This window comes from Flectobacillus longus (assembly GCF_030056705.1).
Classification (GTDB): Bacteria; Bacteroidota; Bacteroidia; order Cytophagales; family Spirosomataceae; genus Flectobacillus; species Flectobacillus longus.
In genome coordinates this window covers 57,672-163,106 of record NZ_JASHIC010000019.1, presented here as the reverse complement: position 1 = coordinate 163,106, position 105,435 = coordinate 57,672, and the positions used below count along the sequence as shown (strand labels likewise).

At 37.6% G+C, this 105,435-nt stretch carries 100 protein-coding genes and 1 other RNA gene (1 of these 101 cut by a window edge); 69 read left to right on the top strand and 32 right to left on the bottom strand.

Translation table 11 applies throughout. The annotated features are described in order from the left end of the window. Positions 1-121 precede the first annotated feature (121 nt). The 3 genes from QM491_RS15175 to QM491_RS15165 all read left to right on the top strand — a co-directional run bounded on the left by QM491_RS15175 (position 122) and on the right by QM491_RS15165 (position 869). The gene (locus QM491_RS15175) at positions 122-250 is read left to right on the top strand and encodes a hypothetical protein (protein WP_283328331.1); all 129 of its coding nucleotides are present in this window, start codon (positions 122-124) and stop codon (positions 248-250) included. Further along, on the top strand, positions 240-563 hold the full coding sequence (locus QM491_RS15170; protein WP_283328330.1) for a hypothetical protein: 324 nt from the start codon (positions 240-242) through the stop codon (positions 561-563). Before QM491_RS15175 ends, QM491_RS15170 begins: the two co-directional genes overlap by 11 nt. Positions 564-626: 63 nt before the next feature. Next, positions 627-869, top strand: a complete 243-nt coding sequence (locus QM491_RS15165) for a hypothetical protein (protein ID WP_283328329.1) — start codon at positions 627-629, stop codon at positions 867-869. A 19-nt stretch (positions 870-888) separates the two neighbouring features. Here QM491_RS15165 and QM491_RS15160 read toward each other — a convergent pair whose 3' ends face one another. Both QM491_RS15160 and QM491_RS15155 read right to left on the bottom strand, forming a co-directional pair. Continuing rightward, on the bottom strand, positions 889-1,482 hold the full coding sequence (locus QM491_RS15160) for a hypothetical protein (RefSeq protein ID WP_283328328.1): 594 nt from the start codon (positions 1,480-1,482) through the stop codon (positions 889-891). Next, a complete protein-coding gene (locus QM491_RS15155; protein WP_283328327.1) occupies positions 1,475-1,933 on the bottom strand; it encodes a Panacea domain-containing protein in 459 nt (152 codons plus the stop codon). Before QM491_RS15155 ends, QM491_RS15160 begins: the two co-directional genes overlap by 8 nt. Positions 1,934-2,493: 560 nt before the next feature. Here QM491_RS15155 and QM491_RS15150 point away from each other — a divergent pair. The 40 genes from QM491_RS15150 (at position 2,494) to QM491_RS14955 (ending at position 30,634) form a co-directional block, all read left to right on the top strand. Beyond that, entirely contained in the window at positions 2,494-2,958 is a 465-nt protein-coding gene (locus QM491_RS15150) for a hypothetical protein (protein ID WP_283328326.1), read from the top strand. A 170-nt stretch (positions 2,959-3,128) separates the two neighbouring features. Next, on the top strand, positions 3,129-3,638 hold the full coding sequence (locus tag QM491_RS15145; RefSeq protein WP_283328325.1) for a hypothetical protein: 510 nt from the start codon (positions 3,129-3,131) through the stop codon (positions 3,636-3,638). Positions 3,639-3,652: 14 nt separating this feature from the next. Next, positions 3,653-5,521 carry a phage head spike fiber domain-containing protein gene (locus tag QM491_RS15140; protein WP_283328324.1) on the top strand — a complete coding sequence of 623 codons (1,869 nt, stop codon included), beginning with the start codon at positions 3,653-3,655 and terminating at the stop codon, positions 5,519-5,521. Positions 5,522-5,574: 53 nt separating this feature from the next. Continuing rightward, positions 5,575-5,994 carry a hypothetical protein gene (locus QM491_RS15135; RefSeq protein WP_283328323.1) on the top strand — a complete coding sequence of 140 codons (420 nt, stop codon included), beginning with the start codon at positions 5,575-5,577 and terminating at the stop codon, positions 5,992-5,994. Beyond that, positions 5,984-6,382, top strand: coding sequence for a DUF1353 domain-containing protein (locus tag QM491_RS15130; RefSeq protein ID WP_283328322.1), 399 nt, complete (start codon positions 5,984-5,986; stop codon positions 6,380-6,382). Before QM491_RS15135 ends, QM491_RS15130 begins: the two co-directional genes overlap by 11 nt. 70 nt (positions 6,383-6,452) lie before the next feature. Beyond that, complete coding sequence (locus tag QM491_RS15125; protein ID WP_283328321.1) at positions 6,453-7,322, top strand: S49 family peptidase; 870 nt, start codon at positions 6,453-6,455, stop codon at positions 7,320-7,322. 109 nt (positions 7,323-7,431) lie between these two features. Then, positions 7,432-7,980 (top strand): hypothetical protein, encoded by a 549-nt coding sequence (locus QM491_RS15120; protein ID WP_283328320.1) that lies wholly within the window; start codon positions 7,432-7,434, stop codon positions 7,978-7,980. Positions 7,981-8,048: 68 nt separating this feature from the next. Continuing rightward, positions 8,049-9,059, top strand: a complete 1,011-nt coding sequence (locus QM491_RS15115) for a hypothetical protein (RefSeq protein ID WP_283328319.1) — start codon at positions 8,049-8,051, stop codon at positions 9,057-9,059. Positions 9,060-9,148: 89 nt separating this feature from the next. Further along, positions 9,149-9,844, top strand: a complete 696-nt coding sequence (locus QM491_RS15110) for a hypothetical protein (RefSeq protein WP_166549095.1) — start codon at positions 9,149-9,151, stop codon at positions 9,842-9,844. A gap of 26 nt (positions 9,845-9,870) precedes the next feature. Beyond that, positions 9,871-10,041 (top strand): hypothetical protein, encoded by a 171-nt coding sequence (locus tag QM491_RS15105; RefSeq protein WP_283328318.1) that lies wholly within the window; start codon positions 9,871-9,873, stop codon positions 10,039-10,041. Between the two features lie 49 nt (positions 10,042-10,090). Beyond that, entirely contained in the window at positions 10,091-10,486 is a 396-nt protein-coding gene (locus QM491_RS15100; protein WP_283328317.1) for a hypothetical protein, read from the top strand. A 200-nt stretch (positions 10,487-10,686) separates the two neighbouring features. Beyond that, a complete protein-coding gene (locus QM491_RS15095; protein ID WP_283328316.1) occupies positions 10,687-10,908 on the top strand; it encodes a hypothetical protein in 222 nt (73 codons plus the stop codon). Positions 10,909-10,928: 20 nt separating this feature from the next. Continuing rightward, on the top strand, positions 10,929-11,582 hold the full coding sequence (locus QM491_RS15090; protein WP_283328315.1) for a hypothetical protein: 654 nt from the start codon (positions 10,929-10,931) through the stop codon (positions 11,580-11,582). Between the two features lie 22 nt (positions 11,583-11,604). After that, positions 11,605-12,111: a hypothetical protein gene (locus QM491_RS15085; RefSeq protein WP_283328314.1), complete on the top strand. Its 507-nt coding sequence runs from the start codon at positions 11,605-11,607 to the stop codon at positions 12,109-12,111. Between the two features lie 14 nt (positions 12,112-12,125). After that, positions 12,126-12,746 carry a ParB N-terminal domain-containing protein gene (locus tag QM491_RS15080; RefSeq protein ID WP_283328313.1) on the top strand — a complete coding sequence of 207 codons (621 nt, stop codon included), beginning with the start codon at positions 12,126-12,128 and terminating at the stop codon, positions 12,744-12,746. Then, entirely contained in the window at positions 12,737-13,468 is a 732-nt protein-coding gene (locus tag QM491_RS15075; RefSeq protein ID WP_283328312.1) for a GREB1-related protein, read from the top strand. The genes QM491_RS15080 and QM491_RS15075 overlap by 10 nt, the downstream gene beginning before the upstream one ends. Positions 13,469-13,495: 27 nt before the next feature. Then, on the top strand, positions 13,496-14,278 hold the full coding sequence (locus QM491_RS15070; protein WP_283328311.1) for a S1 family peptidase: 783 nt from the start codon (positions 13,496-13,498) through the stop codon (positions 14,276-14,278). Between the two features lie 125 nt (positions 14,279-14,403). Further along, entirely contained in the window at positions 14,404-15,099 is a 696-nt protein-coding gene (locus QM491_RS15065) for a hypothetical protein (protein ID WP_283328310.1), read from the top strand. A 38-nt stretch (positions 15,100-15,137) separates the two neighbouring features. Continuing rightward, the gene (locus tag QM491_RS15060) at positions 15,138-15,914 is read left to right on the top strand and encodes an N-6 DNA methylase (protein ID WP_283328309.1); all 777 of its coding nucleotides are present in this window, start codon (positions 15,138-15,140) and stop codon (positions 15,912-15,914) included. 119 nt (positions 15,915-16,033) lie between these two features. Beyond that, complete coding sequence (locus QM491_RS15055; RefSeq protein WP_283328308.1) at positions 16,034-16,210, top strand: hypothetical protein; 177 nt, start codon at positions 16,034-16,036, stop codon at positions 16,208-16,210. After that, entirely contained in the window at positions 16,207-16,371 is a 165-nt protein-coding gene (locus tag QM491_RS15050; RefSeq protein ID WP_283328307.1) for a hypothetical protein, read from the top strand. Before QM491_RS15055 ends, QM491_RS15050 begins: the two co-directional genes overlap by 4 nt. A gap of 60 nt (positions 16,372-16,431) precedes the next feature. Continuing rightward, a complete protein-coding gene (locus QM491_RS15045) occupies positions 16,432-16,641 on the top strand; it encodes a SymE family type I addiction module toxin (protein ID WP_283328306.1) in 210 nt (69 codons plus the stop codon). Further along, positions 16,638-17,213, top strand: coding sequence for an AAA family ATPase (locus QM491_RS15040; protein ID WP_283328305.1), 576 nt, complete (start codon positions 16,638-16,640; stop codon positions 17,211-17,213). Before QM491_RS15045 ends, QM491_RS15040 begins: the two co-directional genes overlap by 4 nt. 113 nt (positions 17,214-17,326) lie before the next feature. After that, positions 17,327-17,674 carry a hypothetical protein gene (locus QM491_RS15035; RefSeq protein ID WP_283328304.1) on the top strand — a complete coding sequence of 116 codons (348 nt, stop codon included), beginning with the start codon at positions 17,327-17,329 and terminating at the stop codon, positions 17,672-17,674. Further along, positions 17,671-18,222, top strand: coding sequence for a tetratricopeptide repeat protein (locus QM491_RS15030; protein ID WP_283328303.1), 552 nt, complete (start codon positions 17,671-17,673; stop codon positions 18,220-18,222). Before QM491_RS15035 ends, QM491_RS15030 begins: the two co-directional genes overlap by 4 nt. 72 nt (positions 18,223-18,294) lie before the next feature. Next, a complete protein-coding gene (locus tag QM491_RS15025; protein WP_283328302.1) occupies positions 18,295-18,822 on the top strand; it encodes a hypothetical protein in 528 nt (175 codons plus the stop codon). Continuing rightward, positions 18,797-20,344: a hypothetical protein gene (locus QM491_RS15020; RefSeq protein ID WP_283328301.1), complete on the top strand. Its 1,548-nt coding sequence runs from the start codon at positions 18,797-18,799 to the stop codon at positions 20,342-20,344. Before QM491_RS15025 ends, QM491_RS15020 begins: the two co-directional genes overlap by 26 nt. A gap of 215 nt (positions 20,345-20,559) precedes the next feature. After that, positions 20,560-20,904 carry a hypothetical protein gene (locus QM491_RS15015; protein ID WP_283328300.1) on the top strand — a complete coding sequence of 115 codons (345 nt, stop codon included), beginning with the start codon at positions 20,560-20,562 and terminating at the stop codon, positions 20,902-20,904. A gap of 10 nt (positions 20,905-20,914) precedes the next feature. Next, complete coding sequence (locus QM491_RS15010) at positions 20,915-22,210, top strand: hypothetical protein (RefSeq protein WP_283328299.1); 1,296 nt, start codon at positions 20,915-20,917, stop codon at positions 22,208-22,210. Between the two features lie 222 nt (positions 22,211-22,432). Beyond that, a complete protein-coding gene (locus tag QM491_RS15005; protein WP_283328298.1) occupies positions 22,433-23,383 on the top strand; it encodes a DUF6712 family protein in 951 nt (316 codons plus the stop codon). A gap of 16 nt (positions 23,384-23,399) precedes the next feature. Beyond that, positions 23,400-24,041: a glycoside hydrolase family 108 protein gene (locus tag QM491_RS15000; protein ID WP_166549115.1), complete on the top strand. Its 642-nt coding sequence runs from the start codon at positions 23,400-23,402 to the stop codon at positions 24,039-24,041. Then, positions 24,019-24,339, top strand: coding sequence for a hypothetical protein (locus QM491_RS14995; RefSeq protein ID WP_283328297.1), 321 nt, complete (start codon positions 24,019-24,021; stop codon positions 24,337-24,339). The genes QM491_RS15000 and QM491_RS14995 overlap by 23 nt, the downstream gene beginning before the upstream one ends. Before the next feature lie 37 nt (positions 24,340-24,376). Then, entirely contained in the window at positions 24,377-24,661 is a 285-nt protein-coding gene (locus QM491_RS14990) for a hypothetical protein (RefSeq protein ID WP_283328296.1), read from the top strand. After that, a complete protein-coding gene (locus tag QM491_RS14985; RefSeq protein ID WP_283328295.1) occupies positions 24,658-25,032 on the top strand; it encodes a hypothetical protein in 375 nt (124 codons plus the stop codon). Before QM491_RS14990 ends, QM491_RS14985 begins: the two co-directional genes overlap by 4 nt. Then, the gene (locus QM491_RS14980) at positions 24,938-25,330 is read left to right on the top strand and encodes a hypothetical protein (RefSeq protein WP_283328294.1); all 393 of its coding nucleotides are present in this window, start codon (positions 24,938-24,940) and stop codon (positions 25,328-25,330) included. The genes QM491_RS14985 and QM491_RS14980 overlap by 95 nt, the downstream gene beginning before the upstream one ends. Next, positions 25,324-26,154, top strand: a complete 831-nt coding sequence (locus QM491_RS14975; protein WP_283328293.1) for a hypothetical protein — start codon at positions 25,324-25,326, stop codon at positions 26,152-26,154. The genes QM491_RS14980 and QM491_RS14975 overlap by 7 nt, the downstream gene beginning before the upstream one ends. Before the next feature lie 17 nt (positions 26,155-26,171). Further along, positions 26,172-26,648, top strand: a complete 477-nt coding sequence (locus QM491_RS14970; protein ID WP_283328292.1) for a hypothetical protein — start codon at positions 26,172-26,174, stop codon at positions 26,646-26,648. Position 26,649: 1 nt separating this feature from the next. Continuing rightward, on the top strand, positions 26,650-28,725 hold the full coding sequence (locus tag QM491_RS14965; RefSeq protein ID WP_283328291.1) for a DUF5977 domain-containing protein: 2,076 nt from the start codon (positions 26,650-26,652) through the stop codon (positions 28,723-28,725). Beyond that, positions 28,722-30,095 (top strand): hypothetical protein, encoded by a 1,374-nt coding sequence (locus QM491_RS14960; RefSeq protein ID WP_283328290.1) that lies wholly within the window; start codon positions 28,722-28,724, stop codon positions 30,093-30,095. The genes QM491_RS14965 and QM491_RS14960 overlap by 4 nt, the downstream gene beginning before the upstream one ends. Then, positions 30,095-30,634, top strand: a complete 540-nt coding sequence (locus QM491_RS14955) for a hypothetical protein (protein WP_283328289.1) — start codon at positions 30,095-30,097, stop codon at positions 30,632-30,634. Before QM491_RS14960 ends, QM491_RS14955 begins: the two co-directional genes overlap by 1 nt. Before the next feature lie 99 nt (positions 30,635-30,733). Here QM491_RS14955 and QM491_RS14950 read toward each other — a convergent pair whose 3' ends face one another. Then, positions 30,734-32,005 carry a hypothetical protein gene (locus QM491_RS14950; protein WP_283328288.1) on the bottom strand — a complete coding sequence of 424 codons (1,272 nt, stop codon included), beginning with the start codon at positions 32,003-32,005 and terminating at the stop codon, positions 30,734-30,736. Positions 32,006-32,142: 137 nt separating this feature from the next. On the opposite strand from QM491_RS14950, the gene QM491_RS14945 reads away from it, so the two are divergent. Beyond that, on the top strand, positions 32,143-36,225 hold the full coding sequence (locus QM491_RS14945) for a phage tail tape measure protein (RefSeq protein WP_283328287.1): 4,083 nt from the start codon (positions 32,143-32,145) through the stop codon (positions 36,223-36,225). Between the two features lie 2 nt (positions 36,226-36,227). On the opposite strand, the gene QM491_RS14940 is transcribed toward QM491_RS14945, so the two are convergent. From QM491_RS14940 to QM491_RS14920, 5 genes are all read right to left on the bottom strand, one after another. Continuing rightward, positions 36,228-37,430, bottom strand: coding sequence for a tyrosine-type recombinase/integrase (locus tag QM491_RS14940; protein ID WP_283328286.1), 1,203 nt, complete (start codon positions 37,428-37,430; stop codon positions 36,228-36,230). 88 nt (positions 37,431-37,518) lie between these two features. Continuing rightward, positions 37,519-37,917: a transfer-messenger RNA gene (gene ssrA / locus QM491_RS14935) on the bottom strand. Positions 37,918-38,091: 174 nt separating this feature from the next. Then, positions 38,092-40,134 carry a TonB-dependent receptor family protein gene (locus QM491_RS14930; protein ID WP_283328285.1) on the bottom strand — a complete coding sequence of 681 codons (2,043 nt, stop codon included), beginning with the start codon at positions 40,132-40,134 and terminating at the stop codon, positions 38,092-38,094. Between the two features lie 908 nt (positions 40,135-41,042). Next, on the bottom strand, positions 41,043-41,417 hold the full coding sequence (locus QM491_RS14925; protein WP_283328284.1) for a co-chaperone GroES: 375 nt from the start codon (positions 41,415-41,417) through the stop codon (positions 41,043-41,045). 356 nt (positions 41,418-41,773) lie between these two features. Continuing rightward, the gene (locus QM491_RS14920; protein WP_283328283.1) at positions 41,774-42,286 is read right to left on the bottom strand and encodes a metallophosphoesterase family protein; all 513 of its coding nucleotides are present in this window, start codon (positions 42,284-42,286) and stop codon (positions 41,774-41,776) included. Between the two features lie 512 nt (positions 42,287-42,798). Between QM491_RS14920 and QM491_RS14915 the strand changes: the two genes are divergently transcribed. Then, positions 42,799-43,440, top strand: coding sequence for a hypothetical protein (locus QM491_RS14915; RefSeq protein WP_283328282.1), 642 nt, complete (start codon positions 42,799-42,801; stop codon positions 43,438-43,440). A gap of 171 nt (positions 43,441-43,611) precedes the next feature. On the opposite strand, the gene QM491_RS14910 is transcribed toward QM491_RS14915, so the two are convergent. Next, positions 43,612-44,223, bottom strand: a complete 612-nt coding sequence (locus QM491_RS14910; RefSeq protein WP_283328281.1) for a hypothetical protein — start codon at positions 44,221-44,223, stop codon at positions 43,612-43,614. Positions 44,224-44,293: 70 nt separating this feature from the next. Here QM491_RS14910 and QM491_RS14905 point away from each other — a divergent pair, with 70 nt between their 5' ends. Continuing rightward, a complete protein-coding gene (locus QM491_RS14905; protein ID WP_283328280.1) occupies positions 44,294-44,794 on the top strand; it encodes a GNAT family N-acetyltransferase in 501 nt (166 codons plus the stop codon). Between the two features lie 119 nt (positions 44,795-44,913). After that, positions 44,914-45,906, top strand: a complete 993-nt coding sequence (locus tag QM491_RS14900; RefSeq protein ID WP_283328279.1) for a zinc dependent phospholipase C family protein — start codon at positions 44,914-44,916, stop codon at positions 45,904-45,906. Between the two features lie 191 nt (positions 45,907-46,097). Here the strand turns inward: QM491_RS14900 and QM491_RS14895 are convergent, their stop codons facing one another. From QM491_RS14895 to QM491_RS14885, 3 genes are all read right to left on the bottom strand, one after another. After that, positions 46,098-47,102, bottom strand: coding sequence for a phospholipase D-like domain-containing protein (locus QM491_RS14895; protein WP_283328278.1), 1,005 nt, complete (start codon positions 47,100-47,102; stop codon positions 46,098-46,100). Positions 47,103-47,241: 139 nt separating this feature from the next. Next, complete coding sequence (locus tag QM491_RS14890) at positions 47,242-51,318, bottom strand: hybrid sensor histidine kinase/response regulator transcription factor (RefSeq protein WP_283328277.1); 4,077 nt, start codon at positions 51,316-51,318, stop codon at positions 47,242-47,244. Positions 51,319-51,435: 117 nt separating this feature from the next. Further along, positions 51,436-52,251 (bottom strand): substrate-binding domain-containing protein, encoded by an 816-nt coding sequence (locus QM491_RS14885; protein ID WP_283328276.1) that lies wholly within the window; start codon positions 52,249-52,251, stop codon positions 51,436-51,438. 711 nt (positions 52,252-52,962) lie between these two features. Here QM491_RS14885 and QM491_RS14880 point away from each other — a divergent pair. Beyond that, positions 52,963-53,988, top strand: coding sequence for a GntR family transcriptional regulator (locus QM491_RS14880; RefSeq protein WP_283328275.1), 1,026 nt, complete (start codon positions 52,963-52,965; stop codon positions 53,986-53,988). A gap of 60 nt (positions 53,989-54,048) precedes the next feature. Here the strand turns inward: QM491_RS14880 and queG are convergent, their stop codons facing one another. After that, positions 54,049-54,993: a tRNA epoxyqueuosine(34) reductase QueG gene (gene queG, locus QM491_RS14875; RefSeq protein WP_283328274.1), complete on the bottom strand. Its 945-nt coding sequence runs from the start codon at positions 54,991-54,993 to the stop codon at positions 54,049-54,051. Between the two features lie 546 nt (positions 54,994-55,539). Between queG and QM491_RS14870 the strand changes: the two genes are divergently transcribed. From QM491_RS14870 to dnaJ, 3 genes are all read left to right on the top strand, one after another. After that, positions 55,540-59,508, top strand: a complete 3,969-nt coding sequence (locus QM491_RS14870) for a sialate O-acetylesterase (RefSeq protein WP_283328273.1) — start codon at positions 55,540-55,542, stop codon at positions 59,506-59,508. Between the two features lie 145 nt (positions 59,509-59,653). Further along, positions 59,654-60,202, top strand: a complete 549-nt coding sequence (locus tag QM491_RS14865) for a nucleotide exchange factor GrpE (protein WP_283328272.1) — start codon at positions 59,654-59,656, stop codon at positions 60,200-60,202. A gap of 45 nt (positions 60,203-60,247) precedes the next feature. After that, the gene (gene dnaJ, locus QM491_RS14860) at positions 60,248-61,408 is read left to right on the top strand and encodes a molecular chaperone DnaJ (protein WP_283328333.1); all 1,161 of its coding nucleotides are present in this window, start codon (positions 60,248-60,250) and stop codon (positions 61,406-61,408) included. A 260-nt stretch (positions 61,409-61,668) separates the two neighbouring features. On the opposite strand, the gene QM491_RS14855 is transcribed toward dnaJ, so the two are convergent. The 4 genes from QM491_RS14855 to dnaA form a co-directional block, all read right to left on the bottom strand. Next, on the bottom strand, positions 61,669-64,638 hold the full coding sequence (locus QM491_RS14855; RefSeq protein WP_283328271.1) for a glycosyltransferase family 117 protein: 2,970 nt from the start codon (positions 64,636-64,638) through the stop codon (positions 61,669-61,671). Positions 64,639-64,906: 268 nt separating this feature from the next. Beyond that, positions 64,907-65,944 (bottom strand): phenylalanine--tRNA ligase subunit alpha, encoded by a 1,038-nt coding sequence (gene pheS, locus QM491_RS14850; RefSeq protein WP_283328270.1) that lies wholly within the window; start codon positions 65,942-65,944, stop codon positions 64,907-64,909. 214 nt (positions 65,945-66,158) lie between these two features. Continuing rightward, entirely contained in the window at positions 66,159-66,482 is a 324-nt protein-coding gene (locus QM491_RS14845) for a hypothetical protein (RefSeq protein WP_283328269.1), read from the bottom strand. 167 nt (positions 66,483-66,649) lie between these two features. Continuing rightward, positions 66,650-68,080, bottom strand: a complete 1,431-nt coding sequence (gene dnaA / locus QM491_RS14840; RefSeq protein ID WP_283328268.1) for a chromosomal replication initiator protein DnaA — start codon at positions 68,078-68,080, stop codon at positions 66,650-66,652. 548 nt (positions 68,081-68,628) lie between these two features. Between dnaA and QM491_RS14835 the strand changes: the two genes are divergently transcribed. After that, entirely contained in the window at positions 68,629-70,017 is a 1,389-nt protein-coding gene (locus QM491_RS14835; RefSeq protein ID WP_283328267.1) for a methylmalonyl-CoA mutase family protein, read from the top strand. Between the two features lie 63 nt (positions 70,018-70,080). Next, positions 70,081-72,204: a methylmalonyl-CoA mutase gene (gene scpA, locus QM491_RS14830; RefSeq protein WP_283328266.1), complete on the top strand. Its 2,124-nt coding sequence runs from the start codon at positions 70,081-70,083 to the stop codon at positions 72,202-72,204. A gap of 106 nt (positions 72,205-72,310) precedes the next feature. On the opposite strand, the gene QM491_RS14825 is transcribed toward scpA, so the two are convergent. The 3 genes from QM491_RS14825 to QM491_RS14815 are packed head-to-tail and all read right to left on the bottom strand — an operon-like array spanning position 72,311 to position 74,717. Further along, on the bottom strand, positions 72,311-72,649 hold the full coding sequence (locus tag QM491_RS14825; protein ID WP_283328265.1) for a translation initiation factor: 339 nt from the start codon (positions 72,647-72,649) through the stop codon (positions 72,311-72,313). Between the two features lie 20 nt (positions 72,650-72,669). Next, positions 72,670-73,812, bottom strand: a complete 1,143-nt coding sequence (locus tag QM491_RS14820; protein ID WP_283328264.1) for a PDDEXK nuclease domain-containing protein — start codon at positions 73,810-73,812, stop codon at positions 72,670-72,672. Positions 73,813-73,844: 32 nt separating this feature from the next. Then, a complete protein-coding gene (locus QM491_RS14815) occupies positions 73,845-74,717 on the bottom strand; it encodes a diacylglycerol/lipid kinase family protein (protein WP_283328263.1) in 873 nt (290 codons plus the stop codon). 348 nt (positions 74,718-75,065) lie between these two features. On the opposite strand from QM491_RS14815, the gene QM491_RS14810 reads away from it, so the two are divergent. Then, positions 75,066-75,500, top strand: coding sequence for a YybH family protein (locus QM491_RS14810; RefSeq protein ID WP_283328262.1), 435 nt, complete (start codon positions 75,066-75,068; stop codon positions 75,498-75,500). A gap of 151 nt (positions 75,501-75,651) precedes the next feature. Beyond that, a complete protein-coding gene (locus QM491_RS14805) occupies positions 75,652-76,056 on the top strand; it encodes a MaoC family dehydratase (protein ID WP_283328261.1) in 405 nt (134 codons plus the stop codon). A 97-nt stretch (positions 76,057-76,153) separates the two neighbouring features. On the opposite strand, the gene QM491_RS14800 is transcribed toward QM491_RS14805, so the two are convergent. Further along, the gene (locus QM491_RS14800) at positions 76,154-76,333 is read right to left on the bottom strand and encodes a BF3379 family histone-like protein (protein ID WP_095162445.1); all 180 of its coding nucleotides are present in this window, start codon (positions 76,331-76,333) and stop codon (positions 76,154-76,156) included. Between the two features lie 152 nt (positions 76,334-76,485). Next, positions 76,486-77,754, bottom strand: coding sequence for an aminotransferase class I/II-fold pyridoxal phosphate-dependent enzyme (locus QM491_RS14795; protein ID WP_283328260.1), 1,269 nt, complete (start codon positions 77,752-77,754; stop codon positions 76,486-76,488). A 327-nt stretch (positions 77,755-78,081) separates the two neighbouring features. Between QM491_RS14795 and QM491_RS14790 the strand changes: the two genes are divergently transcribed. Beyond that, positions 78,082-78,444 (top strand): hypothetical protein, encoded by a 363-nt coding sequence (locus tag QM491_RS14790; protein ID WP_283328259.1) that lies wholly within the window; start codon positions 78,082-78,084, stop codon positions 78,442-78,444. A gap of 176 nt (positions 78,445-78,620) precedes the next feature. Continuing rightward, a complete protein-coding gene (gene accC / locus QM491_RS14785; protein WP_283328258.1) occupies positions 78,621-80,126 on the top strand; it encodes an acetyl-CoA carboxylase biotin carboxylase subunit in 1,506 nt (501 codons plus the stop codon). Between the two features lie 222 nt (positions 80,127-80,348). Here the strand turns inward: accC and QM491_RS14780 are convergent, their stop codons facing one another. Further along, positions 80,349-81,728 (bottom strand): DUF937 domain-containing protein, encoded by a 1,380-nt coding sequence (locus QM491_RS14780; protein WP_283328257.1) that lies wholly within the window; start codon positions 81,726-81,728, stop codon positions 80,349-80,351. Between the two features lie 322 nt (positions 81,729-82,050). On the opposite strand from QM491_RS14780, the gene hisB reads away from it, so the two are divergent. The 6 genes from hisB to QM491_RS14750 all read left to right on the top strand — a co-directional run bounded on the left by hisB (position 82,051) and on the right by QM491_RS14750 (position 89,322). After that, positions 82,051-83,172 (top strand): bifunctional histidinol-phosphatase/imidazoleglycerol-phosphate dehydratase HisB, encoded by a 1,122-nt coding sequence (hisB, locus tag QM491_RS14775; protein ID WP_283328256.1) that lies wholly within the window; start codon positions 82,051-82,053, stop codon positions 83,170-83,172. A gap of 795 nt (positions 83,173-83,967) precedes the next feature. Next, positions 83,968-84,525, top strand: a complete 558-nt coding sequence (locus QM491_RS14770; RefSeq protein WP_283328255.1) for a hypothetical protein — start codon at positions 83,968-83,970, stop codon at positions 84,523-84,525. A 119-nt stretch (positions 84,526-84,644) separates the two neighbouring features. Further along, positions 84,645-85,442, top strand: coding sequence for a hypothetical protein (locus QM491_RS14765; RefSeq protein WP_283328254.1), 798 nt, complete (start codon positions 84,645-84,647; stop codon positions 85,440-85,442). Between the two features lie 115 nt (positions 85,443-85,557). After that, positions 85,558-88,212, top strand: coding sequence for an MSCRAMM family protein (locus QM491_RS14760; RefSeq protein ID WP_283328253.1), 2,655 nt, complete (start codon positions 85,558-85,560; stop codon positions 88,210-88,212). A 63-nt stretch (positions 88,213-88,275) separates the two neighbouring features. Beyond that, on the top strand, positions 88,276-88,809 hold the full coding sequence (locus QM491_RS14755; protein WP_283328252.1) for a hypothetical protein: 534 nt from the start codon (positions 88,276-88,278) through the stop codon (positions 88,807-88,809). Positions 88,810-88,827: 18 nt separating this feature from the next. Beyond that, entirely contained in the window at positions 88,828-89,322 is a 495-nt protein-coding gene (locus QM491_RS14750) for a hypothetical protein (protein WP_283328251.1), read from the top strand. On the opposite strand, the gene radC is transcribed toward QM491_RS14750, so the two are convergent. After that, positions 89,317-90,018: a RadC family protein gene (gene radC, locus QM491_RS14745; protein ID WP_283328250.1), complete on the bottom strand. Its 702-nt coding sequence runs from the start codon at positions 90,016-90,018 to the stop codon at positions 89,317-89,319. The genes QM491_RS14750 and radC overlap by 6 nt on opposite strands. Before the next feature lie 367 nt (positions 90,019-90,385). Beyond that, positions 90,386-90,643, bottom strand: coding sequence for a 30S ribosomal protein S20 (rpsT, locus tag QM491_RS14740; RefSeq protein ID WP_095162422.1), 258 nt, complete (start codon positions 90,641-90,643; stop codon positions 90,386-90,388). Positions 90,644-90,873: 230 nt separating this feature from the next. Here rpsT and QM491_RS14735 point away from each other — a divergent pair, with 230 nt between their 5' ends. Both QM491_RS14735 and QM491_RS14730 read left to right on the top strand, forming a co-directional pair. Next, positions 90,874-91,869: a zinc dependent phospholipase C family protein gene (locus tag QM491_RS14735; RefSeq protein ID WP_283328249.1), complete on the top strand. Its 996-nt coding sequence runs from the start codon at positions 90,874-90,876 to the stop codon at positions 91,867-91,869. A 212-nt stretch (positions 91,870-92,081) separates the two neighbouring features. Continuing rightward, positions 92,082-93,266, top strand: a complete 1,185-nt coding sequence (locus tag QM491_RS14730) for a class I SAM-dependent rRNA methyltransferase (RefSeq protein WP_374761262.1) — start codon at positions 92,082-92,084, stop codon at positions 93,264-93,266. Between the two features lie 93 nt (positions 93,267-93,359). On the opposite strand, the gene lepB is transcribed toward QM491_RS14730, so the two are convergent. The 5 genes from lepB to QM491_RS14705 form a co-directional block, all read right to left on the bottom strand. Next, positions 93,360-94,532, bottom strand: coding sequence for a signal peptidase I (lepB, locus tag QM491_RS14725; RefSeq protein ID WP_283328247.1), 1,173 nt, complete (start codon positions 94,530-94,532; stop codon positions 93,360-93,362). Positions 94,533-94,699: 167 nt separating this feature from the next. Further along, complete coding sequence (dapB, locus tag QM491_RS14720) at positions 94,700-95,416, bottom strand: 4-hydroxy-tetrahydrodipicolinate reductase (protein ID WP_283328246.1); 717 nt, start codon at positions 95,414-95,416, stop codon at positions 94,700-94,702. A gap of 40 nt (positions 95,417-95,456) precedes the next feature. Then, positions 95,457-96,077 carry a DUF5683 domain-containing protein gene (locus QM491_RS14715; protein WP_283328245.1) on the bottom strand — a complete coding sequence of 207 codons (621 nt, stop codon included), beginning with the start codon at positions 96,075-96,077 and terminating at the stop codon, positions 95,457-95,459. Positions 96,078-96,179: 102 nt separating this feature from the next. Next, positions 96,180-97,121 carry a ParB/RepB/Spo0J family partition protein gene (locus tag QM491_RS14710; RefSeq protein WP_283328244.1) on the bottom strand — a complete coding sequence of 314 codons (942 nt, stop codon included), beginning with the start codon at positions 97,119-97,121 and terminating at the stop codon, positions 96,180-96,182. Positions 97,122-97,261: 140 nt separating this feature from the next. Then, positions 97,262-98,041 (bottom strand): ParA family protein, encoded by a 780-nt coding sequence (locus QM491_RS14705; protein WP_095162408.1) that lies wholly within the window; start codon positions 98,039-98,041, stop codon positions 97,262-97,264. Between the two features lie 709 nt (positions 98,042-98,750). Between QM491_RS14705 and QM491_RS14700 the strand changes: the two genes are divergently transcribed. Continuing rightward, a complete protein-coding gene (locus tag QM491_RS14700) occupies positions 98,751-100,190 on the top strand; it encodes a POT family MFS transporter (RefSeq protein WP_283328243.1) in 1,440 nt (479 codons plus the stop codon). A 290-nt stretch (positions 100,191-100,480) separates the two neighbouring features. Here the strand turns inward: QM491_RS14700 and QM491_RS14695 are convergent, their stop codons facing one another. Next, a complete protein-coding gene (locus QM491_RS14695; protein ID WP_166549169.1) occupies positions 100,481-102,247 on the bottom strand; it encodes an ABC transporter ATP-binding protein in 1,767 nt (588 codons plus the stop codon). 277 nt (positions 102,248-102,524) lie between these two features. Here QM491_RS14695 and QM491_RS14690 point away from each other — a divergent pair, with 277 nt between their 5' ends. The 3 genes from QM491_RS14690 to QM491_RS14680 all read left to right on the top strand — a co-directional run bounded on the left by QM491_RS14690 (position 102,525) and on the right by QM491_RS14680 (position 104,309). Beyond that, entirely contained in the window at positions 102,525-103,316 is a 792-nt protein-coding gene (locus QM491_RS14690) for an inositol monophosphatase family protein (protein ID WP_283328242.1), read from the top strand. Positions 103,317-103,429: 113 nt separating this feature from the next. Further along, complete coding sequence (locus tag QM491_RS14685; protein WP_283328241.1) at positions 103,430-103,606, top strand: FeoB-associated Cys-rich membrane protein; 177 nt, start codon at positions 103,430-103,432, stop codon at positions 103,604-103,606. A gap of 271 nt (positions 103,607-103,877) precedes the next feature. Then, positions 103,878-104,309: an FKBP-type peptidyl-prolyl cis-trans isomerase gene (locus QM491_RS14680; protein ID WP_283328240.1), complete on the top strand. Its 432-nt coding sequence runs from the start codon at positions 103,878-103,880 to the stop codon at positions 104,307-104,309. Between the two features lie 352 nt (positions 104,310-104,661). Here the strand turns inward: QM491_RS14680 and QM491_RS14675 are convergent, their stop codons facing one another. Further along, positions 104,662-105,435: the 3' portion of an aminotransferase class V-fold PLP-dependent enzyme gene (locus QM491_RS14675; protein ID WP_283328239.1), read on the bottom strand. It continues 498 nt past the right edge of the window; only the last 774 of its 1,272 coding nucleotides appear in the window; its start codon lies off the right edge, out of view; it ends in the stop codon at positions 104,662-104,664.

Below are 105,435 nucleotides of genomic sequence, written 5' to 3'. Positions count from 1 at the left end.
AACACCCTTCTTGGGCTTCGTTCCGCTACGCTACACTCAGCCCAAGAAGGGTCTAAAACATAATCAAAGTAGACAGATTATGTATATTTTTAAACTGTACTAAAAATGGGAAGCCGACAATATGGCAGACGTACTGATGGAGAACTTCGAAGAAATAGAAGAAGTAAGCCAGAAAAAGGTACAAAAGGTATTGGCTGAATTATGGGAACGTGGATATCAACTTTGTCCGATACTAGCCAATGACGAATAACCTGCCTGCAAGAGTCAAGTTTCTTCAGAAGTATCTTGACGAGCTTCAGACCACGTCTTACCGAAAGTCTGTATTGTTGTTGATGCTAACTCAGGCTGAGGGTATTGTCAGAGAAATAAAGCAGGATTTGGGGCATATACCACCAGAGCCGATCTATGAGCCAAAAACTCCAGAACACTTGGAGAAGTACACCTTTAAAGCCAAAACCTGCTGTGGCAAAACTTTTCATACACCACAAAGCTGGGCGGGGCATTTGAACTCATCAAAACACCGTAAAAAAGATGAAGACAAAAAGAGACCTAACCGTAAGTAAATGGTGCTGGAGACTGATTATACTATTATCCATTCTGATTTGGGGTACAATCATTTACTACTTATGGATATAACAGCAGCAGAATTTAGACGTGGTACTTGGTGGAGAGACCAAAAAGGCCACCGAATGTTTTTGCTGATAGGGATAGACTTCCTTGAGAGCGCCCAGGGGTTTTATGTAGACCTCTGGGAGTACGGCAAAGACCAGAGCAAATACATAGCCTTTGAGGTATTCAAAGCTCAAGTTGATGAAGAAGCTTTGATACACGTCAGTAAAGAAACCATCTATAAATCGTATTTAAAGTAATAAATGAGGGGGAAGAAATTTATTCTTCCCCCTCATTATTTGATTTCTGTTGTGGATCTTCGGATTTGATACTTGACTTCTTTTTGGTTTTTTCATTTTCAAATAAATTTTTAAAGTGCCCTCTTAATACAATATAGGTTAGCCCTAAAATATTGACTGTAGTAGTGCTAATAAGTGTCATTAATACATTATCACTTATACGAATAATAATAGATTTCGGAAAATAATGCTTATCTAGGTTTATGGTGTTGTTGTTTAATGCTAATAACAAAGCGACTATCAATAGCCACACTGAAACAATTGCTACTGTCCAAACAACAAGCAGTATTCTGACCTTCGAGTTAGAATAATACCGTTCAATTTTATACTTTAATTTTTTAAGAGTTAACTTTAATTCCTCAGCTTCCTTTAACTTTTTTTGAACAGATAGATTTTCGTTATCTATATCGATTGTCGGATCTGATGTAACTCCATTATCTTCGATTTCAGATCCTATAGAGTTCAGAATACTGTCACTGTCTAGATTACTAGCTTCAGAAGGTATAGTCCCTAATCTGCCTATTTGACTATTTGCTCTTTTTTGTTTCTTTTTGTTTTTCTTAGGATTAGCCATTTACCTGATTAGTTTTTTTTCCTTGAAAATATAGCTTGATAGCATTATTATCAATCTGGTCACTCCACTTAAAATTAACTCTCTTTGTAGTCTGATACCAGGGACTTCCCTCTTTGTGTGACCAATCAGATAGTGCTTTTGCAGAGATTCCGCCAAACCTATTAAGAACATTTTCAAAAATTCGTTGAAAATTTCTTAGGTCTTTGTACCTCTCTGAGTCAGGATCATAGTCTGCATCTCTATTTACTTTCTGAACTTTAGGGAAGACGGGACCATAAGGCCAAGCCTGTGGGGTTTCGTCAAATATAGGGGTGTCTCCTCCAACCTCATTGGCTAGGCAAACCCCATAGATTATAAATAATAATTTATGAAGTTGTGTGGCACTCAAATAGATTTTTCTACTTTTTGCAAGTGCCAGTAAATATTCCGCTGCGATTCTACTATCAATCATATTTTTATGCCGTTAAAGTCTAGGGTAACCATTAATTTAACGATTTACAAATATATAACGTAAATCTACATCTAATTAATTTCTTATTAGATAAATTATATATATACTAAACAAAACACTATGTTAAGATATTTGAAAATTGAATTGAGTTCTTCTCTCTCTGACTCTCTTAGGGTTGATTCATAAAAATTGAGTATCCTTGTAACTTTGTAACTGTTTAACTTTTCAAACTTGTAACCATCTGACTATCATTTACTTATATCAATATATTCTAATTATTTTTTATTCTAAAGTTTGTAGAAAAGTTACAAATAGTTTGTAACCAAATAAGAAAGAAAAAGGCTGGTTACAACAAGTTACAAACTGGTTACAAATTTGGAAAAGTGGTTACAGCTATATAAATTGTGATAAAATCCTGATAATCAGTAGAGTTACACATAGTTACAAAAACACAGCGATTTTGCATTGAAACTCAACTCTACCCTTGGGATTCAAAACACCCGAAATGCCAATCGCACCCTCCGAATTTATTAGAAAAGTACAAAATCACAATTAATCAGATGCTCAAAACCAAAATAAGTATCAAGGAACCTCATGTAAGAAAGTTTGTGATAAGCCGCTATGGTGACGATACGTCTGTAATTGACCTGACTCGTAGAAGTTTCTTAGGAAAACTCACCGAATTGGGTTGTCAGAAGATTGGTTATGTTCATAGCTTGCCCAGAACCGAACACGACGAAAGTACATTGGTAACACTACTACTACCCGACTCGCTCAAGAATCACTTTCTACACCCTGCCAAAGTATTATTATTTGTACAAGCTTTGGAATTCCATTTCAGAGAGATATTTTTGGCGCACTGTGAAGTTTTTGTGGAGCTTGGCGTAAGTGACTACAACGCTGTCGAAAACTTTATGGATAAGTATGCTATCGAGGACGACGGCAAAATTGCCGAACGTTTACGCCAAATGTGGCGCAATCACCAATCCTACCAGCGAAGAAAATTGGAAAAAAAGTTGGGGTAGTTTTCATTAGGTTTCAGACCTATTCAATGAATTAGGCATATTGTCATCTATAATCCACTAGATTAACTTACCAAAAAGCCCTCGTACATCGTGTATGGGGGCTTTTTGGTGTTGGTAGATCCTCTATTTCTATCCTAACATTTTCGATTTTTTGAACATAGATTTGAGCCATGAATGCACTTATTGGCACCAAGTCTATCAATGGCAAAAGTAATGCGTCTGGGCTCCGACAGCTCAGGCTTATTCTTGTTGATAGTGTTCATGGAATCAAGGTAAATAAAGGCTTATGGAGTATTCCCTTGGGAGGAATTGAAGTCACCAGTGCAAGCGATGTGGTTAGCATTCCTTTTGTGAATGGGATGTACTCCGAACCCTCAGAGACCACCGAACATGGGGAGGCTTTTAGAGGAACGATTGATATTGAAGTACCTCGTGATTCAACAGAACAGACTATAGCCATCAACTCCTACAGAGGCAAAAAGCTCATAGCACTGATAAAAGACAAAAACGGCACGTGTAAAGTTATTGGTACGCTCAAACAGCCTTTAAAATTGGTAGGTATCAACAAAGAATCTACCAACACCTGGCAAGTGCAGTTTTCTACACTCACTCCAGCTCCATCCTATTATACGGATGGGATTTCTCTTTTTACTGTCAATTCTCAGTTTGTCACCTTATAAATTTTTATACTCCTATGGCAATGGTAGTACGGGTAAAACCCGAATATAACGGCAAAATCGCTGTACAATCTAGCAACTCCTACAATGGGATTATCTTGAGTAATAATCTTTCTCAAGAAACCCTTGTCCAAATCTACAATACCGAAGACGAGCTTCGGGACTTCTTGTACACTACGTACACAACCGTTGGCGACTCCTATGCTCCTAGTCAAATCGATCCTTCCTTGATTCATGCCTATGCCTCAGAGGAAATCACTCATAATCCAGTAAAAACGGACTATCCTGCTAATACGGTGGGGAAACACTTGAATGAGACTAGGGGGAAAATTGATGGCTTCGATAGTTCCTTTATTCGTGCTACAACACGACCAAGCGTACTTTTTGATTTTGCCAATGCTAGATTTATGGACCCTAGAATCCAATCCTCTCGGACTACGATTGGTACTTATGTCGACCGCAATGGCATCATTCGAGTTGCTCAAGCCCGAAAATTAAGATACACCTATCATCCAGTAACTAAAGAAAGTCTGGGAGTAATTCAAGAGACTCGAAAAACCAATTTGGCTACCTATTCTAATACCTTCACCCATGCGTCGTGGACAAAGACCAGAGGTTCAATTATGACCTCGGCGGAGCTTGCTCCTGATGCTACTTTTGCTACGAAGGTAATTGAAGATACCACTGCCAACAGTTCGCATCAAATAGGAAAAGGCGATGTGCCTGTAAGTGCCAATGTGAAATATACAGCAAGTATTTTTGTGAAGGCTGCTGAGCGTTCTTTTGTAATGATTCAGATGTCGAACACTGCTATATATGGTGGGAGTAACCCTAGTGCCTTGGTCGATTTGGGGACAGGAAGTATTGTTTCATTTAGCAACTGTTCAAAGAACCCAACAATTGAAGCCTACAATAATGGTTGGTATAGAGTTGCACTTACTCAAGTAGCATCTGTTTCGGGCTCAAGTGGTTTGAATGTACAACTGAGTCAAAATAATACGCCAAGTTATACAGGGGATGGCGTATCTGGAGCATTAGTTTTTGGATTTCAGTTTGAAGAGGGAAATTTTGCTTCAACTTATATTCCTACTAATGATGTCGCTGTATTGAGAGAAACCGATTTAGTCATCATTGAAGGGGCTCTTTTTGCTGAATATTTCCCAAATGTAACTGAAGGCACATTGTTATGTTCAGCATATAAGGGCTTTACCAATGGAGCCTATCCTAGTTATTGGACTTTTATTGGTCCCAACACGACTGGTCAAAATTCTATACGATTGACCAACTTGTTAGCAGATACCGATATGACTAATGCCATTTATGTTGATGGAGTTTCACAAAGCCCTGCTGGTTTTTCTGTGCCAGCTGGTAACTTCTTTACTAATATTATGACTTGGAAAGCTGGCGATGCGAAAATTTTCAATAACTCAAATGCGAGCTTTGACATTACACCTTCAATTCCTAAAAATATTAATGCTTTTAGAATTGAGGATGTCAATGGAATCATTCGTCAAATTGCTTTTTGGCCAAAAAGATTAGATAATTCTGTTATTCAGTTAATGGCTAAAAATAGTACACTTGTAGGGAGAAATCCTACACAGATGCCAACCAATGGAGACTTGGGAGGTTGCGCTTTTTTGAGACCTGAAACGCTTTTACGTGCCAAATCCCGTCAAGAATTCAGCGTAGACGGCACAGGTGCATCAGTAACCAGAAACATTCGCCGAGACTATGATTTTACTTTTGAAATTGTTGATAGCTCAGGCGTGACTATCACGGCTCAACCTGCCTCAAGCTGTACCGCTGGAACGGATAACGCTTTGACCTTTACGGCGCCATTGGGTAAGACGCTCACCTACGCCATTACTCCAGTCTACGAAAACTAATCTTTGAGCTGGCTCATTAGGCCAGCTCTATACCTTTTAATTCAACACTTATTATGAAACGTGCCACCATCAACATTGCGGTACCTTACAAAGTATCGGTAATTCCGACCTCCATGCGCTACTCGCTCAAACGTGATATGTTTGAGCTTGAGGGCGAAAAGTTTTGCGAAATCCAATTCGAAATCCTTTGCGAAAAGTACATCAAGATGGTTCCGAAACTTGACTCTGAAACGGGTGCTCCAGTCTTGAAATCGGGTAAACCTGTATTGGAGGAATCCATTGCGAATTTTACTACTCCAGTAAATTTCGATAACGGCTCTAAGGTGATTCCGTTTGCGCTGTATCTGCTTATCGAACAATACAGAGCTACCAAACAAGCCGAATTGTTAGTGGCTATCAATGAAGCCCTTCAAGGATTTGGCTTTGAAGGAAGTTTGGCAGATTTCAGACTTTCGGTTACTGATGTCGAATAGTCCATTGATTGTCAAGTATCGTGAAGCTCCCACCGACAAAGCGGATTGGTGGGAGCTTTATGAACCACTGGAGGAACACTTGAGCGATGGTACCAAACTCATTATCAATGCGGGTTATGTAACCGACTTTGCTAGTGTACCCAGATGTTTGTGGTCAGCTTTTCCGCCCATCGGCAAATACAACCGAGCGGCTGTGGTGCATGATTTTTTGTATGACCTTCAGTACCGACAAAAGGAAATAGGCGAAAAAGCGGCTCGAAAGTTTGCGGACGAACAGTTCCTATTTTTGGCTAATCGGGTAGACCCCAAAAACGCTTTGCGCCATTATATCATGTATTTGATGGTACGGTGGTTTGGTCGAAAGGCTTGGAGAGCACCTAAATTCTAACCTTTTGACTTAAGATTATTTGGCACAATTTCGCCCTGAAGAAAACTTAAAAGTACTACGTTTTACACCTATGTTACATTTAATCGGACAACCCCTAGCAATAGACACGTTTACTTATCTCCAATTTTTGCAATCTCACAAGGCTGGGCAGGTAACCGAAACTCGTCAGATCACCAAAGAGCCTGTCAAGATGTTTGCATCTGCTCAAATCAATAATTATACCCAACGAGAACTCGGATGGCTTGGCATACAGACTGCCGAGGGCAAAGATGGACTTGTCGCCATGATTACCATTAGAGGCGCTACACAGCGCTATTCGGATTGGTATCAGGATGGTACGGAGTGGGTGGCCCAACAGATAGATATCTGTAATGGTAATCCCTTGGTCAACTCTATGCTCTTGCGAATAGACAGTCCCGGTGGTGCCGTGAATGGTGCGCAAGGTTTGGCAGCAACCATCCGCACATCGCCCAAACCAATCCTTGGATGGGGTTCGAATATGGCAGCATCTGCGGCGTTTTGGTATTTGTCGCAATGTAAAGAATGCTATATCGAAAATGAGTTTACAGCCGTGGGCAGCATCGGTATTATGTCTATTTATCGTGATGTATCAGAGGCCAACGAAAAGGCTGGAGAGAAATACGCGATTATTCGTAGTAAAGGTGCTGAAGATAAAAACCCTCTGAGCGGACTTGAGCCATTTGGTGGTGAAATGCAACAAAAGGCACTTCAACAAGAACAGCAATTGGTGGATAACGCTCGTAAGGTATTTTTAGGGGAAGTTCAAGCCAAACGTACAGGCCTAACCGAAGACCCAGGAGGTGGTATTTTCTACGGAAAAGAAGCTGTTAAAATGGGCTTCGTGGACGGGATTCTGCCATTTATGGATGCCCTTAAACGTGCCGATGTATTGGGTATTCAGTACAAGCGTGGTGCATAGAACAATGGTGAGTTGTGAATTGTGAATTGTGAATCTTCAAAGGTTTATTCTATGATTTACAAGCTAATTTCTATTTCAGGATATTTTCATTTTTAACTATTTTATACCTATGGATTTTCAATTCAAAAAACTTCGTGAGGCTATGGGCAAATTAGTAGGTAACCCAAACCTACATGAAAGCATGGCCAAGGATATCGAAAGTGCAATGACGGCTGACGAACAGACCGTTAAATCAATGTTGGAGGCCAACGGCTCTCAAGGAAATGCTCAAGCATCTGCCACTACCGTAGAAGCTCACACAGGCAACGCCCCTCAAGGAACAGCTCCAACAACTCAAACGGTGGCGCCAGAAGCTCAAGCTTCAGCAAAACCAACCGAGCAAATGAGTTTGGAAACAATAGCACAGCAATTGGCAGCACTACAAACTGAGGTAAAGAGCTTGAAAACAGAAAACCAAACTTTGAAAGCCGATAACAAAGAGCTGACGGAGTTTAGAACTGCTCAGAGTCCTCGTAATGTAGCCATCCAAACTGAAAACACTGGTGTACCTCCTACCAATCAAAGAGTAAGCCGTACAGCAGAAAAGGATGCGGCTCGTGTAGCCGAAATCAATCGTTTGTCAGAGGCGTATCCTGAGCTAATGTCAGATATGGTCTGACATTAGTGGTATTCTGACAAGCAAGCCTTTTCAAAATAGTTTTTCACCTTTTATTCTTTATAAGCTTTATGGCTTCTTCATTTAAAATCAGTGATTTGCACGTTGAACTTCAACGCAATATCAAAGACTACACTACCATTTTCGGGCTTAAAATGTCTAATGGTTTCGACGAAAAACGTAATGGAGACTTTACGGTTATCCCGACCAAAGACAAAGTACCATTGGTGCGTGACACTGTTTCGCCAATCTTACAACCTGGGCGTACAGGATCTACCAATTTTACCAATGATGTTGTTTCGTTAAGCAGCCGTATTGGTGAAATCAAACCGTTTAAAGCCGATTTGAAATTGGACGAATTAACCTTGTATGCTTGGTCAAAATCGTATTTGGCAAACAAAAAACCAACCGATCCAACGGATATCTACTCTTTTGAGGCAATGAACTACTACATGGGTAGAATCTATGCTCGTTCGGGTGCCGATATGACCAATGCCTTATACAAAGGTGTGTACAACGCGGCTGGTGGCGTTGGTGGCGTAAACTTGTTCGATGGTTTAGGCTTTAAAGTTACCAAGGGTGTATTGACGGTAGGTAACGGCGGTATTGGCGATATTCCTGTAAGCAATATGGTAACGGCAGCGGCTACTATTACTCAAGCAAATATCTTGTCCGAAATCCAAAAGATTGTGGATGCCATTGTAGGTTCTGAGGTACTTCAGGAGTATGTGGAAGAGAATGCGACGTATTATATGCCATTCAAGCACTTTGCGATGATGGTCAATGCTGTTTCGGCATTGCCAATTACGGCAGGTAACCAAGTAGTATTTAAGGATGGTAACAATTGGAAATTGGTATTATTGCCAAACACTACTATCAAATATCGTCCGATGTTCAATGGTACCGACAAGCACCTTTGGACTCCTTCAGGTAACTTGTTTTATTTGGCTCCTGAAGGTGCGCCCGAAGACGTGGCATCGATGGAAGTCGAAAAGGCAGACCGTGCCATCAAGATTTTCTTGGACGGCGAAGGCGGTGTGGACTATGCCGATGGTCGTCTGATTGTGATGAACTCCAAATAGTAAGAGGCTGTAGGACGAAAAGCACCTCTTGTACAACGATTTTCTACACTGGGCTACCGAATGAGTAGCCCACAAATTCAATCCATACAATGAAACAAAAGCTTTTAATTTTTGCATTTAGTGTCATGGCTCTTGCCCTTGGCTTTGACTTTATGAGTACCGCTAATCCTATCGAGGGTCTTTTGGCGGTTGGGGCTGTTACCTCGGCTATGGCTCAAGCGAGTCCCGTAGGGCTGTCTCCCTCTTGGCTTTTTTGTCTTTCGCTTACCACAGTCAAGCGTTCTCCGTGTAACAAGACCAATCCCGGTGGAAACAAAAAATGGTTGGCAGCTAGTTGCGAAGACTTTACCCGTGCATGGCCAGAAGAATCCGACGTGGATGCCAATGGGTATTTAACCGGAACGATTCCCCTCAAGCCAGGAAAGGCTTTTGCAGAAATAGAGTTTACGGCAAACACTGCCAAAGCGGACTACGCTAAGGAAGGTGACGAGGGACACCAATCTTATAAACACATGGCCGAAAGTAAGGTTTCGGGCTATGCCTCAGATCAATGGTTGGCTTTGCGTAAATACCTAAATATGCGTTTTGTATTGATTGCCAAACATGGCGATAACCAAATGGTCGTTTATGCGCACTCTGAAGATGGTTTTTCGATGAAAGAAACCCATACTACTGGGCTAAAAGGTAGCGACAAGCGTGAATTTACCCTCAAGATGGAAGTTGATGGCTTGAACCTTGCTCCTCCGATTTTGGGGCCAACTGTCAACGTACCTGTATTGGTATAGGTGTTTAACCTTTTAGCATTTTTAAAATGGCTCTAAAAAAATATAAACTTGTCAACTTGCCCGAAAAGGGCAAGCTCAAGTTTGAAAGCAGTATCGGAACTATTGTTCTGGACCCTGAAGAAATGACCGACGAAGATGCTGAGCGTCTTATCAAGACCAAGGATGAAAACATCCTTCAGTACATTAAGGAAGCTTAGTAAATCGTTGTCTATTTGGGGTACCCCACCCTATTAACACTTTATCAAAATGAATATCAAGGAAATTGAAAAGGCGGTGGCAGATGTGTCCAAAGCCCAAAAAAGCTTGGAGAGTGTCTATGGAAAAGAGTTTGCGGTATCGTTGTTGGCATTGGCTCAGAACCAATTAAAGCAAACCAAACTGTATCTAGAATCGACCAAAGTATATGAAGGCATGAGCGATGAGGAAATCGAATCGCAAAAAGCTGAAGAGAAAAGGCTAGAACAAGAACAGCTTCAGGAAGAAATGAAGCAGCGTTTGGAAGCGATGAGACCAACTACTGTTCAAGAAGAGGTACCAGCACAGGACGAGACTCCACCAGCACCAGAAGCTACAGCTCCTGAAGGCGACTCACCAACAGGTGAAAACCAAACACCTCCTGAAGCTCCAGCTACTCAAGCATAAAATCAAAACCTAATAGGCTATACGCTTGTTAGGTTTTTTTGTTTGCGAAAACCAGAAACCTTGTATATTTGCAGTGCTAACATTATTTACATTTTCGAAATATCTCCAATCGGCAAGGTCTTGCCGATTGGCTTGCCGTTGTAAGTACGGTGATGGAGGTATTTCGGTACTAATGTTAGCAGAGACCAATCGGCTTTTTTATGATACCTGCTCCAGAACATTTTGATAGTTTAAAAGACCACCTAGAAAATAGTGGCGTTTCGGTATCTACTCTCCAAGAAGCCCTTATTTCCTATCTAGCCAAAAACAACTACGTTGTATCTGAGCATTTCCTAATAGACCCCACTACCGACCATCAAGCTGTATATTATCGCCAAGTCATAACCGAATTTTTAGAGGCTATCGGTGGTTTATCTGAGTAGGAACTTTATCTTTCTATACTATGAATCTTGACACCGAAATCTTGCAGGCCGAATTGGCACTGAATCTCAAAAAAACTTTATTCAAGGCAAACCGCTGTACTCAGTCCGAAATAGACCAGGCTACGGACCATCTCAATACTTTGAGATTGGCAAAGCAAGGATATCCACCTGAACAGACTGCCCAAAACCCAATTACTCAAGCTCCCAAGCGAGCAGCTTTGGAGGTGCTTCCGTTGGTGGGTACGTCTTATCAGGAAACTCAAGCAGCTTTGACCAAACAAGCTAAGCAGCTTAGTGACGAACAGGCTATTGCCAGTAACCAACTGGTGGCAGCCTACCAACAGGATTCAAAGCAAAATGTGTACGGCTTAATGCAAAATGCCTTGACATTGCGCAGACAAGTAGAGGATGTATGGGACAAAAAGAAATTCTTGGAGCGAAATGGGTATTTACCTCAAGAGCCTCAAGCACCTGTTCAAAGCAGCTCGGAGCACCTTGAGCGCTTTGAACTCCAACAAAAGCGTAAACAAATCAGAGACCAAATCCTTAAACTAGAAAAAAAGATAGCCGACCCCACCAAGCACGTGCGCTTTCATAAAGTAGAGCAAAAAATGATAGAGTGGCAAAAGCAGCTTTTGATTTATAGGGAGGAGTTGGATAAAATATGTACTTAAATTATTTAAACCCTAAGATATAATGATACAATTAGGCGATTATGTTATTTATATTCATTCACTAAAGGGATTTCAACTAGTTAGATTAGTTGAAATATTTGAAAATAGACAATTTATAACAATCGAACTACTAGATGGTAGTGGTCATCTGAGCGTTTCTGGTTCTTCTGTCAGACCTCTATATATCCATAACTATAATCGAGATAACATATTAAAAATGTTTGGCTTTTCTCGGATAGAAAACAAAGGGAGGTATAAGTATTCTTTAGGTAATTTAATTATCTCAAGTTGTACGATTGTGTGTGAAGAAACCTCAGAGCTTATTTTCACAAGTCTTTGTGTTACAGATTTCTCTGAAATTCAAATCGACATTAGACGTTACATCAAAGATAACAAAGTTGATATGAGTAGGTTCTATCAGGATTATCAACCTATTCAAACAATTAATGACTTAATTAACGTGGTTATTGAGTATAACTTCAATTTAGATTTTGAACGAATCTTAATTGACAATATAAATTTATTCTAATTCATTATAATCAAATGTCTACACCAACAAAACTAGAATGGCACGTAGAGCGTATCGCTTGGAGTGATATGATTCCTTACGAGCATAATCCTCGTAAGATGTCCGTAAAGACCAAACAGAAGCTTCGTGAAAGCTATGAAAAGTTTGGCGATGTCGAAATTCCTGTACTGGATTTCGATAATATGATTATTGCTGGTCACCAGCGTCACTCGGTAAAGATAGCCACTGGCTTCGGCGACGAGCTAGCCGATGTTCGTAAACCAAACCGTAAGCTCACGGAACAGGAGTATAAGGAATATAACATTATTTCGAATGCTCTTAAAGGTGATTTTGTGGGCGAAATGCTAGCAGAACATTTTGCTGAGGTAGTGGAGCTTGAGGACTACGGTATCCAACTCGATGCCATCGCTAAAATTCACGAAAAAGAGGCAACTGTTGATACTAAACCCGAACTTCCTATCGTACAGAAAATGTCAGAAAAGTACACCGCTTTTGTGATTGTCTGTACCAACGAAATCGATGAAAACTTTTTGGCGGAACGTTTCGGCATCGATAGGATGCAATGCTATAAAAGCTCAAACGTAGGGGTAAGTCATGTGTTGGACGCTAAAAAAGTGATTGAGCTATGGAAGTAAAAGTGGTTATCCCCTCCCACAAACGCTGGGAACGTGTATTGACTCACAAGGCTGTAGCCAATACGATTTTATGCGTAGAAGCATCTCAAAAAGAGCTCTATCAAGAACACCACCCCAACACCGAAATAGTTACCCATCCTGATTCGGTAAAGGGTCTGGCACTCAAACGAGACTGGATTATCAAACACTTTGGCAGCGTCTTTATGCTCGATGATGATATAAAGGCCATGCGTAGAGTGTACAGTGAAAAGGGTGAGAAAACCAATGTAGAACCTGAAACGGCCTATGAAATTATCCAAACAACTGCCCAAGCTTGTCGAGAAGCTGGGTTTTATTTGTTTGGGTTTTCCAACGCTCCAAGCCCTATCGCTTTTGACCCGTTTAATCCAATTCAGCTCAAAGGCTATTTTACAGGTTGTGCACATGGCGTGTTAAGTGGCTCAAAACTTTGGTACAATCCTGATATCATCTGTAACGAAGATTATTGGATCTCCTGTCTCAATGCTTACTACCACCGTGGGGCATATAAGGACAACCGTTTTTATTTTGCCCAGCAGGATACCTTTGTCAATAGAGGTGGTTTGGCAGAATTCAGGAACATCGATGCCGAAAAAAAGGATTTCGAGTACTTACAAAGGGTTTTTGGAAAAGAAATAGTTACTTTAAGAAAAAGTCCTGGTAAAGGACATGAATATCAAAAGAGTTTGAAATTACCGTTTTAATCTTTAAAATTCAATTCTTTAATAATTATGGATCTACAATTCAAATGGAAAATATCGTATCAATCTATATGTCGAATAGCCCATTATAAGGACGGTACGCTCATTGGAACAGGTACAGGTTTTAAGCTCAAAGAACACTTAGTTACAAATAACCATGTTTATTTTCCTTTGAACTCTGATAGAATAGAGGTCTCTTTTGTTAAAGCAGATTCTCATTCTAAAGATAACGTTCATTCATTTAGTAAGCATGAGTGGGAATCAATGTTAATTGGTGGCTCTCCTGAAAATTTATGGGATTATGCTATCTTAAATTTAGAAGGAACACCTTTTTGTAATATACCAGGCTTAGCAATAGCTCCAACTAATCAAGCAGTTAAAATTGGTAGTAGTATATATTTTTTAGGTTACCCTTTAATGCAAGAAAACCTAACTATTCATACTGGTTATATTTCTTCCAGTTATATAAAAAACTCTGTTGAGTATATTCAACTCGACGCTTCAGTGAATTCAGGAAATTCTGGAGGTCCATTGATAGATTTTGATACTGATACTGTTGTTGGAATTATAACTCGTAAAAACACAGGTTTATCAGGGCAGTTCAGAACGCTGAAACAAAATTTACTCCAAAATATTTCTGACCTTGGCAAATCGAATATGTCGGGTGGTGTGTATATAAATGGGATAGACCCGATAAATGCCTTTAAAGTAATCCAGTCTCAAATCGACCTTCTATCCAGCGAGGTTGAAAGATCATCAAATGTTGGTATTGGATATGCTTTTTCTAAAAAAGAGTTACAGAACTTTATTTAGTTTTCCTTGCCAAAATAACTGCCTCAGCCTGCCATATTAGCAGGCTTTTTTTTTCTGTTATCCGTTCTGTCGGGAGATTTTTACAGTACAATAAATCAAACAATTAACTGTAAAATCACACAATAATGAACTCTCAGACGACGGAAATCAAAGACAAATCAAAGGTTCAAACTAACCTTGAGCGCTACATCCAAAACACGGGAAAAACCGAAGCGGAATACAAAGCCTGGGCCACACAGGTAGGACGCAAAATGCACATCAATACCCTCGATAAATTGATTTGCGCTACCATGAACATCTACTCTGTTTCGCACCTCTCCTACCTTACTACCGAAATCAGTGATTTAATGTCACAAGAACAATTAGCGGATTATTTGTTCGAACATTCTCAAAACCCTCTTGAAATTGCCCAGCTCTGGCAATCTGCCAAAACTGAGGAAAATGCTTGGCTCGATAAAAACAGCGTTATCAACGAGCATTTAAAACCATTCCCTAAAACTGATTTCGAACGTTGGGGCGATAAGAATTGGTTAGCCGATGTATCAAAGTCATGGTTCAATAAAGAAGGTTTAAACCTCGATGTTCAAATCCAAGAAATGAACCATCTGTACGAGCTTGAAATTACCATAGATGATGTAATCGAGTTTGTCAGAACCTATCGTCGTAATACCTACAGCTCACCAGCGGCACAGAAAGTTAGAGCCCTAGAAAATCGTTTTAAAGAACTCACATCCTTTGCGCTTAAAGACTACTACGCAGAGCACCTGATTAAAGCCAACACTTTTACACAAACCATCCAAACCGAAGACGTACCATTCTAAGACCAAAGCCCCTCGACCGAGGGGCTTTTTTATTGACCATGAGCCTCATTCAAGACGTTCCTAAAGAACTCAAGGAGTTTGCGGAAATACTCGACAAAATTGCCTACCGTCACAGTAGCTACAACGAAGTTTTTAGTGATTTTTTAGATTTTACCATAGCGTGTTTTCTCACCACTGGCGACAAAGAATTGGCCAACCGCCTACAAAAGAAATACGGTGCAGAATATAAACTATTCAAAGAGCTACTTCAAGCCTATATGTCCTGCCAATATGGTTGTATTCATTCTGATACCGACTGGTACGATACTCTGGGCATTATTTATGAAACCATAGCAAGCCGATGGAAGTCCTCAGCGATGGGACAATTCTTTACACCTCCCTCCATCGTGGATTTAATGGTGATGTTCGAACAAACACATTCCAAAGGGCAAGGGAAAAAAGTACTGGATCCATGTTGTGGCTCAGGGAGGATGTTGGTTGCCTCACACGCTAAAGCTCCAGGGAATTTTCAATTCGGTGCAGACATCGACCCGATTTGTACTAAAATGTCGGCAATCAATATGCTAGTACATGGCTGTGTGGGTGAAGTTTCGTGTATGGATTCTATTGCCTACGAATGGCGCTTTGGCTACAAAATCAATACCTACCTCAACAGCATAGGGCATCCAACCTTGATAAAAATTGAAAAATTCGAGGATAGTTACTTTTATGTAAAACCGACTAAAGCCCAAACCAAGGCAGCACCTAGAGGCGAATTTGTACCAGCGAAAACTGAAGCGAAGGTTTTGAACAACGGGCAAATGAGCCTTTTCTAAGTACCTGAAAATCAGTGTTTTATTTTAAAAATAAATAGGAAAACGCTTTTTAAATCCGTTCTGTCGGGAGAAATTTACATCAGTTAAAACAATATAATTAACTGATAATCAATACAATAATGAACAAAAAAGACAGTAAAACGTACGACTTCCAGAAGCTAATGAAGCGAGCTTGGAAACTATTTAGAGATGGGCTAATCAGCTTTTCGCTATCCTTAAAAGTAAGTTGGCAAATCGCCAAAAATCTACTTACCGAATCTCAAGTTTACAAATCGATGAAAGGAGGTAGAAAATGATGAAGCGCAGAGATTTCGAAAAAATGTCACCAGCAGAGCAAAAGTTATTCCTGGAGCTTGTGGGTAATTATCAAGTTAAAGTAACCAAGCGCAAATCAGAGCAGAAACGTACCAGCGATTTGCCACTTTTTAAAAAGGACGAACAAACAACACTATTCTAAAAATCAAAAAGCCCAAGGGACGAGCTTGGGCTTTTAATTACTGTAAAATACATTACAATAATGAACAGCTCAAATTTAAACCAAAAAGCCAGAAATATCAAAATTTCTAGGCGATATGTACGAAGCCGTTGGAAAGAAACTAGAGTGCCCAAGATTGTCATATCGGGCGAATATCTCAGAGAAGCAGGCTTCAAAATCGGCGAAATAGTCAACATTTCATTTGAAAAATTAGAGGGTGGTCATGCCCTAATCAAGATTGCAACAGTATGAGTCAACATAAAATAACAACCAAGAAAGGCTATGAGGGCAGTGAAGTAATATCTGCCCTCCAAAAATGTATCAGAAGAGGCTTGGAACGTGAAGCACTGTTCTGGGCAGTGGAGCTGTACGATAGCGGTTACGGCGAATGGTGCTTTAAGCGTCTCAGGATAATGTCAAGCGAAGATATAGGGCTGGCGGAACCTCATATTTCATCCGAGATTTGGGCTTTATACGAAATGTATCGCGAACAAGCCAAAAAGAAAGACGATAAGAACGAGCCACAAAGGTTATTTCTAACCCATGCAGTAATCAAGCTCTGTCGAGCCAAAAAGAGTAGATTGATAGATTGGGCATTGATTTGGGCGTGGCTCACACATCCCTTCAGAAGAATCCAAGTCCCAGACGTCGCCCTGGACAAACACACCGAACGAGGCAGAAGATTAGGGCGAGGCTTCGGTCACTTCTTCGAAGAAGGAACCCAACTAGAACCACACGAACCCCAGCTAAGCGAAGAGGCCTATCGAGACTTAGCTAAGGATGCCATTGAGAGTAAAGATGGTGGGTTAAGGTTGTTTGAGTAGGATGTTGTTATACGGTATCAGTTAGATTGATACCGTATAATAAAATTCAAACTAATCTAGAGCTATCTAGTTTCAAAAGGTATTATTTTAGGTAATATTAATTGAACTAAATTATGGATTTATATACAACAGCTTTTTCAAATATTATAACTATTCTCATCCTAAAAATGACTTGTATAATACTGGGATACAAAGTAGTCAAGTTAGGATATAACCTTATGATTGAAGGGGTAAAAGGAAATTTTAATTTTACCGCTGAATACAAAGGTGTTAAAGCCGGGCTACTGAGTGCATCGCCTGGATTATTGTTTTTAACTTTAGGAATTGGGTTAATGATTTTCTCAATCTATGTAGATAAAGGCACAAAAACTGTTGATAAATCAAAACAAGAGTTTATTGACTCAGTTAAAGTAAAACATCATAAAATCAAGATTGACAACCCCAAAGACTCATTACCATGAAAAACCTACTATTAATTTTTGTATCATTCATATTTATCGCTCCAGATGACTTTAAAACATTATTTAATAAAGGTATGAGTGAATTAGATAATGGACATGAAAAAGAGGCTCTAACATATTTTCTTCAATCTCATAAACTGAATAAAAACCCTAAAACAAGCTATTATATAGCCGTTTGTTTTTTTAATCTAGATAGTTTAGATCATGCTGCAAAATATGCTATAGAAGCAAAAAATAACATCAATAAACTACCTGAAAAACCATATCAGGCTAATATTAAATTTATTTTGAATTATAAAAAGTTAACGAGTAACACTGTTACAAGAACCTCTTACAGTAGAGAATTTCAAGGTACTACAAAAAGTTTGGATAATCTTATAATTAAAACCCAGAATACCAATAAAGCATCCAAAAAAAATCCGAAAATACCTATTAAAGATTTACCAAATAATAATTATGATTTCAATAAAATCTTAGAAGATAAAGGCAAGGACTCGCCTTTTTTAAATAACCCAGTCAAAATAAAAATTACTAAAGACTCAATTTAGAAAAACTAATATTTATCCTACTTCAGTAGAAAAGTCCGTCATACATTTATGGCGGACTTTTTTATTACACCTATGGAAGAACTTCAGAAAAAAGAACAGAGTCTGGCTAAAACTCAAGATAAGCTAGACAAGTACAAAGATTACCTACTAGGTAGAGGGAAGCTGTCTCCGTCAGAGCAAACCATGCTCGAAAAATACCGTAAAGCTTTTAGTTGGCGTTGTAAAGGGTTTTCACCTCAGCACGTAAAACAAATGCTCATGCAAGATGAGGGTACTCAGTATGCCCAAGCCGCTAGAATACTTCAAGAAGCTACAGAGCTTTATGGACGTGTTGAGGAAATAGACAAAGAAGGTACCAAGCGTATTTTAGTCGAAAACCTCTATATCGCCATGAGTCTGGCCATCAAAGAACGTGACGCCCATGCGGTAATTGCTTCGGTAAAAGAAATTGGTAAACTATCCAATGTTTATTCCGACCAACCACAGCTCAACCCAGCCGATTTGATGCCAAAACGCCAAATTGTCTTCAATCGGGTAACGGTAAACAACAACTATCAATCTACACCAGAAGAAAATGCAGACACAATCGAACTTGAGTAATACGTCCGAAATCCTGCTAAATAACAAACAAGCGGACTTTCTGGAAGCCTTTCTCAACAACCTAGCAGATACACCCGACCCCAAAGACCCACGAGGTTGGGGTTTCACTGGTGGCTGGCGTGCCACAGCTCAATGCGGTCGTGGGTTTGGGAAAAGCCATCTACTCTGTCATATTATTGCTTTATCCGCAAGTGAGCTGCCAGGCGCACGTGCAGGATTGGTAGGTTTAACCTTGCGCCAAGTTTCTGATATCATCCTGAGTCAATCAGCCGAAGTATTCAAAGCATGGGGATATGAGGAATATAATTCAAAGACAGGTACTGGTTGCTACACGGTCAATCAACGTCCACCAGAGCATTGGCAAAAAGCCAAATATCCTCTTCGAAAATATGATAACTGTATTTGTTTCGCCAATGGATATACCGTCGATTTTTTATCTGTAGGGCAAATTCAAGCCAAACGAGGTACCAGCCTTGACCAGTTATTTATTGATGAGTCAGCAACCATCAAAGAGGAAATCTTTAATAAAGTCTTGCGTCCAACAGTAAGGGCAAACAAATACGCATACCAAGACACAAGACCAGGAAGAAAAGGTTTTAACCATCCGCTCCACTGGGCAATTATTGATTTTACCTCTGCTCCTTGGCTCGCCGAAGGAAGATGGATTTATAAAACTGAAGATTTGGCACAACAAAAACCCTACAAATATCACTATATGCAGGGTTCAGCCTATGACAATCTCATGTTTTTACCAGGGAATTATATCGAGGACCAAAGAGAGGTTTTAGATCCACTCAGTTTTGATGTTGAGATTTTGAATAAAAGAAGAACCAAAAACCCAAACTCTTTTTATTCAGCCTTCTCTGACAGACACGTTTACATGGACTATGAAAGGATCGATTACGACCCCAATAGACCGCTGGAAATTAGCTGGGACTTTAACGCCAAATTTACTTCAGTCTCTATTTGGCAAGATTTCGGCAATGAATTTAAGTGTATCGATGTGCTCTGGGTAAAGGAAGCTCCAGACGGACTCTTAGTAAATAAGCTCACAAATGACCTAATTACGAGGTACAAAAATCACAATAATAAGCGGGTTGTTTTATATGGTGATAATGGCGGCTCTAAAAAGGATGCAAATAGAAAGCCCTATTTTGAGGATATTAAAACGGCCTTCCGTAAGGATAAATGGGTGATATTTGATGAGGTACAAACAGGGTACCCACCCTACAATATACGCTATAAGCTAGTTAATGAGTTACTCAAGGGTACTATAGCAAAGGTACCTACTATCCTTATTAATGGCTGGTCTGCTAAAGCTATGGTTATGTCTTTACAAGATGCGCCAATTGTTGGAGATAACTTTGAGAAAGACAAAAGCTCTGAAAAGAAAGACATTCCTCAAGAGTTCGCCACACACTTAAGCGATACATTCGATTATATTATGTTTAGAAAGTTCTCAAAATATCTTTCTTACATCAGCGCCAAAGCCAGACCCTTCCTATTCAAGAAGGCGAGCTAATTTTTTTGGCGTTACCCAGTTACAGGTTTCATATATTCCCAAAAATCTTTTTGGCGCACGCCATTTTGTCCCTGTGCGAGCATGGAATTGTGAAAAGAGTAGAATTTTTAGCCCCATTCACGGGGCTAAACTCTTGACTATCAAGTTTATCACTCTTTTGTAGAGTAGAATTTCCCTCAAATCCTCCCCTATTTCTCCCCTAAAAGTTTTGTCCTATGATTTTTTTGATTCAAATCCCAACTTTGAATCATCAAAACGGCATTAGTATGTATTTTAAAGATGCTTATCACCAGTACCAAATGGCGGGAAAAGGCTCAGGCTTCCCAGACACTTTCGATTTGATTTATACCAAAGTCGATGGAACATTTGGAGAAAAGAAGGGCTGTAGTAGAAGACCCTCAAATCCAAACCCTGACAATAAAAGAGATTTAAGCTCTATCAAACATGAAAACCATGTAGCAGGGAAATGGTATTTGTGGCATCCCACTGACGGAAAATTCGAGATTCATGCCTGTGGCATTATTGCCTTCAATGGCGAGTTTATTGACCATCGTTTTTAGTTGTACACCTATGATAAATACAGTCGGGAAAGCTTACTTTGGCGCCCATGAAACAAAAGCTACTGTCAATGTTGGAACTCGTTCGGATTCCAATGTTGGCAATGGCTCAACTCAAGTAAAGAAAAACGTTAAGGTTGGCGAGAAAAGCTATCAGATATTTCCCTGGGGAATGAATAACAAAAAGCCCAATGAAATGATGGACTTGCTTGCCTCCAATAGCGACTTAATCAACCTACTGGAAGCTAGAAAGGACTTTCTTTTTGGTGCAGGTATTGGCGTTTTCGAGCAAACTTTTGATAAAGGGACGGAGATTTTAACCCCGATTGAAACGGAGAAATATAAAAAACTCCATGATTTTGTCCAGAAAAACGACCTCAGCGAGTTCAACGAATCGGCTGGATGCCATATAGTAGATACGGCAAACCTATTTACTAATGTGAGCATCGAAAAGGATAAAGTCCCGTTGATTACTGCAATTGACCCGCTTTTGTGTCGTGCTGACAAGGACCTCAAATTAGGAGCTGTTCAAAATTACCTCATTAGTGGTGAATGGGCGAGTAATTCACAGAAGGATATTATCGTTACGCCTTCCCTCAAGCTAGATACTGACTTGAGCAAACAAGGTGAGTACATCATGCACGTGAAGCGAACCCAAACAGGACAATTTTATTACAGCTATGCGACATGGTGGCCAGTCCAAAAAGCCATTTCCATTGCTAATCGTCTTTGGGATTTTCATATCAATGGACTCGATACCCAGTACAACGCTGCCAATATCGTTCGTGTTGCTAGTGAGTACTTTAGCAAGTTCGGGGCTGAATATGAAGGTGGAGAAGATGCCTTCAGAGAGGAGTTTTGGGAAAATGTAGATTCACTTTTAAGTGGAGAACAAGGCTCAAACCGAATGCTTGCGGATGAATGTGCCGTGGGTCCCGATGGAAAGTTAACCCCGTACATCGAGATTGTTCCCGTAGAACGTGGTATCAAAGGTGACGAGTACCTGAAGCTTTATGAGATTGTGATGTTAGCGATTTCTAACGCCTCATCAATACTCTCCAACATTGCAGGGGTTTCCAATGGTAAGGTAATGGGTGGCTCAGGCTCGGAACTTCGTGTTTCGGCTGAGTTCCAACAACAGTACCGAACCCCACGTGAACGCCAAATGATTCTGCGAGTGCTAAACCGCAAAATCAAACCTTTGTTGGAATTGCCCAACAATGTAGTTTTTGCTTACAAAAATATCATTCTGCAAACCTTGGACGTAAACCCAACGGGAACTCAGAAAACCACCTCAAACGCCTCTTAATATGGTAGCGCAAATTATTTGGATTGTGTTAAGAATTATAATCCTTACAGTCATTTGGATAGGGACACGAGTACAGGTAAAACGTGGTGACATTTCCGTAATCAATGCGGCTGGTGTTATTATGGGTACTTGCGTCTACTTTGGGATTGACCTTATATTATTATTATTTGGTGGCTTCTTCGATAAACTATTTTAATCATGCTAATCAAATCCACACAGGAAATGAGGACATTTTTAGGAAGAGCCATTTCCTCTGATTTCACCTTTGATTCTTTAAAACCTTACCTTGAGCTGGCGCAACAAGATTACTTGGTCAAAGCTCTGGGAGCTGAATACTGGGCAATTTTAGAATCTCAAGCTCAGAACAATGAGGCTAATCCCATATTACCGCTTGTCCGCAGAGCCTTGGCATTTTATGCGTATCACAAGTATTTGCCCTACTCCATCGGATTGGATAGCGACAACGGTTTACAAGAAACCGAATCCGATAATACCAAACCATTGAGAATCGGGGTACTTGAAAAACGCCAGCGAGAAACGATTGAAAACGCATCCAATGCCTTGGAATCGGTTTTATTGGAGCTATTCAAAAATAAGACTACTTACCAGGCTTTTTGGGCTACTCCCTACGGAATATCGCTCAAAAGTGTTTGGTTTCCAACCGCTACCCATCTTACTGATGTATTGCCCTTGGTCGGTGGTTCGTATAGGATGTTCGTTAGTATCAACCGCTACTTTGTTTGGGCTGAGGTATCCAAGGTTTTACCAGTGGTTGGTATGGCGACTTTAGCTCAAATCAAACAAGCGCATATCAACAACGCCACCGATGAGGTATTGGTCAATGCTTGTCGATTACTCAAGCAGTATATCGCTTGGGCAGCGTATGAAGAAGCCTTACTTTTTTTGAATGTGGTACAGCTCGGCAATGGGGCCTTAAGAGTCTTGAGTGAGTTTGACGGTATCAACAACACCAAAGCACCCGATGAGAAACTTTGGGCAGAATACAAACGGGGTATTCAAAACCGAACCGATGGGGCGTACAACGATTTGATAGGCTTTTTATCGAAGAATGTAACAACCTTCAGCGATTTTACCAATCAAACAGCGTACAAGCCAGAACGTGGGCGACTACCCGACAACAGCAAGTATAAATCAATTTTTAGGATGAAATAGTAAATTTTTCTACACCATGTTTAAAAAACTTATTGCCCTGTTCTCCCTAGTTTTATTATTAAATCTCAATGGCTTTGCCTCTGTTTTTGACCTGTATTTTCCTCGATTGATTCAAGCTGAAGGATATTACTTTGTCATGGTTCAATACGATAAAGGAGGCGCGACCAAGTTTGGAATTACCTACGCCGTGTACAAAAATTGGTGTAATCGTACCACACTAATTCTTATCAGTTGCGATAAAGACAAAAACGGCAAACTGGAGGTAAATGATTTACGGATAACGACCCTGCTCGATGTTAAACCGATTTATCTTACTCGATATTGGGAATTCCATCGGCTCAGTGAAGTCCATAACCAAGGGATAGCGGAAATCATTGGCGATATGATAATCAACTGCGGGACTGGTCGAAACCATGTACACGTAAAGACTATCCAAAAACATCTTGGTTTAAAGGCAGATGGTATCATAGGCACCAAAACCCTCGAAGCCATCAACAAGGCTAATCCTTCAAAGCTTTATAAGTTCATTTATCAGTATCGATCCAATTATTACAAAAAGATAGGGGTAGGTACTCAACGAAAGTTTTTAAAAGGCTGGTTAAACCGAATTTCTACACTAAAAAACGCTCATACCGATGAAAATTACATTGCTCTTTAGCGCCTTTATTTTTTGCGCCTTTACCTTTTTCGGTTCGTTAAATGATACCGTAAAAAGCACTAATCCTCACAAAGATTCTGTGGAGAAAATTACAGAAATCGCTACGATTCGTAAGACTATCGACAGTATCGACACTCATTCCGAAGGGCTTTGCGATACCTGCGTGGCAGCCTACAAAACGGTAATTATCGAGAACCGTTTATTGGCCAAGCGTATCTCGGAGCAAAACTATGAAATGAGTAAACTCATTGAGCAAAACGATGCCATACTCAACCGCAAGCGGATAGCTAGGCGTTAGGGCTCAAACTGTTCCATCTTTTAATCCTATTGCTTGTATGCTCAACCAAAATTTGGGTGTTATCGAGAGACTTACTTCTCCTACCCCGTCCATTTTCCGAACCATCCGAAATATTGCCCTGATATTGGCTGCCATCGGTGCGAGTATCGCCCAGCTCCAAGCACAAATGGAGCTTCCTGACTGGCTACTTTTTGCGGGTGACAAATCCGTTTGGATTAGCGGTTTGCTCACTGCCTTGGTTTCACAGCTTACAGTGGACTACACTGCTAAAGCCATTGTGGATGCCACCACCGAAAAAGCCGAAAAGGGGTATTTGAGATGAAATGGCTCGAATCACTGTGGACCTCCCAAACGACAGCGAGGCTGTTTGGCTTTGGGAACTCTGTAAAAAACTGGGCTATCAAATACAAGCTGTTCATTTTGGCAACGATTATCCTGTCGATAATCATTCTAAACAAATGTCAGCGTGTGAAATCGTCTCAAGTACATACTTTACAGCAAACAGCCAAACAGCACCGCAATCAAGCAGAGCAGGCGCACCAAAAGGCTACTTCAGCCGAAAAGAAACTCGAAGATTTATCAAAGACAAAGCAAAACGATGAAGCTCAATTTAAGCGTAAAAGTGATTTTATTGATAGGATGTCTGGCGACAACCTGCAAAGCGCAATCGACTCAGCGTACAACTACCGATAGTCTTCGTCAGCTCCTTCCAAAAGGGTATTATGTCTTGACCGAACAGGGTGCTAAAGATGCCCTTAAAGCCAAAATGGAGGCTGATTTTCTCAAGAAACAGCTAATCATTCGTGATTCTGTTATTGCCCTAAAAGACACCATCATTAGCTACCAGAAAGTTGAAATAGCCGAAAGAGTTAATGTGGATATCCTTCAACAACAAGCCCTCAAGAAGTCCAAAACCAAAACGGTCTTAAAAACCATCGAGGTTTGGGCGTATCGAGCGGTAATAGTTCTCAAAATTGTAGGTTTATGGTAAAGGTTCAATTCAACGCATGGGAGTTTGATATGCCCGAACGATGGGAGGAATGTTCTCTTGAGCAAATCGCCAAACTCTCTCCACTGATTCACTGGAAAGTAGAAGACATCACAGAAACGGAACAGGAATATGCTGTTTTTATCCTCTTGGGTTGTAGTCCACAGTTTTGGAACGAACTAACCTTGGAAGTCCAGCAATACCAGGCCTTGGTAAAAATTGCTCGTTTTGCTTTTGAACAAAAGATAGTGGAAAGACCTTTTGCCGAATTCAAACACCAGGGAATTACTTACTATGTTTTTGAAGAAAGCTTTGCTAATTCTGATGCGGTGGACGTTGCTTGGGCAAATATGCAATACCTAGCTTTTGCCAATCCTGATGAACCTAATCTCGATGCGCTCGACGAACTACTGGCAACATTGTGCCGTCCTGCTCGTAACGATCTCCACGAGTTCCAACAATCCAAGGACTGGGATGGCGATATCAGAGAACCATACAATGGTCAACGGGTAAAAGCTCGTGCCAAGGAATTTAAAAGTCTTGATATCGGTATCAAAATCGCTTTACTCCAGTATTTCGAATCTCAAAACACCCTGTTTTTAGAATCCTATGCCAATATGATGGGTGATGACGGACGTGCGCCTCGATACGAAAATGGAATGGGCTGGGTCACCATGCTCATGTCTGTAGCCGAAAAAGGAACTTTTGGCAATTTCGAGGCGGTTTGTCACCAAAATGTACACCTCGTATGGACCAAATGCCTTGATGATACCCTTGAGGCAAAAGAACAAGAACGTTTAATGGAAGCCCAAAGACTCAAATCATGATATCAAACTTTTCCCAAATGTTAGCCTTTTTAGAGGCTCAAGCAAAATCCACTACTGGCATAGTGGATTTTCGTCATGTAGGCTCAGCCGAATTTATCATTGAGCGTATTCAGAAGTATTATACCAGCAATTACAAGGAAGGGGCCTGTCTCTTTTTGGATACTTCAGAAGGAGTATTGCAACCTATCGAATACGATATCATGAATATTTCCTTTGTTCTGGGGGTAACTGTGCTCAAGAAACCAAACTCCAACGACCCTGTAGAACAAGATGCTATTTGGAGCGAAACCCTCGATGCGAGCATTCGTTTCTTCTCGAAACTCAAGGAGCAAGAAGCTAATGTAGAAAATTCGGAATGGTTTGAGTGTGGAATCATAGAAAACAAACTGCATCAGGTTTCTAAAATCACTAACTCCAACGCGATGGGCTGGCGTAACGAAATCATTTTTACCTACAACATCGACAAGATTTTTAACCATTGTAATTGTAATTAATATGGATTCACTTGCTACTGGAATCAGTCACCTGCCTTTATGTTTTAGCAGAAATAAGCTTACCTATCATGTGGATGCCTTCGACCCATTGGTTACCCTAAGAGCTGGCTTACTGACCTATATCGAAATTCATACCCCAAAGGCTTACCAATCTGCCGAATTTGTCAAGCTTGCTGAGCGTGTCGCCAGCGAACGCCCGATGCAAATGTTATCGGGTGCTCCCTTTTATTATGGGACTGATTTCGAGATTGATTCTATTTTGGATGGGTTATTGTCTTATTGCCCACCTAAGTACAACCAAACCCAAATCATGGTTTGCGCCTCCATGACGATACCTTTTAAGGTCAAAAGCGCTATCAAAAATAATACTGGGGTACTGGGTACTATTTTTACTTCAGAGACGCTTTTTGCCATCAAAGCTGGTTTAAGCGCCGATCAATACCCTGGTTGGAAAGATAATTTTTTCACCAATTATTTTGACCAAAACAAACCCTTTTTAACGTTCCATCCCAGGGAAAAAACTATCGACCGAGAACAACCGGAATTCTTATACTGGCTTTGTAATCTGCTCCCAAAACCTAGCAAAGTCAATGTGCGGGTAGAAGTGAGTTTTTCGGATGGCAGCACTTCTGTTCTCACACCCCAATTTCTGGTAAATCCTACCCAATACACCGTTTACTGTATCCCTGTGGGATTTGTAACCTTGGGGCTTGATTTGCTTGAAACTGACACCAAAAAAGTAGTAGATTATCAAGTATGGTTAAGCAATGATGTCAACCAGCGCTTGACAGAAATACGAACTTACACCCTCGAAACCCAGTATTTCCCTAATACTCGGTATGTCATTTTTGTCAACTCTTTGGGAGGTTATGATACTATTCGAACCACTGGCACTGGTCAAGGGAGCCTCAAGGTCAACCGTACCAAGGGCGAAAAAGTACTCGAAAGCAACTATCAGGCTTCGAGTGCTGAGGTATTTGTAACCGAAATCACGGGTAAAAAGGTACTCAATCTCAATACTGGCTATTTTGATGGCGACCAAACCGCCTACCTAAACGAGCTGATGTTTGCCAAAGAAATCTATTTAGTGTCAAACGATGGCTTTATTCCTGTTACACTCAATAGCGACGCCTACGATTATACGCAAGATAATGAGGATTTGGCTGGACGTACTTTTGAATTTGAATTTGCCAAAACCGAAAATGCTTTTTCTGACCTACCTACAGCTCCCCAACAAACTACCCGTGAGCTGGTATGGATTCCTTCAAATCCGTACTGTATCTATGACCCCGAAACGGGTCTAACAACAGGATTTCAGGCAGCTTCGCAATTGGTTTTGGCGTATAAAGACACTGGCGAAAAGGTTAAAGGCGTGCCTCCTAAAGATAATTTCCCTGGTACTGAAGGTTACTTTGCCCCTGCTCTTTCATCGGCTTGTAGTGCTGGCAATGCACCTTTTAAAAACACTGCTATTGCTCAAAAAGGCACTTATACCCGTAACAATTGTATCAACAGTTATGGAGATTATGCCACGATAACTGTACTAGCTAATACCTTTGGCGGACAGTCTCAAGAGGAAGCAGACAACCGAGCCAAAGCAAGATGGGCATTTCTCAATACGCAAGAATACGCTAATCTATATGCTTCGTGTCTTGCGGCGCCAGAATTCTATACTATGAATCCACAACCACCAGTCAATCAGTTCAATTACCGCTATGTAACCAAACCTAGTACTATGAACTGCCAAATCAACGGTGGACTTGGTGCGGCTTCGGGTAATAATGCTGATTTGGTATTTGGTAATCACTGGGCGATTCAGAACAATACCAATCCAAATTCCAAGGTGTATCCTGTGGGTAAAAATGATATTTTACTCCCATGTGGTGAGTCTTATATGTTGACTATTTATGGCTGGGATAAATCGGTAAGAGTGAAGATTTACGCAAATGGAACGTCTTTGGCGACCAAAACTATTACCCCTGCCGAATTCCAAGCGGGCGAAGGTGCATATATCTATCAAATCTCTGTGGCTTTTCCCTCTCAAGCTAAAGTTTTTGTTTTGTTCGAAACCCTATGAAACTACTTATAAAAATTGCTGGGCAAACGGTAGACGTTTCTCCAGATACATCCATCAACCTTGTGCGAAAAAGTCCGGTGTTTCAGCGAGATGAAATTATTGGCGATTATGCCGAGGAAATCAACCTACCTTTTACCTTACAAAACGATAGGATTTTGGGGTATTTTAGACATCCACAGTCAGCGACGGCCATCCAACGAATGTACTGTGAGCAATATGTAAATACCAATATGCTTACTCGTGGTTACGTGCTACCAATGGAGGCGATTGATAATTATCGTTTGGCTTATACTTCTGGTTTAGCAGATGCTTTTGGCAATATCAGAACCAAAAGTTTAAGAAGCATCGACTTTGGGAGCATTGCTTTACCGACCAATTACAACAATACTTTAGGCAATACCTATCAAAATGGAGGTTTTGTATTTCCCTCTATCTGGTCGCCCGAATTTTACCAAAATCCCCCTGAAGGGTTCAACGGTAAAATCAATGAGTATAACAATGGCTATACCACCGGGCCAAAAGTACCCATGTTTTTTGTCAGGTATATCCTCGAACAAATAGCCTCACACACAGGCTTTGTTTTTAGCTTCGATACTCCCGAAATCAACCTTTGGATTATCTACAATACACAAAGCTTGGATTCTTTGGGAGCGATTTTACCGCAAAATCATTTACCTGATTTAACCGTAGGGCAATTCTTATTGGAGTTTGCCAAGCTTACCAATTCGGCGCTATTCTTTGATGTACCTAATCGTACCCTCCAGTTCAAAACCCGAAAAAGTATTTTCCAATCTGAATGTACCCTCGACTGGAGTAAAAAGGCAAGCCCCATTAAAGGCAAAATTCCGTTTGGATCATCAGGATTGGAACTATTGTTTACCGAGGATTCTGACGATGGCGTCACAAAACTCATGCCTCTTGAAAGCTACCTAAGTACAGGAGCCAGCGAGGATATCACCAAAATCGAAACTGTTTGGAGTACCCTCCCTACGGTGAACGGTCTCCCTTATACTCTCCAACAAGGCATCACAGCAGGACAAAATGACAAAACATTTAGTCCAAGGCTTTTACAATGGAGTGGATTACAAAACGGTATTCCCTTGGCAAAAGCAGAAACTAATTCCCTTGAGCTTTTTTGGAATACTACTAATGGGCTTTTCAAGCGCTATTACCAAGAAGAAGAATGGCTCAACCAAAACACCTTTATCATACCTCCAGTAACCTTGTACCTGACCGAAAGTGATTTGGCACGGTGGACACCTGACCAAAAGGTACATATAAACGGAGTAAATTATTTATTTGACCAAATCGAGTGTCCTTTACACAACCTCTCTCAAGGCTGTATTGGCACTGCTTACCGTGTTTATTGATGGAAGAATTAGAAAAACTTTTCGAAACAGAGCTAAATGAAATACAAGATGCTGCCGTCTTGTATTTCCAACGATTTATCAAAGAACGGGGTTTGGTGCTTACCAATGAGCTACACGAACAGTTCAAAAAATCGGTAATTGTTGTGGCAAGTGAGCTGTACGCTGAGGTAAAAATCAGTTTCCATCATTACGGAAGATTTTTGGATCTAAAAACGATGCAGTTTAGAGGTGGCAAACCCGACCCTGAAGGAGTATTGATTGAAGGGCTAAAAAAGTTTATAGCTTTTAAAGGGCTATCAGATTTTAATGGAATCCCTGGGTACTACGGAGCCAAAAGAATGCCCATCACAAGCATAGCCATCAACCGCCTAGCCTACGCAATGGCATACAATCGAGTAAACAGAGGAACTGTAAGACGTCGTGGCGACGGCTGGTACAACAAAGGAAGGTCAATGTTTGTAAGGGATGTTAGAAGAAGGATGCAGGGCTCAATTGCAGAGTTAATTACCTCAGAGGTTGCAAAGAAAATGGAAATATAACAGAATAGGCAAGATTCTGCCTATTCTGTTTATTTAGTAAGGTATTTTCGCCATTCCTTTGAGCCTCTCAACACTAATAAGACAGTTTAACTTAAAGACTCACTCCTTTTTCTCTTCTTTCTTTTCTAAGTCTTTTTTCCCATAGGACTTTATAAGTTCAATTAAATCATCTTTCAGTTGTGGAGCTACCTCTACAATTTTTGAAAACATCTTACTTTCCAGAAATTCTTGAATAGGTGTGTTCTTGGAGTCTTTATCATCGACAAGTCGAACTGGTGATTCGTCTAGTCGTTCCAAAGCAATGTTGAATAGTTTATTATAGAAAGATTTGTCTATTCTTTCCGCTTCAAATTTATACCCACTGTAAGCTTTTGCTAAAGCTGACTTATATCCATAATCTTCAGATAATCTAAAATACATCCCGATCTGTTTGGTCGCTAACCATGCTGCCCAAATTGTTCCCCCAAATGAAATAATAACTAAAATTAATTTTATTAATACCACTGACCAGTTAATTGTAATGGTATCTTTAGAAGTTGTAACTTTGGTTACAACCTCAACTTCAGATAACAAAGTATCAAGCCTAGAAGTACCAAACTTTATACCGAACATTAATGTCAGAAAAAGTACGATGACCCAGAAAGCCATAATAACTTGCAACTGTATGGCCTTGCTTGAAAAGGATTTTGCTAACCCTACAGTTGTAGAAGCACTAAAAGCAGCTTTACAGTCATCGACAATCTGTTTTGCCTGATTTTCCAACTTAGTCATAACTGAAATATTAGCAATTGCATTATTCTTTAGACCCAAAACCATATCTGTATCTTTTTGAACCTCTAATAAGTCAACAGAAAGCTTCTCACTTTTACGATCTAATTCACCTCTAAAGGCTTCGAAAGCAAAAACAGTTTTATGGGACTGTTCTATAAAATCAGATTTTAATTGAACTTCTTCATAAATCTTATTAAAATGCTCAAAATCTTCTCTCAGTCTAGCCACATCTCTTAATGAAAATAAATTTGAGATCTGAATTTTTAGAATTTTGTTCTCTATTTCTGTGAGGTAATTAAGAAAGTTAATTAAGGGCTGCCCATTCAAATAAAGTAGGTCACCACTCCAATATGTTATGGATATCGTCTCATAAGTTGTTAATTTATTCTGAACACCCTGTATAAAATTGTACTGAAGGTTATCAGACGCAATTGTAGAAATAGACGATGTGACATCCTCTAACTTTTGTAAAATTTCTCTAATGGTTATTAATGGAAGTGTATTTGAAAAGAGCGTACTTATATTTACATCTAGGTCTCTTTCCGGCTGTTGTATCCCTGACTTAATTCTTGCCATCGATAAAGCTATTCTATCTATCATAAGTGTTGTTTGTAAAGTGATAATATAAGTTAAAAATATAAAACCAAACATCATGCCCAATTGAGACAACTTTTTTCCTATTCAATTCAAATTAATAAATTGAACTTGGTATAGAATAATCAAACTATTCTATACCAATGAATCTTGTAGAAGAAAGTACCGTAGTTTTTCGCCTTGATGGGCGCCCCTTCCTTAGTGAACTCTCCCAAATAGAAGCTCAACTCGTAGAAGCTAAAGACAAACTTGCTGGCCTTGAAAAAGGAACCAAAGAATGGGCAGACCAAAAGGCTGTTGTCCGTGAGCTAGCCAGTGCCGTAGAAACAGCTCGTCACCAAATGGACCTTAGCGAGCTAACGGTTAAACAGCTAACTGACCTTCAGCGTGACATGGTTAAAGTCATGAAGGATAGTGTTGTAGGCTCTGACGAATATAATGCGGCGGCAGAAAAGTTAAAACAGATCAATCCTATCTTGCAAGGCGTAAGAGAAGATATGAGAGGTGTTGGCGAGGAAACAGTAAAGCAGACACCTATCTGGGAACAATTCAAAGAAGATTTTACCCGTGCATTTTCCGTGGTTTCAGTTTTTGAGGCAGGAAAAGCCGTTTATGATTTCGTATCAGACAGTGTTAGAGAATTTAAGGTTTTCCAAAGTGCAGCGGCTGATTTATCTGCCGTTACTGGCGCCACTGGTGACGACCTCAAATATCTAACCGATACAGCTAAACAAACAGCTCCAGAGTTTGGTATGATGGGAAGCGAAATGTTAGAGGCCTATAAAATGATGGCTTCTGCTAAACCCGAATTGCTCGATCAAAAAGAACTACTTGCCTCTACTACCAACGAGGCTATCAAATTAGCTCAAGCAAGTAAAATGGAGCTGGGTCCTGCAACTGATGCCCTTGCCAGTAGCTTAAACCAGTTCGGCGAACCAGCCAGCTCAGCCAGTCGCTTCATTAACGTAATGGCAGCAGGTGCCAAAGAAGGCTCAGCCGAAATTGACCAAATGGCATCAGCCCTCAAAAATTCAGGTACGGTGGCAGCCTCTTCAAAAGTCAGCTTTGAGCAAACCAATGCTGTTCTCCAATCACTTAGCTCCATTTCCCTAAAAGGTGGTGAAGCAGGTACCCAGCTCAAAAACGTATTATTGACCCTTTCAGCGGGTGCAAATGAGACCAATCCACAGGTAGTAGGATTGGATAAAGCGATTGAAAATCTTGGCAAAAAACAACTTTCTACTGCCGAGATAGCAAAGTTATTTGGTAAAGAAAACGTTACGGCAGCCCAACATATCATTACTCATGGTAAAGAGATTACAGAATTAACAAAACGAATCACTGGAACGAACGAGGCTTACACTCAGGCAGCAATTAATACCAGTACCTTAGATTTTCAGACAAAGCAAGCAACCTCTACACTAAATACCCTCAAGGTCGAAATTGGCTCTAGTCTTGAACCTGTTATTGTCAAGCTAATCGCAAGCTTTATCACTTTTGTAAATACCATTAGGGCTATACCTTCATTTGTTCGTGAAAATAAAGATATGTTCATTGCCCTTGGGGCAGCAATATTGGCTTTCAATGGGCATTTAATTGTAGCGACGGCCTCAAGTTTAGCTCATGCGGCAGGTGAAAAAGCGGCTACAATTGCCAAAACTGCAAGCACATCCGCTCAATGGTTGTTAAATACAGCTCTTACAGCCAATCCCATTGGAGCTGTAGTAGCAGGTATCGCCTTATTGGTGGGTGGTCTAATTACCTGGTACAAAAATTCTGAATCTTTGCGAGCTGTTATAAATGGTTTATGGGAAAGTATCAAAGTAGGGGTTGATTATGTACAAAAGCTCACCACTAAAATCACGTCATTTATCCAAGAATCAACCCTGATTCAAGGAGCTGTAAGCGTAATAAGTACGGGAGTAGAAAAAATGATGTCCATTCTAAATACAGGCTGGGCAATTGTTAGCACTGTGCTAGGATACTTAAAAACTGGAATTGTTGCTCTAACTGCTCCAATCAATAGTTTTATAGCGCTTGCACAGAAAGCAGTTGGAATATTTACTGGACTATTATCTGCTATTACTCCCGATATATTCAAACAAGCTGGTAATAAAATTGGCACTGCATTTTCTCAAGGCTATGCAGAAAAGATGAACGAGGGCAGAAAAGCCCAAGAAAGTGAACATCAAAAGCACCTTAACAACACGGCTGACGCTTCCAAAAAGACTACTAAAGCCATTGCCGAAAATGACGTTTCGGAACATAAAGAAACCCTTTCTAAAAAGGAAATAGCAGCGGCAAAACATCGTCAGGAGGAAATAAAACGTGCCAAAGAAAAAGCGCAAAAAGAACGTGAGGACCAATTAAAAGAAGAAAATCAAGCGCTCAATGAAATCAAAAAGATGGATATTGAACGTATCAAAGACGAAAATGCCAGAGAAGTTGCCCAGCTCAAGTTTAAGCACCAACAGGAATTGGCGCAAATTGCCCAGTCAAAGGCTAGTCAAACCACCAAAGCTGCATGGGAAAAAGCCCTTAACGATAAACTCATTCGTGATATTGATGCTTTAGAAACCAAAGCTCGAAACGAAAAAGTAGCCGATGAAAAAAAGGCAGCTAGTGAAATCGCCAAAGACCAGGATACCAAACGCCAAGCTAAAATAAAGAACTCATTCGATGCCGAAAAAGCCATTAATGAGTTTGAATTACTAACAGCTCGAAATAATCAAAACGAAATTCAGAGGCTAAAGCTTCAGCGCCTTGATATCGAAAAGCGAGAAACCTTGGCTAAACTCGATGCTGAATTACAAGCCGAAAAACGAACCCTTCAGGAAGCGTATGAATCTGAAGTAGCCAAAGCGACAGCCTCTGGACGAGACACTACAGAAATTCATAGAAGGTACAGAGCTGACCAAATGAGTCTCGATCAAAAGTATTTGGCTGAAAGTTCGCTGGCAATCGCTAACTACCAACAAGCCAAAACCAAGGAGCAGGAAGACCACAACAAACTAAGAGAAGAAAATCACAAAAAGTTTTATGCAGGTCTCAAAGCCTTAATGGATGGCGATTATAATGGTTTTATCGATGGACTCACCGCTAAACTTGGAGCTGATACCAAAAACCTAGATGCTAGAACCAAAAACTTTGTAAGTCATACCGATAAGGTTGGAGAATATGCCAATATGGGTTTTGACTTTTTGAAAAAACTTAGTGATTTACGCCTACAACAAGATGTAAATAACCTCAACAAAGAAAAGGAAACACAGCTTAAAGCTTGGGAGGAAAAGTACAGTAAAGGACTCATCAGTAAAGATGAGTACGAGTCCAAAACCGACGAGCTAAACAAACAATATGCTGCCAAAGAACAACAGCTAAGAAAAGAGGCCTTCGAAAAGCAAAAGAAAATGGATATTGCTCAGGCACTGATTAATGGAGCTTTGGCAGTGGTAAAATCCTTGGCAATGTTTGGTTGGCCTTTTGGTCTTATTGCAGCGGCAGCGGCTGGAGTAATGACAGCAGTACAAGTGGCATCTATCAGCTCTAGAACCTTTGCTCAAAAAGGGGCAGTCATCAAAAACGCTGGGGTGCCTCAAGGCTCTAGACATGGCAACAAATACGGTGATGCTGGTATTCAACTTATCGACCGTACTACTGGCCATGAAATTGGAGAAATGGAGGGTGGTGAGCCTATCATGATTTTGTCTAGGAACACCTACCAAAACAACAGACCTGTAGTAGATAAGCTTTTGCACAGCTCACTACACAGGAACGGTGCCCCTATTTACCGAGATGGCGGTTTGATGTTCGATAACGGTGGTACACTTGATGAAAGTGTACAAGACCGTATCCGAGAAAAACGAGAAGCTGAAAGACAGCAACAAGAGGAAAAACAGCAAAGTGATGCAGTTCAAGCAGAAGCAAACACTACAGCAGGGGACGGCAATAGCCCGGCGGCAAACAATGGCATGGGAGACACCACAGCGCAGGAACAAGCCATTGCCGAAAATACCAAGCTTCAAAAGGAAATAGCTTCAGGAGTTACCAACACGGTGCAGGAACTCAAAGACAGTAATCTAACCGAAAGAGAGATTTTGTCTGAGCTTAGAGGAATGCGAGGTGATATGAATCGTCTTTTGAATAGCATTAATTCAAATACCGCCAAAACAGCAGACCGAACGGCCAACCTTAGCTCTTTAGCGGTGATTGCTAGTAAGTTCAAGTAATCCTATAGTGCTGGGAATGATTCCAAAATCTCAGATTCAAGGAACATTCCCAGACTTTTCAAGTACTTATCAGTTTGCTCAAGTGAGCTATGACGGCACATTCTTTGAATCAGTTTAATATCCTTGGTAGCCCGATAGAGCGCAATTACACCAGTATCTTTCCAAGAGTATTGAGAGTAATTTTTATTCTTCAAATTCAGCGCATCAAGTACTTTCGCATGCTGAAGGTAAAACCATCTATCCCCAGGACACTTCAACCCCGGACGACCTTGTAAAGTAAAAATGTAAAGCTCTGGATCATAATCTCGGAGTTTGTATTCCTGTATCAATTCTTCGAGTCCTCTCGATATCTGAACATATTGAGTTTTTCTATTTTTGGCGTCATCTGAACGTACTCTAATATAGTGCTCTCCAATATCTCCGATTTTCAAATTACGAACCTCTTCCCCAGGGCGAAGGAAAGTATAATACATAATGGCCAGGTACAACCACAATTGAGGATTAGGATTAGTTTCTGTAAGATATGTTTTAATTAATGCTCTATCAGTATCTGAAAAAGCCACTCGTTTCCCTATTTCTATAGGCAAACTTTCCATTTCAGTAAAGGGATTCTCTTTTACAATTTTTCGACGCATCAAAAAATTAAAGAAGATACTCATCGTTCCAATGCTCGTCTTGGTGGTCTTATTCGAGAGCTCCAAACCTCCCTCTCTCCTTGTCTTCAGAAGGTGGTCAAAAAACTCAAAAGCCATTTGACTAGAAAACTCCGTAACCTCTCTAAAATTTGGATAGTACTTAATAAGAAAATTAGTGTAGCGTTTAAGATGTGATTTATAAGTCCGCAGGGTATTTCGCTTTTTAGTATTCTGGGTAAACTTGAGAAACAAAGAAACATAATCAAAGACGGTACTTTTCTTTTCTTCAGCTTGAGGGCTTGCGGGTAAAACCTTCTTTTTCTTATCAACGGTATAGGCTCCATTCTTCAACCAGGTACTTATCTCTTTAATAAGGTTTTTAGAATCCTTATAACGCTCTTGTGCTGTAGCTCCTTTAGGGGTCAAACGTTTCCTTTCCAGCTTCGCTAAATCAATATTCCAGATATAGAAAGTTATCAACCAAGGCTTAGAAATATCCCCATTGTAGTCATTCAAACGGGGTAATCTAAACTCGTATTTGTATTCCTCTTTTGATGCTTTTACTGCCATTTTTTGTCTGTTTACTGCCAAATTTTTGCCATTCCGAGGGGTATAAACGCAAAAAACCGCTTATACAGGCCGTATAAGCGGTTTTTAATAGTGGAGACGGAGAGATTCGAACTCTCGTCCAGACAAGGAAACTCATAGCTTTCTACACGTTTAGTCTTGATTAATTGTCGGGAATACTTTGGTTCAAGCCGGACCAAAAATATTCCGTAGGCTCGGTATACTAGATTTTACTCAGAGACATCAGCAAAACCCGACTCTGCTTGTCGTCACCCCAATTCCACACGGCAGAGTTTAGCATGGAGGGATGTGGCAGGAAGCATCAACCTAGTTGAAAGCGACCTATGACTTATCCTAAATTAGGAATTAAGCTGCCATGGCATACGAAGTATTGCCAGTTATGGTTTGAGTTGATTTTTAACAGGAGGTCTACCCTACTCCCGACGTGCTTACTATCAGAATACACAAGCTGTCAATACCGGTCGTCCCCAGTATTTTGTCTTAATAAGGTGCAAATATAACAATAAATCATGAATTTCTAAAATTCAAATCAATTATGCGTATATCGCTCCTGCAAATCTCATAATCTGTGAGATTAAAAAAATCTTCAATGCTCAAATTGCTAATTATTTCACATTGGCTCTTTGTCGAGAGTCTCAACATTTTAAATTCCCAGTTTTATTCCTGCATAAATCGTCCTTCCTGCTGCTGGTTCATAATATCTGTTAGCAGTAGCATTGATTTGAATATTAGCAAAATAAGACGCATCAAAAAGATTATTCACACCCACAAATGGCTCTATTGTCATTCCTTTCAGATGTTTTTGCCATCCTGCACGCAAATTCAAGGTTTGGTATCCGTCTACAGAAACAGTATTTGCGTCATTGGCATACATCGACGATACACTTCGAAATTGAGCTACAGCAAATAGTCCTGATTTTGGGAAATATCTTAACTCTGCATACACTTGATTTTTAGGAATACCTGGCAAACGATTTCCTGCAAACTCTCCCGCTAATGTTTGATAACTTTTGTACTCAAAATCAGAGTATGTATAATTTAAAAATGTTGTTAATGCGGCAACTATTTGACAGCTTAAACCTACTTCTACTCCTTTTCGGACAGATTCTCCTGCATTGCGATAGAAGGTACGCCCCACTTGATTGGGCAACTGATATGGAACAATTTCTCCCTGAATATTTACCTGAAAAACGCTTATATCTACTCTAGTTTTATTACCTAACCACGCTTTATACCCCAACTCGTAATTTTGCGATTTTTGAGGATTTAAGTCTGGATTAAATCCACCTTGACCTATTGGATTATTAGTCAATTCATTAAGTGAGGGAGTTTCGAAATTACTCGTGAAGTTACCATACAAGGTATTGCGTGGCGCAAGACTATATGATATACCTACCATTGGACTAAATCGCTGAAAAGTTTTCTGTGCAGACTGATTTCCATCTGACAAAAATTTATCAGTAACACCTATTTTTATCAAGTCATATCGTGTGTTTAGAACAAGTCTTAGTGCTTTCGATGGGGCAAATTCTTGTAAGATATATGCACCTGTATTATCAAAACTTTCTTCTTGATCAAGTCGAAGAGTTGTTCGTGTACCAAGTTTGTTATCGTATCGCTGACGATTGTCGGCTTGGTTCTCCAAGTCTAAACCTGTACGCAGTTTGTATCCTTTAGTAGAAAACTGATAGGCGAATCCCCCACCCCAAAATACTCGTTGAAAGGCAATTTGTCCACTGGCTTCAAAGGCCTGATTAGTATTAAAATCACGATTTATCAAAAAAACTCTTGCATTAATAGCACTTTTTTCTCCTAACTTTTGGTCAAAAACCAAGGCATTTCTCAACTGATTAAAAGATTCTGTGGTATTATAATCAACGTTGGCTTTTCGGGCTTGTGTACGGTCTTTGTTTACTTCCTCCAGGGTAATTCCTCCAGGGTCTTCAGCATTGGGGCTATTGATATAGGAAGTCAACAAACTCAGTTGCGTTTTATCCGAGGGACGAAACCCTATCTTTAGATTCAACAAATTTCGTTCTAAAGCACTTTTTTGACGATATCCGACACTTTCCAATCGTGATACACTACCCAATACAGACCATTCGCCCCACGAAGAGCCAAATTTGACTTGATAGCGTTTTAAACCATAGCTTCCAAAAGTACTCGATATTTCGGCATAAGGCTTGTTAGGCATACTTTCGGTTTGTAAAGCAATTACTCCACCCGAGGCATTACCATAAATTCCTGATGTTGCCCCTTTTAGCACTTCGATTCTTTCTATTAACCCTACATCTATATTACCCAATTTGGCGGTTCCGTCTGGAGTTGATTCTGGTACACCGTCAAGGACAATCTTTAATCCACGAATGCCAAAAGCAGCACGGGCGCCAAATCCCCTAATTGAAATCCTTAAGTCTTGAGCAAAGTTTTCAGAATTCATTGCAAAAACCCCAGGAACAGTATTAAGAGCTTCAAACAAAGATAATTTGGTCTGACCTATTTGCAGACGAGCTTTACCGATTGTTGAAACTGATACTGGTAGCTGGTTCTCTTTTTGAGGGATGCGTGAGGAAAGAACAGTAACTGGCGCTAATTCTTTGGCTGTATAGAGCGTGTCCTGAGATGTTTGTTGAGCAAGAATACCAAAAGTTTGATGAATTAAAAGTAAAAATATAGCGTATCTCATGTGTTATATAGAAAAAAGAAAAGAGGGTTGACTCGATTGCATTAATACCTTCATTATTTAAAACATAAAGGTACAATCAAAAAAATAAAACCTCGAAAAGTTTAGCTCTCCGAGGTCTGTTTTCTGATTAGGTATTTAATTAAAAGTAAGGATTAAAATCTTGTATATGATTATAAAATATAGATCATCTATTGTAAGGATTATAATGCTTTTGATAAGGATGAAAGATGGAGTTCAATGTCAAACATCCGCCAATGCTTGTAAAACCCCATCAGTTCAAACCTGTTCTACATTGAGACAGTTTTCTGTAAAATACTTTATACATCCGCCAATGTAAGAGTACAACTAAAACAGTTTGTCATCAAAATATAGACTGAAGGTCACGTTACAGAAACCAAATATTGTTGCCCTATTCGCAATCATGCAACAGGAAGATTATCGACAAAATAAAACTAGTGTGCATCCAAATTTATATTGGGTACAAAATAAAAATTAAGATTAGTTGAAGTATTCTTTAAAGCAAACACCTTTGCTCAAAGGTATTTTTCTAAAGGATTTTTAGCTAATGGGCTTTTTGCATATTAGGCGAACAAAAAGTCAATAACTACTCCATGGACTTTTGTAGCGGCAAAAGAATGGAATAAAAATTAGAATAACTGAAGACTCAATATTACTCTATGGCGATTATACTGACTTAATTTACAATCATTATGCCAAATGGCATAAAAGAACAGAAATCGTCCAAGTTTTATACTTTTGTTCAGATTATTGGAGTCCTTCGTTTAAACAAATACGATTTGGGCATTTGTGACTAATAATACTGAAAATTACAATGTTTATTTATAGTATTGAAAAATATTCTATAAAAACGCACGAATTATTAAAATAATTTACGAACTGCATGTTAACTACCAGTCCTCACGAACAATCATTAAAATTGATGACTGGGGAATAATGATATACTTCTCATGATCAACTTCTACTTCTATACCATTTCTCTTTAGAAATAAAGCTTGATCTCCTTCCTTTACTTGAAGAGGAATGTATCTCACCTGATCTGAATCCTTCCAAGGCTCGTCTTCTTGAACAGCAGGTATAGGAAACCCAGGTCCAGTTTTTATGACGTATCCTTTTAATATTTCCTCTTTTTCTTGAACCGTTGGGGGCAAAAATAAACCCGAACGCGTTACCCCATTACTTTCTTGTGGGCGAATTAATACCCTATCACCCATCATAATCACTTTATCCAAAGTATTGATACCACCAATTGTTGTAATCATCATTTTAAGTATTTCTATTGCAAATAGTATTTTCTATTATGCAAAATTAAACAATATTTTCACTAAAAAATCAAGTATAAAAATATGTATTAATGCTGAATCGTGAGAGGCGAATCATGAATGTAAAATTCTAACTTTCAACACCTTACTTTACAAATCAAATTCATCAATTATACAACATAAAAATGCTTGTTTATTAGTTTTTTAGAAACCAATTTTTTCATCAACTTCGTAGGAGCTTTTACAAAGGGAAACAAGATAATTCTCCTGTATTCATTCTTATTTTGCCTGCATTAAGCTCTAGACTTGATGCTGTAAAAGCCAACAAGTGTTTTTTATGAAATAATAGAAACTTTAGGCTAATTGATTCTGGTTTTGGTTCTTGGCATATTTATCATTTCTACATCAAATATTCGCTTACCATCAATTTTTAGACGAATAGCCGTCTGCACTTGATGAAAACCATGCTGCCCTGCTGCTCCTGGGTTGATAAACAACATACCTTTTCTATTCAAGTCTCTTTTGACTTGTAAAATATGCGAATGCCCACATACAAATATTTCAGGCAACTGTATTTCAAAACATTTGAGTGCATCTGGCTTGTATTTGGAAGGTGCTCCTGCAATATGTGTCATACCTACCAAAACTTCTTCGCAGTAAAAATGGTTTATTAATGGATAAGTCTGTCGAACGGGCGTACCATCAATATTGCCATAAACTCCCATAACTGGCTTTATAGCCGACAAGGTATCGGATACCGACACATCGCCCCAATCGCCACCATGCCATATTTGATCGCACCATTCCACGTGCTCCATCAATCTTGGGTCGAGATAACTATGGGTATCTGATATAATTAATATTTTTTTCATATTATTAAGTTAGTGGACAAAATAAAATTTAAGATTATGCTTGGGGCTTTCAGGTAACAGCTTTCGGCGGTGGGTTTTGGGAAAAAGCATGGTTGTGGGTAATAAAAAACATTTTAACACTCTGTGCCTTGCGCCTGTTGCCTAGTGCCTAAACACATAACTTAAATCTTATTTTGCAAGATTACTTAAGTACCAAGGCAAAATTAAAATAATTTTACCCGCTTTAAGCTCTAGGTTTTATGACTTAGGCTAAAAGTTAAAAAGTATTTGTTAGAAAATTAGTGAAGCTTTTTTAACTAATGTCTACGGCTTACTGCCTAATACGTAATAATGCGATTTTATTTTGCACTAATGCTTAATGGGTCATATTTTTTAGTACTTCTTCCAATAATTTTATACATTTAAGCATACATTACCAATGTACATTTGTTGACTATAGAAACTAGAATTGGCAAGTCACCAGTCGCATACTTCAGAACTGACAGTCGTCCCAATCTTGTATTAATTCCAATATGAGCACTCAAGCATTTGAAATACAGTTATACGAAAAACTGAATCAGTTTTTCTTCGAGCATGATTACTTGCTGATGGTAGATAAAAAGCAGTATAGAAAAATTACAACGTCAGGCTTTCTAAACGTTATTTTCACCTGTACTTCTTACGAAAATGAAATCTTACTCGATGTAAATATGGGATGTCGAAATGAGAAAATTGAGCAAATCGCCCAACAATATCTAGGTAATGCTCGTGACTATTGGGAAGATGCTAACACTTTTGTGATTTCTATTGGCAAATTCAATGACTCAAAAAACTTTCGATATAAAATCCAAACTGACTCAGATTTAGATGATGCTTGCGAAGAAATACGTAGCTTTTTGCTTGTTCATGGCTTTGAGTTTTTACAATCAAATCATACACTTGATGCGATACATCAGATGTTTAATGCAACACCAAAGCTACCTTGTAAATATGTTTATAATCAATCACACAGACGGTTTAAAGGTTTGATTGTTTCCAAATTTGTAAATGATGAAAACTTTAAGGACTTATTTGAAAAACATAGGCGAGGGCTTATTTTTTCGCACGCAAGTGAAGAAGAAGTTCAAACTTTTGATAGGCTAATGGGATTTTTAATGTATGTATCTGATAATTAAAGTTACTATCTAACAGGCTTTAGACAAAGTCTTTTAGATAGTAACCTTAACAAACTGCACAGAGTATAAAATACAAAATCCTAGCTATCAGCATATTATCAAAAAAAAGTAATTGATAAATTTATTGCTTAAAACTCTGCACTTTATTCCGTATTGTCTATGTCAAGAAACTTAGTTTATCGATTGTCCTACAGACTCAATCCATTGATTAAACAATTTTCCTTCTAATTGACAAGCCACTGTAGCATGCTCTTCCCAATTACTTGAAAACTCTTTTAATTGAGTTATCATTTCAGCCAAATGTCCTTCTTCTTCTACAATAATAGATTTCATATTTACCTTCGATTTGGCTTGTTCTAATACCTCTTGATATACAGGATATAACTCATCTGCACGAACTTCAATGGCGTAAGTCACCAATAAATAGGCTGCATATTTAAGTTCGACACCTGATAGTTGCAAAGTGGCTTTTAAGTATTTACAAACCTGCAAATCAAGCAAATTTAGATAAGAATAACTAGCAAAAGGAGCTATCAAGAATTCATCATCATAAGTTGCGTAATCATCTATTTGAGCAACTTTTTGAATTTGTTTCTTTAGATAAAAAGCGTGACGAGCCTCCTCGGCGGCGTGTTTCAACACAATATAAGAAACCTTTCTTTTGTGTTCAGATGCTGAAATTTTTCTAGCACCTGTGTTTTCCATCAACGACAAAGTATTCAAAAAACGAGCATGAATTGCATTGTCGGATACGACTTTTCCTAAAATTTCTTGTAATTTCATATTCAAAAATATATTAATCGTGGTACGCTGAGGTTTTCTTCATTAAAAAATTAAACACTTTGTTGATTTTATGCAATTTCATTATGTAAACTACTCTGATCAAGAACTTGCTATCGTTCAGGAATTGTTTGAAGAATACTCTCTCGAACTTGGAATAGATTTATGTTTCCAAAACTTTGAGCAAGAGCTTCAAACGCTTTCAAAAGTCTACGCTACGCCAAAGGGCTGCATCATTATATTGTATCATGAACAACATCCAGCAGGTTGCGTTGCACTTAAGCCTATTGCTGAGGGAGTCTGTGAAATGAAAAGGCTGTATATTCGTCCTGCTTTTCGTGGTTTAAAGTATGGCAAAAAATTAGCTCAAGAATTGGTTTCTTTTGCTTATAAAGCAGGGTATTCAACCATGAAATTAGACACCCTAACTACCCTAACAGATGCAATAAGGTTATATCGTTCTATGCAATTTGTAGAAACAGCACCTTATGTCTACAACCCCCTAGATAATGTTTTATACTTTGAATTAAACTTAATTGAGTATTTTCAATCCAAACCTGAGGAGCTCGCTTAGCATCTACAAAGTCTGTTAAAACGCCAATATATTATTGATAAACAATCGAGTATGACTTTGTTGCTACTTTGCTTTAGTATATGTACTAAGGGCTCATTAGTTGTTATTTAAAAAATTTAATGAAAAAACTATTCATCACTTCTTCAGCCATTGTATTGCTTGTGGCACTTGGCTCATGGGGATTCTTAGCCCATCGCACTATCCACCAAATCTCAATTTATTCCTTACCAAAGCCTTTGCAGTTATTCTTCGGAAGCGAAATGGACTATATGGTTTATAATTCTGTTCGCCCAGATGTTCGTCGCAAAGATGACCCCAAAGAGGAAACCAAACACTTCATCGACGGCGATGCGCCCGTTTTCGGAAAAGAAGGACTTGACAATATTCCAGAAAAATGGGAAGATGCCGTAAAAAAATATTCAGAAGATACCCTTCGCAAATATGGTACTGTACCTTGGGAGGTTTTGTGGCTCAAAGATAAGCTCACTAACGCATTTAAGAACAAACAAAAAGACAGTATTTTGTACTACGCAGCCGATATGGGGCACTATATTTCGGATGCACACGTGCCTTTGCACACTAGTTATAACTATGATGGTCAATTGACTAATCAAAAAGGCTTGCATTCTTTATGGGAAAGTACAGTTCCTGAATTACATTTGGATACTTACAACCTTTATCAAAAACACAAAGCTCATTATTTGAAAAACCCACAAGCGGAGATTTGGAAAGTCGCTCGAAAATCAAGCGAGATGCTTAAGGCGGTATTTGAAGAAGAAATAAATGCTTCTGAAGGATTTACTGAAGCTCAGAAATTTAGACGCTCAGAAAGATTTGGTCAAATGCGCAAAAACTACACACCTGAATTTGCCAAAGCCTATGCAAAACGTCTGGGCAATTCAGTAAATGAGCGTTTATTAGAGTCATCGCAATGTGTAGCAGACTTTTGGTACACTTGCTGGGTCGATGCAGGTTGCCCAGATTTGAGTGACATTACTAAAAATGTAGATGCTACAAAACAAAAAATTAAAACAGAAAGTAAAGCTTGGAAGAAAAATGAGCTATTAAAAAATGGCTTACTTCAATCTCGCAAAGCAGCTCCTGAGAACTAGGCGATTGAGTGATAAAATGCTTTATTTAGATAAATTAAAAATCCTGCAAAACTGCTTCTTGTAGCAGTTTTGCAGGATTTTTAATTTATCTAATATCTATGACAAGATAAAAAGTAAGAGATTGTGGGCGAACTCCCATCCAATTACACGAAAAGATCTATTGTATCACTCAAACTCTAATCTGATATTTTTTATTTTCCATTCATGATTTCAAGTTTTATTCTCAAGAATTGTTCTGCAAATTTTTTGGCTTCTAAACGGCTATCAATTAAAGAAATAGTTTCGTTATTATATTGTGCTTTATTAGTCCAATTATAGGAACCATGAATGATTTTTTCTAAATCAATTATGCAAAACTTATTATGCATTAATTTATTGAACTTATCATTTGAAGGAGCAAAGTACACTTCAAAATGTTCTATTAATTTTTCTTTTAAGGTTGAATTTATATTATCATCATTCAAAATAATCTGAATATTAACACCTTGTTTTACTTTTTTGTAAAGTACATTAGCTAAATCTCTATCTGTAAACCATGAAACTGCAACCCAAATTATAAACTTTGCACTCTCCAGCTCTTTACAAATAAAATCTTTAATATTATCAAATTCAGAAATTAATCCTAATGAATCAGTATCAAAATACTGTAATATAACTTCATCTAATTTACTTTCGGGATATTTCCCCATTAACTTTTTACCAAGTTCAAGTATTTGCAAATTATCTAAATGTGACACTCTTTGGTAAACGTAATTCCATTTACCCTTGAACGCTTCATCCGTTGTTCCAGTTTGTAGTCCATAACCGGTGCAAATCACAGGCAGATTATTTGCTGATTCTTTCGACAAATTGCCAATAATTATTTCTGATAACTCGTTTGCTTCTTTTGCTGATATAGATATTCGTTCTCGTAAATTATTAGCATCATTTAAATAATCAATAATTGTTTGTAAATCTGCTTTAAGGTCGTAAGCTTCTGTTATAAATTCTGGGTTTAAGTCAATTGATTCTAACATTTTTTCAAGTCTTGAATCATCTAATCTTTTCAAAGAAGCAACAAACCTTTTAGACAAATCCTTAAAAGAATACAAATAAGCTGTTCGCTTATCTGATTCATCACTTGGAGAACACTTACCAAGTGGAAAGTTTTCAATTTCATTTGAAAGCTTATTTATTCTTTCTATCAATGTTGACATTTATTCTATTTCTTTCTATAACCTATTTGTTCCAAATGTAATTGTTATTTTTCTAACATGCCAGCAGTATTAATCATACGCTGGAACAAGTGGTATACGCAGGTCATTGGGTCCTTCTAGAAATCAATTCTCACATTGATCAAACTTTATCTCTCATTTCGGAAGGTGATTTACCGTATTCTTTTTTGAAAATTCTGGTAAAATACGATGGGTCATTGAAGCCTACTTTGTAGGCAATTTCAGATACCGTATAACTTTCTGTTTCTAGTAATTGAACCGCACGTTTCAAACGAATATTTCTTATAAACTCATTCCCAGAAAGATTGGTCAAGCTTTTGAGTTTGCGGTACAACTGCATATTACTCATTTTCAATTCAGATTCTAATTGCTGAATATCAAAAGCTGGATTATCTATATTTTCTTCAACAGTACGAATAGCCCGCTCAAGGAAGTGCTCATCGGCCGTATTAAGCGTAATTTCTTTAGGTTGAATTTCCACTTCTTGTGTAAAACGCTCACGAAGTTTACGACGGATTTCCAATAGGTTTTTCACCCTAACCTCTAGCAAATTTGCGTTAAATGGTTTTGTGATATAATCATCAGCACCAACTTCCCAACCCACAATTTTACTTTCATTATTACTTTTTGAAGTAAGAATAATCACAGGAATATGGCTTGTTTTGACATTTTCTTTTACCAACCCACAAAACTCTACGCCTGTTAATTCAGGCATCATCCAGTCAGATATAATCAAGTCTGGGATATAGTTAAGCGCCTTTTCCCAAGCAAGCTTACCATTGTCGGCTTCCAAAACTTCAAAATTATCACTCAATACCTCTTTTATATACTCACGAAGTTCTTCATTATCTTCAGCAATTAAGACGATTGGCTTTTCGCTATTGATACTCGATTTATCGTTTTTAGGCATAGTCTTTTTCAACACAGTAAGTGTTTCAATCCCTATCTCTTTGGTTGTCTCTTTAATCCAGCTTCTTTCAAATGAGCTTGCAGACGCAGGCAATATAACTTTGAAGGTACTTCCTTCCTGCGGAATACTGGCTACTGAAATATCTCCACGGTGCAACAAAATCAATTCTTTACAAAGTGCCAAACCGACGCCCGTTCCAACTATTTGTGGCTGAGTAGACTCCTGAATTTGATAAAAACGATTAAATATATTAGAGATATGTTGTGGTGAAATCCCAGAACCAGTATCTTTTACCAAAATTTGCACTTTATCTAATTGCCCACCAAGCTGGTAAATAGGCTCAAGATTCACCTCTATCTTTCCTTTTTCAGGGGTATATTTAAAGGCATTTGATAGCAAATTGGTTACGACTTTTTCTAAAATATCGGCATCGTAAAAAGCCATTAATTGTTTTGGTTCAGTTACAAATGTTAAATCTATTTGCTTCTGTTCTGCCAAGTTTTTAAAAGAGAATGTTATTTTTTCTAAAAACTCCACAATATCACTCTGCGAGATTTCAGGCGTAAACTTTCCTGCTTCCAATTTTGATAAATCCAATAGTTGATTGATTAATTTGAGCAATTGTTTGGCATTACGATGAATCAATTTAAACTGAGATTTCTGTTTTTCTGGCAAATCAGGATTTTCAGCAAAGAATCTCTCCAACGGTGAAATAATCAACGTTAGTGGCGTGCGAAACTCATGCGAAATATTGGTAAAGAAATTGGTTTTGAGTTTGTCTAATTCTCGAATTTGCTCCTTTTCTTTTTCTTTTAATCTCAAATCAGACTTAAATCGCTCACGCATTTCAATCATTCTTCGAAGAAATACCAAGCCTGCCACCAACATCATGGCATATAAGAAAAACGCCCACCAAGTACGGTACCATGGTGGCAATACCACCACTTGTATCTCTGCTGGTTTTTCATTCCAAACGCCATCGTTATTAGTAGCTTTTACTTTAAATGTATAAGTACCTGGATTGAGGTTGGTATAACTAGCTGTACGTTGCTTACCGACGTAGTTCCAATCTTTGTCGAAGCCCTCCATGATGTAGGCATATTGATTATTTTTGAGCTGTTGGAAGTCCAAGGCTACATAATCAATAGCAAAAACATTTTGGCTTGATTTGAATACAATTTCTTCTGTTACCGAAATATCTTGTTCGAGTGGAGAATCTTCCCCTATCGAAACAGGTTTATTAAACAATTTTACACCTGTCAGATATATATGAGGCACTTCGTTGCTGCCTTTTAAGCTATCAGGATTAAATACATTGAGCCCCCCAGTACCTCCAAAAAACATATCTCCTTTTTGATTTTTTGCATAAGCATTAATCAAAAATTCTTTTCCTTGTAAGCCGTCCGACTCAGCAAAGTTTTTAAACTTCCATTTTTTAGTATCAAAAACAGCCAACCCTTCGTTGGTAGCAAGCCATAAGTTCTGATGACCGTCTTCCATAATACCTTTTACAGCATTGTTTGGCAAACCATCTTTGACGGTTAGGTTTTTGAAAGTTCTGGTATTGGGATAAAATAAGTTTAGTCCTCCACCGTTAGTTCCAACCCAAATTCTTTTTCTAGAATCTTGAAAAATACGGAATACAGCACTACCTCTCAAGCTCCCCTCAGCATCAGTTTGTTTGTAATGTGTTACACGGCGAGTGCGAGGATTATAGGCAAAAATGCCATTGTTGTTTGAACCAACCCATAAATTTCCTAGGAAATCCTCCATCAAGGAATTGACATTTACTCCTAATAGGCGACCAACTTTGTTTAGTTCGGGAATGGGCGTAAACGTTTTCGCCTGTTTGTCAAAAAGTAAAACCCCTGAGCCTTGCGTACCCAACCATACTTTGTTAGGATATCGTGATAGCGCAATGGCTGTCATATTCATACCATATTTGCCCCTTGAGTAAGTGAAGTTCTCAAAACTACCACTACCTTTTTTTAATAACCTCAAACCAACCCCCCAAACGCCCACAAACATATCACCGTCACGGTCGTGCTGAAGAAATACAATATCATTGTTGTTTTGAATTTTGGCAGATTCTTGGTCATTTATATAATGAGTAAACTGATTATTAGCTCTGTCCAACAAAGTCAAGCCACTATTGCTACCAACCCAAATACGATCGTTGGTTTCGCAACTAATAGAGGTTACTCGGTTACTTAATAAACTTTGAGGGGAATTAGACTTGTGACGATACAAGGCAAACTTTGAGTGACGGCTATAATGTACATTGACACCACCTTCCCAAGTACCGATCCAAATGTTATTGTCTCTGTCGACACATAAAGACATAATCGAAAATGAACTTAACCCTGTATCTGAATCAAGATTTGCTTGAACACGAGAGATATTGGCAAAATCAGAGCTTTTGACCAGAATTGCCCCATTATCGGTTCCTACCCATAATGTACCTTCCTGATCACGTACCATTGAGGTAATGATATTTTCTTTGTCCGTTACATAAGGGTTATACAGTAATCGGGTAAACTGCTTGGTACGAATATCAAATTTATATAGACCATTACCACGAGTCCCTATCAGCAAATCTCCGTTTAGGTCTTCAAAAAGGCAGTTTATTTGGTTTTTCTGTGGAGGTAGCTCGTTTTCTAATCTGAAAGTATGTGCCTTTCGTTGAGTATCGAGCATGGTCATTACACCATAGTGCCCTCCTAGCCAAAGGTTTCCTCTTTTATCTTTATAAAAACGAGTAATATCATTGGCATTGAGCTGGCGTGATTCTGTCAAACGCCAAGCAATAGAGTTATCTTCGAGATTAAAACACAATAAACCATAGCCATAAGTAGCAGCCCAAATTTTGCGGTCTTTAGTAGCTACAATGCCCGAAATACTTCTATCGCTGATATTAGATTGATATTTGGCTTGTTTGAAGCGAATAAATTTTCCAGAAGCTACATCTAGTTTATTGACCCCACCATTGATTGTCCCAATCCATAAATTACCATCGGGGTCTTCGGTGATACACGAAATATTGCTACTGGAGATAGAATTAGGGTCGTCAAAATCATGACGATAAACAGTGAAGCTATAGCCATCATATTTGTTGAGACCATCGGAAGTGGCAAACCACAAGAAGCCCTTACTGTCTTGAAAGATATTGAAAGCAGTGCTTTGAGAAAGACCATGCTGAGTACCAATACGGTTAAACCTCAGTTGCCCTGTGGTTGTGTGTACGTATTGTAGTATTATCAATATAATCAGTAAACTTCTGACTCTCATTAATTTAAACCTTCTTGATGCAATTTAGGGGTAAAAAGCTTAATTGTTTATGCTTTTACCTTTTTGACTAAATTTATTAGTTCATTGCTATCGTTCGCTCGATAAGATACGAATGTATTAAAGTGAATTTCGTTGAATAAAGCGAATAGGTGTTTTGATGTGTTCTTTTTTACGTTGTAAAATCAAGTCTGCGGCCTGACGGCCAAGCTCTTCATAATTGATGGTTACAACGGATATTCCTCCAAATAAAACTTCTTTTAGAGGGGTTTCATTGTATGAAATGATACCAATATTTTTACCCAGCAACAGTTGGCGTTTAGCACAGAGTTTTAATATATCGGCAAGTCCTTGTTCAGAAAGAACCAAAAATACTTGATTTGGTCTAACAACCTCCTCTTTTATCTCATTTATTACATTAAATTCAAAAGAATATTTCTTTGCAAACTTTTGAATACCATCTTCAAGTGATCTTGCTATATTACTGGATTCATTTACGACCAAGTTTATCGTTTGATATTTACTTAATGAATCCTTCATTTCTGTAAATATTTGCTGAATTCCTTCCTCAAAATCATGATACACACAAGCATATTCACCTCGGATGAATTCATTTTTCTTATCCAAAATTAGTAGTTTTTCCTTAGGAATACTATTAAGTGTTTTCAGAACATCTTCATGAAGATACGACGAATGTAACAATACAGCCACATGATTATATTCGGCAATTCTTTCACGAATTACTTGGTCGAAGTGTAGCGTTGAATATGGCGTAACCTGATGCACATACACATCGACATGAGCTTTTTCCCCCAATTTTTCAAGAAAACTTTGGTAGATTTTATCTTTGAAATCACTCAGTTTATTAAAAACCAACAACACCTTCATAGAGGCGACATTGGTTTGATTGTCGATGATAGTTTGAGGTTTTGTCACGTGTATATGTGGGTACAATTGTACGCTATCTATTTTCAAATTTCTATTATTTTCTATTTCTTCAAAAATACTCAGTTGGTTATATAGGTAATATCCTGCACTGTGCCGTAAAGGGTATTCTAACCATGACAGCCACCTACAGCAGGGTATTTCAGGATAAGGCTTGGATTGGCGAAAGTCTACCTTTGAAGGAAAGTTTTGGTTCAAAAACTCACTTCAACTATTCAATGAAGTTTTAAAGTTTTTGTAAGTTAAAGTCCTTTGCCAATGGCAAAGGACTTTTTTGTTTTGAAGGGCATTCACCGAAAAATACAAATTTGAAATTTCTATACTTTGATTATATCAAAGTATATTTTCTCCTGACATTTTTTACACAATCTGCAATATATGTCCTACTATATTCAAAAAAAGAACTTTTTGCAAGATATGTACTAGTATTTGACAAATGTGTCCTAACAGATTCGAACTTTATTGGCCTATCTTTGAATCATCAAAAAACTGGATTTTATCATAATTTTTCGGTACTTATCCAATTCAGTAAAATATTAAACAAAGCCCTTTTGGTCTTACCTCAATACAACTCAAAGGCATTTAAAACCTATAATAACTTTAGCAAGTATCATAATAAGATAAGCTAGTTTTTTGAAATCTCTTTTTCGTCAAATACCCCAATACCTTATAAAAACTATAGTATTTCCAAAAATTAACATAATGAAGACTTTTGTAGAATTTGCCCAAATTAAGCACGACTCAAAAACTCCCAAATACCAACAATTGGTAAATTCGCTTTTGGCTGACATTGAGTCTGGAATCCTGAAAGTTGGAGAACGTCTCCCTTCAATCAATGAAGCTAGCGAAGAATGCTATCTTTCAAGAGATACCGTAGAGCGTGCTTATGCCGAATTACATCGCTTGGGTGTGATTACTTCTATCTTCAGAAAAGGTTATTTCATTTCTGGAAAATCTGCTCAAAAGAAAACTAAAGTTTTTTTCTTGGTTGGTAAAATTACCGAAAGCAACAAAGCCATTTTTAATGCTTTTGTAAATGCTGCTGGCAAGGAAGTAATTGTAGATATTTTTACTTATAACTACAAGAGCGATAACTTCCGTGAGATTATTAACAATCACTTAGGTAATTATCACTACTATGTGATTATGCCTCACCTTATCGAGGAAAACGAAGAAAATATCAAATGCCTCAAGAAAATCTCTGGCGAACGCTTGATTTTGTTAGATAAGTCACTACAAAATCTTAACGGAACAAACTCTTCAATTGTGAACAATTCAGGTGAAGAAATTTGTAGTGTAATGCAAAGCCAATTAGAGGTATTTAAAAAATATAAAACACTTAACTTGGTTCTGACTGAAGAAGAATACTTCGATGCTGAGTTGATTACAGGTTTCCGTAATTTCTGCGAAAATAATGGCTTTGACTTCCAAGTATTAGATGGCTTAGAAGGCGAAGAAGTGGAAGAAGGAAATGCTTATTTGACAATGGACGACACTGATTTGGTATATGCTATTAAGTCGAGTACAACACAAGGATTTACTTTAGGAAAAGAAGTTGGCTTGATTTCACTCAATGACTCTTGTTACAAAGAAATCCTTGCAGGTGGTATCACAGTAATTTCAAGTCCATTGGAAGAAGTTGGCAAAATTGCAGCATCTGTTGTGGTAGAGGGCAAAAAAACCAGTACGCAGATGCCTATGCAAATCATTTTAAGAAATTCATTATAATAAGGTATATTAGAAAATAATAAAGCAACTTTCCCTTGGATTGTTGCTTTTTTTTGTGGCTTATTTTTCGCCATTCCATCCAATAAAATTAATATTCCTTTTCAATCCCTCTAGTTTAGTTCTTTTGACTGGTGATTTTTTAAACACTTGGTTAAAAACATCAGAGGTAATTTCTTCCCAATCTTTGTTGGTAAAATCTTTCAAATCAGGATGTAAGTTAAAAAGAGGTTCTTTGTGGGATTTTGAAAAACGATTCCAAGGACAAACATCTTGGCAAACGTCACAACCAAACATCCAATTATCAAATTTGCCCTTCATCTCTATGGGAATTGCTTCTTTGAGTTCAATCGTAAAATAGCTAATACATTTTGAGCCATTGACCACATAAGGTTCTACGATTGCCTCTGTTGGACAAGCTTCGATACAGCGTTTGCAAGTACCACAAAAATCTTTGACAGGACCATCTGGTTCAAGTTCTAAATCAATAATGAGTTCAGAAATGAAGAAAAAGCTCCCATGTCCTTTATTGATAAGATTGGTATTTTTGCCGACCCAACCCAAGCCTGATTTTTTGGCCCAAGCTTTATCCATTACAGGAGCAGAATCCACAAAAACACGCCCTCCTACCTCACCGATATTTTCCTGTATAAAGTCCAAAAGCTGTTTGAGTTTGTCTTTTATCACAAAATGATAGTCCATCCCGTAGGCATACTTGGAGATTTTATAGTCCTCTTCTTTTTCAGCAAGTTTTTCTTCTGGGTAATAATTATAAAGTAATGACACCACCGACTTGGCATCATCGACTAGCAAGCGCGGGTCGAGACGTTTATCGAAGTGATTTTCCATGTAGGTCATCGCTCCATGATAATTATTGTTCAGCCACTTTTCTAATCGGGGTGCTTCTTCTTCCAAAAAAGTAGCTTTTGAGACTCCACAAAAATCAAATCCAAGCAATTTTGCTTGTTCTTTGATGAGTTGAGTATGATGTTGGTGGATTTGGTTCATAATGTCAAAAGCCCATTTATTCAATTACAAAGGTAGTCTGGAATTATTAAACTTGAAAAATCAGGTGATAATCTGTAATTTTATCAAAATTATAATTATCTCTAATACCATAAGATTAAGTAAGTAATCTTGCAGAATAAGATTTAAGTTATGTGTTTAGGCTAGGCAACAGGCACAAGGCACAGAGTGTTAAAATGTTTTTTATTACCCACAACCATGCTTTTTCCAAAGCCCATCGCCGAAAGCCGTTACCTGAAAGCCCAAAGCCCAATCTTAAATTTAATTTTGCACACTTACTTAGGTAATCGTGCAAAATTAAATCTAAGAAATTAATGAGATAAAATATTAGTAATCATAAAATTACACTCAAAACTCATCACTCACAATTCAGCACTCATACTTAACTCATTTCTCTTCCTGCTCCTACTAGGCTATAATCTAGTTTAGATATTTCTATTTTTTTTGTTTTAGAAACATCCATTCTTGAACAAAGTGTGTCTTTATCAATATCAGAATATTCATTTAGTGTGTAAAATCATGAAGTATATGAAGCAAAGTTTATTACTCCTATCAATATTACTATGTTCATTTGGTGTCATAGGGCAAATTATTGGCACTACTAACTTTTCGGCATTACCACGAGATTATCAGTTATATCCTAGAAATAACAATAATCAAGGCGTGGTTATGATAAAAGGCTCAACAACTAATCTAAATACAAGTTACTATTCTGTCGTAGTAAATCGAGAAAGTTCAAAATACCTTTATCAAAAAACGAATATCAACTTTGTTTCATCCACAACAGGACGTTTTGCTTTTACCGACATTTTAATAAAAGCTGAAAAAGCTAATTATAACTTCTATATCTACCAAGTATTAAAATCAGGAGATTCCACTTTAGTCTCTCAAGCTACGAATGTAGTTGCAGGCGATGTCATTGTTTTGACGGGTCAATCAAATGCAGCGTGTTTTTTTAATGATAGTAGAACTAATCCCTTTTGTAGAACTTTTGGAAAAATTACAGAAAACTACAACACAGGCAACTATAATCCAGCAGATACCCTCTGGACAATATCCAATCTTGACCAATCGATTTATGGGGTGGGTACGCTTGGCTTTGAGTTACAAAAGTTAATTCTAGAAAAGTATGACCTCCCTACTTGCTTAATCAATGCAGCAACACCTTGGACCAATTCGGCGATTCATGCAACACGAACCTCCGACAACCCAACTGACCTTACTAATAGTTACGGCAGATTATTATATAGAGTCCAAAAAGCTGGGGTTGTAAATGCCGTAAAAGCCTATATTTATAGACAAGGAGAAAGTGAAGCTTACGGAGAAGGAAGTAATTTTAAAGGAAACTTTAACACTATCCTTGGTAATCTTAAGATGGATATTCCATCTATTCAAAAAATCTATTTATACCAAATCGACATAGTTGATTTATCTACAGGCTATGCGCCAATCGTCCGAGAAGAACAGAGAGAATTTGGTATTTCTAATCCGATAATTGATGTAGTCCCATCCATTGGGACTGTTGGCTTTGATGGTATTCACTATTCTTCAGAAGGTTATCGACAAAATGGTTCCGAATTGTTCCGTCTTTATGCCAGAGACTTTTTGGGTGCAATGGACGATGGCAATTTCTCGGCTCCCAATATCCAAAACGCATACTATACTACACCCCAGAAAAATCAAATCGCTTTAATTTTTCAAAAAGGACAGTCACTCAAATGGCCAGAAAATTATAATGGACAGAATATCAAAGATTTTTTCTATCTCAATGGTATCAATGGATATGTGAAATCAGGAGCAATTTATAAAAATGCGATCTTATTAGATTTATATGATTTCAATCCCGCTACCACTATCGACTATCTACCTCCTATCATCAATAATGGGAATCCTCTTTTTCCATATATGGGGCCTTATATTACCAATCTATTAGGCATGAGAGCGCTTACTTTTTATAAATACCCTATTGGTGACTATAACCCCAAAAATTTAGTTCCTGGAAAAACCGACCCTATTATTACTTTTAGTAAAATTCCTCAAAACTTACAAATGTTTCCTCGTAGCAATAACAATACATCCGAAATTGAAATTAAAGCTACCTTACAGGAGTCTCCGATAAAGTATGATTATATTTCTATTTTAACCAAAAGAAACAGTATAAACTATAACTACAACAAGGTAGGTCTGAGCTATAATAGTGGCAAAACAGATTTTAGTCTAAAAACCACCATAAAATCAGAACTGGCCTCCTATGGCTTTAGTATTTATGCAATAACTGGGACTGACTCTGTCCTGTTAGCGACAAGAACTGATTTGGCGTCGGGAGATTTCTTTACAGTAATGGGACAAACAAATGCCAGAGCATGGCATACCGAAAACAATACTGTATCCTATAATTTTTATAGCTCTTACTGTCGCACTTTTGGCACAAAAGCTAATACTAACTATGCTTTGTCTGACACAACTTGGAAAATAAGTGGAGATGTTCGTGCAGAAGTGGGTGTTTGGGCCTTGGAGCTACAAAAAAAATTGGCTCAGCAATATGGTATTCCTAGCACAATCATCAATGAGTCGGCAATATCAACACCTTTGTCACAGCAGAATATTACCAATTTGACAGGAGATGATATTGGCTCCGTTTATGGACGATTATTGTATAGAGTAAAGAAAGCGGGAATAGGTAGCCAAGTCAAAGCTATATTTTGGTGGGGTGGTGATTTTGATGCTCGTAGTGCAGCCAGTACTTTATATCCAAGTGAGTTTGATAAGCTCTACAAAAGATTGCGAAACGATTTCGCTAATACCATTCCATTATACACTTTCCAAAGCAATGTATATTATAACGGAGTTCAAGATGCTGGAAAAATGCGTGATTTTCAAAGAACTATTGCCAGTAACTATCCCAATACAAAAGTATTTTCGAGTTTCGGATATGACGGATTTGATGGCGTATCGGGTCAATATTCATTAGAGGGATACTTGCAAGTCGCTAATACGCTGTGGAATACGCTTAACAATGATTTGTACGCTACGACCAAAGCTAGTATTTCAACAAGTCCTCAGGTTCAGAAAGTATTTTATACTGATATAAACAAAAAAGAAGTTGTAGTAATTTTTGACGAAGGACAAACGCTGGCATGGCCAAACGATGTAGATACAAATGGTAATAAATATGAAATGCGCTCATATTTTTATCAAGATAAATCATCGGCTAATATAGTTAGTGGAAAAGTAAATCAAAATCGTCTAACATTGACAAATAACGCCAGTAGTTCTGCCCAAACACTCACCTATCTACCAGACTTTATGCCTTCTGTTGCTAATACATCTGACACAAGAACAACATTTAATGGCCCTTTTCTAAAAAATACACAAGGTTTAACTGCCTTTAGTTTCAAAGATTTCCCAATTGCAAACGCACTCAATAGTCCTGTTTTGTCTGTTAATAAAGTCACAGCGACATCACTAGACATTACATGGCCAGCCATTGCAACAGCCACTAGTTACATTATTGAAATTTATAAGGCAAGCAATAATGTTTTAGTCAAACAGAATATTGTTGCAAGTACCACGCTTAGTATATCATTTACTGGTTTGGAAGATAAAACACAATATATCATCAAGGCAAAAGTAATTTCGGCAACGTCTGAATCACCGTACAGTTCTATTACGGCTCTTACTTTCAATCCACTCAAGGCTCCAACATTGACTGGAAATGCTACTTATTACAATGCAGTCCAATTAAATTGGGTAACTACCGATACAGATATTGCTGGGTTTGTGCTAGAGCGTAAAACACCTGATGTATCTAATTATACGGTAATGCTCCAGCCTAATGCTGGAATAAATTCTTTTGCTGATGTCAATCTTACAGCCAATTCGACATATCAATATCGAATCAAAAGCAAGAATTCGGTTACTGAGTCTCCATATACGAATCTAGATATAAAAACGCCTGCCTTACTTAATACTCCAACCTTAAAAGCTACAGCCGCAAGTGAATTTAGTATTAAATTGTCGTGGGAAAATATCGGTGGTACAAACGCCTATCAAATTGAAAAAGACGCTGGAAATAACAATTTTCAACTCTTGACAAAAACCGATGGCAATACCTTAACTTTTACAGATACTAAACTTGAAGCGAATACCACTTATAGTTATAGGATAAAAGCATTTTCAAGTTTTTCAGAATCTAATTACGCTTTCGCAAGTGCTACAACCTTAATTATTTTGGGATTTGACGACCCTAGTTTTAGCAAAACTCTTCTTTATCCGAATCCTAATAATGGGAAGTTTATGATAAAGTTTGAAAAACCATATTCAGGCGAGCTTCGCGTGATAGATTATTTAGGGCGTGAAAACTATAGTACTAAACTAAATCAAAGCGCTGAAAAAGAGCTGGATTTATCACATTTACCATCTGGCAATTACTTTATCCATTGTCAATCAGGAAAAGTATGGCATACCATAAAATTTCAACTCATCCAGAACCCCTAAAACTTTTCTTCTTAAAACTGACATTCGAGAGAAAAGCCGTAACTTTGTGGTTCTCCAAATCTGCCAAGTTGGCAGAAATCATGAAATGGCAAAAAAATTGAACATTTTTCAGAAAATTAAAAATAAAGCGAAAAGTTCACTGAATATGGAAAATAAAGAGGAATTACAGGCGGAAGAACAAGTTTTACAACAAGATACTGACAATCAGACAGTCGGAACAGAAGAAAATACTTCAGAGGTTGAAAATAAAGAAGCAAGTCAATTAGAAAATTTATCTATCGAATTAGCAGAGCTAAAAGATAAATACATCAGATTATATTCTGACTTTGACAATTTCCGTAAGCGTACTGCGAAAGAAAAATTGGATATGATTCAATCAGCTTCGGAAGGAGTTATCAGAGATATTCTTCCAGTGGTTGATGATATCGAAAGAGCTGTTGCTAATGCGCAAGAAGGTGAAATTTCGGAAGGTGTTACCTTAATTTTTAATAAATTAAATCATGCACTTACCAGCAAAGGCTTAAAGCCAATGGAGGCGAAAGGTGATGTATTTAATCCAGATTTACATGAAGCTATTACCCAATTTCCTTCTCCAACTGAAGAAGATAAAGGTAAAGTTTTTGATGTAATCGAAAAAGGATATTACCTAAACGATAAGGTAATAAGATTTGCAAAAGTTGTAGTGGCTAACTAACATATCATGACATAATGCCATCATAGCATTATTATCTATTATAAAATCATGGCAAAAAGAGATTATTATGAGGTACTTGGCGTAAGCAAAACTGCCAGCGATGACGAAATCAAGAAAGCGTATCGCAAGCTTGCGATTAAGTATCACCCAGATAAAAACCCAGGCGATAAACAAGCTGAAGAAAGCTTCAAAGAGGCTGCTGAAGCTTATGAAGTATTATCAAATCAACAAAAACGTCAACAATACGATCGTTTCGGACACGCAGGTATGGGTGGTGCCGCAGGGGGTGGTGGTGCCTATGGCGGCGGCAGTATGAACATGGAGGATATCTTCAGTCAATTTGGAGATATTTTTGGTGATGGCAGTCCATTTGGCAATATGTTTGGCGGTGGTGGTGGCGGTGGTCGTCGTGTGCGCAAAGGCTCCGACCTCCGTATCAAATTAAAATTAAACCTTGAAGAGGTAGCAAATGGTGTTGAGAAAAAAATCAAGGTAAAACGCCATATTACTTGTAAAGCTTGTACTGGTAATGGTTCTAAAAACGGTACAGAATTACAAGGTTGTCAAACTTGTGGAGGGTCAGGTCAAGTTCGTCGTGTTCAACAAACTATGTTAGGACAAATGGTAACTACCTCTACTTGTCCAACTTGTAATGGCGAAGGGAAAATGATTAAAACCCGTTGTGAGGTTTGTTTTGGCGAAGGGCGTGTACTTGAAGAAGAAATCATTCCAATTAAAATTCCTGCTGGTGTAGCCGAAGGTATGCAGTTGTCAATGGGTGGCAAAGGTAACGTGCCTCCTCGTGGTGGTGTAGCAGGTGATTTGTTGATTGTGATCGAAGAAGAGCCTCACGAAATTTTACACCGTGATGGTAACAACGTAATTTATGAGCTATATCTCAACTTTGCTGATGCTGCTTTAGGTACTTCTGTGGAAGTTCCTACTATTGGAGGCAAAGCTCGTATATCAGTTGAAGCAGGGACTCAAGGTGGAAAAATTTTACGTCTAAAAGGAAAAGGTATCAAAGAAATCAATGGATATGGTACAGGCGATCAGCTCATCCATGTCAATATTTGGACACCAAAAACACTTAGCAAAGAAGAAACTGACATTCTTGAAAAATTGAAAAATTCGCCAAACTTTGCACCAAAGCCAAGTAAAGGTGAGAAATCTTTCTTCGAGAAAATGAAAGACTTTTTTAATTAAGCAATAAGCTGTTCTGAGAAAAAGGGGTCAATAACAAGTATGTTATTGACCCCTTTTTCTTTATTACTTACCAAACCGATCTAAACTACGTTATCGCCAAAAGGCATATTAATCTTAGGAATAAAGCTTGAGCATCAATAAATAAAAAAGCGTGATTTAGCTTTAACACTAAATCACGCTTTTTTATCGATTCTAGAGTATATTTTTAGATAAAAATCTGATTTACAAATACTTAATCTAAAAACCACTTTCTTACTTTACTATGAACTAGCTCTTTGTAGCTGACTATTAAACATTTGTTCATATTTTGTAGCTTCTGGCATTTTAGCCTCTTTCAAGCCATTTACGATAATCTGCATTTCGTACAATGCTGTCTGAATCTCTCTAGTATCGCTACCACGACGTTCTGTCAAATAGTATTCTAGAGCCTTATTATTACGATTCATCATTGTATCTGCAATTTGAAGAGCCGTTTTCTTATCTCCTACCGCCAAGTACAATGCCACATAATTGGCACTCAACTGATCGTAAGGAATAGTTTTGTCAGGCATTACCTTCATTTCGTAATCCAAAGCTTGTTTTGCTTTTTGCAATTTACCTTCACGTACCAATTGGTCTACCAATCTCAAGAAACTTAAGCGAGCTGTTACTACTGGTACTTCCAAATAAAAGTCTGAATGATAGTATGTATTTGGGTTGTCCAAATCACGCCAAGCCATTTTTGTAGTCATGTTCTTGTACATGATGTCGGTATTCACAAAACCATCTTTTGCACCAGGAACTTTAAACGGCATTAAACGATACGCATAACCTTCCAACTGCATAAATTCTTTCATATTCAAATAGCTACTACTTGCCAAAGTCGTTGCGAAGTAAATTGGACGTTTCCAACCTCCAGCAGCATTCTGAGCAATAATATCCAATTGAATCAATTCTGGTTTCATAATACCACCTTTACCCACATTCCAGCTAATTTGGTCAGTCAAGAAAGGATCCATATCCTTCGGAACAATACCTGATTGTTTCACTTGGTCAACATTCACAGGTAAAAATACCGTTTCAGAGGGCATCGTATTAATCATCGAACCGTCTTGTAAAGGTACTTTTATCGCTGGATTATCATCCTTCACTAACTTCATATATTCTTGAAGATTGATACCAGTTTTTACATTAGGATTTTCGTAAAACAAAATTTGGTCATTCACACCTTCCAAAAAGCGATCTTTTGATAAAGAAATCGGCAAAGCTTGTGACTCATAAGTCTTACGTTTCATTTGGTCAATATACCAGTCTGTACCCAACAATGACAAGTTACATACACGTACATCTGTACGGAAACCTTCTACTTCCTGAACATACCATAATGGGAATGTATCATTGTCACCTCCTGTAAATAAAATGGCATTTGGTGCACATGAATTCAACATATTTCTTGCAAAATCAACTTGGTGATAACGGTGATTTCTATCGTGGTCATCCCAGTTTTGCTGAATCAATATTACAGGAACAATTGCAGAAAGTACAGTAGCTGTAATAGCACTCGACGAGCCATTTTTCAAGAATTTTGTCAGCCATTCTGCCAATTGCATTACACCCAAACCAATCCAGATAGCAAAGAAATAGAACGAACCTACATAGATATAATCACGCTCACGAGGTTCGGTTGGTGGTGAGTTGAGGAATACAACCAATGCCAAACCTGTCAGTAAGAACATCAGAATTGTTACTAAGAAATCTTTTTCGTTTTTACGATACAAAAGATAAAAGCCTAATAATCCTAAAATTAATGGAAGATAGAAATAGTTATTTCTTGCTTTATTAGTAGCCAAAAGTTCTGGTAAAGCCCCTTTACGAGTATAATCAATCACACCTGCATCTTGAATATCGCTTTCACGTCCTACAAAATTCCACAACAAATAACGCATATACATGTGCCCCATTTGATGCGAGAACATGAATTTTAAGTTATCGCCAAAGGTCGGTTTTTGCCCTTCTGGAATTCCCAGCATTTCACGATATAGTTCTACATGTTGTGGCGTACTAGAATAAATACGTGGAAAAAGCATCTGACCATCTTTTGAGTAAGATACTTTCTGTTTGTGGTCATACACCACGTATTTGCCATCCTGCATTTTATAAACAGGAGCACCTTGTTCTACACTTTCAACTTCTGCCGTATAGATTGGGCCGAACAACAATGAACGATCACCATACTGTTCACGACGTAAATATTTCAAAAAGTTTAAGATATTGCTTGGATCATTTTCGTTGATTGGCGTATTATAATTTGAACGAACCAACGCCAAAGTATAAGACAAATAACCAATTAGTACGAATGACAATGCCAACATACCAATATTCAAATTAACCTTGTTTTTCTTCTGAGAATAGACAATACCGCCCACCATTAGTCCAACAAACAAAATTAAGAAAACGATAACCCCAGAACCGTACGGCATTCCCATGCCATTTACCATTCCTAATTCAAAACTGAATGCAATCCCTGGAAGCCCAGGAATAATTCCAGAGTTGATAACTCCTAAGATAACCAAACCCGCGAAAATAGACGCGAAACCTCCAACATAAGTAGGTTTTGGATACTTTTTGAAGTAGTATAATAATGCTAATGCTGGTACCGTAACCAAGTTCAATAAGTGAACACCAATTGACAAACCAACGATATAAGCAATCAAAATCAACCAACGATTAGCTGTTACTTCATCTTCGATGATTTCCCATTTAAAAGCTGCCCACACAACCAATGCCGTAAAGAATGATGACATGGCATATACTTCGGCTTCCACTGCTGAGAACCAAAATGTATCTGAAAAGGCATAAGCTAATGAACCCACTACACCTGAACCTAACAACGTAAGTGATTCATTGAATGTAAGCTCATCGAATTTTTTATTAAGAACTTTTCTGCCAATCAACACAATAGTCCAGTGCATAAACAAAATAGTCAAGGCGCTCGACACTACCGACAGCATGTTTACCCAATAGGCTACCTGCAATACATCACCTGCGGCAAAAAGAGAAAACAAACGTCCCAATAAAAGGAATAGTGGCGCCCCTGGAGGGTGTGGCACTTGAAGCTTGTAGGCACAAGCAATAAATTCACCGCAATCCCAGAAAGAAGCTGTTCTTTCTACAGTTGCTGCAAATACGATTAATGAAATAATAAAAACGGCCCAACCAACTAAGTCGTTAATCTTTTTAAAGTTGTTCATTAGGAGATACTTTATCTGTTTTAGAGTCTATGAATACTGTATCCGACAGTATTGCGCAAACGGAATATTTCGCCTTTCAAAGTCAAAAATAGCAAAATAGACCGGTGTATTTACTTTTACTTTAGTTAAAATGTGTTAAAATAACTGTTTAATATCAGCTTATCCGTAGTAAATGATTATATCGGAATACCCACTATTCAAATATTTCAACCGTCTAAACAACAAAAGACCTCACAGAGAGTTGTCTGTGAGGTCTTTCTGAAGACATTTAGACACCTTCGAACTGGCGCAGAAATCGTACGTCGTTCTCCGTAAATAATCTTAAGTCTTTAATACCATATTTTAGCATGGTGATACGTTCGATACCCATACCAAATGCAAAACCTGTATATTCTTTCGAATCGATACCACAATTTTCCAATACATTAGGATCTACCATACCCGAACCAGCAATTTCTACCCATCCAGTGTATTTACAAACGTTACAACCAACACCTTTACAAATCAAACAAGTAATATCAATTTCTGCCGAAGGCTCTGTAAAAGGGAAATAGGAAGGACGGTAACGTACTTTGGTATCCTTACCAAACATTTCTTTAGCAAAGTGATAAAGCGTATCCTTCAAGTCCTTGAAACCAACATTTTTATCAATATACAGACCTTCTACTTGATGAAACAAGCAGTGTGCACGCGCCGAAATGGCTTCGTTGCGATATACACGACCTGGCATAATCGAGCGTAAAGGAGGTTGCTTTTGTTGCATCAGACGAATCTGGACGTTTGATGTATGTGTACGCAACAACACATCGTCTGCTACATTACCGCCTTTTTTCTCAATAAAGAAAGTATCTTGCATTTCACGAGCAGGGTGATTTTCCGCAAAATTTAGCGCTGTAAAATTAAAGAAATCCGTTTCGATTTCAGGACCGTCAGAAACGTTAAAGCCCATTTTCTCAAAGATTTCGATAATTCTAGCTCGTACCACGCTCAAAGGATGTAACGTCCCATTCTCTTGAGGAATAACAGGCAATGTCAAGTCAAACTCAATACTAACTGCATTCTCAGAAGACGCTTCAAGCAAGGCTTGCATCTCGTTAAATTTGTTTTGAGCAAAGTCTTTGAGGCCATTCAATTGTTGACCAATTTCTCTACGCTGTTCGGCTGGTACATTTTTTAGTCCATCGAAAAGCTCACCAATAACACTCTTACGCCCTACGTATGCTATGCGGAATGCCTCTAGCTGGTCTTTGTTTTCAATCACGAAAACATCAACCTGCTGATGAATTTCTTGAATTTTCTCTTGCATTTATTCTAAATATCTTAAGTAAATGGCTTTGTTCAAATCCCAAAATCTTGAATCTACTTCGCTAATTGATTCAAGCCAATACAATGGGTCTGCAAAATTAATAATTTAAGCCAAAGCAACGAGGTTTTAATTGGAGGTTTTTCGAAAATGTCAGTAGAAGTTATCGATAGCGAGGTATTTATGTTCCGAAATAAATTAAATTTAGTTTAATCTCTTATTGTTTCTTTGCTTTATCAGCTTCATAGCCAACCTTCAAGCGCACAGGAGGGTTATCCGAAAAATTAAGAATTGCATTTACAAGCCCTTTTACTTTGGCAAATACACTCTTTTTTTGGGTGGTTGAATCTTTCTCCTCTTCATTAAACACCAACTTTATCCTAAGTTTTTTCTTAGGATTATCCATATACTTCTCAATTGCCAAAATAGGGGGTGCTTCTTCTGAGGCATACACTACAGTATAATTTCCGAATACAGATATGTGAAAAACCAAGAGAAAAATTTTGGCAAAATGTTTTTTAGAAGGTAGAGTATTCATCATATTATAAATTTCAATAAGGTTGAGTCAATTGAGGACGTTCTAGAGTATATAGTCAACTATATAACAAATTAATCATCAATCGTCCATAAAACCAAATCGTAACAAAACAAAAAGCTCATTACTAGACTTAGTAATGAGCTTTTTGTTTGAAACTATATATTTTGCTATTAAGAGCGAACACGAACACGATTAAAATGCTTATATAGCTTCTGTATTCTTCCTTCCACGTCTTTATTTGAGTCTATCAAAACACTTATATTTTGTACCGCATGAATAACTGTACTATGGTCGCGACCTCCAAAGTGATAACCGATCGATTTCAATGGCAAATTAGTAAACTCTTTCATTAGGTACATGGCTACCTGACGAGGAAATACAATTTCTTTTTTACGACTTTTACCCTTCAAGTCAGTCATTGTCACATCAAAATGAGCAATAATTGCATCAAAAATATTATCTACGGTAATTTCTTTTTCGCTATCAACTACAATATTTTTCAAAGTAGTTCGTGCCAAATCCATGTCAATTTCACGTCGGTTTAGTGACGCGTGTGCCATCAAAGAAACAATTACTCCTTCCATTTCGCGCACGTTGGTATCTACACTATGAGCCAAATATTCGATAACCTCATCTTTGATGTATATTCCATCTGCTTGTAATTTCTTTTGTATAATCGCTATACGAGTCTCAAAATCAGGCTGTTGCAAATCTGCTGTCAATCCCCACTTAAAACGTGAAAGCAAACGATCTTGCATACCCGCTAAGTCACGAGGAGGACGGTCAGAAGACATGATTATTTGCTTACCAGATTGATGCAAGTGGTTAAAAATATGAAAAAATGATTCCTGAGTTTTTTCTTTTCCAGCCAAAAACTGAACATCATCCAGTATCAACACATCTATTTGCATATAAAAATTAGTAAATGCTTGCAATGTGTTGTTACGAATCGCATTAATAAATTGATTGACAAACTTTTCAGAAGACACATACAATACAAATTTATTGGCTTGTGTACTCTTGATATAATTACCAATTGCCTGAATTAAATGTGTCTTACCCAAACCTACTCCACCATAAATCATCAGTGGGTTAAAAGAAGTAACACCAGGGCGTTGTGCTACAGCCAAACCAGCCGAGCGCCCCAAACGATTACAATCTCCTTCTACAAAATTATCGAACACATAATGTGGATTCAAGTATGAATCCAACTCCAATGAATCCAAATCTTTTAACTGAAAAGGGCTTTCATAAATGGTTGGCTCAGGACGTCTTTGTACAGGAGGGGGCGTAGTAGTTTTTTGATTTGATACATTTAAGGCTATCGGTGGATTTTTACGATCGCCTTTATCTACTATAATAGAATATTCAAGCATACCCTGACGACCCAAAGTATAATCAATCGCTTTGCGAAGGGCATGTACATAGTTTTCCTCAAGCCATTCATAAAAAAACTGGCTTGGGACTTGTATGGTCAATGTATTATGTTGAATTCGAAGAGGAACTATGGGTTCGAACCACGTCTTGAAGCTCTGTTCATTGACTTCTTGACGAATAATTTCGAGGCACTTAGCCCACACTTGCCTTGTTTCGGTTTGCATGGTTGGGGTAAATTTTTAAAATAATGGCGAAATCAGATGTCCTATACACAAACCTCTGGTAGTTAAGCATTTAACTTTTTTGTAAAAAGCAATGACTTGTCTTGTGCCAAATCAAGCCACAAAAATAGTAAATTTTATCATCCAAAAACGCTATTGGGATGAGATAAATCATTTTTTGAACAATCTCAAAACGATTAGCCTCAGTAATTTACTAGGCTATCTTATTTGAGCAGCGGTTTTGTCTATTTGAGGGATTATGCCATATTTATCAAACAAAGTAAAAACTAATTTATAAAAAAACTCAGAATACAACACACTATATTTCAGCATATTAATCAACCGTTTAATAAGTTATCTATTTCTGGGCTTACTAGTTTATGCAAAAAACAAAGCCATCTACTAGCTATATCTACTATAGTTTTGTTCTATAAAAAATACAATAAAATCCTTTTGAATATCAAGTTTTGGAGATTTTTTGGTTAGATAAATCTAAGACCTTACATTTGTTCAACTTTGAAAAATTAAATTATTTGAAATCCGTTTTCAATATGGCAGCATCACTCTTTGAAGAATTTCAACCTCATTCTAAAGAGGTCTGGAAAAATCAAGCAATCAAAGACCTAAAAGGAAAAGACTTTGAACAAACGCTAGTTTGGCAAGCCGAAGGCGACTTGCGTATTGAACCTTATTACAGCCATGAAGATTTATCTTCGCTCCCATTAGACCTAGTACAAGGTGCTCAAAAAAATCATGCTACTGCTACTTGGCAAAATCGCGAGAAAATCATTTTTTCATCTGAAAAAACAACGAATCAGCTTATTTTAGAGGCAATTGAATGGGGCGCTAATAGCATCATTATTGATTTTGAAGAAAAAGATATTACCACTATTGACTTCAAAAAACTATTACATCAAATCAAGCTTTCGGAGATTCCTGTCTTCTTCAAAGTCCAAAATCAAAGTGTACAATTGCTCGAAATTTTATCATCTTTGATTCCTTATCAGATGAAAGGTGGTGTACAAGATGACTATTTGGCAAACTGGATGAGCACTGGTTCATTATCAAATGATAGTACCAGCCTTTTGGTCCAGTCTATTAGAAAAGTACAAAATCATCCTCAATTCAAAACTATTCATATTGCTGGAGAAGTATTTCATAATGCTGGTGCAAACAGTGTGCAAGAAATTGCCTTTACTCTAGCCAACGCATTGGAATATGTCGATCAGCTTACCCTAGCTGGATTATCTTTGGATGAAATACTAAACAAAATTGAATTTAGCATTGCTATTGGAACAGATTACTTTACTGAAATTGCTAAAATTCGTGCCCTTAGATATCTATGGCAAAAAGTATTATCTGAAGGATATAAATTCGAAAAAGCAGCTGAAATTCCTGTTACTATTTCGGCTCAAACTTCAACCTATTTTGATGCAGCACTAACCCCAAATACCAACATGCTCCGTGCTACTACCGAAGCAATGTCGGCTATTATTGGTGGTGCTGATTTTTTAGTTTTGCATGCTTACAATGCAACCTTTGAAGAAGACGAGACCTTTGGAAAGAGAATTGCTCGCAATGTTTCTGCTATTTTAAGAGAAGAGTCGTATCTTGACAAAGTAAATGACCCCTCGGCTGGAAGCTATTATATTGAACATTTGACATTCGAATTAGCGACAAAAGCATTGACTCTTTTGCAAGAAGTTGATTCATTAGGTGGTAGTATTATGGCATTTGAAAAAGGATTTATTCAAAATACCATCGCACAAACACATAATAGTCGCCAAGAAGCCATTACTTCGGGTAAACGTATTATGATTGGCGTGAACAAGTTTAGATTTGATGAAAAGCCGTTTGTTTATGAAGCAAAAGAAGCTCAATCATCAACTATACCATTATTAAGGGCTCAAAGATTATCTGAAGTTGTTGAGGCTCAATAATAATTTTCTAATGGAAAGAATAACAAAACAAAGCAGTAAAATCAAATTTTGTTTGATGACTTTATGAAACCAAATCTTTCAAATATTCAATTACAAGAAGGAAAAGCCAAGGCTAATGATTCTTATGTTACCAAATTTTGGAAATCTCCAGAAGGGATTCCAGTAAAGGTATATTTTACGCAAGCAGATCTCAACGATGCTGAACACTTGAAGTTTGCTGCTGGCTTACCACCTTATCTTAGAGGTCCCTATTCGACCATGTATGTCCAACAACCTTGGACTGTACGTCAATATGCTGGTTTTTCGACTGCCGAAGAATCCAATGCTTTTTACAGACGTAACTTGGCAGCAGGACAAAAAGGACTTTCAGTAGCTTTTGACCTTGCCACTCACCGAGGTTATGATTCAGACCACCCACGTGTAACAGGCGATGTTGGAAAAGCAGGGGTGGCAATCGATTCGGTCGAAGATATGAAAATTCTTTTCGATCAAATCCCATTAGACCAAATGTCGGTTTCGATGACCATGAATGGCGCTGTATTGCCCATAATGGCTTTTTATATTGTAGCAGCAGAAGAACAGGGCGTTGGTCCTGAAAAATTATCTGGTACTATCCAAAATGATATTCTTAAAGAGTTTATGGTGCGAAATACCTATATATATCCACCAGAGCCTTCTATGAGAATCATTGCTGATATTTTTGAATATACGGCTCAATTAATGCCAAAATTCAATTCTATTTCTATTTCGGGCTATCACATGCAAGAAGCGGGTGCAACCGCCGATTTGGAGTTAGCTTATACCTTAGCAGATGGTTTGGAATATCTTCGCACAGGTATTGCGGCGGGCTTGGATGTAGACAACTTTGCTCCTCGTCTATCCTTTTTCTGGGCTATTGGTATGAACCATTTTATGGAAATCGCCAAAATGCGAGCTGGTCGTTTACTTTGGGCAAAAATTGTGAAGCAGTTCAAGCCCAAAAATGATAAATCCTTGGCTTTGCGTACGCACTGTCAAACATCAGGATGGTCATTGACTGAGCAAGACCCTTTCAATAACGTTACACGTACTTGTGTGGAAGCCATGGCTGCTGCTTTGGGACATACTCAAAGTTTGCATACCAATTCACTTGATGAGGCTATTGCACTTCCAACTGACTTTTCGGCTCGTATTGCTCGTAATACGCAATTGTATATTCAAAACGAAACCAATATCACGCGTGTCGTTGACCCTTGGGGAGGTTCGTATTATGTAGAATATTTGACAAAAGAATTAGTTAAAAAAGCTTGGTCACTGATTGAAGAGGTAGAAAGTTTAGGCGGAATGGCCAAAGCAATCGAAACTGGATTGCCCAAAATGCGTATCGAGGAAGCTGCGGCACGTAAACAAGCTAGAATCGATTCAGGAAAAGATATAATTGTTGGGGTAAATAAGTACAAATTAGCAGAGGAAACTCCAATCGAGATTTTGGAAGTAGACAATCAAGCAGTACGTTTATCTCAAATACAAAGATTAGAACAAATAAAAGCTGTTCGTGATAATGATAAAGTAGCAAAAGCTTTAGAAAAAATCACAGAAGCGGCCAATACAAAACAAGGAAACTTATTAGCATTGGCAGTAGATGCTGCTCGTGAGCGTGCTACTCTTGGCGAAATATCCATGGCACTCGAAAAAGTGTATGGTCGCCACAAAGCTATTATTCGTTCAATTTCAGGCGTATATTCATCAGAAGTGACAGACGACGAGAATTTCAGAATTGCTAAGGAAATGGCAGACAACTTTGCCAAATTAGAAGGTCGCAGACCACGTATTATGGTGGCAAAAATGGGGCAAGACGGTCACGACCGTGGCGCCAAAGTAATTGCCACAAGCTTTGCCGACTTAGGTTTTGATGTGGATATTACCCCACTATTTCAAACACCAGAAGAAGTTGCCAAACAGGCCGTCGAAAATGATGTCCATGTAGTTGGCGCATCAAGCTTGGCTGCTGGTCACAAAACGCTTGTTCCAGAACTTATCAATGAACTTAAGAAGCTTGGTCGTGAAGATATTCTGGTAATTGCAGGAGGAGTAATTCCTGCGCAAGACTATGCGTTTTTGTACGAATCTGGTGTAAAAGGTGTTTTTGGTCCTGGGACAATCATATCGATTGCAGCACAAAAGATTTTAAAGGAATTGATGGACTAGTTCATTTTTATGAGACATTACTAATTGAGTTAATGGTGATTTAGTGGTTGAGTGATTATTTCATAAAGAAATTCACTAAATCACCATTCACTCAATAGTAGAGTTCTTATACCTTTTTGGCTTTATAACCTTGCTGAATTAGCCATGTAACTACCTTTTCTCTAAAATCACCTTGCAAGATAACTTCGCCATCCTTCACAGAGCCACCGCAACCGCAAAGATTTTTGAGTTTTTTACCCAAAGTATTTAAGTCTTCTTCATTACCAGCAAAACCTGTAACAAGTGTTACTTGTTTGCCAGCACGAGCCTTTTTATCTAGTAAGGCTTTCAAATTTTGTTGATTAGGAGGAAGTGTTTCCGCCACTTCTTTTTCCTCAAATTCATATTCAAAATCAGGATTTGTAGAATAGACAACTCCTAATGGTATTTTTTTATTTTTTGACATGGTAATTGATTCCTATTGAGTTAGAGTACCAGTTTTTTTAATTCATTGGTAACAAAGCTTTCCAACTTTTCTTTATTGGGCAACTGTAATATATACTTACTGACAAAAATATCTTTATCTGTATCAGCAATTGCATATTCCACCAATGCTTTATTTTGATCTGTAACCAACAATATTCCTACAGGAGGGTTATCGTTACTATCTTGAAAATTTTTTTTATAATAATTCAAATACGTTTTGAGCTGTCCAATATGTTCATGTTTTGCTTTTTCAGTCTTTAATTCTATTAAAACATGGCATTTTAAAATCCTATGATAGAATACTAAATCAATGAAATAATATTCATCTCCTATTAAAATTCTTTTCTGTCGAGATTCAAAACAAAACCCTATCCCCAATTCTAACATAAACATTTGCAAATGTTCAATTAACGCCTGCTCTAGTTCAGTTTCTTCAATAAGATGTGGTTGCGAAATATTTAGAAATTCAAAGAAATAATGTGATTTGACAAGATCTTCTCTATTTTGAGGCGTTATTTTGTTTTTTACGACTTCAAATGCTTTTTCTTTATTCTCTGAAAAACCTAATCTTTCGTATGTTAAGGTTGCGATTTGTCGCTTTAGCTCTTTTACGGAAACCTGTGTTTTTAAAACTAATAGCTCGTAAAATTGTCTCTTTATTTCATCTTCAATTTTAATCAGTTCGGTGAAATGTGTGTAGGATATTGACCTAAATATTTCTTTTATATACCCTATTTCTCTTTCTTTCATTATGTTTGTAGATTTTTGGGTTGATAACCCAAAAATTTCATTTTTAATAAAATCCAGTTCAGAATCAAATATCGGTGATTCTGGTCTTATAGAAAAAACATTAGAAATCCGAGTTGGTAAAAGCAAACTTAACTGAGGATATGTATGATAAAATTGCCTACACCTAGATAGTTCAGGAGCAGTAAGACCTTTGATTTGTAAGATAGCTGCTAAATTGTGAAGTAACTGGCTTCCATAAGAGGCTCTATCTTCTCCTTTTTGTTCAAACTCTACAATATAAAAGCCTACAAGCCAATTTCGGAGCGTAATATGAATATTAACAGCCTTAATAGACTGCTGCTGCAAATATCTATTAGTATTATGGATAGAGGCTACTAACGATTGAAAATTCATATTATTAAAGAATCTATTAAAATGAAATTATCCTACTCCACTACTCCAGCCACAACTTTCAGTGATTTTGGTTTGATATATACCCGAATCTCGTTGGTATCTAACTGTAAAGGTTCGCCATCAAAGTGTATCAATAAAGGCTTTTCTGACTTGAGCACATAGTCTTCCGAAACCTCCATATCAATATAACGAGAGTTGGGCAATGTTCCTCTAAACAAACGTACACCGATAATCGGAGCTGCACCAAAAGGAAATGGCTTCAGTACCACGAGGTCAATTAATCCATCATCGATTTTAGACTTTGGAGAAATCAAGGCATTATTACCATACTGAGTGGCGTTGGCAAAAGTGATAGAAAAAGCCATTTTGGCATAATCTTTTCCTTGGTGCGAGATAACATACGCCTCTGGCTTATAAGTTCGAAAAGACTTTAAAGACATTTTAGCGTATGTCTTCAACCCTCTTGAATCCTGTTGGGCAAATTCGTTTGCCACAAAAGCATCAAAACCGACTCCTGCTGTACAGAAAAAGGGAATTTCATTCAAATAACAAGCATCTATTTGGGCAGTAGGTTGCTGAATAGCAAACTGAATCGCTTTATCGATTTTTAAAGGTATATTCAGGTGACGAGCTAAACCATTGCCAGAACCAATCGGAATAATACCAAGTGCCGTGTCCGAACCCACCAGCCCACGAGCTACTTCGTTGACTGTACCGTCGCCTCCAACTGCTACAACACGGCTAATACCCTGTTGAACGGCCTGTTTAGCGATTTCGGTTGCATGACCTGCATATTCTGTTAAGATTAATCTACAATTTGCCTGTTTGTTGATAGCTTGAATTATTTTATTTCTCTTTGCTGGGGTTGTAGTCCCAGACTTAGGATTTAAAACAAACCAAATCATAATATTATGTGAGTTTACGAAACATTCGCCCAATTTATAATTTACAAGTGTTTTAATCAATCACTCAAAATCTCTTGGATACGTATTTCTATGGTTGATTTGCGAAAAGCATGAATTAACTAAAAAACACAAACATTAAGATAATCATTAAAATAAAAGAAAGATACATGAGGCCATCTACCAAATAGTAATCTTTATATTTATCTACAAATTCTTTAAATTTCATAAAAAAAATTATCTTTATTTGAGCTGAATTGATAAGAATTCAAAACTACAAAATTTTGAAGGGATGTATTCTATCTATTTGGATAAATCTCATATTTGACACTCTAATTTTATCTATTTCTCATGACAAAACAATTCATTTTCTCGGTATTATTTTGCCTAGGCTGTTTTATGAGTTTTTCACAAAGTAACAAAGACCGACTAAACATTCTTGAGATTTTAGACAAACAAAATCAAGCTTGGAATCGTGGCGATGTCGTCGCTTTTATGAAAGGCTACTGGGAATCCGACTCTTTGATGTATATTGGGAAAAGCGGGGTTACTTATGGCTACAAAAAAACCTTAGCAAGTTATCAAAAAAATTATCCTGACAAAGCCAGTATGGGTACTCTGAAGTTTACTATCATCAAAGTAAACTTTCTAGGACCAGACAATTGCCTACTAGTAGGAAAATGGGAGCTAGCTCGTCCAGAAAAGGGTGATATTGGTGGTCATTTTACCTTAACATGGCAAAAAATCAAAGGTGAATGGGTCATCATTGCGGATCATTCTTCATAAGGAGTTTTTGTTAATGATTCTAATCGCAGATTACGCTTTATCAATAACTTCTTGTTACTTAAATCAAAATACTCGAAGTATATTTGCATAAAATCAAGAAATGAAGTGCCCATAAAACTGGCACTATTTCATTCAAAAAATCTTTTCATTCATGATTGCATTCAATACTGTACATCGTCATAAGTTTTCTTTTACACAAGATGACGTAATTTTATTTGCAAAAGTATCAGGAGATAATAATCCTCTTCATTTAGATGCTGAATTTGCGGCTACAACCCCATTCAAGCGCCCAATTATTCATGGGGCATTGGCTTCGAGTATTTTTTCTAAAGTAATGGGTACGGAGTTCCCTGGTTTTGGAAGTGTTTATTTAAAACAAGTTTCTGAATTTAAACGCCCCATGTTTGTAGATACAGACTATGAAGCAGTGTTTACTGTCGTAAATATCGATGAGAAAAAGCATGTAGCAGAAATCAAATGTGAGATATTCGACGTGGCTACTAACAAGAAGACAACCGATGGTATGGCTACTATAATGAATGTAGAGCAGTTTTAAGAAGACAATTAGCTCATCAACGAAGTAATCGATGATGAGCCTTATTAAAAGCAAAAGGCTAGCAATCGAAACTGCTAGCCTTTTTTATTTGCCTGAATTATTCACTTTGGTTTTTCTTGTTTTGGATTTCAGTACGAATCTCTTGAGCCAAAGTTTTTAATGCTTGCATGCCACCTCTTACACGAGTTCCAGCAGCTTGATTGCCTTTTTCATAGAACTTTTCGAAGTCACCCTCTAATGACAAAATCAAGTCTTTTACTTCTGAGAATCTGCTCATATTTGTAATTGGATTTAGGTTGGATAAATTGTTAAAAAAGCCTCATACGAAGTCTGTAGGCATTTTTTACGACCGAAATATAGTCAATTTCCAACATGATGCAAATTCTTTTATCAAAAAAAGCATGAAAAAAGCACAAAATCGTATTAAAATTATGCTAATACTGATTTAAACTGCTCAGCTTGTGCTTTATAGAAGCCTTCAGCTAATCTTTTCTGAACTACCTCAAACTGATTCATGGTATATTCTACGTCTTCTAGCGTGTGTGCTGAAGTAGGAATAATACGCAACATAATCTGTCCTTTTGGCACTACTGGATATACTACAATCGAGCAGAAAATACCCATATTTTCACGTAAATCTCTAATCAAAGACGTTGCTGTAAGAACATCATATTCACCATGCAAAAACACCGGAGTCACAGGCGAAGTTGTATCTCCAATATCAAAACCTCTTTTGCGGAAACCATCTTGTAGAGCACGTACGTTTTCCCATAATTTCTCACGCAATTCTGGATGTTTTTTAATCAACTCCAAACGCTTCATGCCACCAATTACATAAGGCATAGGAAGTGCTTTTGCGTAAGTTTGAGAACGCATATTATATTTTAAAAACATGATAATCTCTTTCGGAGCAGCTACAAAAGCACCAATAGCAGCCATAGACTTAGCGAATGTAGAGAAATATAAATCAATACCTTCGATACAGTTCAAGTGCTCGTGCACACCACGACCATTTTCACCCATTGTACCAAATCCGTGAGCATCATCTACTAAGATTCTGAAATTGAAATCATTTTTCAAGGCAACAATTTCGTCTAAAGAACCCACTTTGCCTGACATACCAAACACACCTTCTGTAATAACTAAGATACCACCGCCAGTTTCTGCAACCTTCTTAGTAGCACGCTCAAGGTTTTTACGCAATGAGCCCATATCGTTGTGATTGAATTTGTAATAAGCACCCATTTTAGCTTTGTGCAAACGGATACCATCAATCAAACAAGCATGGCATTCTGCATCGTAAACAATAATGTCACGGTGGTCAACCATACATTCAATAATAGACATTACACCTTGATAGCCGTAATTCAACAAGAAAGCATCCTCTTTACCTACAAATTCCGCTAATTGACGCTCAAACTCCTCATGCAAATCAGAGTTACCTGACATCATACGAGCACCCATTGGATAAGCCAAACCATAGTCAGCAGAAGCTTGTGCGTCAGCCTCACGAACTTCTGGATGGTTAGCCAAACCAAGGTAATTGTTCAATGACCAGTTAAGCATACGCTTGCCATTGAAGTTCATATAAGGGCCTAATTCGCCAGTCAATTTAGGGAATGAAAAATAGTGGTGGCCAATTTTGTGGTAAGAACCTAGCGGCCCCATGTTGTTTACGACTTTCTCAAAAATATCCACTTTATATCTGCGTTTTAGATTTATGAATAGTGTCAATTATTTTCAAAGCAACAGGTTTTTCTGCCTAATATATAAGCGAAATTTGCGCAGTGAAAATCTTAAAATAATCTCAAAGTTAATTCTTTATTTTTTAACTGCCAAATATTGTATTAAACAAAGAATAACAAGACTTGATTTGGGTATTACTTGCAATATTTCAAGAACTTTTTTCGCTAAATACATATTTATCGATTCGTTTTATAACTTGTATCAAAATTGGGTAAAGGCAGCACTTTTTCAATTGTAAGATTTCAAGTTGAATCCATCTTTGAAAAATCCTAATGAGCTATGAGTCTAAATAGTAAACTTACCATTTGCGAAGACCAAAGCATTATCCTAGACTTTTTGGTTGATAATCAGGAGTTACCACAGGATTTTAGCCAAAATATGGTTAAAAATGTTTTAAAAGATGGCGCTTTTTATCTAGTCATCTATAAAGCTTACGAAAAGGGGGATAGATTTACGCTTTATCGAATTGATGATTTTGCTTATCAGTTTGATGACTTGTTATATTTATGGCGTTTTTTTGATGAAAAATCATTAGAAAAACAACATGCTCAGGTCATGAAAAAAGCCAGAAATATTGTTCATGATATAATTTCAATGCTCGAAACATTAAAGTCCTTATTTGAGCCTCCTCAGAATATTTAAGTTGGAAAAAAATAAGACAGACGAAAGTATAAAATTCTTAAGATTAGATAACAATGCAAGATAATATTCAATCAATTTTAAATGTAAAATACTGATAATTAAAAAATTACATTCGCAACTCATAATTCTGCATTAATACATTAGTAATTACAAAACAAAATCGAAGAAACCAATCAATGAAAAAAATTCATAAGCTCCTCGTTGCCAACCGTGGCGAAATTGCTTTGCGTGTGATGCGTACCGCTCGTGAAATGGGTATCCAAACTGTTGCTATCTATTCGGAGGCCGATCGTTTGGCACCACATGTAAAATTTGCAGATGAAGCTGTTTGTGTAGGTCCTCCCCCATCCAATCAATCGTATTTATTAGGTGATAAAATCATTCAAATTTGTAAAGATTTGAATGTTGACGCTATTCACCCAGGTTATGGATTTTTGTCTGAAAATGCAGCCTTCTGTAAAAAAGTGACAGATGCAGGTATCATTTTTATTGGTCCGTCGCCTGAGAGTATTGAGGTTATGGGAGACAAACTTTCTTCAAAACACGCTGTTGCCAAATACAATATTCCGATGGTGCCAGGCACACCTGATGCTGTAACCGACCGTGAAGTTGCCAAGCAAAAATCAAAAGACATTGGTTATCCAGTACTAATCAAGGCTTCTGCTGGTGGCGGTGGTAAAGGTATGCGTGTGGTAGAAAATGAAGAAGAGTTTGACGAACAAATGGACCGTGCGGTATCCGAAGCGATTGCGTCTTTTGGAAATGGTGCTGTTTTCGTAGAAAAATATATCACTTCACCTAAACATATCGAAATTCAAGTATTAGGTGATAAACATGGCAATATTGTTCATCTTTTTGAAAGAGAATGTTCTGTACAACGTCGTCACCAAAAAGTGGTTGAAGAAGCCCCTTCAGCAGTATTAACGCCCGAAATTCGTGCTGCAATGGGTCAATGTGCCGTAGACGTAGCTCGTGCTTGTAATTACTATGGCGCAGGTACAGTAGAATTTATTGTAGACGAAAAGTTAGATTTTTATTTCTTGGAAATGAATACTCGTCTACAAGTAGAACACCCTGTGACAGAACAGATTACTGGAGTAGATTTAGTAAAAGAAATGATTCTGATTGCAGAAGGACATCCTATTTCGTTCAAACAAGAAGATCTAACAATTAATGGTCATGCAGTTGAATGCCGTGTTTGTGCTGAGGATCCTCGCAATAACTTCTTGCCTGATGTTGGTACGCTTACGACTTATGTTCGTCCACAGGGCAATGGTGTACGCGTAGACGATGGTATGGAACAAGGTATGCCTATTCCTATTTATTATGATCCAATGATTGCCAAATTGATTACTTATGGCAAAGATCGCAATGAGGCTATTGACAAAATGATTCGTGCGATTGATGAATATCAAATCACTGGAATTCAGACTACCCTTCCTTTCTGTAAATTTGTATTACGTCATGAAGCATTTCTTTCTGGACAATTCGATACTCGTTTCATCAGTCTATATTATACTCCAGAGGTATTAGATACAGAGCCAGATGCAGATGAAGAGGCTATTGCAGCAGCTTTGGCAGCGCATTTGATTCTTAATAAAAAAACTGTGCAAAATCAAGAGAGTACAGGTGGACAATTGGTAAAAAGCCAATGGAAAGCTAATCGTACTGCTTTGAGATAATGCTGATTGTGTGAGTTTTGATTGAGTGATTAGAGATGCAATAATTTGCGTATAAATATGAGTCATATAGTATTGTAGTATCATTAAAAAAGCGGTCGAAAAATATTTTTCGACCGCTTTTTAGTATTACTATCTTGAGTTTTATTCGGCTTAAAATGCTTAACATTACGTCCTAAGTCGAATAAACAAATTTTAACCTAATCACTCAATTAGATAGAAGTATTATTTCTTCACCACTTTCACTTCAATTCTTCTATTTTTTGCCTTACCCTCTTCTGTGGTATTTGATGCCAAAGGAACAAATGGGCCTTTGCCATCAAAATCAATACGAATAGCACTAATACCATTGGTAACCAACATATTACGAACAGCGAAAGCACGTTTCAAAGACAATTTTTTATTTTGTAATGTATCACCAGTATTATCTGTATGGCTAGTAATTTTTACCTGAACTTTTGGAAAAGCAGTCATAATTTTCGCCAAATCTTGAACATTTTTCTCTCCTCCAGTCACAAGTGTAGCAGTATTACCTTCAAAAGCCACATTTTCTAAAGTAAATACTTGAGCAGGACGACTTGCTGTATCTGCTACATATTTAGTAAAACGCTCTACAAATGAACCAGGCAAAGTTTCGATTGTTTGACCATTAGGCAATGATACCGCAGTCAATTTAACTTCAGCCGCAGAATTCGACGAGTCTACTTTTGCAACAGCAGTATCTTTAGGTAAGGCTGTTGTATCTATTTCAGCGCCTGTTACTTGTTCAACCTGAGTACTATCTACTTGATCGGGACTACTAGAAAATGTTGATTGCCAATCATAGTTTACCAAAAAGTAAGCTCCTACTGCCACCACCAAAGCAATAATACTAGCAGGGAATACCCATTTGGGAAGAGGTTGACGCTCTTCGTCTTCGGGCTCATAGTTTTTACTAGAATAAGTTACTAGTTTGTCTTTATCATCAGATATCTTTGGAGCTATTGGAGCAGGTACACCAGGAGAACGTAAAGGAGCACCAGAGGCAAATTGGACAGGTTTTAACTCCTGACTCATAAAAGTTGCCAATCCCAAAACATCAATCATTTTTACTTGGAGATTTTCTGGCGTTTCTCCCAACAAATAACTCTTTAACTCAAGTACAGTATTAGCTAATGTACTTTTATCTGCATTTTGACTCGAAGCCACTTTGCCTAATCGTCCGATAACCACAGGCATGACAAAAGCCAGTAATGAAGTAGCCGATGAATTACGAACACCTGCAAACTGAGAAATTAAGGTAGCAATAGAGCTTTTTTTGTCGGGAAGCAACATACTTACCAAACTGTGTCCTTTTTCAACTACTTTGGCAAAACTTTCACGATCTTGAACAACACTGGATATATCAGAAAGAATCGTACCGTCATGTCCTCCTTTTTGAATAGCATTCATTAATGTAGTAGCGCCAGCCTCATTAGTAGCTCTCTTCATTATTCCACCTATGATGGTGGGTACTAGCGCTTCAATCGCTAGTTTTACTTTGTCTTCTTTTTCACCTACTAGCGAGGCAGCTTTCACACTGATGTCTCCTCCTAATAACTCTTTCAACTCTACAATTAAATTCATATCAAATGTTTTAAGATTATTCTATCGAGATTTTAGATAAGCAATAGGCACTGTTTGTATGATAAGGTACACAACAACTCCATTTTTTTGCTCAAAAATACAATCCTTCCTTGATATTTGGCGCATATTTTCCAATATCTTATCAAATCATTTTATCAACGGCCTTGTTGACTTGTTTAATGCAAAATAGATGTTAAAAAAATGAAATTCTTTGAAAAAAATTTAATTACCAAAACATGAACCTTAACTTTGTGCCTCAATAAAAAGGATAGCTCAAACTTTACCTCCAAAGGCCCTATCCTCAGACGCAATCACAAAAACAATGAAAAAAGTTTTATTTATCGACCGTGACGGTACTATCATTCAAGAGCCTCCTGTTGATTTTCAAGTTGATTCATTAGAAAAATTAGCTTTTTTACCTAAAGCCATCTCTAATCTTCGCAAAATTGCTGAGGAAACTGACTATGAATTGGTTATGGTGACCAATCAAGATGGTTTAGGCACAGACTCTTTTCCTGAAGATACATTCTGGCCTGCTCACAACAAAATGATGGATACCCTAACAGGCGAAAATATCATTTTTGCAGACGTACATATTGACCGTACGTTTGAACATGAAAATGCGCCGACTCGTAAGCCTTCCACAGGAATGTTGACTAAATATTTTGATGCTACACAATACGATTTGGCCAATTCTTATGTATTAGGAGACCGCTTAACAGACATTCAGTTGGCTATTAATCTTGGTGCAAAAGCCATTTATTTGGGAGAAAAGACCATTGAGAAAGCTGAGCATATCGAAGCTACCGCTTTGGTTACGGCTGATTGGGATACTATTTATGAATTTTTACGCTTACCTGAACGTAAAGCTTCGGTAGAGCGTATCACCAAAGAAACTAAAATTTGGGTTGAGTTGAATCTTGATGGGAAAGGGAAATCTCAAATCGAAACAGGTTTGGGCTTTTTTGACCACATGCTCGACCAGTTGGCTAAACACTCTGGCGCTGATTTGAAAGTAAAAGTAATTGGTGACTTACATATCGACGAGCATCATACGGTAGAAGATACAGCCTTAGCACTTGGAGAAGCTTACTTGAAGGCCTTAGGTGACAAGAAAGGTATTGCTCGTTATGGCTATTTCTTATTGCCAATGGACGAAGCACTCATACATGCTGCGATAGACTTCTCTGGACGTAACTGGATGGTTTGGGATGCGAAATATTCCCGCGAGAAAATTGGGGACGTTCCAACTGAAATGTTCTTCCATTTCTTTAAATCATTTACAGATACTGCCAAATGTAATTTGAATATTAAAGCTGAAGCTGACAACGAACATCACAAAATCGAGGCTACCTTTAAAGCCTTTGCTAAAGCTATCAAAATGGCAACTAAAAGAGAAATTAAGGATTTGGACATTCTTCCATCTACCAAAGGAGTTTTGTAGTTAAGCACTGGTAATACCCGTTCGGGTAACTTTTTTTTAATAACTTAACAAAAAACTACCCAAAGTTTAGCAGTTAATATATGAAACTTTCCGTTTTGAATTTTATCTTTGTGGCATCAAAACTGACCGTTCATTTTCATAAATCTAAAATATAAATACCATGGGTGTTTCAGGAGCTTTATTCTTTATCATTCTTTTTGTTCTTGCAGGAATTGTAGGTTCTAGACTTCAAAAAATCTATAATGCAAGAGGCAAATAAGATGTCAAGTACTAAAAAAGAGAGCTAAACTAGTTCTCTTTTTTAGTTTAATTTCTTTTTCTAGCTACATCATTTCTACTCTATACGTCGTTCGTCCTCGATAGCTAATCTCAAGATCTCTTCAGTTTGTTTATTTCCTCAAAAATCAACCTTCTGTAATCAGTTAAATATCAGTATTTTAATCATAGGAAAACAGATACACATTGTATCCTATTTCTTTCTTATTTTAAAGTCATTTTCAGCTCTACTGCGTTCGTGTAATTCAATATTTTTGATTACATAATTGGCATAATTACTGCTCCTACCTTTATATTAACTCCTTTAAATTCAAGACAATACGGTTATTTCACTACTAAAAACTATGCGCATCGTTAAACTCATATATTTATTTCAACAACCGTCTTCATACCATATCTCCTACCTCAATAAAGTTATTTAAACCGCATTATAGCACTTATACACTTAGCTGTAAATGTCTCAAGTTTAAAGCACCACCGTCAATCAAATATTTTTTCACAATTTAAAACCAAGTAGCCATGAAACAACGTGTTTTCTTCTTATCCGCTTTAGTACTTTTCTTGCTTTCTAAAATCGAAGTCATTGGTCAAACTGACTCGCATACTATAGGTATTACTATCCCAGCAGTCACAATGCTGAGAATTGCCCCTACAGCTAGCAAAAACATAACTATGAATTTTACTGCTCCAAGTACAGCCGGTGACCCTATTGTAGCGCCAAGCAACAATACGTCACTGTATTTGCAGTATAGTTCTATTATGACGGCTCCAGTAACAAGCCGTAAAATATCTGTACAAGCATCAGCAACTGTTGCGGGGCTAACGATTGCTGTAACCGCAGCTAATCCTAATGCCACCAATTTACAAGGTGCTGGTGGTGCTGGTAGCACTATTTCTTCGTTGAGTACAACTGCTGCTGACATCATCACTGGTATTACAAGTTGTGCAACAGGAACTGCTGCAACCGATGGTAGTAATTTGACGTATAGTATTGCAACTACAAGTGCTTCGGCGTATCAAAACCTTCTTTCAGGAACGTCAAGCATTACAATAACTTATACTTTAGCTGATAACTAAAAGTTAACAAAATTCTTTGACACAAATTACCGTATCTCTAAAGGGAGCAAACTAGTTAGATGGTAACTTAGACTTTAGGATACGGTTGTTTTTCCGTACCCATATTAATTTTTTTGCTTATGAATCATCTCATTAAGTGGGCTTTGTGCTGGACGATTATTTTATATTCCTTAACTGGATTTTCAAACATTTTAATTTTGAATGGACTCACCCATGAACATGCCATTTTAGGAGAATCTGCTCAGGCGAATGGTGTTATCAAACTAAAAAATGATGCTGATACCCCTGTCAAAATTCTAATTTATAAACAAGAGTATTTACTTGCTTGTGGTCAAGAATCTAATTTTTCGAGTACACCAACCCACTCGTATTCATTAACGCGTTATCTATCATCTCCTTTATCTGAAAAAACACTAGCCCCTAAAGAAGAATTTGACTTGCCCTATTCTATAGCATTACCTCAAAGCTCCTCAAATGGAAGTTACTGGTCTGTCATTATGATTGAAGCTGCCGACCCAATTACAAGTAGCGACCCTTCAGGGGTAAGTATCAACTCAAAAGTTAGGTATGCTATTCAGATTATTGCTAATAAAGGTGCATTTGAAAGTCCTAAACTTTCTTTTTTAGATGTTCGCTACAATACTAAAAATCAACAACTTTCAAATAGTCAAGTAGTTGTTTCTCTCAAAAATGAAGGTCGTTTTTCAGCTAAAACCAAGGTGTCGTTAGAGATATATAATGATAAAGGCGAAAAGATCAAAATATTTGAAAGTTTGTCTAGAAGAATTTACCAAGGTAAATGCAATACCTTTGAAGTGGATATTGTGGGGTTACACAAAGGAAAATACGAAGGAATTTTGATTGCCGATAATGGCACTGATTTATTTGCATCCAATCTTGAATTATCAATTGAGTAACGTATGCCTAAGTTAATCAATGTGTTACCTCAAGTACATATTATCCCACAAAATCTTTATTCTATTTCTAGTATTAGAGATGCTTGGTGCTTTGAACAAAGTGCACGGACAAATATTGCCCAAAATTCAACATTTAAAATATCCCACTGATATTTCTCCAGGCGAACACTTCACGATTTTTTGTGATGTCAAGCATCCAGTAAAACAAGGCATTGTACCCGTTCAATTAATTTCGCCTCCCAATTGGGCAACGATTTTGACCAAGCAAATACCCATCAATGATAGTACAAGTAGGTTTGTTCAAACGATGGTATGTCCCAATAAAGTAGCGATTCGTCCTTATTATTTTGTCTTTCAGTATCAAGCACAATCCATTGCTAATTTTCCGATTACTATCAGAAAGGTTCACCAACTGACGATTACTCCGATGAATCTTCCTGATTTTGTTAAGGAAGGAGATACACTAAATATTTCCTTTTCGATTCAAAACGCAGGAAATATTCTTGAAAAAGCAACCATAGGTCTGAATCAAGGAAAAATATTTAGTCAAAAAGATACCCTAGATATTCCAATAAGTGCTAATGAAAACTTCACCATCTTGACAAGGCATATTATTCAAACCACCAACCAAGGAAACTGGAATTATAATCCAATTCTATCGCTCAAAACCAAAGATACCACTCTCATTAGTGTTATATCAATCCCTGTGTATGGCATCACTCGTAAAGAAGATAACTCATGGCTGAAGTTTCCTTTGGAGGTTGGAGGTGTTTATATAGGTACTAAGCAAGGCTCTTTGTCTACTTCAGCTTACCAATTTGATGTGAGAGGCAAAGGATTTTTAGATTTTTCGAGCAAGCATTATGTCGACTTTATTGCACATGGACCCAACCAATTTCAAATCCCCATGATTGGTTCGTATGAGATATATTCGATGAAATATGATTTCAAAAAAGCCTTGTCTGTACAATTAGGCGACTATAATTTAAGACTTTCTAATTTATTAGAGTTTGGTCGATTCAGTAGAGGTGCAAAAATAGATTGGCGAAATCAAGCAATAGGAACAAGTTTCTATTATGCAAAACCTCGTTTTGAATCTGACCTCGACTATCAATTAGGAGGTAATGTATCTTGGTATTATTCAAAAAATAATTTTCTTACAGCAGGCTATCAACACAAAGGTGTTTTACTCAAAAATCAGTCTTTTGAAGCTAACATCGTGAATGTGTTTTCAAGTATCAACACAGAAAAAGTGCATTGGGAAACCGAATTGGCACAAAGTATTTCTGCAAATGGGACAGATTATGCTATTCAGAACAATTTTAATTGGTACAACAAATGGATTAATATATCAAGTAATCTGATTTATGCAGGAAAAAACTTTTATGGATTTTATAAGAGCGGTTGGCAAGCCTTCAGCTCGATTAATTTTACCATTAATAATCATCTTTCATTAGGCATAAGCCATAATCTTACGAGAATAAATCCATCTTTCGACCTGTTGGTATATAATTCTTCGCCCTATCTCAAAAGTCTAATTGGACAATTGAACTACCGATTCAATTATAAAAGTATGTTGAGACTAAGTTATAATATTCTTGAAAGGGAGGATCGCTTAGAACCAAAATCTTTTTATTATAAAGAGTCATTTGGAGGAATAGGTTATGACTACAACGGAGAAAAATTTGCACTAGCCTATAATGGTAGATGGGGCAATGCCGAAAACCTTCTAATTCCTGATGATGAAAATATCATTAAAGCATCTTTTTCAAATGCCATAAATCCTCAAATTCGACTTATTCCTTCTCTTTGGCTAGGAGGAATTTTTGAGCATCTTTATACTAGCAAATATTCTGCAACCAATAGCAATACCAATTACTATTTTTATGGGGGTTCGTTTAGACTTAATATTCGTCCATGGCTTAATGCTATGGCAACCTACCGCAATAATTTTACGCCTGAAGCTCTTGTCCAAACACAAAGTTATTTAACAGGAAACCTCATTCTAGATTTTAAACACCATGCTTTGAGTCTTATCGTTGGGCAATCTTTTATTCCTCAGGCTATCAATCTAGGAAATATTAATCGAGATGCTATTTATTTTTCACTGAAATATACCTTAAAAATACATTTACCTATAGCTAAAGACAAACGCCAAGGTACAGTGATTGGACAATTGACAAGTTCTGACAACACACTTTCGGTAGGAAATGTGATGGTTTCTTTAGGTGAAAAAAAAGTGCTGACTGATGCCAGTGGTAAGTTTACTTTTAATAAAATTATTCCTGACAAATATATTTTTAGAGTAGAACCTAATCCCAACTATTTCAATATTTCGGTTACACCTCGAGGTCCAATAGAAGTTCAAGTCAAAAATGACAGTATTCATACTTTGCAGTTAAACCTTGCCCGAACTGGACAAATCAATGGGATTGTTCAATTAATAGACCAAAATGGAAACCGAAAAATCGATAGCACTTTGGTATTTCCTACTATCTTTATCAAAATACAAAATGACCAAGGTTCTATTACTACCAAAGTTAATGCTCTTGGCGAATTTAGTTTTAGTGATATAATGCCAGGTTCTTGGAATTTATCGGCATGGCTTGTCAACAATCAAAGTGCTTTTCAGCTTATAGATGCTAATCAAAACGTGCAGGTTAATCCCAGCAAAACAATTGATATCGCCATTGGCTTACAATCACTCCAGCGAAAATTGGTATATGGTAGTAAAAGTTTTCAGATAAGATTACAGAACAAAAACCCTTGATAATTGGCTCATAGAGTATGAATCGTGATTTATAACAATGACCAAAAAACAACAAAAATCTACATGATGAAACTGCTATTATTTACTAAAATATTGATTTTGTTATTCCTAAGTGTACATATTCGTGCTCAGTCGACAGTGTCTGTAGGCATTACTTTAAACTCTGTGGCATTGTTAAAATTAAGTCCTAATAGCAACTCTATTTCATTTAGTTTTTCAACTCCAGCTACCGCAGGAGGAGCCCTTACGACTTTGACAAATAACACAAAATGGCTCAATTTTAGCTCAGCAGTAGTACCAAGTGCTTCAAGAAGAATTACAGCACAAATTTCGGGAGGAACCGTACCAAATGGCTTACAACTCACGGTAGCAGCAGGAACTGCCGTAACAAGTACAGGCACTGTAGGCTCATCTTCTGGTACTGTTACTTTATCGACATCCAGCAATACGATTGTCAATAATATTGGTGGAGCTTATACAGGAAGTGGCTCAAACACAGGATATAACCTTACTTACACCTTGAGCGTGAGTAGCTATCAACAGCTACGCTCAGGAACAAGCTCATTTTCGGTTACATATACTTTAGTTGATAATTAAGGCTAAACGTTTTAATCTATGCTCAGAAATTTATCATATTATCTCATCTTGTTATTTTTCTTTTTTGCTGAAAAACAAAAAGGAATCTCACAAAGTATTAGTATTCAATCGGGAGGTACTTCATGGTCTGTTACCGTACCTGCAAGTAATATCACTACTGCGGGGCTCAATTATAGTACCAATATGACCAGCGCAACCAATCAATCCTTAATGAATATCAGTACACTTTTGACTTATGAAGTTAGAGCCAAGAAACAAGATACACTTTGGGATAGTAGATTAGAGTTGTATGTACGAAAAACGGGCGATGGTACCCCTGTACTTCTTGCTACTATAAGCCCTTCGGGAGTTGGTAGTTATAATTTACTAGGAAGCTCCGACGTATCTCTTTTCTCAGGACTATTGGGAAGAACAGGAGTTCCTCTTCAATATGAAATTAGAGGTATTTCGGTTCTAGTTCCAGTGCGAACTTATTCGACCACCATTGTTTATACTTTTGTGGGGCTACTATAAAATACCTTCATCGGCAAAACTCAAATAGGTTTTATCCGTAAAAATTAAATGATCTAAAACAGGCATATCCAAAAACTTTCCAGCTTCTACCATTTTTTTGGTCAAATCTTTATCTGCCTGACTTGGAGCAGTATTTCCTGAAGGATGATTGTGAGAAAGAATCATAGCACTAGCCAGATTCTCTAAAGCAAGTTTAAAAATCAATTTAGGGTCAGCAACTGTCCCAGCCACTCCTCCTGAGCTAATGCTCTGACAACGTATCACTTGATTGGCTCGATTAAGTAATATCACCCAAAACTCTTCATGTGCCAAATCCAACATATAAGGCTTCAATACTTGATACGCATCATTAGAAGAGGTAATTCTAGGTCTTTTAGGAGTTTCAGCTTCTTTTCGTCTTCGCCCCAACTCCAGAGCGCTCACAATCGTAATTGCTTTTGCTTCACCGATACCTTTAAACTTGGCAAGCTCTTTGACGGTAAGTCGCGCCAATTGGTTCAAATCTCCATTGACACTTTGCAATATCAATTTGGCAATATCAACTGCGGTTAGCTTTTGAATACCCGAAGCAATAAGAATACCTAATAGCTCTGCATCAGAAAGTGCCGCTTTTCCTTTAAGAAGTAATTTTTCGCGTGGACGGTCTTCCTCAGCCCACTCTTTGATATTGAGGTGTTCGCTAGAATATGATGACATAGGTGAATATATTTACTATATTTTTTTAGGTAAATATGTAGAAAAGTATTGTAATCACTCGTATTTTTCTTGAAACTTTAGTATTTATGCTTTTACTTCAAAATAATTAATACATAAGTAATCGTGCAGAAGAAGATTGTATCATTACACTTTAAGCCGTAGGCTTTAGACAAAAAAGCTTTTATTATTTCATGAGAAATACTTTCCAACTTTTAACTCTAGGACTGTAAGTTAAAAAATGTTTTTAAAGAACCATGAATACATTTTTGCCTAACGCCTACGGCTTATAGCCTAAAGGGTATTAATCATACAAAAAGGGTCTCATTCGAAAATGAGACCCTTTCTAGACTTAGTATTTTGAAGCTGATTAAGCAGCTACCTTACTCACCAACTTAGCTAACTTTGATTTCAAGTTAGAAGCTTTATTTTTGTGAATAATGTTCTTCTTAGCCAATTTGTCTAAAGCTGAAGAAACTTTCTTATAGAGTTCAGAAGCTACTGCTTTATCGTTAGTTTCACGTAAACGTTTTACCATTGTACGAGTAGTCTTGTGCTGGTAACGGTTACGCAATCTTTTAGCTTCGTTCGCTCTAATTCTTTTTAACGCTGATTTGTGATTTGCCATTTTTATTTCCCGAATAATATTGGTTTTCTAAATTGAAGTGCAAAGGTACAGAAAAAGTTAGACTTCCACAACCTAATTGTAGTATTTTCTTTTCAGATTTACCAATAATTTACTCAATATTAATTGAAAAATTGATTTTTGCGGTGCAAATGTCGTTGAAATAAATTGTATTTCCAAGATTAGCCCTGTAACTTTAATCAGTTTATTCATCTTATTTAAATAGTTCTCACATGCAACCTACACTATTTGTACGAAGTTTGTTACTTCTTATGCTTTATGGCTACTCCTTTCCTGCTAATTCAGTCCAAATTGCTCGTTGGGGATTTTTTGGGCATCAACTCATCAATCGGCTTGCGGTTTTTACACTCCCACCAGAAATGATTGTTTTTTACAAAAAACATCTTGGGTATATTGTCGAACATGCTGTTGACCCAGACAAACGACGCTATGCCATTCCTGATGAAGCTCCAAGGCATTTTATTGACTTAGACTATTATGGCGACAGTGCTTTTTTTCATTTACAAAAACCTTGGGAGCAAGTCGTGGAAAAATTCACCGAAGATACCCTTAAAAAACATGGGATTGTACCTTGGCATATTCAGTTTATGAAATATCGCCTTACCAAAGCATTTGAATCTAGAAATTTACCTCTAATCCTAAAATGTTCGGCAGAAATTGGACATTATATCGGAGACTCCAATGTTCCTCTGCATACTACCTCTAATTATAATGGACAAAAAACACAACAAATTGGCATTCATGGGCTATGGGAATCAAGGCTTCCTGAGCTTTTTTCTAAGGAATATGATTTTTTTGTGGGAAAAGCAGCATACGTAAAATCTCCACAAAAACGTATTTGGGCACATATAAGAGCTGCCAATGCTTGTTTGGACTCAGTTTTTCGATTTGAAAAAGCAATACAAGCTCGTATTCCACCCAATAAGCAATTTAGTGTTGATGAACGAAATGCGATAAATACAAGGACTTATTCTCAATTCTATAGTCAAACTTATCATAACCTTCTCAATCATCAAGTAGAGCGACAAATGCAGGCAACTGTAAAAATGCTTGGAGATTTTTGGTACACTTGTTGGATAGACGCAGGGCAACCCAATTTGAACGATTTATCCCAACAAAACTTAAGCGATTCATTACAAATAGCTGACAAGAAAGAGGCAAGTTCTTGGCTCAAACGACTTTTTTCAGCCAGAGAAGAAAACGAGTAAAAATATTATTAGAGACAGATTTATTCAGACATTATATGAGAAGAAACTGAAAATTACGCAAGTCTATAATTTTGCTTCAATTCAGACAATTTATCTTCTACCTTTGTACTATGAAAAATCAATTTAGAAAAAATAGCGATTTTCGTAGAAAAAATCAGCCTAATCATAAGACTGGTAAGCCTGCTGCAAAGGCAGATTTAAGTCATCTTAGTTTGGATAAACCTGCGGTTGTATTGAATGCAGGTAAAGAATTACCCGTAAAGCGTTTTCACCCTTGGGTATTTTCTGGGGCAATTTCTCAGATTTTAGGAGAACCAACAGACGGGCAAGTGGTAGATGTACTAGACTTTGAAGGTAGTTTTTTAGCTACGGGTCATTATCATGAGGGAAGTATTGCTGTAAAAATATTTTCATTTGAAAAAACAGAAGCTGACGAAGAATTTTGGTACAACAAAATGACGCAAGCTTTTGAAGTACGAAAATTAATCGACTTTGAACAAACCAATTGTTTTCGTTTGATTCATGGCGAAGGCGATGGTTGTCCTGGGCTTATTGTAGATATTTATAATGGCGTAGCAGTTTTGCAAGCTCATAGCATTGGTATGCACCTAGAGCGTCATAAATTGGCTAACGCTATCAAAAGAGCATTGGGTGATACTTTAGTTGCGATTTATGATAAAAGCGTTGAAACTTTACCTCCTCAATATGCCGCAAATCAAAAAAATGGGTATTTAATCGGAACATGTTCGGTGCCTCATCCAGCTAAAGAAAATGGTCATACGTTTTTGATTAACTGGGAAACAGGACAAAAAACAGGTTTCTTCCTTGACCAGCGCGACAATCGTGCCTTATTGGCTCGTTATGCTAAAGGACGAAAGGTATTGAACTCTTTTTGCTATTCAGGTGGTTTTTCAATTTATGCCCTCAACGAAGGAGCTACGTTGGTACACTCGGTGGACGTTTCTCAAAAAGCCATTGACTTGGTAAATCAGAACGTAGAGGCAAACTTTGGAGACAAAAACGCCAACAGTCACGAAGCTTACGCTGAAGATGTTATGAAATATCTGAAAGCAAATGACCAATTTTATGACTTAATTGTTCTTGACCCTCCTGCTTATGCCAAAAGTATGGATGCTCGTCACCGTGCTGTGCAAGGTTATAAGCGTTTGAATATGGAAGGTTTTAAGCGTTTGGGCAAAGGTGGTATTTTGTTTACGTTCTCATGCTCTCAAGTTGTAGATAGAGAATTGTTTTACAATACAGTTGTTTCGGCAGCACTAGAGGCTGGGCGACAAGTGAGAGTATTACACCATTTGACGCAACCATCAGACCACCCTGTTAATTTCTTCCATCCAGAAGGAAGTTATTTGAAAGGTTTGGTTCTCTATGTTGAATAAAACCAACTTCATATATAAAAAGGGCTGACTCAGTGTAGAGTCAGCCCTTTTTATATATACTTTTCTAGTAAATCAATACTTGAAATCTTATTTCTATTCAACAAATCTGAATAATCTGTTCCAACGAATTTTACTCAAGAATGATTTGTTTGGATCAAGTGACATCCAGATAAATACAGCTTTACCAACAATATGATCAGCAGGAACAAAGCCGAAGAATCTTGAATCTTCAGAATTGTGACGGTTGTCTCCCATCATAAAATAATAATCTTGCTTGAAGGTATAAGAAGTAACAGGCTTGCCATCGATACTTACTTTATAATTTTCGATAACAACATTTTTATTCCCTTCATAATACTTGATAACATACTTATACTTATCGATATTCATTGAATCCAATTGGATTGTCAAACCAGCTTTTGGCACTTGAATCGGTCCAAAATTATCACGATTCCAGTTATAAAGTGCTGAACTCATTGGCGCATCTTCTTGGTGAATAATATTTGGTCCAACTTCCATACGTTCGCCTTTTGGAGAAATAATAGGAGTGATTTCTTTGACACCATCCAATTGCTTCAATTTAGCAATATTTGATTCAAAAGTATTCACAACATATACAAAATAGCCCTTCTTCGTATCTGAAGAATCTCCTTGATAAGGTCCTACCAAGTTATTATTTTCATGTCCCATTGCATCAATACCGTTGTATATACTCAATTCTTCAAAAGGTTTTACATCTGTAATTTCTTTTGTAGTTTTAAGAATATAACCATGTTGCATCTTGGCAGGATTAGTAGCAGGTTTGCCATTGATGTACAACTGTGTATTTTTAATTTCAATTAAATCTCCAGCAGTAGCAACACAACGTTTGATATAATAGGTCTTTAAATCAACTGGAGCATCGCCATCTAGTGAATAATTTGGCACATTGAAAACAACCGCATCGCCTTTGGTTACCTCAGAAAAACCTGGCAAACGATAAATAGGAAGATCTAACCATGTCAAGTATGAAGGTAAATCTGTACCCCAAATTTTTTGGTGAGTCAACGGAACTTGCAAAGGTGTTTTAGGAGTACGCACACCATAGTGAAGCTTACTAACAAACAAAAAATCACCAACCATCAAGCTACTTTCCATAGATGAAGTTGGAATCGTATAGGCTTCGAAAAAGAAGAAACGAATCAAAGTAGCAGCAACAACTGCGAACACAACAGAATCAACCCACTCACGAAAGGCTGACTTTTTAACAGGCTTTTTTTCAGACATTTTACAAAAATCTTAAATTTCTTTGATGGTTATGTAGCTAAGCTTTTACACAATAAGTCGTCATTGTTTCCCTAGAATTACATCTCCATGAATTTATTTTTCAAACCTTGACAAAATAAAAGCACTAAGTAATGCTACGGGGTATTACTTAGTGCTTTTGAATGCTTTTATTCTGCTAACAAATCGTCCATACCGAATACACCTTTTTTGTCAGCAATCCATTCTGCTGCAATCACTGCGCCTAATGCAAAACCTTCACGACCATGTGCTTGGTGCAAAATTTCGATTTGATCTATATCAGAAATATATTTAACGATATGTGTTCCTGGTACTTTACCTTCACGAGCCGACCAAATTGCCACTTCGTTTTCAGCAGGAATTTCGTTATTAATCCACTTTTCTTTACCAGCAAGATTTTCAATTAACCCTTCGGCAATCGTGATAGCCGTTCCACTTGGAGAATCTTTCTTTTCGGTATGATGAATCTCGGTTGTGCTTACGCTATATTGCTTTTGAGGACTTATCAATTTTGCTAACATTTTATTCAACTTAAAGAATATGTTAACGCCAATTGAATAATTTGAAGACCAGAAGAATGCACTCCCTTTTTCCAATGTTAATGCCTCCAATTCAGGCTTTTTTTCTAGCCAACCTGTCGTTCCCGATACAACTGGAATCCCTTTTTCAATACAAGATTTTACGTTGTCGTATGCTGAAAGAGGATGGCTAAATTCAATTACTGCATCTACATCAGCAGCAGTAAGAGCATCAAATTCGCTACGGTTATTTACGTCGATTCGTGCTACTATGTTATGACCTCGGCTCAGAGCAATCTTCTCTATTACTTTACCCATTTTGCCATAGCCGAGAAGAACAATATTCATGTTAATTAAGACTATTTATGTGAAAATTTTAAATTCATTTTTATTTCAAAGCAAGTGTGATTTTAGCTCCAAAAACAGGACTATTCATAAAAGGAGTCGTCACTGCGGGCTGTACTTTCATCGAAATATCATCAGTCAAATCAAAGGTTTTTAAGTGCGCTGTTACATTGGCATCTATAATATTAGCTGCCCATATTACCAACACAAACAAAATAGCAGTATCACGATAACGATGATAATATTGGGTTCCAGCTTTTAGTTGTGCGGCCGTCATATCACGAGTGATACCATTGTAGGTTACTGGAACACTTGTTAAGCCCTTAGCAGTAAGCTCTTGATAATTGGATCGAAACAATTGATAATTTTCATTATTGTGAATAATAAAATAAATATTCACTCCAAAACCTGCTGCCAAAATCGGTAACTTCCAATATTGACGATTATAAATTTGCCCCCATCCTGGTACCATTGCTGAACGAATAGTGGCAATTCTTGGAATAATCTTATATTGCTTTTTCCCTGTATCTAAAGACTTTGACACTTTTGCTAAGTCTTCCTTTGGTATCTGAATGGTATCTACTTTTAAGGTTTGTGCTTGTACAAAAAAGCTTGTCAGCAAACAAACAATACTCAAAAGCCATACTCTTTGTATTTGTTTCATGCGTATTCTAGTCAAAATTTCTTGCAAAGTTCATCCAAAATATCTTTGTATTCAATGCCTTAACAAGATTTAACAAAACAATTGTTGGAAAATCGACCAGAGTTATGCCTTAATTGATAGCAAAATTTTGTCTAACTCTTCTTGCGAAGTAAATGGAATTTTGATTTCACCTTTGCCTTTATCATCCGCTTTTACAGTTACTTTTGAACCAAAGTAAGCTTGAAGTCTAAATTGGAGGCTTCTTATTTCTTGTTTTACTCCGCCTTTTTTATCAACACCTTCTGCCATTAATTTGGCGTTTGACAATTCTCTTACAGCCTCCTCTACTTTACGAACAGACCATTCTTCGGCGATGGTTTTGTTAAAAATAGATAATTGATGCTCACGATTGTCGATGTTGATAATAGCACGAGCGTGTCCCATTGAGATTTTATTGTCACGCAAAGCTACCTGAATTACATCAGGAAGTTTCAACAAACGAATATAGTTGTTGACAGTCGTACGGTTTTTGCCTACTCTATCACCAAGTTCTTCTTGTTTAAGGCTGCATTCGGTAATCAAACGTTGATAACTCAAGGCAATTTCGATAGCATTCAGGTTTTCGCGTTGAATGTTTTCAATCAAAGCCATTTCTAACATTTGCTGATCGTCTGCGGTACGTACATACGCAGGAATCATGCGTAATCCCGCACGTTTAGACGCTTGCAAACGACGCTCACCCGAAATAAGCTGATATTTATTCGGACCTATTTGACGAACCGTAATGGGTTGAATAATACCTTGTACACGGATTGAGTCGGCCAATTCGTTGAGAGCCTCCTCATCAAAATGAGTACGCGGTTGATACGGGTTGGTCTCGATAGCATCTACCGAAATTTCGTTCATCGAGCTAATTTGCTCCAAGCGTTGAGGGCGCTCGATGGGTGTAGGGTTACTTGGTCTGGTATTATTTACACCATTAACTGAATCTGAGTCCTGTAACAAAGCTCCTAAGCCTCTGCCAAGTCCAACACGTTTTTTTGCAGGTAATTCCATTTTACTCATGGTATAAAAGTTAATAAGTACAAATGTATATTGGCGCTAATTTGTAGTAAGAATATCTTACAATGTTGTTATTCCAATAAACAGATAAATAGTTTTTTCCAAGAAAAGAAGTTATTGTATTCAACATTTTCTCCACAAATCTATTCCTGATTTACATAGCCATTTTTAGCTAAGATTTCTCTAGCAAGGTTTAAGTAACTAATGGCTCCCTTACTTTCCGAATCATGCGCAATAGCTGGTACACCAAAACTAGGTGATTCCGACAAACGGATGTTTCGAGGAATAATAGTGTTGAATACCATGCTTTGGAAGTGTGAAGTAACTTCTGCAACCACTTGGTTTGATAGGCGAACACGCAAATCGTACATAGTCAACAAGATACCTTCGATGGTCAAAGCCGTGTTGAGTCTAGATTGAATAATCTTAACGGTATTCAACAATTTACCTAAGCCTTCGAGGGCAAAGTATTCGCATTGAACAGGAATAATTACTGAATCTGCTGCCGTAAGGGCATTGATCGTAATCAAACCTAGTGAAGGCGAACAGTCAACAATCACGAAATCGTACTCGTGCAATACCGTTTGAAGGCATTCTTTCATACGCTGTTCGCGGTCGCGAAGATTAATCATTTCAATTTCGGCACCTACCAAGTCGATATGTGACGGAATCAAATGTAAGTAAGGCAAATCCGTCTCGATGATAATATCTTGTACCTGCACCCCATCTACCATGCACTCATAAATCGAGTTTTGGATTTCTTTAGGATTATAGCCCAAACCCGATGTAGAGTTTGCTTGAGGATCAGCGTCGACAATAAGCGTCCTAAATTCTAGTGCGGCAAGACTTGCTGCTAAGTTGATAGTGGTAGTAGTTTTACCAACTCCTCCTTTTTGGTTGGCAATCGCAATTACTTTCCCCATTTGATTTTTTGAGTTACTTGTTTCAGTTACTGATTATTAGTTATACAGCCGATGGTAATATGATTGACAGAATTACAAATCCTGAATAACCAATAAGGAATAACTCAATCTACCTTCAAATATCTCTCTTTCGAAGGAGATTTACAAAGAGTGTTCCACAAATGTTTCACGAATATAAAAAATCTTTCCAAAACTTTCCTACTAAACCCAGATAATTGAAATCAAATTCGAAATTTTGAAAAAAAAAATTCGTACCACTACCATCCCACCCTAAAAAGTTTAATTAATTATTTGATTAATACCTTTTTATGCAAAAGTATGTTTTTGTGTTTTTCTGTAAATACAACTCATAATTTAAGCCTAGCCCTAGCAAAAAGTTGGTATTCCGCTCAGATAGGTTTAACTTAGAATGTTTTTTTCATCAAAAACAGTGATTTTAGACTTTACTACAGCAGGTTTATCTGTTGCTACTATCTTTTCAATTGACTTTGTTTTGTATATACAAGATACAACCTTTAAGTCGATTAGCAGGATATACAGACGCCCTTCTACCCCAAGATTTAACATAGAGTTAAATAATAAAAGTAGAACGGTAGCAGTCTAAAACAAAAACATTATATTCACTTAACAAAAACAAACTATTTACAGCCAATAAAATAGCAACCACGAATCCTAAAACTATTTTTTTGGCACAAAGATTTAAAAATATATGACTTCAAATCATTCTAACGAAGCCCTCAAAGAAGAAAAGAAAGGTACGTTTCCCAAAGCGATTCCTTATATCTTGGGTAACGAAGCAGCCGAGCGTTTTAGCTTTTACGGTATGCGCTCTATCCTCTCCACTTTCTTAGTTGCACAGTTCTTCAACCCTAGCGGAAACCCTTTACTTCAAAAAGTTGCCGAAGCAAAATCCAACGAAATGGTTCACATGTTTGTGGCTTTGGCGTATTTTATGCCCATGATTGGGGGCTTGGTAGCTGACTGGTTTTTCGGAAAATACAAGGTAATTTTTTACATTTCAATTCTTTATTGTTTTGGACACTTGACTTTAGCATTATTTGAAAACGACTTACAAATGTTTTCATTAGGTCTTTTAATTATCGCCTGTGGCGCAGGAGGTATCAAGTCATGTGTGTCAGCTAATGTGGGTGACCAATTTGACAAAAGTAACGAGCATTTAATGACAAAAGCATATAGCTGGTTTTATTTCGCTATCAATGCGGGCTCGGTAGTATCGAACATCGTGATTCCAGAAATAAACGATTCAGTTGGCGCTGCATGGGCTTTTGGGGTTCCTGGTATTTTAATGGCGATTGCGACTGTGGTATTTTTCTCGGGAAGAAAGAAATATGTGCATGTACCTCCATCAGGTATCAATCGTAACAACTTTGTATATATTACTTATTATGCCTTAACGCACACAAGTGCTAAAAAAGAAGGTGAAAGCTGGCTGGACGTATCTAAAGCAGAGTATGATCATGAAAAGGTAGAAGGTGTAAAAGCCGTTTATAGAGTTTTGGCAGTATTTGCCTTTATCCCAATCTTCTGGGCCTTGTGGGATCAAAACTTAGCAGAATGGGTGTTACAAGCTAAAAAATTAGACCTAAACACAGGCTTAGGTTATACATTCCTACCAGAACAAGTACAGGTATTGAACCCTATATTCTTAGTAAGTTTTATTCCTGTATTTACTTATGTAGTGTATCCTTTCTTCGAAAAATTGGGCATAAAAACTACGCCACTTCGTCGTTTAGGCGCTGGTTTCCTCTTAACAGCGATTTCATTTGTGATTATTTCTTTGATACAAACAAGCATTGATGCAGGTGGTCATCCATCGGTATGGTGGCAAATTTTGGCTTACTTGGTATTGGCTTGGGGCGAAATTTTAGTATCTATCACAGGTTTGGAATATGCTTATACCAACTCTCCAAAATCAATGAAAAGTACCATGACTGCGATTTGGTATTCTGCGGTATCCATTGGAAACTTAGGCGTTGCTTTGGTAAACGGCAATATCGCTAAAGGTGGTTTCTTAGCTCAATTAGATGGTGCTTCTTATTTCTGGTTCTTTACAGGGTTAATGTTTGCTAGTACCATAGTTTTCATGTTGGTAGCAGGCAAACTCAAAGAGACTAAATACGTAGGATAAGTTCGATTGCGGGTTTGGGATGTTTGATTTCGGATTTGCATTCAATTGAGAGTTTATTTTTTATCTCCATTCCACACTTGTAGAGACGTAATACTTTACGTCTAAAGCTAAAATAATAGTAGCAAAAAGGCGGTTGAAATTATTTTTCAACCGCCTTTTTGCTTGATTAATAGTCAATAATTGCTTGACATTTTAGAGCTTTTCCAAATGGAGTGCGACTTAGGCCACACACCATTCGGAATTTACCATACCTTTCAAAATTACGCAATCTACAATCAGCATTCCCAAATCTAATGTGTTTGGGTTGCTAAAAACTGCATTTTGTGCAATTGGGCATACCAACCATCTTTTTCCAATAAACTTTCGTGAGTTCCCTCCTCCTTGATTTCACCTTTATCTAACACCAAAATTTTATTGGCATTTTGAATGGTTGACAAACGGTGTGCAATTACGATGGCAGTGCGACCTTTCATTAATTTCGCAATAGCATTTTGAATCATTTCTTCAGTTTCTGTGTCTACTGACGAAGTTGCCTCATCTAACACAATCACTTTAGGGTCATGTACAAGCGCACGCACAAAGGAAATCAATTGTCGCTGACCTACAGATAAAGTTGCACCACGTTCCATTACATTATAGTCATATCCATCTGGGAGTCTTTCAATAAAATCGTGTGCTCCTACTAATTTGGCTGCTTCAATGATTTTTTCTCTTGTAATCGACTTATCTCCAAGCGTGATATTGTTCTCAATGGTATTCGAAAACAAGAAAACATCTTGCAATACCACACCTATTTTACTTCTTAAACTTTGCAATTCGTATTCATGCAGATCACGACCATCAATGAAAATTTTCCCTTTATTGATTTCATAAAAACGACTCAAAAGGTTAATCGTTGATGATTTCCCTGCCCCCGTTGCACCTACAAGCGCAATGGTTTCACCTTGTTTTACCTCAAAGGAAATATCTTTCAATACATATTCCTCGTCGTTATAAGCAAACCAAACATTTTCAAACTTGACATTACCTTTCAAATCATTGGCGCTGTACGAGCCGTTGTTGGCAACGTATTCATCCGAATCCAATAATTTCAAAATACGCTCAGTTGATACTATACCCATTTGTAAAGTATTAAAACGGTCAGCCAAAAAACGAATTGGACGGAAAAACAAGTTCATAAACATGATAAATGCCGTAAGCGTCCCCAAAGTTATATCATGATTGAGAATCTGTTTTGAACCAAACCAAACTATCAGCCCCGTTCCTGCCGCCAAAATTACATCGGCTACAGGGAAATACACCGAATACGCCCAAATTGAACGAATATTGGCATCACGGTGTGTTTGATTTATTGCCACAAACTTTTTATACTCCAACTCTTCAGCACTAAATGCCTGTACGATATTCATCCCTGTGATATGTTCCTGCACAAAGGAGTTTAGGTTTGATACTGCAATACGTACCTCATTGAATGATTTCTTGATATATTCTTTAAAAATATAGGTCGAAACCACCATGAAAGGAACTGTCATTAAACAAATAAGTGTCAAACGCCAGTCGGTATAAAACATGACTCCCGTAATTAACACCAATTGCAAAATATCGCCAGCGATTGATGCCAAACCTTCCGAGAAAACGTCGTTGAGTGTTTCTATATCTGAAACGGTACGAGTCACCAAGCGACCGATTGGAGTATCGTCAAAAAACTTGAGTCTTAAATGAAGAATTTTTTCATACAATGCCACACGAATGTCTCGAATCACAGTTTGTCCTAACCAGCCAGCCATATAAGATGTCACAAATTGCAAGAAACCTTGCAACAGTAATACCCCAAGCATAGCCAATAGCATCAAAGATAATCCGTTATAATCGCCACGAGCGATTTCGTTATCAATCGTATGACGAATCAATAAGGGATTGAGTGGTACCACACAGGCCATTACCATAATCAAAACCACCAAAGACCAAAAACGTACCTTATAGGGTTGTAAAAATCCGTAAATGCGTCTTAATATCTCAAAATCAAAAATTTGCCCGCTTTTTTCTTCTTTTCTCAATGTTCAGAAAAATTAAAATTATAGTCTATTATCGATTATAGAAAGCTCAAAGTCCTCTCAAACTTTTACTATCTTTGACAAAGTTATTAATAAACCTTATCCTAAAAAACTAACAGCGACAAAGCCTAATTAGTTTAGATTGGAGAAAAACTAATGTGAGAGGCATCAGGCAAAAAGGCAAGGAGGCAAGAGTTTTTTTAAATTAAAAATAAAAGAGGGATTTGCATTATTCTTTTTGAACTATTGCCTAATGCCTATCCCCTCTCAACTCAAAAAAATGAACCTACAACACATTACCGAACAGGTGGCTTTATTGACTCGCAAAACAGCTTTGTTTGTGAAAGAAGCCGCTTCTGAATTTTCGAGAGATAGTATCGAATACAAAGGACTCAACGATTTGGTTTCGTATGTTGATAAAGAAACTGAAATTCGTTTGGTAGAAGGACTCAGACAGATTTTACCCGAAGCTGGATTTATTGCCGAAGAAGGCACAGCCGAACGCACTGAAGACCAAGAATATGCTTGGATAGTTGACCCCGTAGATGGTACCACGAATTATATGCACGGTTTGCCCGTTTTTGCGATTTCGATTGCGCTTATGCACCATGACAAAATTGTAAGCGGTGTTGTAATGGAAATCAATCGTGAAGAATGTTTTACTGCTTGGTTAGGTGGTGGCGCTTATTTAGATGGAAAACCCATCAAAGTCTCTTCGGCTAATCAACTGAAAGATAGCCTATTGGCAACGGGGTTTCCATATTATGACTTCAAACAAACAGACCAATATCTGGCTATTTTGAAAGAACTGATGCAAAAATCACATGGTTTACGTCGTATGGGTTCGGCGGCTGTTGATTTGGTTTATACAGCCTGTGGACGCTTTGAAGGCTTTTTTGAATACAACCTCAAACCTTGGGATGTCGCAGCAGGAACACTCATTGTGCAAGAAGCAGGCGGAATTGTGAGTGATTTTAAAGGTGGTGACGATTTTATCTTTGGCCGTGAACTAATTGCTGCTTGTGGTACGTTTCATGAGTTGAAAGAGGTGATTCAAAAACACTGGAAATAGGTAAGTGATTTGAAGATATGTGGATTTGAAGATTTGAAAATAGAGATAAGCTAATAATTTTCAAACTACCCTTTTTTCGAACTCAAAACTCGTCAATCTTAACTCGTCACACAATGGAAAATATCATTATAGCACTTATTTTTCTTGCTGCTATCGCCTATTTAGTGCGATTGGTTTGGAATAATTTTAACCCAAAAAGCACAGCAGGTTGTAGTAAAGGATGTGGTTCTTGCGCTGCACTTGATGCAGATAAAATCATGGCTCAGATGGAAAATCATAAGACGATTTAACAACTCATTGATATTGGCAAAGCTTGAAGCTTTGCCAATGTTTTCCTTGAATTATTCTATTACTTATTTTAATAATCATACACTATTCATCAATCAGCCTACTGCCTCTAAGTAATTCACTGTAAATCAACAAAATACAAATCTTCTCGTCTGTTTCCAATCAACTTCCTTTACTGATATTTTAATTTTTGAAAATAAACTACCATCTTTGAGTAAAAAGGAGTTTGTTGCAAGACAAAATATACTCTCAATTATATAATAAACAATCAAAATGGCACAAGCAAAATCGGGCGATAAAGTTAGCGTCCATTACACAGGTAAATTAACAGATGGTACTATTTTCGATAGCTCAGAAGGTCGTGAGCCTTTAGTATTTGAACTAGGTACTGGTATGGTGATTGCTGGTTTCGATAATGGTATTACTGGTATGACTATCGGAGACAAAAAAACAGTTAATATTCCAGTAGAAGAGGCATACGGTCCAGTAAATCCTGAGTATATGGCGATGTTCCCTCGCAACGAAATTCCTGCTGATATTCCTTACGAAGTAGGTATGCAGTTGAATATGCATCAAGATGGTACTGGTCAAGTAATGCCAGTAGTGGTAACAGAAGTTACAGATACACACATTACATTGGATGCAAACCACCCATTAGCTGGAAAAGATTTGATTTTTGACATTGAATTGGTGGCTATCGGCTAATCATTTCATTCAGATAGACTATCGAATAATGATGAATTGTAAGTGATGAATTGTGAATGTAAAACTTTGAAAACTAAGTTAGTGGGCAAAATAAAATATATTTTACTCGCTCTAGGCTCTAAGCAATATGCTGTAAAGCGTAATCATGTAAAATAAGCTTATACCTTCATAATTCATCACTACAGCTTAGGTTAGTAGGCAAAATTAAAATAATTTTACCCGCTTTTAGTTCTAGGCTTTAGGCTAAAAGTCAAAAAGTACTTCTCACGAAATAGATAAACCTTTTTAGCCTAATGCCTACGGCTCACCGCTTAAAGCCTATTAATTCAATTTTATTTTGTATTAATACTTTTTACATTTTAGCCAATTGCTTCAAAGCCTCTACAAAAGCATCCAAATCTTTGGTAGTAATGTATAAATGAGGCGTAACTCTTACACCAAAAACTCCTGCATAACCGATAGCTACGGTAAAAATTTTATATTCTTCCATTAGTTTTTTAGCCAAGTCCGCAGGGTTCATTCCTTTGATTCCTACATTGGCAATACCACAGGCTCTATGTGACTCCTCAGGGGTATTCACAATGATATTGGGTATATTACGTACTTTTTTCGTCCAGTATTCTTGTAAATATCTTAATCTCGCCTCTTTTCTGGTAATCCCAATCATATTATGGAATTCGATGGCATCTACAATCGCCAAGTCTGTAGCCACAGGGTGCGTACCTGTGTGATTAAGTTTTCTAATATCTTCATCGTTATAACCCATATCGCCAATCATTTGCCAAACGGATTTTATTTTGTCTTTACGAACATACAAAATACCCGCTCCTAGTGGATTTCCTAACCATTTGTGCAAACTACTTCCATAGTAATCTACGCCTCCTAAATCGTCTATTTTAAAGTTCAAATGAGCAAAAGCATGAGCGCCATCTACCATTACCTCCACTCCATGTCGATGTGCCATTTCAGTGATTTTTTTAATGGGTAAAATTTGTCCAGTAATATTGATCAAATGACAAACCATCAATATGCGAGTTTTGGAATTAATTGCTTTTTCGTAAACCTCCACAATTTCCTCATCTGATTTGGGATGTAAGGGTACTGAAATCACTTTATTAGTCAAACC

Coding starts and splice junctions, on each gene's coding strand:
- QM491_RS14960 (WP_283328290.1), top strand. CDS start 28,722: ATGAAACTACTTATAAAAATTGCTGGGCAAACGGTAGACGTTTCTCCA.
- QM491_RS14715 (WP_283328245.1), bottom strand. CDS start 96,077: ATGAAACAAATACAAAGAGTATGGCTTTTGAGTATTGTTTGTTTGCTG.
- QM491_RS14970 (WP_283328292.1), top strand. CDS start 26,172: ATGTTAGCCTTTTTAGAGGCTCAAGCAAAATCCACTACTGGCATAGTG.
- QM491_RS15110 (WP_166549095.1), top strand. CDS start 9,149: ATGAAACAAAAGCTTTTAATTTTTGCATTTAGTGTCATGGCTCTTGCC.
- QM491_RS14880 (WP_283328275.1), top strand. CDS start 52,963: ATGAAGACTTTTGTAGAATTTGCCCAAATTAAGCACGACTCAAAAACT.
- QM491_RS14870 (WP_283328273.1), top strand. CDS start 55,540: ATGAAGCAAAGTTTATTACTCCTATCAATATTACTATGTTCATTTGGT.
- QM491_RS14990 (WP_283328296.1), top strand. CDS start 24,377: ATGCTCAACCAAAATTTGGGTGTTATCGAGAGACTTACTTCTCCTACC.
- lepB (WP_283328247.1), bottom strand. CDS start 94,532: ATGTCTGAAAAAAAGCCTGTTAAAAAGTCAGCCTTTCGTGAGTGGGTT.
- QM491_RS15070 (WP_283328311.1), top strand. CDS start 13,496: ATGGATCTACAATTCAAATGGAAAATATCGTATCAATCTATATGTCGA.
- QM491_RS15050 (WP_283328307.1), top strand. CDS start 16,207: ATGATGAAGCGCAGAGATTTCGAAAAAATGTCACCAGCAGAGCAAAAG.
- accC (WP_283328258.1), top strand. CDS start 78,621: ATGAAAAAAATTCATAAGCTCCTCGTTGCCAACCGTGGCGAAATTGCT.
- QM491_RS14710 (WP_283328244.1), bottom strand. CDS start 97,121: ATGAGTAAAATGGAATTACCTGCAAAAAAACGTGTTGGACTTGGCAGA.
- QM491_RS15030 (WP_283328303.1), top strand. CDS start 17,671: ATGAAAAACCTACTATTAATTTTTGTATCATTCATATTTATCGCTCCA.
- QM491_RS14700 (WP_283328243.1), top strand. CDS start 98,751: ATGACTTCAAATCATTCTAACGAAGCCCTCAAAGAAGAAAAGAAAGGT.
- QM491_RS15065 (WP_283328310.1), top strand. CDS start 14,404: ATGAACTCTCAGACGACGGAAATCAAAGACAAATCAAAGGTTCAAACT.
- QM491_RS15075 (WP_283328312.1), top strand. CDS start 12,737: ATGGAAGTAAAAGTGGTTATCCCCTCCCACAAACGCTGGGAACGTGTA.
- QM491_RS15135 (WP_283328323.1), top strand. CDS start 5,575: ATGAAACGTGCCACCATCAACATTGCGGTACCTTACAAAGTATCGGTA.
- QM491_RS15035 (WP_283328304.1), top strand. CDS start 17,327: ATGGATTTATATACAACAGCTTTTTCAAATATTATAACTATTCTCATC.
- QM491_RS14735 (WP_283328249.1), top strand. CDS start 90,874: ATGCAACCTACACTATTTGTACGAAGTTTGTTACTTCTTATGCTTTAT.
- QM491_RS14925 (WP_283328284.1), bottom strand. CDS start 41,417: ATGATGATTACAACAATTGGTGGTATCAATACTTTGGATAAAGTGATT.
- QM491_RS14930 (WP_283328285.1), bottom strand. CDS start 40,134: ATGAGATACGCTATATTTTTACTTTTAATTCATCAAACTTTTGGTATT.
- QM491_RS14680 (WP_283328240.1), top strand. CDS start 103,878: ATGGCACAAGCAAAATCGGGCGATAAAGTTAGCGTCCATTACACAGGT.
- QM491_RS14980 (WP_283328294.1), top strand. CDS start 24,938: ATGAAGCTCAATTTAAGCGTAAAAGTGATTTTATTGATAGGATGTCTG.
- QM491_RS15165 (WP_283328329.1), top strand. CDS start 627: ATGGATATAACAGCAGCAGAATTTAGACGTGGTACTTGGTGGAGAGAC.
- QM491_RS15100 (WP_283328317.1), top strand. CDS start 10,091: ATGAATATCAAGGAAATTGAAAAGGCGGTGGCAGATGTGTCCAAAGCC.
- radC (WP_283328250.1), bottom strand. CDS start 90,018: ATGTCATCATATTCTAGCGAACACCTCAATATCAAAGAGTGGGCTGAG.
- QM491_RS15120 (WP_283328320.1), top strand. CDS start 7,432: ATGGATTTTCAATTCAAAAAACTTCGTGAGGCTATGGGCAAATTAGTA.
- QM491_RS15090 (WP_283328315.1), top strand. CDS start 10,929: ATGAATCTTGACACCGAAATCTTGCAGGCCGAATTGGCACTGAATCTC.
- queG (WP_283328274.1), bottom strand. CDS start 54,993: ATGAACCAAATCCACCAACATCATACTCAACTCATCAAAGAACAAGCA.
- QM491_RS14810 (WP_283328262.1), top strand. CDS start 75,066: ATGACAAAACAATTCATTTTCTCGGTATTATTTTGCCTAGGCTGTTTT.
- QM491_RS14975 (WP_283328293.1), top strand. CDS start 25,324: ATGGTAAAGGTTCAATTCAACGCATGGGAGTTTGATATGCCCGAACGA.
- QM491_RS14815 (WP_283328263.1), bottom strand. CDS start 74,717: ATGATTTGGTTTGTTTTAAATCCTAAGTCTGGGACTACAACCCCAGCA.
- QM491_RS15000 (WP_166549115.1), top strand. CDS start 23,400: ATGTTTAAAAAACTTATTGCCCTGTTCTCCCTAGTTTTATTATTAAAT.
- QM491_RS14690 (WP_283328242.1), top strand. CDS start 102,525: ATGAACCTACAACACATTACCGAACAGGTGGCTTTATTGACTCGCAAA.
- QM491_RS14705 (WP_095162408.1), bottom strand. CDS start 98,041: ATGGGGAAAGTAATTGCGATTGCCAACCAAAAAGGAGGAGTTGGTAAA.
- QM491_RS15140 (WP_283328324.1), top strand. CDS start 3,653: ATGGCAATGGTAGTACGGGTAAAACCCGAATATAACGGCAAAATCGCT.
- QM491_RS14805 (WP_283328261.1), top strand. CDS start 75,652: ATGATTGCATTCAATACTGTACATCGTCATAAGTTTTCTTTTACACAA.
- QM491_RS14955 (WP_283328289.1), top strand. CDS start 30,095: ATGGAAGAATTAGAAAAACTTTTCGAAACAGAGCTAAATGAAATACAA.
- QM491_RS15170 (WP_283328330.1), top strand. CDS start 240: ATGACGAATAACCTGCCTGCAAGAGTCAAGTTTCTTCAGAAGTATCTT.
- QM491_RS15010 (WP_283328299.1), top strand. CDS start 20,915: ATGATAAATACAGTCGGGAAAGCTTACTTTGGCGCCCATGAAACAAAA.
- scpA (WP_283328266.1), top strand. CDS start 70,081: ATGAAACCAAATCTTTCAAATATTCAATTACAAGAAGGAAAAGCCAAG.
- hisB (WP_283328256.1), top strand. CDS start 82,051: ATGAAAAAAGTTTTATTTATCGACCGTGACGGTACTATCATTCAAGAG.
- QM491_RS14895 (WP_283328278.1), bottom strand. CDS start 47,102: ATGTCAACATTGATAGAAAGAATAAATAAGCTTTCAAATGAAATTGAA.
- QM491_RS14995 (WP_283328297.1), top strand. CDS start 24,019: ATGAAAATTACATTGCTCTTTAGCGCCTTTATTTTTTGCGCCTTTACC.
- QM491_RS14865 (WP_283328272.1), top strand. CDS start 59,654: ATGGAAAATAAAGAGGAATTACAGGCGGAAGAACAAGTTTTACAACAA.
- QM491_RS14845 (WP_283328269.1), bottom strand. CDS start 66,482: ATGATGAATACTCTACCTTCTAAAAAACATTTTGCCAAAATTTTTCTC.
- QM491_RS14905 (WP_283328280.1), top strand. CDS start 44,294: ATGCAATTTCATTATGTAAACTACTCTGATCAAGAACTTGCTATCGTT.
- QM491_RS14910 (WP_283328281.1), bottom strand. CDS start 44,223: ATGAAATTACAAGAAATTTTAGGAAAAGTCGTATCCGACAATGCAATT.
- QM491_RS14835 (WP_283328267.1), top strand. CDS start 68,629: ATGGCAGCATCACTCTTTGAAGAATTTCAACCTCATTCTAAAGAGGTC.
- QM491_RS14820 (WP_283328264.1), bottom strand. CDS start 73,812: ATGAATTTTCAATCGTTAGTAGCCTCTATCCATAATACTAATAGATAT.
- QM491_RS14755 (WP_283328252.1), top strand. CDS start 88,276: ATGATGAAACTGCTATTATTTACTAAAATATTGATTTTGTTATTCCTA.
- QM491_RS15005 (WP_283328298.1), top strand. CDS start 22,433: ATGAGGACATTTTTAGGAAGAGCCATTTCCTCTGATTTCACCTTTGAT.
- QM491_RS14750 (WP_283328251.1), top strand. CDS start 88,828: ATGCTCAGAAATTTATCATATTATCTCATCTTGTTATTTTTCTTTTTT.
- dnaA (WP_283328268.1), bottom strand. CDS start 68,080: ATGCAAACCGAAACAAGGCAAGTGTGGGCTAAGTGCCTCGAAATTATT.
- QM491_RS15055 (WP_283328308.1), top strand. CDS start 16,034: ATGAACAAAAAAGACAGTAAAACGTACGACTTCCAGAAGCTAATGAAG.
- QM491_RS15045 (WP_283328306.1), top strand. CDS start 16,432: ATGAACAGCTCAAATTTAAACCAAAAAGCCAGAAATATCAAAATTTCT.
- QM491_RS14915 (WP_283328282.1), top strand. CDS start 42,799: ATGAGCACTCAAGCATTTGAAATACAGTTATACGAAAAACTGAATCAG.
- QM491_RS15160 (WP_283328328.1), bottom strand. CDS start 1,482: ATGGCTAATCCTAAGAAAAACAAAAAGAAACAAAAAAGAGCAAATAGT.
- QM491_RS14855 (WP_283328271.1), bottom strand. CDS start 64,638: ATGAACAACTTTAAAAAGATTAACGACTTAGTTGGTTGGGCCGTTTTT.
- QM491_RS15020 (WP_283328301.1), top strand. CDS start 18,797: ATGCAGACACAATCGAACTTGAGTAATACGTCCGAAATCCTGCTAAAT.
- QM491_RS14940 (WP_283328286.1), bottom strand. CDS start 37,430: ATGGCAGTAAAAGCATCAAAAGAGGAATACAAATACGAGTTTAGATTA.
- QM491_RS15130 (WP_283328322.1), top strand. CDS start 5,984: ATGTCGAATAGTCCATTGATTGTCAAGTATCGTGAAGCTCCCACCGAC.
- QM491_RS15155 (WP_283328327.1), bottom strand. CDS start 1,933: ATGATTGATAGTAGAATCGCAGCGGAATATTTACTGGCACTTGCAAAA.
- QM491_RS15175 (WP_283328331.1), top strand. CDS start 122: ATGGCAGACGTACTGATGGAGAACTTCGAAGAAATAGAAGAAGTAAGC.
- QM491_RS14900 (WP_283328279.1), top strand. CDS start 44,914: ATGAAAAAACTATTCATCACTTCTTCAGCCATTGTATTGCTTGTGGCA.
- QM491_RS15080 (WP_283328313.1), top strand. CDS start 12,126: ATGTCTACACCAACAAAACTAGAATGGCACGTAGAGCGTATCGCTTGG.
- QM491_RS15015 (WP_283328300.1), top strand. CDS start 20,560: ATGATTTTTTTGATTCAAATCCCAACTTTGAATCATCAAAACGGCATT.
- QM491_RS15150 (WP_283328326.1), top strand. CDS start 2,494: ATGCTCAAAACCAAAATAAGTATCAAGGAACCTCATGTAAGAAAGTTT.
- QM491_RS14945 (WP_283328287.1), top strand. CDS start 32,143: ATGAATCTTGTAGAAGAAAGTACCGTAGTTTTTCGCCTTGATGGGCGC.
- QM491_RS14890 (WP_283328277.1), bottom strand. CDS start 51,318: ATGAGAGTCAGAAGTTTACTGATTATATTGATAATACTACAATACGTA.
- QM491_RS14685 (WP_283328241.1), top strand. CDS start 103,430: ATGGAAAATATCATTATAGCACTTATTTTTCTTGCTGCTATCGCCTAT.
- QM491_RS14770 (WP_283328255.1), top strand. CDS start 83,968: ATGAAACAACGTGTTTTCTTCTTATCCGCTTTAGTACTTTTCTTGCTT.
- QM491_RS14790 (WP_283328259.1), top strand. CDS start 78,082: ATGAGTCTAAATAGTAAACTTACCATTTGCGAAGACCAAAGCATTATC.
- QM491_RS15095 (WP_283328316.1), top strand. CDS start 10,687: ATGATACCTGCTCCAGAACATTTTGATAGTTTAAAAGACCACCTAGAA.
- QM491_RS15125 (WP_283328321.1), top strand. CDS start 6,453: ATGTTACATTTAATCGGACAACCCCTAGCAATAGACACGTTTACTTAT.
- QM491_RS14825 (WP_283328265.1), bottom strand. CDS start 72,649: ATGTCAAAAAATAAAAAAATACCATTAGGAGTTGTCTATTCTACAAAT.
- QM491_RS15025 (WP_283328302.1), top strand. CDS start 18,295: ATGGAAGAACTTCAGAAAAAAGAACAGAGTCTGGCTAAAACTCAAGAT.
- rpsT (WP_095162422.1), bottom strand. CDS start 90,643: ATGGCAAATCACAAATCAGCGTTAAAAAGAATTAGAGCGAACGAAGCT.
- QM491_RS15085 (WP_283328314.1), top strand. CDS start 11,605: ATGATACAATTAGGCGATTATGTTATTTATATTCATTCACTAAAGGGA.
- QM491_RS14800 (WP_095162445.1), bottom strand. CDS start 76,333: ATGAGCAGATTCTCAGAAGTAAAAGACTTGATTTTGTCATTAGAGGGT.
- QM491_RS14985 (WP_283328295.1), top strand. CDS start 24,658: ATGAAATGGCTCGAATCACTGTGGACCTCCCAAACGACAGCGAGGCTG.
- QM491_RS14920 (WP_283328283.1), bottom strand. CDS start 42,286: ATGAAAAAAATATTAATTATATCAGATACCCATAGTTATCTCGACCCA.
- QM491_RS15105 (WP_283328318.1), top strand. CDS start 9,871: ATGGCTCTAAAAAAATATAAACTTGTCAACTTGCCCGAAAAGGGCAAG.
- QM491_RS15145 (WP_283328325.1), top strand. CDS start 3,129: ATGAATGCACTTATTGGCACCAAGTCTATCAATGGCAAAAGTAATGCG.
- QM491_RS14765 (WP_283328254.1), top strand. CDS start 84,645: ATGAATCATCTCATTAAGTGGGCTTTGTGCTGGACGATTATTTTATAT.
- QM491_RS15115 (WP_283328319.1), top strand. CDS start 8,049: ATGGCTTCTTCATTTAAAATCAGTGATTTGCACGTTGAACTTCAACGC.
- QM491_RS14780 (WP_283328257.1), bottom strand. CDS start 81,728: ATGAATTTAATTGTAGAGTTGAAAGAGTTATTAGGAGGAGACATCAGT.
- pheS (WP_283328270.1), bottom strand. CDS start 65,944: ATGCAAGAGAAAATTCAAGAAATTCATCAGCAGGTTGATGTTTTCGTG.
- QM491_RS14965 (WP_283328291.1), top strand. CDS start 26,650: ATGGATTCACTTGCTACTGGAATCAGTCACCTGCCTTTATGTTTTAGC.
- dapB (WP_283328246.1), bottom strand. CDS start 95,416: ATGAATATTGTTCTTCTCGGCTATGGCAAAATGGGTAAAGTAATAGAG.
- QM491_RS15060 (WP_283328309.1), top strand. CDS start 15,138: ATGAGCCTCATTCAAGACGTTCCTAAAGAACTCAAGGAGTTTGCGGAA.
- QM491_RS14950 (WP_283328288.1), bottom strand. CDS start 32,005: ATGATAGATAGAATAGCTTTATCGATGGCAAGAATTAAGTCAGGGATA.
- QM491_RS15040 (WP_283328305.1), top strand. CDS start 16,638: ATGAGTCAACATAAAATAACAACCAAGAAAGGCTATGAGGGCAGTGAA.